General features: G+C 66.7%; 101 protein-coding genes (1 of these 101 running past the window's edge). 47 read left to right on the top strand and 54 right to left on the bottom strand.

Going from position 1 to position 112,650, the window contains the following annotated elements:
- Positions 1-30, bottom strand: the beginning of a protein-coding gene (locus PSEWESI4_RS17350; RefSeq protein ID WP_210768858.1) for an MFS transporter. The gene continues 1,212 nt to the left of window position 1, outside the view; 30 of the gene's 1,242 nt are visible here — the first part of the coding sequence; it begins with the start codon at positions 28-30; its stop codon lies beyond the left edge, outside the window.
- A gap of 141 nt (positions 31-171) precedes the next feature.
- On the opposite strand from PSEWESI4_RS17350, the gene PSEWESI4_RS17345 reads away from it, so the two are divergent.
- Positions 172-966 (top strand): AraC family transcriptional regulator, encoded by a 795-nt coding sequence (locus PSEWESI4_RS17345; RefSeq protein ID WP_187672468.1) that lies wholly within the window; start codon positions 172-174, stop codon positions 964-966.
- A 50-nt stretch (positions 967-1,016) separates the two neighbouring features.
- On the opposite strand, the gene metE is transcribed toward PSEWESI4_RS17345, so the two are convergent.
- Entirely contained in the window at positions 1,017-3,299 is a 2,283-nt protein-coding gene (gene metE / locus PSEWESI4_RS17340; protein ID WP_187672467.1) for a 5-methyltetrahydropteroyltriglutamate--homocysteine S-methyltransferase, read from the bottom strand.
- A 202-nt stretch (positions 3,300-3,501) separates the two neighbouring features.
- On the opposite strand from metE, the gene metR reads away from it, so the two are divergent.
- Entirely contained in the window at positions 3,502-4,419 is a 918-nt protein-coding gene (gene metR, locus PSEWESI4_RS17335; protein WP_187672466.1) for a transcriptional regulator MetR, read from the top strand.
- A 43-nt stretch (positions 4,420-4,462) separates the two neighbouring features.
- Here the strand turns inward: metR and PSEWESI4_RS17330 are convergent, their stop codons facing one another.
- The 6 genes from PSEWESI4_RS17330 to PSEWESI4_RS17305 are packed head-to-tail and all read right to left on the bottom strand — an operon-like array spanning position 4,463 to position 12,269.
- Complete coding sequence (locus tag PSEWESI4_RS17330; RefSeq protein ID WP_187672465.1) at positions 4,463-5,719, bottom strand: OprD family porin; 1,257 nt, start codon at positions 5,717-5,719, stop codon at positions 4,463-4,465.
- Positions 5,720-5,771: 52 nt separating this feature from the next.
- Complete coding sequence (locus tag PSEWESI4_RS17325; RefSeq protein WP_187672464.1) at positions 5,772-6,974, bottom strand: 3-oxoadipyl-CoA thiolase; 1,203 nt, start codon at positions 6,972-6,974, stop codon at positions 5,772-5,774.
- Positions 6,974-8,500, bottom strand: a complete 1,527-nt coding sequence (locus tag PSEWESI4_RS17320; RefSeq protein WP_187672463.1) for a 3-hydroxyacyl-CoA dehydrogenase — start codon at positions 8,498-8,500, stop codon at positions 6,974-6,976. Before PSEWESI4_RS17320 ends, PSEWESI4_RS17325 begins: the two co-directional genes overlap by 1 nt.
- Positions 8,497-9,285, bottom strand: a complete 789-nt coding sequence (locus tag PSEWESI4_RS17315; protein ID WP_187672462.1) for an enoyl-CoA hydratase-related protein — start codon at positions 9,283-9,285, stop codon at positions 8,497-8,499. Before PSEWESI4_RS17315 ends, PSEWESI4_RS17320 begins: the two co-directional genes overlap by 4 nt.
- Before the next feature lie 39 nt (positions 9,286-9,324).
- A complete protein-coding gene (locus tag PSEWESI4_RS17310) occupies positions 9,325-10,518 on the bottom strand; it encodes a CaiB/BaiF CoA transferase family protein (protein ID WP_187672461.1) in 1,194 nt (397 codons plus the stop codon).
- A gap of 23 nt (positions 10,519-10,541) precedes the next feature.
- Positions 10,542-12,269, bottom strand: a complete 1,728-nt coding sequence (locus PSEWESI4_RS17305) for an acyl-CoA dehydrogenase family protein (RefSeq protein WP_187672460.1) — start codon at positions 12,267-12,269, stop codon at positions 10,542-10,544.
- A 111-nt stretch (positions 12,270-12,380) separates the two neighbouring features.
- Between PSEWESI4_RS17305 and PSEWESI4_RS17300 the strand changes: the two genes are divergently transcribed.
- Positions 12,381-13,292, top strand: a complete 912-nt coding sequence (locus PSEWESI4_RS17300; RefSeq protein WP_187672459.1) for a LysR substrate-binding domain-containing protein — start codon at positions 12,381-12,383, stop codon at positions 13,290-13,292.
- A gap of 149 nt (positions 13,293-13,441) precedes the next feature.
- The gene (locus PSEWESI4_RS17295) at positions 13,442-14,854 is read left to right on the top strand and encodes an MFS transporter (RefSeq protein WP_187672458.1); all 1,413 of its coding nucleotides are present in this window, start codon (positions 13,442-13,444) and stop codon (positions 14,852-14,854) included.
- 39 nt (positions 14,855-14,893) lie between these two features.
- Here PSEWESI4_RS17295 and PSEWESI4_RS17290 read toward each other — a convergent pair whose 3' ends face one another.
- Positions 14,894-16,216 (bottom strand): APC family permease, encoded by a 1,323-nt coding sequence (locus PSEWESI4_RS17290; RefSeq protein WP_187672457.1) that lies wholly within the window; start codon positions 16,214-16,216, stop codon positions 14,894-14,896.
- Between the two features lie 103 nt (positions 16,217-16,319).
- Complete coding sequence (locus tag PSEWESI4_RS17285; RefSeq protein ID WP_187672456.1) at positions 16,320-17,135, bottom strand: carbon-nitrogen hydrolase family protein; 816 nt, start codon at positions 17,133-17,135, stop codon at positions 16,320-16,322.
- Between the two features lie 124 nt (positions 17,136-17,259).
- Here PSEWESI4_RS17285 and PSEWESI4_RS17280 point away from each other — a divergent pair, with 124 nt between their 5' ends.
- The 3 genes from PSEWESI4_RS17280 to PSEWESI4_RS17270 all read left to right on the top strand — a co-directional run bounded on the left by PSEWESI4_RS17280 (position 17,260) and on the right by PSEWESI4_RS17270 (position 22,190).
- On the top strand, positions 17,260-18,048 hold the full coding sequence (locus tag PSEWESI4_RS17280; protein ID WP_187672455.1) for a helix-turn-helix transcriptional regulator: 789 nt from the start codon (positions 17,260-17,262) through the stop codon (positions 18,046-18,048).
- A 626-nt stretch (positions 18,049-18,674) separates the two neighbouring features.
- Entirely contained in the window at positions 18,675-20,288 is a 1,614-nt protein-coding gene (locus PSEWESI4_RS17275; protein ID WP_187672454.1) for an FMN-binding glutamate synthase family protein, read from the top strand.
- A 267-nt stretch (positions 20,289-20,555) separates the two neighbouring features.
- Positions 20,556-22,190, top strand: a complete 1,635-nt coding sequence (locus PSEWESI4_RS17270) for a methyl-accepting chemotaxis protein (RefSeq protein WP_187672453.1) — start codon at positions 20,556-20,558, stop codon at positions 22,188-22,190.
- A gap of 129 nt (positions 22,191-22,319) precedes the next feature.
- On the opposite strand, the gene PSEWESI4_RS17265 is transcribed toward PSEWESI4_RS17270, so the two are convergent.
- The 4 genes from PSEWESI4_RS17265 to PSEWESI4_RS17250 all read right to left on the bottom strand — a co-directional run bounded on the left by PSEWESI4_RS17265 (position 22,320) and on the right by PSEWESI4_RS17250 (position 24,913).
- Positions 22,320-23,141 (bottom strand): aldo/keto reductase, encoded by an 822-nt coding sequence (locus PSEWESI4_RS17265; protein WP_187672452.1) that lies wholly within the window; start codon positions 23,139-23,141, stop codon positions 22,320-22,322.
- Complete coding sequence (locus PSEWESI4_RS17260) at positions 23,141-23,584, bottom strand: VOC family protein (protein WP_187672451.1); 444 nt, start codon at positions 23,582-23,584, stop codon at positions 23,141-23,143. Before PSEWESI4_RS17260 ends, PSEWESI4_RS17265 begins: the two co-directional genes overlap by 1 nt.
- Positions 23,551-23,994 (bottom strand): VOC family protein, encoded by a 444-nt coding sequence (locus tag PSEWESI4_RS17255; protein WP_187672450.1) that lies wholly within the window; start codon positions 23,992-23,994, stop codon positions 23,551-23,553. The genes PSEWESI4_RS17260 and PSEWESI4_RS17255 overlap by 34 nt, the downstream gene beginning before the upstream one ends.
- A gap of 238 nt (positions 23,995-24,232) precedes the next feature.
- Positions 24,233-24,913 (bottom strand): class I SAM-dependent methyltransferase, encoded by a 681-nt coding sequence (locus PSEWESI4_RS17250; RefSeq protein WP_187672449.1) that lies wholly within the window; start codon positions 24,911-24,913, stop codon positions 24,233-24,235.
- 200 nt (positions 24,914-25,113) lie between these two features.
- Between PSEWESI4_RS17250 and PSEWESI4_RS17245 the strand changes: the two genes are divergently transcribed.
- Positions 25,114-28,236 (top strand): transglycosylase domain-containing protein, encoded by a 3,123-nt coding sequence (locus PSEWESI4_RS17245; protein WP_187672448.1) that lies wholly within the window; start codon positions 25,114-25,116, stop codon positions 28,234-28,236.
- Positions 28,237-28,317: 81 nt separating this feature from the next.
- The gene (locus PSEWESI4_RS17240) at positions 28,318-29,223 is read left to right on the top strand and encodes an alpha/beta hydrolase (protein WP_187672447.1); all 906 of its coding nucleotides are present in this window, start codon (positions 28,318-28,320) and stop codon (positions 29,221-29,223) included.
- A gap of 123 nt (positions 29,224-29,346) precedes the next feature.
- Here PSEWESI4_RS17240 and PSEWESI4_RS17235 read toward each other — a convergent pair whose 3' ends face one another.
- The gene (locus PSEWESI4_RS17235; protein ID WP_187672446.1) at positions 29,347-29,652 is read right to left on the bottom strand and encodes a DMT family transporter; all 306 of its coding nucleotides are present in this window, start codon (positions 29,650-29,652) and stop codon (positions 29,347-29,349) included.
- A gap of 1 nt (position 29,653) precedes the next feature.
- A complete protein-coding gene (locus PSEWESI4_RS17230; RefSeq protein ID WP_187672445.1) occupies positions 29,654-30,289 on the bottom strand; it encodes an FMN-dependent NADH-azoreductase in 636 nt (211 codons plus the stop codon).
- A gap of 127 nt (positions 30,290-30,416) precedes the next feature.
- Here PSEWESI4_RS17230 and PSEWESI4_RS17225 point away from each other — a divergent pair, with 127 nt between their 5' ends.
- The gene (locus tag PSEWESI4_RS17225; RefSeq protein WP_187672444.1) at positions 30,417-31,298 is read left to right on the top strand and encodes a LysR substrate-binding domain-containing protein; all 882 of its coding nucleotides are present in this window, start codon (positions 30,417-30,419) and stop codon (positions 31,296-31,298) included.
- A 293-nt stretch (positions 31,299-31,591) separates the two neighbouring features.
- On the opposite strand, the gene putP is transcribed toward PSEWESI4_RS17225, so the two are convergent.
- From putP to PSEWESI4_RS17205, 4 genes are all read right to left on the bottom strand, one after another.
- A complete protein-coding gene (putP, locus tag PSEWESI4_RS17220; protein ID WP_187672443.1) occupies positions 31,592-33,082 on the bottom strand; it encodes a sodium/proline symporter PutP in 1,491 nt (496 codons plus the stop codon).
- Between the two features lie 222 nt (positions 33,083-33,304).
- Entirely contained in the window at positions 33,305-36,472 is a 3,168-nt protein-coding gene (putA, locus tag PSEWESI4_RS17215) for a bifunctional proline dehydrogenase/L-glutamate gamma-semialdehyde dehydrogenase PutA (protein WP_187672442.1), read from the bottom strand.
- 680 nt (positions 36,473-37,152) lie between these two features.
- A complete protein-coding gene (locus PSEWESI4_RS17210) occupies positions 37,153-39,234 on the bottom strand; it encodes a TonB-dependent receptor domain-containing protein (RefSeq protein WP_187672441.1) in 2,082 nt (693 codons plus the stop codon).
- A 165-nt stretch (positions 39,235-39,399) separates the two neighbouring features.
- Positions 39,400-40,152, bottom strand: a complete 753-nt coding sequence (locus PSEWESI4_RS17205; RefSeq protein ID WP_187672440.1) for a helix-turn-helix transcriptional regulator — start codon at positions 40,150-40,152, stop codon at positions 39,400-39,402.
- A 155-nt stretch (positions 40,153-40,307) separates the two neighbouring features.
- Here PSEWESI4_RS17205 and lon point away from each other — a divergent pair, with 155 nt between their 5' ends.
- The 7 genes from lon (at position 40,308) to PSEWESI4_RS17170 (ending at position 47,289) form a co-directional block, all read left to right on the top strand.
- Positions 40,308-42,704: an endopeptidase La gene (gene lon / locus PSEWESI4_RS17200; RefSeq protein ID WP_187672439.1), complete on the top strand. Its 2,397-nt coding sequence runs from the start codon at positions 40,308-40,310 to the stop codon at positions 42,702-42,704.
- Between the two features lie 221 nt (positions 42,705-42,925).
- Positions 42,926-43,324 (top strand): protease inhibitor I42 family protein, encoded by a 399-nt coding sequence (locus PSEWESI4_RS17195; RefSeq protein WP_187672438.1) that lies wholly within the window; start codon positions 42,926-42,928, stop codon positions 43,322-43,324.
- A gap of 139 nt (positions 43,325-43,463) precedes the next feature.
- Positions 43,464-44,102, top strand: coding sequence for a lysoplasmalogenase (locus tag PSEWESI4_RS17190; RefSeq protein WP_187672437.1), 639 nt, complete (start codon positions 43,464-43,466; stop codon positions 44,100-44,102).
- 77 nt (positions 44,103-44,179) lie between these two features.
- On the top strand, positions 44,180-44,749 hold the full coding sequence (locus PSEWESI4_RS17185; RefSeq protein ID WP_187672436.1) for a hypothetical protein: 570 nt from the start codon (positions 44,180-44,182) through the stop codon (positions 44,747-44,749).
- 94 nt (positions 44,750-44,843) lie between these two features.
- Positions 44,844-45,587 (top strand): carboxy-S-adenosyl-L-methionine synthase CmoA, encoded by a 744-nt coding sequence (gene cmoA / locus PSEWESI4_RS17180; protein ID WP_187672435.1) that lies wholly within the window; start codon positions 44,844-44,846, stop codon positions 45,585-45,587.
- Entirely contained in the window at positions 45,584-46,552 is a 969-nt protein-coding gene (cmoB, locus tag PSEWESI4_RS17175) for a tRNA 5-methoxyuridine(34)/uridine 5-oxyacetic acid(34) synthase CmoB (RefSeq protein WP_187672434.1), read from the top strand. The genes cmoA and cmoB overlap by 4 nt, the downstream gene beginning before the upstream one ends.
- A gap of 530 nt (positions 46,553-47,082) precedes the next feature.
- Complete coding sequence (locus PSEWESI4_RS17170) at positions 47,083-47,289, top strand: DUF2905 family protein (protein WP_187672433.1); 207 nt, start codon at positions 47,083-47,085, stop codon at positions 47,287-47,289.
- A gap of 36 nt (positions 47,290-47,325) precedes the next feature.
- Here PSEWESI4_RS17170 and pdxJ read toward each other — a convergent pair whose 3' ends face one another.
- The 12 genes from pdxJ to rpoE form a co-directional block, all read right to left on the bottom strand.
- Positions 47,326-48,072: a pyridoxine 5'-phosphate synthase gene (pdxJ, locus tag PSEWESI4_RS17165; protein ID WP_187672432.1), complete on the bottom strand. Its 747-nt coding sequence runs from the start codon at positions 48,070-48,072 to the stop codon at positions 47,326-47,328.
- Entirely contained in the window at positions 48,065-48,763 is a 699-nt protein-coding gene (recO, locus tag PSEWESI4_RS17160; protein ID WP_187672431.1) for a DNA repair protein RecO, read from the bottom strand. Before recO ends, pdxJ begins: the two co-directional genes overlap by 8 nt.
- Before the next feature lie 3 nt (positions 48,764-48,766).
- Entirely contained in the window at positions 48,767-49,675 is a 909-nt protein-coding gene (gene era / locus PSEWESI4_RS17155) for a GTPase Era (RefSeq protein WP_187672430.1), read from the bottom strand.
- Positions 49,662-50,357, bottom strand: a complete 696-nt coding sequence (gene rnc, locus PSEWESI4_RS17150) for a ribonuclease III (RefSeq protein WP_187672429.1) — start codon at positions 50,355-50,357, stop codon at positions 49,662-49,664. Before rnc ends, era begins: the two co-directional genes overlap by 14 nt.
- A complete protein-coding gene (locus PSEWESI4_RS17145; protein WP_187672428.1) occupies positions 50,354-50,731 on the bottom strand; it encodes a DUF4845 domain-containing protein in 378 nt (125 codons plus the stop codon). The genes rnc and PSEWESI4_RS17145 overlap by 4 nt, the downstream gene beginning before the upstream one ends.
- Positions 50,732-50,829: 98 nt before the next feature.
- Complete coding sequence (lepB, locus tag PSEWESI4_RS17140) at positions 50,830-51,684, bottom strand: signal peptidase I (RefSeq protein WP_187672427.1); 855 nt, start codon at positions 51,682-51,684, stop codon at positions 50,830-50,832.
- Positions 51,685-51,689: 5 nt separating this feature from the next.
- Entirely contained in the window at positions 51,690-53,489 is a 1,800-nt protein-coding gene (lepA, locus tag PSEWESI4_RS17135; protein ID WP_187672426.1) for a translation elongation factor 4, read from the bottom strand.
- Between the two features lie 158 nt (positions 53,490-53,647).
- Positions 53,648-55,072, bottom strand: coding sequence for a DegQ family serine endoprotease (locus tag PSEWESI4_RS17130; protein WP_456243221.1), 1,425 nt, complete (start codon positions 55,070-55,072; stop codon positions 53,648-53,650).
- Positions 55,073-55,106: 34 nt separating this feature from the next.
- Positions 55,107-55,559 (bottom strand): SoxR reducing system RseC family protein, encoded by a 453-nt coding sequence (locus PSEWESI4_RS17125; RefSeq protein ID WP_187672425.1) that lies wholly within the window; start codon positions 55,557-55,559, stop codon positions 55,107-55,109.
- Positions 55,556-56,503: a MucB/RseB C-terminal domain-containing protein gene (locus tag PSEWESI4_RS17120; protein ID WP_187672424.1), complete on the bottom strand. Its 948-nt coding sequence runs from the start codon at positions 56,501-56,503 to the stop codon at positions 55,556-55,558. The genes PSEWESI4_RS17125 and PSEWESI4_RS17120 overlap by 4 nt, the downstream gene beginning before the upstream one ends.
- Positions 56,504-56,511: 8 nt before the next feature.
- On the bottom strand, positions 56,512-57,123 hold the full coding sequence (locus PSEWESI4_RS17115; RefSeq protein ID WP_187672423.1) for a sigma-E factor negative regulatory protein: 612 nt from the start codon (positions 57,121-57,123) through the stop codon (positions 56,512-56,514).
- Between the two features lie 31 nt (positions 57,124-57,154).
- Positions 57,155-57,736 (bottom strand): RNA polymerase sigma factor RpoE, encoded by a 582-nt coding sequence (gene rpoE, locus PSEWESI4_RS17110; protein WP_187672422.1) that lies wholly within the window; start codon positions 57,734-57,736, stop codon positions 57,155-57,157.
- A 380-nt stretch (positions 57,737-58,116) separates the two neighbouring features.
- Between rpoE and nadB the strand changes: the two genes are divergently transcribed.
- Entirely contained in the window at positions 58,117-59,763 is a 1,647-nt protein-coding gene (gene nadB / locus PSEWESI4_RS17105) for an L-aspartate oxidase (protein WP_187672421.1), read from the top strand.
- Here nadB and PSEWESI4_RS17100 read toward each other — a convergent pair.
- Both PSEWESI4_RS17100 and PSEWESI4_RS17095 read right to left on the bottom strand, forming a co-directional pair.
- On the bottom strand, positions 59,732-60,184 hold the full coding sequence (locus PSEWESI4_RS17100; protein ID WP_187672420.1) for a protein YgfX: 453 nt from the start codon (positions 60,182-60,184) through the stop codon (positions 59,732-59,734). The genes nadB and PSEWESI4_RS17100 overlap by 32 nt on opposite strands.
- Positions 60,168-60,422, bottom strand: coding sequence for an FAD assembly factor SdhE (locus PSEWESI4_RS17095; RefSeq protein WP_187672419.1), 255 nt, complete (start codon positions 60,420-60,422; stop codon positions 60,168-60,170). Before PSEWESI4_RS17095 ends, PSEWESI4_RS17100 begins: the two co-directional genes overlap by 17 nt.
- A 445-nt stretch (positions 60,423-60,867) precedes the next feature.
- Between PSEWESI4_RS17095 and ygfZ the strand changes: the two genes are divergently transcribed.
- From ygfZ to PSEWESI4_RS17080, 3 genes are all read left to right on the top strand, one after another.
- Complete coding sequence (ygfZ, locus tag PSEWESI4_RS17090; RefSeq protein ID WP_187672418.1) at positions 60,868-61,809, top strand: CAF17-like 4Fe-4S cluster assembly/insertion protein YgfZ; 942 nt, start codon at positions 60,868-60,870, stop codon at positions 61,807-61,809.
- 25 nt (positions 61,810-61,834) lie between these two features.
- On the top strand, positions 61,835-62,671 hold the full coding sequence (locus PSEWESI4_RS17085; protein ID WP_187672417.1) for an HDOD domain-containing protein: 837 nt from the start codon (positions 61,835-61,837) through the stop codon (positions 62,669-62,671).
- A gap of 67 nt (positions 62,672-62,738) precedes the next feature.
- A complete protein-coding gene (locus PSEWESI4_RS17080) occupies positions 62,739-63,494 on the top strand; it encodes a substrate-binding periplasmic protein (RefSeq protein ID WP_187672416.1) in 756 nt (251 codons plus the stop codon).
- Here the strand turns inward: PSEWESI4_RS17080 and PSEWESI4_RS17075 are convergent.
- Positions 63,491-64,879: a sensor histidine kinase gene (locus tag PSEWESI4_RS17075; RefSeq protein WP_187672415.1), complete on the bottom strand. Its 1,389-nt coding sequence runs from the start codon at positions 64,877-64,879 to the stop codon at positions 63,491-63,493. The genes PSEWESI4_RS17080 and PSEWESI4_RS17075 overlap by 4 nt on opposite strands.
- Positions 64,872-65,543 (bottom strand): response regulator, encoded by a 672-nt coding sequence (locus PSEWESI4_RS17070; RefSeq protein ID WP_187672414.1) that lies wholly within the window; start codon positions 65,541-65,543, stop codon positions 64,872-64,874. Before PSEWESI4_RS17070 ends, PSEWESI4_RS17075 begins: the two co-directional genes overlap by 8 nt.
- Before the next feature lie 208 nt (positions 65,544-65,751).
- On the opposite strand from PSEWESI4_RS17070, the gene PSEWESI4_RS17065 reads away from it, so the two are divergent.
- The 7 genes from PSEWESI4_RS17065 to PSEWESI4_RS17035 all read left to right on the top strand — a co-directional run bounded on the left by PSEWESI4_RS17065 (position 65,752) and on the right by PSEWESI4_RS17035 (position 72,522).
- Complete coding sequence (locus PSEWESI4_RS17065) at positions 65,752-67,017, top strand: OprD family porin (RefSeq protein ID WP_187672413.1); 1,266 nt, start codon at positions 65,752-65,754, stop codon at positions 67,015-67,017.
- 30 nt (positions 67,018-67,047) lie between these two features.
- Positions 67,048-68,025 (top strand): tripartite tricarboxylate transporter substrate binding protein, encoded by a 978-nt coding sequence (locus PSEWESI4_RS17060; RefSeq protein WP_187672412.1) that lies wholly within the window; start codon positions 67,048-67,050, stop codon positions 68,023-68,025.
- Positions 68,026-68,098: 73 nt separating this feature from the next.
- Complete coding sequence (locus PSEWESI4_RS17055; RefSeq protein ID WP_187672411.1) at positions 68,099-68,557, top strand: tripartite tricarboxylate transporter TctB family protein; 459 nt, start codon at positions 68,099-68,101, stop codon at positions 68,555-68,557.
- 3 nt (positions 68,558-68,560) lie between these two features.
- Positions 68,561-70,084, top strand: a complete 1,524-nt coding sequence (locus PSEWESI4_RS17050) for a tripartite tricarboxylate transporter permease (protein ID WP_187672410.1) — start codon at positions 68,561-68,563, stop codon at positions 70,082-70,084.
- A complete protein-coding gene (locus PSEWESI4_RS17045; protein WP_187672409.1) occupies positions 70,077-71,096 on the top strand; it encodes an AbrB family transcriptional regulator in 1,020 nt (339 codons plus the stop codon). Before PSEWESI4_RS17050 ends, PSEWESI4_RS17045 begins: the two co-directional genes overlap by 8 nt.
- A 100-nt stretch (positions 71,097-71,196) precedes the next feature.
- Positions 71,197-71,565: a VOC family protein gene (locus PSEWESI4_RS17040; RefSeq protein ID WP_187672408.1), complete on the top strand. Its 369-nt coding sequence runs from the start codon at positions 71,197-71,199 to the stop codon at positions 71,563-71,565.
- A 69-nt stretch (positions 71,566-71,634) separates the two neighbouring features.
- Positions 71,635-72,522, top strand: coding sequence for a DUF6279 family lipoprotein (locus PSEWESI4_RS17035; protein ID WP_187672407.1), 888 nt, complete (start codon positions 71,635-71,637; stop codon positions 72,520-72,522).
- Here the strand turns inward: PSEWESI4_RS17035 and ung are convergent.
- The gene (gene ung, locus PSEWESI4_RS17030) at positions 72,506-73,243 is read right to left on the bottom strand and encodes a uracil-DNA glycosylase (protein ID WP_187672406.1); all 738 of its coding nucleotides are present in this window, start codon (positions 73,241-73,243) and stop codon (positions 72,506-72,508) included. The two genes, PSEWESI4_RS17035 and ung, sit on opposite strands and share 17 nt — an antisense overlap.
- Before the next feature lie 52 nt (positions 73,244-73,295).
- Positions 73,296-74,108: a tRNA cyclic N6-threonylcarbamoyladenosine(37) synthase TcdA gene (gene tcdA, locus PSEWESI4_RS17025; protein WP_187672405.1), complete on the bottom strand. Its 813-nt coding sequence runs from the start codon at positions 74,106-74,108 to the stop codon at positions 73,296-73,298.
- Between the two features lie 95 nt (positions 74,109-74,203).
- Between tcdA and PSEWESI4_RS17020 the strand changes: the two genes are divergently transcribed.
- The 5 genes from PSEWESI4_RS17020 (at position 74,204) to PSEWESI4_RS17000 (ending at position 81,088) form a co-directional block, all read left to right on the top strand.
- Positions 74,204-75,355 carry an iron-containing alcohol dehydrogenase gene (locus PSEWESI4_RS17020; protein WP_187672404.1) on the top strand — a complete coding sequence of 384 codons (1,152 nt, stop codon included), beginning with the start codon at positions 74,204-74,206 and terminating at the stop codon, positions 75,353-75,355.
- A gap of 445 nt (positions 75,356-75,800) precedes the next feature.
- Positions 75,801-78,398, top strand: coding sequence for a glycosyltransferase (locus tag PSEWESI4_RS17015; protein ID WP_187672403.1), 2,598 nt, complete (start codon positions 75,801-75,803; stop codon positions 78,396-78,398).
- A 282-nt stretch (positions 78,399-78,680) separates the two neighbouring features.
- Positions 78,681-79,820 carry a succinyl-diaminopimelate desuccinylase gene (gene dapE, locus PSEWESI4_RS17010; protein ID WP_187672402.1) on the top strand — a complete coding sequence of 380 codons (1,140 nt, stop codon included), beginning with the start codon at positions 78,681-78,683 and terminating at the stop codon, positions 79,818-79,820.
- Positions 79,820-80,623 (top strand): putative RNA methyltransferase, encoded by an 804-nt coding sequence (locus PSEWESI4_RS17005; RefSeq protein ID WP_187672401.1) that lies wholly within the window; start codon positions 79,820-79,822, stop codon positions 80,621-80,623. The genes dapE and PSEWESI4_RS17005 overlap by 1 nt, the downstream gene beginning before the upstream one ends.
- A gap of 81 nt (positions 80,624-80,704) precedes the next feature.
- On the top strand, positions 80,705-81,088 hold the full coding sequence (locus PSEWESI4_RS17000) for a hypothetical protein (RefSeq protein WP_187672400.1): 384 nt from the start codon (positions 80,705-80,707) through the stop codon (positions 81,086-81,088).
- A 109-nt stretch (positions 81,089-81,197) separates the two neighbouring features.
- Here the strand turns inward: PSEWESI4_RS17000 and PSEWESI4_RS16995 are convergent, their stop codons facing one another.
- From PSEWESI4_RS16995 to PSEWESI4_RS16970, 6 genes are all read right to left on the bottom strand, one after another.
- Complete coding sequence (locus PSEWESI4_RS16995) at positions 81,198-81,407, bottom strand: cold shock domain-containing protein (protein WP_187672399.1); 210 nt, start codon at positions 81,405-81,407, stop codon at positions 81,198-81,200.
- 207 nt (positions 81,408-81,614) lie between these two features.
- Complete coding sequence (locus tag PSEWESI4_RS16990; RefSeq protein WP_187672398.1) at positions 81,615-82,589, bottom strand: DUF4340 domain-containing protein; 975 nt, start codon at positions 82,587-82,589, stop codon at positions 81,615-81,617.
- Positions 82,590-82,603: 14 nt separating this feature from the next.
- Positions 82,604-84,442 (bottom strand): Gldg family protein, encoded by a 1,839-nt coding sequence (locus PSEWESI4_RS16985; RefSeq protein WP_187672397.1) that lies wholly within the window; start codon positions 84,440-84,442, stop codon positions 82,604-82,606.
- Positions 84,443-84,452: 10 nt separating this feature from the next.
- Positions 84,453-85,184 (bottom strand): ABC transporter permease subunit, encoded by a 732-nt coding sequence (locus tag PSEWESI4_RS16980; RefSeq protein WP_187672396.1) that lies wholly within the window; start codon positions 85,182-85,184, stop codon positions 84,453-84,455.
- Complete coding sequence (locus PSEWESI4_RS16975; RefSeq protein ID WP_187672395.1) at positions 85,181-86,104, bottom strand: ABC transporter ATP-binding protein; 924 nt, start codon at positions 86,102-86,104, stop codon at positions 85,181-85,183. The genes PSEWESI4_RS16980 and PSEWESI4_RS16975 overlap by 4 nt, the downstream gene beginning before the upstream one ends.
- Positions 86,105-86,386: 282 nt before the next feature.
- The gene (locus PSEWESI4_RS16970) at positions 86,387-86,824 is read right to left on the bottom strand and encodes an HIT family protein (RefSeq protein WP_187672394.1); all 438 of its coding nucleotides are present in this window, start codon (positions 86,822-86,824) and stop codon (positions 86,387-86,389) included.
- A 115-nt stretch (positions 86,825-86,939) separates the two neighbouring features.
- Between PSEWESI4_RS16970 and PSEWESI4_RS16965 the strand changes: the two genes are divergently transcribed.
- Positions 86,940-87,644, top strand: a complete 705-nt coding sequence (locus PSEWESI4_RS16965; RefSeq protein WP_187672393.1) for a glutathione S-transferase N-terminal domain-containing protein — start codon at positions 86,940-86,942, stop codon at positions 87,642-87,644.
- A 60-nt stretch (positions 87,645-87,704) separates the two neighbouring features.
- On the opposite strand, the gene PSEWESI4_RS16960 is transcribed toward PSEWESI4_RS16965, so the two are convergent.
- Positions 87,705-88,544, bottom strand: a complete 840-nt coding sequence (locus tag PSEWESI4_RS16960; protein ID WP_187672392.1) for a CvfB family protein — start codon at positions 88,542-88,544, stop codon at positions 87,705-87,707.
- Positions 88,545-88,665: 121 nt separating this feature from the next.
- Here PSEWESI4_RS16960 and PSEWESI4_RS16955 point away from each other — a divergent pair, with 121 nt between their 5' ends.
- A complete protein-coding gene (locus PSEWESI4_RS16955; protein ID WP_187672391.1) occupies positions 88,666-88,914 on the top strand; it encodes a VF530 family protein in 249 nt (82 codons plus the stop codon).
- Between the two features lie 115 nt (positions 88,915-89,029).
- Here PSEWESI4_RS16955 and PSEWESI4_RS16950 read toward each other — a convergent pair whose 3' ends face one another.
- Complete coding sequence (locus PSEWESI4_RS16950; RefSeq protein WP_187672390.1) at positions 89,030-89,782, bottom strand: Mut7-C RNAse domain-containing protein; 753 nt, start codon at positions 89,780-89,782, stop codon at positions 89,030-89,032.
- A gap of 116 nt (positions 89,783-89,898) precedes the next feature.
- Here PSEWESI4_RS16950 and PSEWESI4_RS16945 point away from each other — a divergent pair, with 116 nt between their 5' ends.
- The gene (locus PSEWESI4_RS16945; protein ID WP_187672389.1) at positions 89,899-90,651 is read left to right on the top strand and encodes a TIGR01458 family HAD-type hydrolase; all 753 of its coding nucleotides are present in this window, start codon (positions 89,899-89,901) and stop codon (positions 90,649-90,651) included.
- Between the two features lie 113 nt (positions 90,652-90,764).
- On the opposite strand, the gene PSEWESI4_RS16940 is transcribed toward PSEWESI4_RS16945, so the two are convergent.
- The 3 genes from PSEWESI4_RS16940 to hrpA form a co-directional block, all read right to left on the bottom strand.
- Positions 90,765-91,295 (bottom strand): DUF3087 domain-containing protein, encoded by a 531-nt coding sequence (locus PSEWESI4_RS16940; RefSeq protein ID WP_187672388.1) that lies wholly within the window; start codon positions 91,293-91,295, stop codon positions 90,765-90,767.
- A gap of 73 nt (positions 91,296-91,368) precedes the next feature.
- Positions 91,369-92,127 carry a class I SAM-dependent methyltransferase gene (locus PSEWESI4_RS16935; protein ID WP_187672387.1) on the bottom strand — a complete coding sequence of 253 codons (759 nt, stop codon included), beginning with the start codon at positions 92,125-92,127 and terminating at the stop codon, positions 91,369-91,371.
- Positions 92,128-92,183: 56 nt separating this feature from the next.
- A complete protein-coding gene (hrpA, locus tag PSEWESI4_RS16930) occupies positions 92,184-96,194 on the bottom strand; it encodes an ATP-dependent RNA helicase HrpA (protein WP_187672386.1) in 4,011 nt (1,336 codons plus the stop codon).
- Positions 96,195-96,493: 299 nt separating this feature from the next.
- Here hrpA and PSEWESI4_RS25580 point away from each other — a divergent pair, with 299 nt between their 5' ends.
- The 3 genes from PSEWESI4_RS25580 (at position 96,494) to PSEWESI4_RS25345 (ending at position 100,095) form a co-directional block, all read left to right on the top strand.
- Positions 96,494-97,975, top strand: a complete 1,482-nt coding sequence (locus tag PSEWESI4_RS25580; protein ID WP_187672385.1) for a methyl-accepting chemotaxis protein — start codon at positions 96,494-96,496, stop codon at positions 97,973-97,975.
- 291 nt (positions 97,976-98,266) lie between these two features.
- Positions 98,267-99,319, top strand: a complete 1,053-nt coding sequence (locus tag PSEWESI4_RS16920) for a GGDEF domain-containing protein (RefSeq protein ID WP_187672384.1) — start codon at positions 98,267-98,269, stop codon at positions 99,317-99,319.
- A 173-nt stretch (positions 99,320-99,492) separates the two neighbouring features.
- A complete protein-coding gene (locus PSEWESI4_RS25345) occupies positions 99,493-100,095 on the top strand; it encodes a cold-shock protein (protein WP_328821928.1) in 603 nt (200 codons plus the stop codon).
- A gap of 526 nt (positions 100,096-100,621) precedes the next feature.
- Here the strand turns inward: PSEWESI4_RS25345 and PSEWESI4_RS16910 are convergent.
- Both PSEWESI4_RS16910 and PSEWESI4_RS16905 read right to left on the bottom strand, forming a co-directional pair.
- Complete coding sequence (locus PSEWESI4_RS16910) at positions 100,622-100,828, bottom strand: SlyX family protein (RefSeq protein ID WP_187672383.1); 207 nt, start codon at positions 100,826-100,828, stop codon at positions 100,622-100,624.
- Positions 100,818-101,258, bottom strand: coding sequence for an HIT family protein (locus PSEWESI4_RS16905; RefSeq protein ID WP_187672382.1), 441 nt, complete (start codon positions 101,256-101,258; stop codon positions 100,818-100,820). The genes PSEWESI4_RS16910 and PSEWESI4_RS16905 overlap by 11 nt, the downstream gene beginning before the upstream one ends.
- A 648-nt stretch (positions 101,259-101,906) precedes the next feature.
- Between PSEWESI4_RS16905 and PSEWESI4_RS16900 the strand changes: the two genes are divergently transcribed.
- The 3 genes from PSEWESI4_RS16900 to PSEWESI4_RS16890 all read left to right on the top strand — a co-directional run bounded on the left by PSEWESI4_RS16900 (position 101,907) and on the right by PSEWESI4_RS16890 (position 106,020).
- Positions 101,907-103,151: an OprD family porin gene (locus PSEWESI4_RS16900; RefSeq protein WP_187672381.1), complete on the top strand. Its 1,245-nt coding sequence runs from the start codon at positions 101,907-101,909 to the stop codon at positions 103,149-103,151.
- A 189-nt stretch (positions 103,152-103,340) separates the two neighbouring features.
- Complete coding sequence (locus PSEWESI4_RS16895; RefSeq protein ID WP_187672380.1) at positions 103,341-105,056, top strand: proline--tRNA ligase; 1,716 nt, start codon at positions 103,341-103,343, stop codon at positions 105,054-105,056.
- 13 nt (positions 105,057-105,069) lie between these two features.
- Positions 105,070-106,020: a hypothetical protein gene (locus PSEWESI4_RS16890; RefSeq protein ID WP_187672379.1), complete on the top strand. Its 951-nt coding sequence runs from the start codon at positions 105,070-105,072 to the stop codon at positions 106,018-106,020.
- 144 nt (positions 106,021-106,164) lie between these two features.
- Here PSEWESI4_RS16890 and PSEWESI4_RS16885 read toward each other — a convergent pair whose 3' ends face one another.
- Positions 106,165-106,440, bottom strand: coding sequence for an acylphosphatase (locus PSEWESI4_RS16885; protein WP_187672378.1), 276 nt, complete (start codon positions 106,438-106,440; stop codon positions 106,165-106,167).
- A gap of 19 nt (positions 106,441-106,459) precedes the next feature.
- Positions 106,460-106,894: a TlpA family protein disulfide reductase gene (locus tag PSEWESI4_RS16880; protein ID WP_408004320.1), complete on the bottom strand. Its 435-nt coding sequence runs from the start codon at positions 106,892-106,894 to the stop codon at positions 106,460-106,462.
- 75 nt (positions 106,895-106,969) lie between these two features.
- Between PSEWESI4_RS16880 and PSEWESI4_RS16875 the strand changes: the two genes are divergently transcribed.
- Positions 106,970-108,376, top strand: a complete 1,407-nt coding sequence (locus PSEWESI4_RS16875) for a PilZ domain-containing protein (protein WP_187672376.1) — start codon at positions 106,970-106,972, stop codon at positions 108,374-108,376.
- A 171-nt stretch (positions 108,377-108,547) separates the two neighbouring features.
- On the top strand, positions 108,548-108,940 hold the full coding sequence (locus PSEWESI4_RS16870) for a hypothetical protein (protein WP_187672375.1): 393 nt from the start codon (positions 108,548-108,550) through the stop codon (positions 108,938-108,940).
- Between the two features lie 408 nt (positions 108,941-109,348).
- Here the strand turns inward: PSEWESI4_RS16870 and PSEWESI4_RS16865 are convergent, their stop codons facing one another.
- The gene (locus tag PSEWESI4_RS16865; protein WP_187672374.1) at positions 109,349-110,602 is read right to left on the bottom strand and encodes a virulence factor BrkB family protein; all 1,254 of its coding nucleotides are present in this window, start codon (positions 110,600-110,602) and stop codon (positions 109,349-109,351) included.
- A 98-nt stretch (positions 110,603-110,700) separates the two neighbouring features.
- Here PSEWESI4_RS16865 and arsC point away from each other — a divergent pair, with 98 nt between their 5' ends.
- From arsC to PSEWESI4_RS16850, 3 genes are read left to right on the top strand one after another with little or no spacing between them, the layout of a single operon-like run.
- Entirely contained in the window at positions 110,701-111,054 is a 354-nt protein-coding gene (gene arsC / locus PSEWESI4_RS16860) for an arsenate reductase (glutaredoxin) (RefSeq protein WP_187672373.1), read from the top strand.
- Positions 111,051-111,656, top strand: coding sequence for an NAD(P)H:quinone oxidoreductase (wrbA, locus tag PSEWESI4_RS16855; RefSeq protein WP_187672372.1), 606 nt, complete (start codon positions 111,051-111,053; stop codon positions 111,654-111,656). Before arsC ends, wrbA begins: the two co-directional genes overlap by 4 nt.
- Positions 111,649-112,056 carry a DUF2069 domain-containing protein gene (locus PSEWESI4_RS16850; RefSeq protein ID WP_187672371.1) on the top strand — a complete coding sequence of 136 codons (408 nt, stop codon included), beginning with the start codon at positions 111,649-111,651 and terminating at the stop codon, positions 112,054-112,056. Before wrbA ends, PSEWESI4_RS16850 begins: the two co-directional genes overlap by 8 nt.
- Positions 112,057-112,650: the final 594 nt, after the last annotated feature.

Genomic DNA, 112,650 nt, shown 5'->3' with positions numbered 1-112,650 from the left:
GAACATGGTGTCAGCCAGGGGGGTGGACATCGGAAGCTCCTTGCACGACGAAGAGTCCGGCCGGGTACCGCGCCGGCCACGCCGCACCACTCTAGCGATGAGCCGCCGCTGGCGGCCACAAGCCAGAAAGCCAATAATTGTCGCAAACCCGCCATCCACTCAGGGACGCCCATGCCCCGGACCACCCGCACGCCCGGCCGCTACGAACCCACCCCGCGCCGTCCACCGTCGGCGGTCGAGCCGGTCACGGTGAACCTGCGCCGCGCCCCGGCGGCCTCGGAGACCGCCTGGCACAACCACCCATGGGGACAACTGATCTTCGCCGTCAGCGGCACGCTGCGACTGGCCACGGCGGACGCCGCCTGGGTGGTGCCGCCGTACCGGGCCATCTGGATTCCACCCCGGGTCGAGCACCAGGCCGCCATCCTCAGCGACGCCGATTTCCGCACCCTGTACGTGGACACCGGCACCTCGCCGCTGCCGCTGGACGCCTGCCGGGTGATGGATGTGTCGCCGCTGATGGGGGCGCTGATCGAGGCGCTGGCCGACCCGGAGCCGCCCGCAGAGCCGCGCCGTGGCCTGATCCTGGCCCTGCTGGTGGAAGAGATGCGCCTCGCCAGGCCGCTGGCCCTGGGCCTGTCGCTGCCCCAGGACCGGCGCCTGCTCAGCCTCTGCCAGGCACTGATCGAGGAACCGGCCGCCGACCTCAGCCTGGCGCGCTGGGCCGAGCGCGTGGGAGCCAGCGAGCGCACCCTGACGCGCCTGTTCAGGAACGAACTGGGCATGGGCTTCGCCGCCTGGCGCCAGCAACTGCGGCTGTCCCACGCCGCCACCCTGATCGCCCAGGGCCAGCGCCTGGGCGAGGTCGCCGGGCAGCTTGGCTACGCCAACCCGAGCGCCTTCAGCGCCATGTTCAAGCGCGCCTTCGGCAGCCCGCCGAGCCGTTTCTTCCGCCAGCAGGAATAAGCCCGGCCCCTCTCCCGCCGGGAGAGGGGCCGGGGGTGAGGGACGGCGTCTCAGGCCAACTGCGCCCGCAACTGCCGCGCCGCCGCCACCATGTTGACCAGCGCCGCCTCGGTCTCCGGCCAGGCGCGGGTCTTCAGGCCGCAGTCGGGGTTGACCCACAGGCGCTCGGCCGGGATACGGCGGGCGGCCTTTTCCAGCAGCTTGACCATCTCGGCGCTGTCCGGCACCCGTGGCGAGTGGATGTCGTAGACGCCCGGGCCGATCTCGTTGGGGTACTCGAAGCGCTCGAAGGCGTCCAGCAGCTCCATGTCCGAGCGCGAAGTCTCGATGGTGATGACGTCGGCGTCCATGGCGGCGATCGACTCGATCACGTCGTTGAACTCGCTGTAGCACATGTGGGTGTGGATCTGCGTCTCGTCGAGCACCCCGGAAGCGGTCAGGCGGAACGCCTCGGTGGCCCAGTCCAGGTAGTGCTGCCACTGGGCGCGGCGCAGCGGCAGGCCCTCGCGGAAGGCCGCCTCGTCGATCTGCACGATCCTGATCCCGGCCGCCTCTAGGTCCACCACCTCGTCGCGGATCGCCAGTGCCAGTTGACGGGCCTGCACCTCGCGGGACACGTCCTCGCGCGGGAAGGACCACATCAGCATGGTCACCGGACCGGTCAGCATGCCCTTCATCACCTTGTCGGTGAGGCTCTGCGCGTAGGCGATCCATTCCACGGTCATCGCCTTCGGACGGCTCAGGTCGCCGTAGATCACCGCCGGCTTCACGCAGCGCGAGCCATAGCTCTGCACCCAGCCGAAGCGGGTGAAGGCGTAGCCGTCGAGCTGCTCGGCGAAGTACTCGACCATGTCGTTGCGCTCGGCCTCGCCGTGCACCAGCACGTCCAGGCCCAGCTTCTCCTGCACTTCCACCGCGTGGCGGATCTCGGCGTGCATCGCCTCGGTGTACTCGGCCGCCGACAGCTTGCCCTGCTTGAAGGACTGGCGGGCCAGGCGGATCGCCGAGGTCTGCGGGAAGGAACCGATGGTGGTGGTGGGGAACGCCGGCAGGTTCAGCAGCGCGCGCTGCTTCTCGATGCGCTGGGCGAAAGGCGACTTGCGCTGGCTGTCCTCGGGCTTGATCGCCGCCAGGCGGGCCTGCACCGCCGGCTTGTGGATGCGCGGCGAGCTGGCGCGGCTTTCCTGCACGGCGCGGCTCTCGGCGAGGGCGGCATCGACGCTGCCCGGCGCGTTCAGGGCGGCGGCCAGGGTGGCGACTTCGGCGCACTTCTGCACGGCGAAGGCCAACCAGCTCTTCAGCTCGGCATCCAGTTGGTCTTCGCGACCGAGATCGACCGGGCTGTGCAGCAACGAGCAGGACGGCGCCACCCAGAGATTGGCGCCGAAACGCTGCTCGGCCTCGCGCAGTTGCGCCAGGGCCTTGTCCAGGTCGCAGCGCCAGACGTTGCGGCCATTGACCACGCCGAGGGACAGCACCTTGTAGCTGGGCAGGCGGTCGAGCACCAGCGGCAGTTGCTCGGGTGCGCGCACCAGATCGATGTGCAGGCCATCCACCGGCAGGCCGACGGCCAGGCCGAGGTTGTCTTCCAGGCCGCCGAAATAGGTCGCCACCAGCTTCCGCAGCTTGGCGTGCTGGAGCAGGTGGTAGGCGCGCTCGTAGGCATTTTTCCAGTCCTGCGGCAGGTCGAGGGCGAGGATCGGTTCGTCGATCTGCACCCACTCCACGCCCTGCTCCGCCAGGCGGTCGAGGATTTCGCCGTAGATCGGCAGCAGGCGTTCGAGCAGGTCGAGCTTGTCGAACTCGTCGCCCTTGGCCTTGCCCAGCCACAGGTAGGTCAGCGGACCGATCAGCACCGGCTTGACCTTGTGGCCGAGGGCCCGGGCTTCCTCGACCTCCTCGAACAGTTGTTCCCAGCTCAGGCTGAACTGCTGGTCGGCGGTGAATTCGGGGACCAGGTAGTGGTAGTTGGTGTCGAACCACTTGGTCATTTCCTGGGCGTGGGCACCGCCGCAGCAGCTACTGGTGACGCCACGCGCCATGCCGAACAGGGTGTCGAGGCCCGGCTTGCCGTCGTGCGGGCGGAAGCGCTCGGGGATCACGCCGAAGGTCAGCGAATGGGTCAGCACCTGGTCGTACCAGGCGAAATCGCCGACCGGCAGCAGCTCGATGCCGGCATCCTTCTGCGCCTGCCAGTGGGCGGCACGCAGTTCGCGACCGACGGCGCGCAGGCCAGCTTCGTCGAGAGCGCCCTTCCAGTAGGCTTCGAGAGCTTTCTTCAGCTCGCGGTCGCGGCCAATGCGGGGGAATCCGAGGTTGTGGGCCAGGGCCATGGGTTGTCTCCTATCTGTATCTATGGATGGCCGCCATTCTCGACACCCGGCACAGCATGAGACAAACTCAACATATTCTTGATGATCTCAAGAATTGCTCATGTTGAATTCAAAAGACGATCAAGAGCGCTGGAAAGCTGGAGGCTGAACGGAAAAGCCTCGTGGCCGCGCCTCGTCTTCAGCGCTTATTCGGGAAACCGCCATGCTGGAAATCCGCCACCTGAAAACCCTGCACGCCCTGCGCGAGGCCGATAGCCTGGTGGAGGCCGCCGAACGCCTGCACCTGACCCAGTCCGCCCTCTCCCACCAATTCAAGGAACTGGAAGAGCGCCTGGGGCTGCCGCTGTTCGTACGCAAGACCAAGCCAGTGCGCTTCACCAGCGCCGGCCTGCGCCTGCTGCAACTGGCCGACAGCCTGCTGCCGCAACTGCGTGCCGCCGAACGCGACATGGCGCGCCTGGCCGGCGGCACCGCCGGGCGGTTGCACATGGCCATCGAGTGCCACAGTTGCTTCCAGTGGCTGATGCCGACCATCGACCAGTTCCGCGACGCCTGGCCGGAAGTCGAGCTGGACCTGGCCTCGGGCTTCTCCTTCGCCCCGCTGCCGGCCCTGGCGCGCGGCGACCTCGACCTGGTGGTGACCTCCGACCCCATCGAACTGCCCGGCATCACCTACGTGCCGCTGTTCACCTACGAGGCGCTGCTCGCCGTGGCCAACCAGCATCCGCTGGCGAGCAAACCCTATGTGGTGCCGGAAGACCTGGCCGGCGAAACGCTGATCACCTACCCGATCGAGCGCGACCGCCTGGACATCTTCACCCGCTTCCTCGAACCGGCCGACGTCGAGCCGGCCCAGGTGCGCACCTCGGAACTGACGGTGATGATGATGCAACTGGTGGCCAGCGGCCGAGGCGTCTGCAGCCTGCCCAACTGGGCGCTGCACGAGTACAGCTCGCGGGGCTACGTGACGGCGAAGAAGCTCGGCGACAAGAGCCTGTACGCCACCCTCTACGCGGCGATCCGCGCCGACATGCTGGACGCGCCGTTCATGCGCGACTTCCTGCTCACCGCCAAGGACACCTCGTTCGCCACCCTGGAAGGAGTGAGCGCGGCGCGTTGAGCGCAGCCCGCCGCCAGGACCGGCGGCGGGCCCGAACCACCGCTCAGAACAGCGGCAGGCTGTAGCTGAGGATCAGCCGGTTCTCGTCCACGTCGCGGCCCTCGCTGGTCCGGTAGACCGCGTTGCGCCAGGTCAGCCCGAGGTTCTTCAGCGGCCCGCTCTGCACCACGTAGCGGATATCGGTGTCGCGTTCCCACTCGTCCACCGCCTGGCCGCCACCCAGGCGGCCGTCCCAGCCCTTGAAGTAACGGGCCATGAGCGACAGGCCGGGCACGCCCAGGGCCACGAAGTCATAGTCGTAGCGAAGTTGCCAGGAACGCTCGCCGCGCTCGGCGAAGTCGTTGTACTGGCCGAAGTTCACCAGGTAGGCATCGGCGCCCTGCACGTAGGGGAAGGCGCTGTCGCCGTTCATCCGCTGCAGGCCGAGCCCCAGCGCGTGGCCGTCGTGACGCCGGTAGGTGAACAGCCCGCCGAGGGCGCGATTGTCGATACGCCGCGCCCAGCCGGTGCCAGCATCGCTGCTGTCGAACAGGCGCAGATCGAGTTCCAGGCGGTCCTCGCCCACCGGAATCTGTCCGCGCAGACCGAGGAAGTGCTGGCGGTAGACGTCCTCCAGTTCGCCGAGGTGGTAGCTCAGGGTCCAGCCGGGCCGCGCCTGCCAGTCGAGCCCGACGAGGTCCAGGTGCCCGGCGCGCAACCCGGAGGTGAAGCGTTTGTTGCGGTTGAACAGTTCCAGGTCGCTGCGGCCGCCTTCGTTGCGCTGGCTGACATCGTCCAGGCGCGCCAGGGTGAAGGTCAGCCCGTCGAGCTCCTGGGAACTGAGCAGGCCGCCATGGAAGGTCTGCGGAAACAGCCGGCTCTGGTTCGGCTGCAGGGTCGGTAGCCGGGGCACCAGGGCGCCCAGCCGGAACTCACTGCGTGCCAGGCGCGCCTTGAGGGTCGGGTCGAGACGGCTGTAGTCATCGGCAGGATGACCGCTGTCCCCTGTGGGCAAAAGTCCGGTGCCGGACCGGCCAGCGCCGGAGTCGAGCTTCAGCCCCAGCCGGCCGCCGAGGTCGACGCCCAGGCCGAGCGTGCCCTGGGTGTAGCCGGAGCGGTAGTCCAACTGGAAGCCCTGGGCCCATTCTTCGTTGCGCGATACGCCATCGCCGTCCCGGTAGTCGCGGTTCATGTAGAAGTTGCGCAGTTGCAGCGAGGCGCTGGAACCTTCCAGGAAGCCCTCCCCGGCCAGACCGAAAGAGGTCCAGCCGCCCAGCAGGACGGCGGTCAGTGCGAGGGCGTTGTTCTTGTTGTTGTACATGGTGCTCTCCAGACTGTGGTGCGCTACGGGCGCACCTTCCGTGCGGGAGCGCTCAGACGCGCTCCAGAACCATGGCCACCCCCTGGCCCAGCCCGACACAGAGGCTGACCACGGCGTAGCGCAATTGCCGGCGTTGCAGGGTGCGGCAGGCCGTCAGCGCCAGGCGCGCGCCGGACGCGCCCAGCGGATGGCCGATGGCGATGGCGCCGCCGTGGGGGTTGACCCGTGGGTCGTCGAAATCCAGGCCCAGCGCCTTGAGGCAGGCCAGGACCTGGACGGCGAAGGCCTCGTTGATCTCGATAAGGTCGATGTCTTCCAGGGCGAGACCGGCCCGTTGCAGGGCGCGCCGGATCGCCGGACTCGGGCCGATACCCATGATTCGCGGCTCCACCCCGACGCTGGCGCAGGCGAGCACCCGCGCCAATGGACGCACGCCATGCCGCTCGCCGATGGCCCGGTCGCCCAGCAGCAGTACCGCCGCGCCATCGTTCAGGCCCGAGGCGTTGCCGGCGGTGACCACGCCGCCGGGGAACAGGGTCGGCAGCGCGGCCAGGGCTTCCAGGCAGGTATCCGGGCGCGGGTGTTCGTCCCGCGTCACCCGCAGGGGCTGGCCACCCCGTCGTCCGGGAATCTCCACCGGAAGGATCTCGTCATCGAAGAAGCCGTCGCGCAGCGCCGCCTGGTAGCGGGCCTGGGAGGCGGCGGCAAAGCGGTCGGCGTCTTCCCGGCCGATACCGAACTCATGCGCCAGCAGGTCCGCCGTCTCCGGCATGGAATGCCTTCCATGACGCTGCACCAGGCGAGGGTTGGCGAAGCGCGCGCCGATGGTCGTATCGTGTGCCTCCAGCCTACGGCTGAAGGGACTTTCGGCCTTGCCGATGACGAAGGGGGCGCGCGACATGCTCTCTGCGCCACCGGCCAGATAGAGTTGGCCTTCGCCGCAGTGGATGGCCCGCGCCGCGTCGATCAGCGCGGCGAGGCCGCTGGCGCAGAGACGGTTCACCGTCTGCCCCGGCACCTGCCAGGGCAGCCCCGCCGCCAGCAGCGCGTTGCGCGCCAGGTTGCGGCTGTCCTCGCCGGCCTGGTTGGTGCAACCGAGGATGACGTCCTCCAAGGCTTCCACGGGCAAGCCGGAGGTGTCCATGACCCGCACCAGCAGTTCGCCGACCAGGTCGTCCGGACGCACGCCAGACAGGGCCCCGGCATAGCGGCCGAAGGGGGTGCGCAGGCCGGCGTAGATATAGGCATCGAGCATCAGGATTCTCCTTGGTTGTCATGGCGCAAGGACAAGCCCAGCCGAGCGCGGCGGCGCAGCCAGGGGCTGGGCCGGTAACGTGGGTCGCCGCTGAGTTCGTGCAGGCGTTCGAGGATCAGCAGCACCCGCGCCGGCCCCAGGCGGTCGCCCCACTCCAGCGGCCCCATCGGGTAGCCGAGGCCGAGGCGCACGGCGAGGTCGATGTCGGCCGCCGTGGCGATTCCCTGCTGGGCGATGTCGCAACCCAGGTTGACGATGCTCGCCAGGGTCCGCTGGACCACGAATCCGGCGCTGTCGCGGATGACCGTGACCTGGGCTCCGTCGCCGGTCAGCAAGGTCCGAGCCGCCAGCAGCCACGTTGGCCGGGTCGCCGGGGTCGGCATCAGGCAGCGGTGTGCGTCCAGTTCGGCCAGGACATCGATGGCCACCACCCGTTCCGGGTCCAGCGCCAGGCGCAGGGCGGCCTGGGTGGCGTCGTCGCCCAGGGGCGCCAGCAGGCAGAGCGCCCTGGCGGATGGCCGCTCTCCGTTTTCCAGCCGCGCGCCCAGCCGTTCCAAGAGGGCGCGCAGGCGCTGCCCCGCCACCTCGTCGTCGGCGGCCAGCCATACCGGCGGCAAGGGCTCGGTCCGGGACGGCGCAATGGCGTCCACGACGGGTTCTGGCGGATAGACATGGAAGCCGCGCCCGCTCTTGCGGCCCAGGTGGCCGGCCGCGAGCATCTGCCGCAGCAGCGGATGGGGGCGGTAGCGCGGTTCCTCGTAGTACTGGCGGTAGACCGACTCCATCACCGGCAGGCTGACGTCCAGGCCGATCAGGTCGAGCAGTTCGAAAGGTCCCATGCGGAAGCCGGCGCCATCCCGCAGCAAGACGTCCACCTCGGCCGGCTGCGCCACGCCTTCGCCGAGGATGCGCAGCGCCTCGGTACCGTAGGCGCGACCGGCATGGTTGACGATGAAACCGGGAGTATCCTTGGCCCGCACCGGCTTGTGGCCTAGGGTCCTGGCCAGTTCCACCAGGCGCTCGGTCACGTCGGCGCGGGTGATCAGGCCCGGAATCACTTCCACCAGGCGCATGCGCGGCACCGGGTTGAAGAAATGCAGGCCGGCGACCCGGCCCGGATCGGCGCAGGTCGAGGCAATGGCGGTGATCGACAGCGAAGAGGTGTTGCTGGCGAGGATGGCGCCGCCATCCAGTAGGGACTCCAACTGGCGGAACAACGCCTGCTTGGCGTCCAGGTCTTCGACGATGGCTTCGATCACCAACTGGCAATCCCCCAACCGCGCCAGTTCATCCACCGGTCGCAGGCCGGCCAGGGCGCACACAGCGCCTTCCGGGTCGAGGCGTCCGCGCTCCACCTGACGGTGGAGCTCCACGGCGATGCGTTCACGGGCCTCTTCCGCCGCTCCGGGACGGCTGTCGAACAGGTACACGTCCAGGCCGGCGCAGGCCGCTACCTGGGCGATCCCCTGCCCCATTGCGCCGGTGCCGACCACGCCGATTCGATCGATGCGTTCATGCCGGCTCATCGTCCCTGGTACTCCGGCTCGCGCTTGTCCAGGAAGGCGCGCATGCCTTCCTTCTGGTCATGGGTGTCGAACAGCAGGTGGAAGGCCTTGCGCTCCAGGCTCAGCGCCTGCTCCAGCGGCAGGTCTGCACCGGTCAGGACCACTTCCTTGATCTGCTCCAGGGCCAGGGCCGGCAGCCGGGCGATCTCCCCGGCCAGTTCCAGGGCTCTTGGCAGCGCGTCCGGCTGTGCCGTCACCTCGCTCACCAGGCCCATGGCCAGCGCCTCCCCGGCGCTCACCAGGCAACCGCTCAGCAGGATGCGCAGCGCCTGGTACTTGCCGACGGCACGTACCAGGCGCTGGGTTCCACCGGCGCCGGGCATGATGCCGAGGCGCACCTCGGGCTGGCCGAGGCGCGCCGTGGCGCCGGCCACGATCAGGTCGGCGTGCAGCGCCAGCTCGCAGCCGCCGCCCAGGGCCAGGCCGTTCACCGCCGCGATCAACGGCTTGCGGCACTGCGCCAGGGCCTGCCAGTAACGCTCCACGCGGCGCTGCTGCACTTGCAGCGGCGAGGCGTCCACCAGTTCGCCGAGGTCGGCGCCGGCGGCGAACACCGAGGGGCCGCCGCTGATGATGATGACGCGCACGGCGGGGTCTTCGTCGAGGCGCCGCACCTGTTCGGCCAGGGCCTTGCGCAGGGCCAGGTTCAGGGCATTGCGCACGGCGGGGCGATTCAGCGTCAGCAGTGCCACGCCCGCGCGCGGGTGTTCGAGCCGCAGCGGCGGCTCGGCTTCACGGATCGTCATGGCGATCTCCGATGTGATTCCAGGGAATGGAGGAAAGGCTCAGCCGCGCACGATGCCGCGCCGGATCAGGTCCTCGACGGTCGCCGCGTCCAGCCCCAGGGCGCCCAGCACCTCGCGGCTGTGCTCGCCCAGGGAAGGCGGCGGGTTGCGGTAGCTGGCCGGCGTGCGCGAGAGCTTCACCGGCGAGGCGATGCCCCGGTAATCGTCCATCTGCACCACCATCTTCCGGTGCCGGGTGTGGGGATGCGCCACCACCTGGTCCACGCTGGCCACCGCGCCGCAGGGCACGCCTTCGCGGATCAGCGCCTCGGCCAGTTCTCGGCCGTCGTGTCCCGCCAGGTAGCCCTCCAGGACTCCCTTCAATGCCTGGCGATTCACCGAGCGCTTGCCGTTGTCGGCGAAGCGCGGGTCGTCCAGCAGGACCTCGGCCCCCAGGTGCTCGCAGAGCCGGGCGAACTGCCGGTCGTTGCCGACCGCCAGGAAGATCGGTTCGCCACCGGTGCGGTAACTGTCGTAGGGGGTGATGTTGGGGTGGGCGTTGCCGCTGCGCGGGGTAACCCGCCCGGAGGCGAAGAAGTTCGGCAGGTGTGGATGCAGCAGCGACACGCCACAGTCGTACAGGGCGATGTCGATGGACTGGCCGCGACCGCTGTGCTGGCGCTCGTGCAGCGCCAGGAGGATACCGGCCAGGGCGTTGAGACCGCTGACCATGTCGACGATGGGCAGGCCGACACGCAGGGGGCCGCCGTCGGCCTCGCCGTTGACGCTCATCAGCCCGGCCATGGCCTGGATCGCCGCGTCGTACCCCGGCAGCCCGCCGAGGGGGCCGTCGGCACCGAAGCCGGACACCGAACAGTGGATCAGGCGCGGGAAGCGCTCGGCCAGCACCTCCCGGTAGCCGATGCCCCAGCGCGCCAGGGTGCCGGGCTTGAAGTTCTCCAGCAGCACGTCGGCATTTTCCAGCAGGCTCAGCAGCAGTTCGATGCCTTCCGGCCGGGACAGGTCCACCACCAGCCCCTTCTTGTTGCGGTTGACGCCCCGGAAGTAGGAAGCCGTGTCGCCCTCGAAGGGCGGTCCCCAGCCACGGGTCTCGTCGCCACCCGGCGGCTCCAGCTTGATCACTTCGGCCCCGTGGTCGGCCAGGGCCTGGGAACAGTAGGGCCCACCCAGGACCCGGCTGAGGTCGATGACCTTGACGCCACGCAAGGCGCCGTGCGGATTGCTCGTTGTCATTGTCGTTCTCGTCGGGCGGAAGGTCAGTTCGGCAACAGGCTCAGGGCCTCGTCCAGGGTCAGCGACGCTTCGGCGGCCAGGCGCGGCAGCAGGTCGTCCACGGCATCCGGCACCGGCAACTGCAACGGGTCTCGCGGCAACAGGCGGTGACGCAGTACCAGCAGGGCCAACGCCAGGCGGCGATGGTCCGGCGCCAGGCGGCGGGCTTCCCAAGCCATGAAGATGGCCGTGGCGATGTGGTAGAGGGCACCGCCGGCCTGGCGCACCTGCTCGTGGCGACGCTGCTCGGCGACACTGGCCATGGCCGCCACCGCGCGCGCCAGGCAGTCACCCAGCAGCCATTCGGCCGCCTCGGGCAGCGCCGCCTCGGACAGCCGGTTGCGCAGGTAGCGCTCCAGCGGCACCAGGGCGTCCTCGCGGGTGACGGCGCGGGCGATGTCCAGAGCCACGATGTTGCTGGTGCCCTCCCAGATCGAGCCCAGGTGGGCGTCGCGCACTAGGCGCGGGTCGCTCCACTCCTCGATGTAGCCGACCCCGCCGCGCACCTCCATGGCGTCGCCGGTGACTTTCCGGGCGTCGCGGCAGGCACGGAACTTGATCAGCGGGGTGAGGATGCGCACGCACTTCTGCGCCGCTTCGTCACCACTGTCGGCCAGCGGCAGCAGGGTGGCGATCTGCATGTACATGGCGCGTGCCTGCTCGGCGGGCAGCATCATCTTCAGCAACTGCCGCTGCATCAGCGGCATGTCCAGCAGGCGCTTGCCGAAGGCCTGCCGGTTGCGCGCGACGAACAACGCCTCGCTGAGCGCCCGGCGCATCAGACCGGCGGCGCGCACGCCGTTGGACAGGCGCGACATGTTCACCATGTCCGCCATCTGCTGGAAGCCACGGCCGACTTCGCCGATCAGGTAAGCGGTGGCGCCTTCCAGGACGATCTCGCCGCTGGCCATGGAACGGCTGCCGAGTTTGTCCTTCAGGCGCACGATCCGGTAGGTGTTGCACGTGCCGTCCGGCAGGTGCTTGGGCAGCAGGAACAGGGTCACCCCCGCCATGCCTTCCGGCGCGTCATCCGGCCGAGCCAGCACCATGGCCAGGTCGGCGTCCGGGTTGGAGCAGAACCACTTGTCGCCGTAGAGCTTCCAGGCGCCGTCTTCCCGCCGCGCCCGGGTACGGGTGCGCGCCACGTCGGAGCCGGCGGCCTGCTCGGTCATGAACATGGCGCCCTGGTAGAGACTGTCGAAGTCCCGCGAGGCGAGCATCGGCAGGTAGCGTTCCACCAGTTCCGGCGAGCCGTACTTGCGCAGGGTGCGGGTCAGTGAGTCGGTCATGCTCACCGGGCAGCACAGGCCGAACTCGGCCTGCACGAAGAGGTAGGTGAGCGCGTACTTGATCAACGGCGGCGGGCCATCCGGCACGTGGCTCAGGGAGGCCAGACCCAGTTCGGCGTAGGCCACCCTCTCCAGGGCGACGAAGTCCGGATGCTTGATCACCCTCTGCAGGTCCTCACCCCGGCGGGTGCGGCTGGCCAGCACGGGCGGGTTCTTGTCCGCCGACAGCGCCAGTTGGTCCAGCTCGCCGCCGGCCCGGGCGCCGAGGCGCTCCAGCTCTGGCAGCCAGGGGCCAAGTACGTCCTCCGGCAGGTAGGCGGCCAGCAGTCGGGCCAGGTCGGGGTCGCAGGTGAAGAGGTTCATCCCGCCGCTGTCGGGGATGTTCAGGTCGTCCCCGGCGGGGCTTTCGAGCATGGCGTTCATGGCGTCACTCCGTCTTGTAGTGACGCCGAGGCTAGGAAGCCCTTCGATAAGTATCCAATACAATTAAAAATATCTACGATAAGAAAATCATATCGTCGTGGTACGCCCGCCATGGATCTCAAGCAACTTCGCTACTTCGTCGCCGTCGCCGAGGAGTTGCACTTCGGCCGCGCCGCCGCGCGCCTGTTCATCTCCCAGCCGGCCCTGAGCTTCGACATCAAGAAGCTGGAGGAACAGCTCGGCATCCAGTTGCTGGTGCGCAACAACAAGTCGGTGAAGCTGACCGCCGCCGGCCAGGTGCTTCTGGAGGAGGCGCGCAACCTGCTGCTGCAGGCCGAGCAGGCCAGGCGCCTGACCCTGCGCTCGGCCCAGGGCGCCCTGGGGCGCCTGCGGGCGGGCTTCGTCAGTTCCATGCTCTACCGTGGCCTGCCGACGGCGGTGAGCCGCTTCGAGGCCGAACATCCGGGAATGGAAGTGGTGCTGCAGGAGATGAACAGCGCCGAACAGGCCCAGGCCCTGCAACGCGGCCAGATCGACATCGGCTTCGTGCATCGCGGCACGCTGCCGGCCGGGCTGCGCTCCGAGTTGCTGCTGGCCGAGCCTTTCCTCTGCTGCCTGCCCCCCGGACATCGCCTGGCCGGTGCCGAACGGATCGACCTCGGCGAACTGCGCGACGAGCCGTTCATCCTCTTCCCACGCCCGGCCGCGCCCCACTACCACGACCTGATCATCGCCTGCTGCGTCGCCGCCGGCTTCAGCCCGCAGATCCGCCACGAGGCGCGGCTCTGGCAAACCATCGTCGCCATGGTCGCCCAGGACATGGGCGTCGCCCTGCTGCCGGAAACCCTGTGCCGGGCCTGGCACCGCGACGTGAGCTGCGTGGCCATCCGGCAGCGCGGCGAACTGTCTGAGATCCATGCCATCCTCGCCGTGGAGAACCCTTCCCAGGCGGCGGAGGACTTCCTCGCCACGCTCCGCGCCCTGTCGACCGGCCACGATACGGATTCGGTTATCACTCCATAAGAACAAACGACTATTGATTTATCGTTCGCCCTCCTAGACTCCGGCTCGACTCGAGTCCCTAGCCACACGTCAGCGCCGGCCCTTGCCTGTATCGGTGGGAGCCCCGCGCCTGGCGTGCCCTGACAAAAAGAACAAGAGAGGTGGAGTCAATGAGCCACGCCACGCTCCCGGACGACCGGGAACAACATCGCAAGGCCCGCAAGGCGGGCATCGCGTCCTTCATCGGCACCACCATCGAGTGGTACGACTTCTACATCTACGGGCTGGCGGCCGCGCTGGTGTTCGGCAAGGTCTTCTTCCCGTCGGACATGGACCCCGGCCTCGCCACCCTGCTCTCCTTCGTCACCCTCTGGTCCGGCTTCGTCGCCCGGCCGTTGGGCGGCGTCATCTTCGGCCACCTCGGCGACCGCATCGGTCGCAAGACCACCCTGGTGATCACCCTGGTCATGATGGGCGTGGCCACCATGGGCATCGGCCTGCTACCGACCTACGCGCAGATCGGCATCTGGGCGCCAGCTACGCTGGTCCTGCTACGTATCCTTCAAGGCATCGCGGTGGGTGGCGAATGGGGTGGCGCGATCCTCATCGCCAGCGAAAGCGCGCCCAAGGGCAAGGGCATCCTCTACGCCGCCTTCGCCCAGCAGGGTTCGCCCACCGGCAACCTGCTGGCGACCCTGGCCTTCTTCGCGCTCAGCACGCTGCCCACGCCCGACTTCATGCTCTGGGGCTGGCGCATTCCCTTCCTGCTCTCGGCGCTGCTGGTGATCGTCGGCATGGTGATCCGCCTGACCCTGGAAGAATCGCCGGACATGCAGCGCCTGTTGCGCGAGAAGAAGACCGCGAAGCTGCCGATCATGGAAGTGCTGCGCAAGCACTGGCTGGTGGTGCTGCTCGGCGCTGGCACCCTGCCGGTGATCCACGTCACCTACTTCAAGAGCACCTTCGCGCTGTCCTGGGCCACCAAGACGCTGGGCTACAGTCAGGGCACCTTCCTCAGCATCATCATCATCGCCCTGGTCGTGCAGTTCATCAGCCAGCCGCTGGGGGCACTGCTCACCTCGCGCATCGACATGCGCAAGGCGGTGGCCATCATGGTGCTGCCGGAATTCATCCTGATGCCGGCCATGTTCTTCGCCGTGGAAACCGAGGTGTACTGGATCGCCGCCGTCGGCATGTGTCTGGCCACCATCCCCCACGCCATGTTCTACGGCGCCATCGGCGGCATCCTGGCCCGTGCCTTCCCCACCCGCGTGCGCTACTCCGGCCTGTCGCTGGCCTACCAGCTCTGCTCGCTGGCGGTAGGCGGCGCCACGCCGGTACTCGCCCAGTGGATTCTCAACTCCACCGGCAGCATCGTCGGCGTGGCCATCGCCTCGGCCATCTACGCCGTGGTCTCGCTGGCCTGCACCCTGGCCCTGCTGCGCATCACCGGTCACCGCGCCAGCGACCTGTCCACCGCCGAACGTGCCGACGCCGAACAACTGGGCGAGCCCGGACCGGCAACGGATGCCTCGCCACGCCAGCCGGCCGCCGGCAAGCTGCTGGGCGCCAGCCCGGGCTGAGGCTGGACGGCGCCCCGCCAAGGGGCGCCGTTCTCACCGTCACGCCGCGTCGAAATGCATCTCCGGCGGCTGGCGACGGAAGCCGCCGGTGAGCCAGCCCAGGTAGACCACGCCGAGCGCCAGCCAGGACAGGCCGAGGGTGATCGCCAGGTGATCCAGGCTGGCCATCAGCCACAGCGTCGCGCCCATGCCCACCAGCGGGCAGATCAGGTGCAGCAGCAGATCTCGGGGGTCGCGACGCTCGCTGCCGATCCAGTAGTGGAAGATCACCGACAGGTTGACCAGGGTGAAGGCCAGGAAGGCGCCGAAGTTGATGAACGAGGTCGAGGTGGCCACGTCCAGCTTCAGCGCCAGCAAGGCCACCACGCCACACAGCAGGATGCTGCCGACCGGCGTGCCGAAGCGCTGGCTCAGGGTGCCGAACAGCTTCTGCGGCAGCACGCCGTCGCGGCCCATGGCGAACAGCAGGCGCGAGGCGCTGGCCTGGGCCGCGAGACCGGAGGTGAACTGGCCGACGATCAGGCCGATCAGGAACACCGAGACGAACAGGTCGCCGCCGATGTTGCGGGCGATCTCGTAGGCGGCCGAGTCGGCGTTGTCGAAGACCGCGCCCGGATGGGCGAGCTGCACGAAGTACGAGGTGACGATGAAGATCAGGCCGCCGATCAGGGTGATCAGCAGGATCGCCCGGGGAATGGTCTTGCGCGGCTCGTGGGTTTCCTCGGTCAGCGTGCTCACCGCATCGAAGCCGAGGAACGAATAGCAGGCGATGGCCGCGCCGCCCATCACCAGCGGCAGGTTCAGGCCGCCATCGAAGAACGGCGCCAGCGACCACAGCGGCTTGCTCGCGTCCCCCAGCACGTAGTGCACGCACAGCGCGACGAAGGCGACCAGCACGAGGAACTGCACCAGCATCAGCACGCCGTTGACGGTCTTGGCCAGCTTCAGGCCGATCACGTTGATCGCCGAGGTGACCGCGATGAAGGCCAGTACCCACAGCGGCTGGGGAATCGACGGGAAGGCCGAGCCCAGGTAGGCGGCGCCGATCAGCCAGATGGCCATGGGCAGGAACAGGTAGTCGAGCAGCACCGCCCAGCCGGCGATGAAGCCCAGCTTGGGGCTGATCGACTTGCGCACGTAGGTGTAGGCCGAGCCGGCCACCGGGAAGGCGGCGGCCATCCTGGCATAGCTCAGGGCGGTGAACAGCATGGCCAGCGAGGCGGCCACGTAGGCGGCGGGGACTACCCCATGGGTGACGTCGGCGAGGATGCCGAAGGTGCCGAGGACGATGATCGGGGTCATGTAGGCGATGCCGAAAAGCACCACCGAGCCCAGCGACAAGGTGCGCTGTAATTGAGCCATTCCGCTACTCCTGTTTATCGATTGTTATGGCAGAGCCGAGTCGGCGAAGGGTGAAGCGGCCGCCGTGCGCCAGGCGCGGCGGCTAGGCGGGCGGAGCCCGTCGTCAGGGAATGAGCAGCTCGCGACGGCCGTCGGCGTGCTCGATCAGCTCGCCCGGCAGGACCATGCGGCGGTCGTCCAGGTAGCGGTAGTCGCTGCGTGCGGCCTGCAACTGGCCGAGGTCGAGCTCGACGATCTGCCGGCATTCCTCGCGCCCGGCCTCGCAGAGCAGGTGGCCGAACGGGTCGACCACCGCGCTGCCGCCGGCGAACACCAGGCCGTCGTCGCCGCTGCCGACGCGGTTGACCATCACCGCGAAGGCCTGGTTTTCCATGGCGCGGGCCATGATCGCGGTGCGGTGCGTCGGCCCGTAGGGGTCCATGTTGCCGTTGGTGACCAGGATCAGCTCGGCGCCGAGCTGGGCCAGGGCGCGGGCGCTCTCCGGGAACTCGATATCGAAGCAGATCAGGATGCCGACGCGAACGCCCTTCCACAGCGCGGTGGCGTAACGGTCGCCGGGGGTGAAGACGCCCCGGTCAGAGGACCAGAGGTGGGTCTTGCGATAGCTCAGGGCAACGCCCTGGGGAGTGATCAGCACGGTGGTGTTGTAGAAGCGGCCGGCGTCGCTTTCCGCCAGGCCGACCACCACCGCCACGTCCTTCTCCTCGGCGGCGCGCTGCACGGCTCGCATGCTCGGGCCGTCCAGCGGCTCGGCCAGGCGGGCGATGTTCTCCGGGGTGGGGAAGCCCATCAGGTAGGTTTCCGGGAAGACCACCAGGTCGGTATCGGCGGCGCAGGCGCCAATGGCGTCGAGGACACGGGCCAGGTTGTGGCTAGTGTCGCCGTCGCGGCCGGTCAGTTGCACGAGCTCTATCTTCATCGCGGTTCCTTGTTCTTTCGTCTGCCGTCAGAATGCCCGGCATCCGTCGCTGCATGGCCCGAGTATGGCGCCATGGGCGGGAACCGATAATCACACCCGCGGAGTAACCCATCGGGGGTAGGACATGGGACTCACCTTGCAGGACGTCGCCTGGCACCAGTCGGTCGGCAAGCTGATCGATGCGCTGGACAGGCCAGGCTTCTGGATCGCGCTGGTGCGCCTGCTGGAGCAGTACGTCGAGTTCGACAGTTGGGTCGCCCTGCTCTTCAGCGACGGCCGGCCGCAGGTGTTCGCCGAGTGCCCGGGCCTGGACGGCGGCCCGGACACGTTGTTCCAGGACTACCTCGCCGGCCTCTACCAGCTCGACCCGTTCTACATCGCCAGCCGCGAACAGCGCGTCGGCGGCCAGTTCCGGCTGGCCGACGTGGCGCCGGAATGCTTCGAGCAGACCGACTACTACCAGCGCTACTTCCGCCTCAACGTGGTGGCCGACGAGGTGCAGATCAACGTCCTGCTGGATGGCGAGCGCACCCTGTGCCTGTCGCTCGGCGCCCGCCAGCCGTTCAGCCCGGAACAGATCGCCCTGCTCGGCATCATCCAACCCTGGGTCGCCGCGCTGATGCGCCAGCGCCTGGCCTTCGAGAGCGAATTCCTCGCCAGCCCTCCGCCACCCGCGCCGGCCTGGCAGAACCAGTTGGAAGCCGCCGGGCAGAAGGTGGAAAACGCCCTCACCGCCCGCGAACTGGAAATCGCCCGGCTGATGCTCAGCGGCTGCTCGGGAAAGGAGATCGCCCGCAAGCTGGACATCTCCGCCGAGACGGTGAAGGTCCACCGCAAGCACATCTACTCCAAGCTCGGGATCAAATCGCACTCCGAGCTGTTCGCGTTGTTCCTGCAAGCGCAAAAGGGTTGAGGAAGGTGCGTCGGATTGACGAGAGCCCCTCACCCCCGGCCCCTCTCCCGGAGGGAGAGGGGAGCAAGCAGCACGGAGTCTGAGGGAATGCACGCACCGGTCCATCTTCCGGAGAGAGAAGGGGCAAGAGCAGCACGGAGCCTGAGGGAGCGCACGTAGCAGTCCCCTCTCCCTCCGGGAGAGGGCTAGGGTGAGGGAACGCCCCATCCAGCCACGAGATGCAGTCCGGAGGATGCACCGCTCAGCGGGTCCAACCAGCCTCGGGATCAAGTCGTACTCCGAGCTGTTCGCGTTGTTCCTGCAAACGAAAAGGGGGTGAGGACGGTGCGTTGGGTTGACGAAGGCCCCTCACCCCCGGCCCCTCTCCCGGAGGGAGAAGGGAGCAAGCAGCACGGAGCCTGAGAGAGCGCACGTACCAGTCCCCTCTCCCTCCGGGAGAGGGCTAGGGTGAGGGAACGCCCCATCCAGCCACGAGATGCAGCCCCGTAGAACGCACCGCTCCCTGGAAACACTGCGCACGACGCCCCCACGGGCAAAACACTTGTTCAGGATCGGTAAGCCACGAAACGCAGCATTTGCGGTATATCTTCTTCGATCCCTTTCCGTCGTTTCGCCAAGGACGCCCCATGAACCTGTCCCTGCTCAGCCGCTACGCCTTCTTCGCCTTCTGCGTGGCCTTCACCCTGCTCAGCCTGCCCTTCCTCGGCTCCCACGAGTGGCTGTGGCCACTGACCGTGCTGACCGGGGTGCTCAGCCTGATCGGGGTCAACGACCTGTTGCAGACGCGCCAGGCGGTGCGCCGCAACTACCCGATCCTCGGCAATATCCGCTACCTGGTGGAAGGCATCCGCCCGGAAATCCGCCAGTACCTGCTGGAAGGCGACGACGACCGCCTGCCGTTCTCCCGCGCGCAGCGCTCGCTGGTCTATGCGCGGGCCAAGAACGAGACCGCCGACAAGCCGTTCGGCACCCTGAGCGACGTGTACCAGAACGGCTTCGAGTTCATCGGCCACTCCATGCTGCCGGCCGACCACAGCGACCCGGCCGGCTTCCGCGTCAACGTCGGCGGGCCGCAGTGCACGCAGCCCTACTCGGCCTCGGTGTTCAACATCTCGGCGATGAGCTTCGGCTCGCTCAGCGCCAACGCCATCCGCGCGCTGAACCAGGGCGCGAAGATGGGCGGCTTCTACCACGACACCGGCGAGGGCAGCATCAGCCCCTATCACCGCGAGAACGGCGGCGACCTGGTCTGGGAGCTGGGCAGCGGCTATTTCGGCTGCCGCACCGAGGACGGCGTCTTCGATCCCGAGCGCTTCGCCGAACAGGCCGCGAACCCGCAGGTGAAGATGATCGAGATCAAGCTGAGCCAAGGCGCCAAGCCCGGCCACGGCGGCATCCTGCCCAAGCACAAGATCACCCGGGAAATCTCCCTGACCCGGGGCGTGCCCATGGGCTGCGACTGCATCTCGCCGGCTCGCCACAGCGCGTTCTCCACGCCCATCGAGATGATGAATTTCATCGCCCGGCTGCGCGAGCTGTCCGGCGGCAAACCGGTCGGCTTCAAGCTGTGCCTGGGGCATCCCTGGGAGTTCATGGGCATCGCCAAGGCCATGCTGGAAACCGGCATCCTGCCCGACTTCATCGTCATCGACGGCAAGGAAGGCGGCACCGGCGCGGCACCGCTGGAGTTCACCGACCACATCGGCGTGCCACTACGCGAGGGGCTGCTGTTCGTGCACAACACCCTGGTCGGCCTGAACCTGCGCGACAAGATCCGCCTCGGCGCCAGCGGCAAGATCGTCAGCGCCTTCGACATCGCCAGCGTGATGGCCCTGGGCGCCGACTGGGCCAACTCGGCGCGCGGCTTCATGTTCGCCATCGGCTGCATCCAGTCGCAGTCCTGCCACACCAACAAGTGCCCGACCGGCGTGGCCACCCAGGACAAGCTGCGCCAGCGCGCCCTGGTGGTGCCGGACAAGGCCCAGCGGGTCTACAACTTCCATCGCAACACGCTCAAGGCCCTGTCCGAGATGATCGCCGCCGCCGGCCTCAGCCATCCCTCGCAGATCGAGGCCAGGCACCTGGTGCGGCGCATGTCGGCCAGCGAGATCAAGCTCTACTCGCAACTGCACGTGTTCCTGCAACCAGGCGAACTGCTCGGCGGGGAGATTTCCGGCGAGTTCTACCGGCGCATGTGGCACATGGCGCGGGCCGACAGCTTCGACGCCAGTCCGGCCTGATGGCGGGGCAGTCCCGCACCTACGACTTTTGTAGGGTGCGCCGCGCGCGCCATTTACCGGGTAAAGGCCACGAGACGCCCCGAAAACGCTGGGATACCGCCCTCTCGGCGTACCCTGCAAGAGCTTCGCTCCTACCGCCCCATGACACTCGTCGCCGACCGCCGGTCATAAGTTTTTCCCCTTCCGGGTCGATATAGGCATCAGGCAGGCCCCGTTTTTCCCCTCGTCCTGGCTCGCACTCCAATAACAAGATCCGGAGAACCCTCGATGCTCAACCTCCGCGCCATCAGTATCCGCCGACGTCTCTGGCTGATCCTCGCCGTCGCGCTCGTGATGTTCGTCCTGCAGGGCGGCCTGATGCTCAAGCAGCTCTACAGCGACCTGTATCTCGGCAAGGTGGAGAAGACCCAGCATCTGGTGGAAAGCACGCTGGGCGTGGCGCAGTACTTCCATGGCCTGGAGCAGGCCGGCAGCCTGACCCGCGAAGCCGCCCAGCAGCAGGCGATCATCGCCATCCGCGGCCTGCGCTACGGGCAGAACGACTATTTCTGGATCAACGACCTCGAACCGAAGATGGTCATGCACCCGACCAATCCCAAGCTCGAAGGCCAGCAGCTCGGCGGCATGAAGGACCCGGACGGCAAGGCGCTGTTCAACGAGATGGTCGCCATCGCCAAGCGCGACGGCAAGGGTTCGGTGGACTACCGCTGGCCCAAGCCGGGCGCCAGCGATCCGGTGCCCAAGGTGTCCTACATCGCCCTGTTCGAGCCCTGGGGCTGGGTGCTCGGCTCGGGTATCTACATCGACGACATGCTCGCCGAGTTCCGCGCCGAGGCCGTGAAGGCGGCGGCCATCGGCCTGCTGATCGTGCTGCTGATGGCGGGGCTGATCCTGCTGATCACCCGCAGCATCACCCAGCCGCTGGATACCGTGGTAGAGGCCATGGCCGACATCGCCAGCGGCGAAGGCGACCTGACCCACAGCCTGGAGACCGGCGGCCAGGACGAGCTGACCACCCTGGGCAAGCACTTCAACGGCTTCACCAGCAAGCTGCGCCTGCTGATCACCCAACTGCGCGACGCCACTGGCGAGCTGAAGCAGGCCGCCGGCAGCCTCGGCGGTATCGCCAGCGACTCGCAGGGATCCAGCCAGCGCCAGTCGGAGCAGATGGAACTGGTGGCCACCGCCATCAACGAGGTCACCTACGGCGTGCAGGATGTGGCGAAAAGCGCCGAACATGCCTCGATGGAGGTGCGCCAGGCCGAGGAACAGGCGAAGCAGGGCCAGCAGAACATCGACAGCAGCCTGCAACAGATCGACCAGTTGTCCGCCAGCATCGACCAGGCGGTCCAGGTCATCCAGTCGCTGGCCGACGAGAGCACGCAGATCGGCAGCGTGCTGGAGGTGATCCGCTCGATCGCCGAGCAGACCAACCTGCTCGCCCTCAACGCCGCCATCGAAGCCGCCCGCGCCGGAGAACAGGGCCGCGGCTTCGCCGTGGTGGCCGACGAGGTGCGCCTGCTGGCACAGCGCACGCAGAAGTCGACGGCGGAAATCCAGACCATGATCGAGCGCCTGCAAGGCAACTCGGCGGCGGCGGTCAAGGTGATCCACGAGAGCAGCCGCAACTCGCAACTGACCGTCGAGCAGGCTGGCCTGGCCGGACAGAGCCTCGGCCAGATCGCCCAGGCGCTGCGCAACCTCACCGGCCTCAACACCTCGATCGCCAGCGCCACCCTGCAGCAGTCGCACGTGGTCGAAGACATCAACCAGAACGTCACCAACGCCGCCAGCCTGGCCCGGGAAAACGCCGAGGCGGCCGAATCCACCTCCGGCGCCAGCCTGCAACTGAATGCGCTGGCCGAGCAGTTGAGCCGCTTGATCGGACAGTTCCGGGTGTAAGCACGGAGCCTGTTCGTAGGATGGGTATCGCTGCGCTCAACCCATCCTACGGAGCTGAACCGTAGGGTGCGCCGTGCGCACCGGCCGCCCTCGGCTTGGCACGCGCGGCGCCCCTTGCAAAAGCGCGGGCTAGACCATCTCCAGCCGGTGCTTGCGCGTCGGCGGCGGATAGGCGGCGTCGATTCGCGCCAGGTCGGTCTCGTCCAGGCGCAGCCCGGCGGCCCCGGCGTTCTGCCGCAGGTGCTCGGCGTCGACCGCCTTGGGAATGGCGATCACCCCCGGCTGGCGCGTCGCCCAGGCCAGTGCCACCTGGGCTGGCGTGGCGCCGTGGCGTTCGGCGATCTCCAGTAAGGCCGGATGGCGCAGCAAGCGCCCGCCCTGCCCCACCGGGCAGTAGGCCATCAGCGGCATGCCGTGGCGCTGCTGCCAGGGCAGCAGGTCGAATTCGAGACCACGCGCTTCCGGGTTGTAGAGCACCTGGTTGGTGGCGCAGGCCGGCTCGCCCAGCTCTTCCAGATCGTCAACATCGAAGTTGGACACGCCCCAGCGGCGGATCTTGCCCTGCTCGCGCAGGCGCTCGAAGGCCTCGACGGTCTCCTCCAGCGGATGGGGGCCGCGCCAGTGCAGCAGGTACAGGTCGATGGTCTCGGTGCCCAGGCGCCGCAGGCTACGCTCGCAGGCGGCCGGCACGCCGCGCTGGCTGGCGTTGTGCGGGTAGACCTTGCTGACCAGGAACACCTGCTCGCGGCGCCCCTGGATCGCCTCGCCGACCACCTCCTCGGCACCGCCCTCGCCGTACATCTCCGCCGTGTCGATCAGTGTCAGGCCCAGTTCGATGCCCCGTTGCAGCGCCGCCACCTCGCGCTTGCGCTCGCCGCGCACCTCGCCCATGCGCCAGGTGCCCTGGCCGATCACCGGCACCTGTGTGCCGGCCAATTCCGTCATGCGCATCAGTCCGCCTCGTCGTCGGTTTGCCAGGGATCATAGCTGCCGAAGCTCCAGACGTGGCCCTCCGGGTCCAGGCAGGTGAAGCCGCGACCGCCGTAGTCCTCGTCCTTGATGTCGATGATCATCTCCGCGCCGGCGGCCTTGGCCCGCGCGTACAGCTCGTCGACCGCGTCGACCACCATGTACAGGCTCTGGGTGTTGCCGCCGGCCTGCTGCGGCAGGCGCATGCGCTGGCGATAGGGGTTCGGCTCCTCGCGCACCGAACCGAGCATCAGCATGCCGTTGCCGCAGCTCAGTTCGGCGTGGAGGATGCCGCCCTGCTCGTCCGGCACCACCAGGTGTTCGTGGAAGCCGAAGGTCTCGCGCAGCCAAGCGATGGCCGCCGGGGCGTCGCGGTAATGCAGGCAGGGAATCAGGTAGGCGTGGGTGTTTCTTGGAGTGGACATGCCAGGGCCTCCTCGGCGACTGAGTCATAGCCACGGTCGTTGAATTGCAGCAGGCAGAAGCCGTGGCCGAAGGGATCAGCGTAGACTGCGATGCGCCCCCAGACCTCGTCGCTGATACCCCGCTCGCGCCGCGCCCCGGCGGCCTCGGCACGGGCACAGGCGGCTTCCAGGTCATCGACCAGGAAATCCAGGTGCAGCGGCGTCCAGTGCCGGCGGAAGTCGCGGCGCGCACCGGCGCAGGGCTCACTGCCGGTCTCGCAACGCAGCAGATAGAGCGGCGCCGGCCCACCGAGCAGCTCGGCGACCTGGCCATCGAACAGCCGGCGCGCCAGGCGCAGGTCCAGGGCGCGGGTGTAGAAGTCGATGGCGGCGTCGAGATCGGGGACGTCGAGGTTGAGCAGGAAGTGCATGGGTTCTTCTCCAGCCGAAACGGTGGGGAAATCCTGATGTCCCGCCCCTCACCCTAACCCTCTCCCAAGGGGAGAGGGGACTGGTCGGTGTGGCGGGAAGACTTCGTGCCCGAACCGCAACTCGGGCAGCTCCCTCTCCCTCCGGAGCGGGGCGCGTAGCCAGGGTTGGGGTGAGGGGCGGCGTTCAACACCACACCCTATGTCCATCCCAGCCACGACGCCCCTAATTCCCCCGTCGCTACCGCCTCGCCGAATCCAGCAACAACAGCAACGACACCGGCTGCTCGCTGTCCGGGTGCAGCGGCTCCTGCATCCACTGCAGGCGCCAGCCGGTTTCGTGGAGCAGGGCCAGCCAGGACTCCAGGGTGCGGAAGAACCACGGCATCGGCTCCTGGAAGCCTTCGCCGAAGCCCTCGAACGTCTCGATCCGCCAGCCATCCTGGTAGGGGCCGGCGCCGCGCGAGCTCCAGGGGTGCAGGGTCTGGATCAGCAACGAGCCGCCGGGCACCAGCAGGCTGTGCAAGGTCTCCAGGATAGGCGCCAGCGGCTCTTCGAGCAGGGCGAAGTTGCACACCAGCAGCTCGAAACAGCCGAGCAGGTCGGCCTGGCTTTCCAGTTCGGCGTAGCCGCACACGCGGTACTGCGCCTTGCCCGCCGCGCGGGCCGCCTCGATCAGCGGTGCCGAGGCGTCGACCCCGACCGACTCGATGCCATGCGCCGCCAGGCCCCGGCACAGCCAGCCCTCGCCGCAGCCGATGTCCAGCACCCGTTGTGGCGACATGGCCAGTATCGCGCGGAGGATCGCCGCGTCGGTGACCAGGCGCCGGCTCTCGATACGCTGTTCGCGGACCGCCGCCGCCCAGGCTTCGGCATTGGCTTGCCAACTGCGCTTGAGCTGTTCGCGATGATCGTGCTGCATGGCTGCTCGACTCATGACCGGACGTACGAGGTTTGAACTGGTTCGCAACGGGGACAATACGACCTTCCGCGCAGTCTAGGCCAGCCCTTCCCCCCATACCAACCTCCCAGGCCCCGCGCCATCGCGCTCGACGGCCGCATTGCCACCACCTAAGCTGACACACAGCAGTTACTGAATGCGCAGCCAAGGCCGGGATTTACATGGGCGCACAATGGCAATCGGACACACCGCAGACGGCTGTTCCTGCGAGCAGCCTGCCCGAGATTCATTCTCCCAAATCCAAGCTCCGTCGCCGTCTCCGCCTGTATTTCTGGCTCACCCTGCTGCTGATCGTGGTCATTCTCGGCCTGGCGATCACCTATGAGCTGCGCACCGCCAGCCTGCAATCGCGGGAAATCAGCCGCTACGCCGCCACCCTCACCTACGAGCTGGAACAGGGCCCGAGCCAGGCGATCCTGTTTCCCGAGGCGGGCCCCTTCGACCTGCGCCTCGGCTATGCCCACCTGCCGCGCCTGCTCGAGCGGCTGGCCAGGCGCGACTACCTGATCCAGCAACAGGTGCAGTTTTCCCCGGCCCTGCTCGACTACGGCCAGCGCGGCTTCCACATCCCCTACCCGGAAAAGACCCAGGCCGGCCTGGACATCGCCGATTGCCGGGGCCTGCCGCTGTACGTCTTCCGCTATCCGCAACAGTTCTACCCCAGCTTCGAGAGCATCCCGCCGCTGGTGGTGAGCAGCCTGCTGTTCATCGAGAACCGCTACCTGCTGGACGAGCAGCAACCTCGGGCCAACCCGGCGGTGGACTGGCCACGCTTCGCCATGGCGGCCTGGACCCAGGTCGGCAAGCACCTCGACCTCGACGGCCAGTCCGCCGGCGGCAGCACCCTCGCCACCCAACTGGAGAAGTTCCGCCACTCCCCGGAAGGACGCACCGCCTCGGCCGGCGAGAAGCTGCAACAGATGGCTTCCGCCAGCGTGCGCGCCTACCAGCAGGGGTCGCAGTCCCTGGAGGCGCGCCGCACCATCGTGCGTGACTACCTGAACAGCGTGCCGCTCTCCGCCGCGCCGGGGCACGGCGAGATCCACGGCCTGGCCGACGGCCTGCGCATCTGGTACGGCGCCGACTTCGCCCTGGTCAACGCCACCCTCGCCCCCACCACGCCGGACGCCAACCTGGCGGCACGCGGCCTGGCGCTGCGCCAGGTACTGTCGCTGATCATCGCCCAGCGCCGCCCGTCCTATTACCTGAGCCGTGGCCGCGCCGAGCTGAACCAGTTGACCGACAGCCACCTGCGGGTGCTGGCCAACGGCGGAGTGATCGATCCGCAACTGCGCGACGCCGCGCTGGCCGCCGAGCTGCGATTCCGCGACCTGGAGCTGGAACCGGCGCTGCAACCGGTCGAGATCAACAAGGGCATCAGCGTCGCCCGCAGCCGCCTCTCGGCCATGCTCAACATGCCGCTGTACGACCTCGACCGCCTCGACCTGTCGGCCACCACCACCCTCAACGGCGAGTTGCAGGGCCAGGTCAGCGACTACCTGCGCAAACTGGCCGATCCGGCCTTCGCCGAGCAGATCGGCCTGTACGGCGAGCGCCTGCTGTCGCCGGAGAAGACCGCCGACGTGAGCTACAGCTTCACCCTGTTCGAGCGCACCAGCGACGGCGCGCGGGTGCGGGTACAGACCGACAGCACCGACCAGCCCTTCGACATCAACGAAGGCAGCAAGCTGGAACTCGGTTCCACCGCCAAGCTGCGGGTGCTCGCCACCTACCTGGAGATCATCGCCGAACTGCACGACCGCTATGCCGGGCAATCCCCCGCCGAGCTGCGCAAGGTGGAAGTCGCCGACACCGACTTCCTGACCCGCTGGGCGCTCAACTACCTGATCGCCAGCAAGGACCACGCCCTGCCGGCGATGCTCGAAGCCGCGCTGGACCGCAAATACTCGGCCAGCCCCTACGAACGCTTCTTCACCGGCGGCGGCATGCACACCTTCAGCAACTTCCGCCGCGAGGACAACGGCCGCCTGCCGCCCCTGCGCGACGCCCTGCGCGAATCGATCAACCTGCCGTTCATCCGCCTGATGCGCGACGTGGTGCGCTACAGCATCTACCAGGCGCCGCACAACAGCGCCGAACTGCTCAAGGACGACACCCACCCGCGCCGCCAGGAATACCTGGCGCTCTTCGCCGACCGCGAAGGCACGGTGTTCCTGCGCCGTTTCTGGAACAAGTACCAGGGCAAGAGCGCCGCCGACCGGCTGGACACCTTCCTCGACGGCCTGCGTCCGACCGCCACCCGCCTGGCCGCGGTGCACCGCTACCTGATGCCGGAAGTCGACGAGGAAACCTTCGGCGCCTTCATCAACGCCCACCTGCCGCACGAGAAGATCGGCCCCAAGCGCATCCACGAGCTGTACGTGAAATACGGCCCCGGCGCCTTCGACCTGCCGGACCAGGGCTACATCGCCCGCGTCCACCCGCTGGAACTCTGGCTGCTCGGCTACCTGCTGAAGAACCCGCAGGCCACCTTCCGCGACGCCGTCGCCGCCAGCGACTACGAGCGCCAGGAGGTCTACGGCTGGCTGTTCAAGAGCCGCTACCGCAGCGCCCGCGACAGCCGCATCCGCACCATGCTGGAAGTCGAGGCGTTCCTCGACATCCATCGCCGCTGGCAGCGCCTGGGCTACCCCTTCGACCACCTGGTACCGTCGCTGGCCACCGCCATCGGCAGCTCCGGCGACCGCCCGGCGGCACTCTCCGAGCTGATGGGCATCATCCAGAACGATGGCGTGCGCCTGCCCACGGTGCGCATCGACAGCCTGCACTTCGCCGCCGGCACCCCCTATGAAACACGCCTGGGCATCGACCCGGACCGGGGCGAGCGGGTCATGCCGGCGGAAGTCGCCGCCGCCCTGCGCGGGGTTCTCGGCCAGGTGGTCGAAAGCGGCACCGCGCGGCGCCTGGCCGGCAACTTCCAGCTCGCCGACGGCACGCCACTGGCGGTCGGCGGCAAGACCGGTACCGGCGACAACCGCATCGAAACCGTCACCCGTGGCGGCCACGTGCTCAGCTCGCGGGCCATGAACCGCACCGCCACCTTCGTCTTCTACCTGGGCGACCGCCACTACGGCACCCTCACCGCCTTCGTCCCGGGCCGCGCGGCGGAAGGCTTCCGCTTCACCTCGGCGCTGCCGGTCCAGGTGCTCAAGGGCATGGAGCCGATCCTGCAACCCTACCTGCAACCGGGCAGCGAAACCCTCTGCAAGCCGACGCAGCCTGCAACAAGCGGAAACCAGTTGGCGGCCCGCCGAGGCGGCTAGGGCGACGAACGCACACACCACGATGCCCGCACGACGTTAATCTGCCGGCAAACCCCATTGATCGAACGCCGGGAACCCCTCATGCCCCACGCCTGGACCCACCACCTGCGCCGCCGCTGGCTCACCCTGAGCGTGCTGGCGTGCCTGACGATCGCCCTGCCCGTCGGCTGCAGCAAGCTGGAACAGAAGGAGCGCGAGCTGGTATTCCGTATCGAGCCCGGCACCGCCCGCTGGTTCAGCGGACTGCCCCAGGGGCTCGAAGAGCGTGTGCTGGAGGCCGCGGAGTTCGTCGACGGGGAAAGCCTGCATGCCTGGTGGTGGCCGGCCGCGCGCCGCGATGCCCCCGCCCTGCTCTACCTGCATGGTTCGCGCTGGAACCTCACCGGCCAGTTGTTCCGCATCGAACAACTGCACGCCCTGGGTTTCTCGGTGCTGGCCATCGACTATCGCGGTTTCGGCCAGAGCTCCGGCGAGCTGCCGTCGGAAACCAGCGTCTACGAGGACGCACGGATCGCCTGGCGGCACCTGGCCGAATTGCAGCCGAACGCCCACAAGCGCTTCATCTACGGCCATTCGCTGGGTGGCGCGGTGGCCGTGCAACTGGCCGAGGAACTGCATAACGCGCCGCGGCAGGCACAGGCCGGCGGGCTGATCATCGAGTCCACCTTCACCAGCCTGGCCGACGTCGCCGATGCGATGACCAGGACCCCGCTGTCGCTGCGCTGGCTGCTGTCGCAGAAGTTCGACTCTCTGAGCAAGATCGGCCAGGTCGGCGTGCCGGTGCTGATCGCCCACGGCACCGACGACCGCTACGTGCCGTCGCGCTTCAGCGAAGAGTTGTTCGCGGCGGCGAGCGAGCCCAAGCAATTGCTGCTGATCGAAGGCGGCACCCACAACAACAGCCTGCGCATGGGCCGCAGCGAATACCTGCGGGCGATGCAGGCGCTGTTCCAGGCGCCGGCGGGGATCAGTATCGGGTTCAACTGAGTTGCAGAGCGTTCGTTAATTGGATTACTCGCTTTGCTCGCCCTTCGGGTCGCCCTGAAGGGCGTTCGGTGCAAGCACCGTCCCGCGTTCGCGGGAATCCAGAAAACAGCCCGCCATCCCTGGCTACTTCAGCCCCACCACCCCGGCGACGATGAGCACCACTGACAGCAGCTTGGTCGCGGTCAGTGCCTCGCCGAGCAACAGCACGCCGAGCAGTACGGTGCCCAGGGTGCCGATGGCGGTCCAGATCGGGTAGGCGACGCTGACCGGCAGATCGCGCATCGCCAGGGTCAGTAGCCAGATGCCGGCCACCGCGGCGACCACCACCAGCGCGCTGGGCAGCGGCCGGGTGAAGCCGTCGGCGTACTTCATGCTCATCGCGAACAGCACCTCGAAGGCCGCCGCCAGCATCAGGAACAGCCAGGCCATCTCAGAAGCTCCCGGCCAGTTCTGCCAGCGCCCGCTCCGCCCGGCCATAGGAGTCGGCGAAGGACTGTCCGCCGTACTCGTCGTCCTCCACGGCGATCACCGTGACATCCTCGATGCCGATGAAGCCCAGCACCGTGCGCAGGTAGGTGTCGGCGTGATTGCGGTGGGCGTTGATCGCCCCCGGTCCGTAGCCGTGGTCGCCCCGGGTGGTGACGATCAGCGCCTTCTTGCCGAGCACGCGGGGCCGGTAGGGGTTCGCGTGGTCTTCCGGGTCGAAGTCGAAGGTCCTCCCGATACGCACCACCTGGTCGATCCAGGCCTTCAGGCCGCTGGGCACGCCGAAGTTGTACATGGGCGTGGCGATCACCAGGCGGTCGGCGGTGAACAGTTCTCCGATCAGGCTTTCGCTCAGCGCCAGGTCGGCCTGCATCCGCGCATCGCGCTGCTCTGCCGGATGGAAGGCCGCGGCGATCCACGCTTCGCTGACCGGCGGGATCTGCGCCCGCCCGACCTCGCGGCGAACCACGTCTCGGCCTGCCGCGCTGTCCTGCCAGGCGGACAGGAAGGACTCCAGCAAACGCCGCGAATGGGAACGTTCGCCACGCGGGCTGCCTTGAATAGCAAGAATCTGGCTCATCTCTTTTTCCCCTTTCGATAAGTGTTTCGTTAGGCATGAACACAGGAGCTAAGCTATTCAGGCCCGCCATGGCGGACAACTGAGGATTAGTTCACCAGGATGAATTCAACTCATCCATGGAGCCGACATGTTCGCCAACCTACCACTCACCGCGCTGCGCACCTTCGAATCCGCCGCGCGGCTGTCCAGCTTCAAGGCGGCGGCCGAGGAACTGGCCGTCACACCCACCGCCGTGTCGCACCAGATCCGCAGCCTGGAAAGCTGGCTCGGCGTGCCGCTGTTCGAGCGCCTGCCGCGCAGCGTGCGGCTGACCGCATGTGGCCAGCGGCTGTTCGACAGCCTGCACGGCGCACTGCTGGACGTGACCCAGACCCTCGACCAGCTACGCCCGCAACGCAGTGCCGGCAACCTGACCCTGACCACCACGCCGGCCTTCGCCGCGCTCTGGCTGATCCCGCGCCTGGGCCGCTTCTACGCCGAGTACCCGGAGATCAACCTGCGCCTGGACGCCAGCACCGGCCTGGTCGACCTGCACCAGGACGCCAGCGTCGACCTGGCGATCCGTTACGGCATCGAGACCTACCCGTCCCTGCACAGCCAGTGCCTGCTCAACGAATGCTTCGCGGTCTACGGCTCGCCGGCGCTGGTGACCGGGCTGGGCGACGCGATACCGACCCTGATCACCCTGCGCTGGCGCAGCTCGGGGCTCTACGCCCTGGGATGGCAGGCCTGGTGCGCGGCGGCGGGCACCGAGCATTGGCTGAACGAGGCACCGCAGCGCGAATACGACGAGGAGCACTACGCCCTGCAAGCGGCCATCGGCGGCCAGGGGCTGGTGCTGGCCAGTTCGATCCTGGTTTCGGAAAGCGTCGCCAGCGGCCTGCTGGTCCAGTACCGGCCGGAGATCAACGTGCCCGGCGCGGGCTATTCGATGCTCTGCGTACCGGGCCGCGAGCGGCATCCGCCGGTGAAGGCGTTCTTCGGCTGGTTGGCGCGGGAGGTGGGTTGAACAGTGCGCCAGCCGCTCTCGTAGGGTGCGCCGCGTGTTCAGCCGGGAGCAGTCCGTAGGATGGGTGAAACCCATCGCCGCCCTGATGGGTTGCCACCCATCCTACGTGGTAGCCCGGATGCAATCCGGGAAGCGGACTGAAAAACGGGCGAAAAAAAACCGGCCCAGGGGGCCGGTTGAAGCACATCGGGTCGCGGGGAGAGCCCCGGGATCCGGGTATGAACGAACCCGATCCCAGGCCGTTGGCGGTGGCGCGACCACACCACCGCTACGGTTGAAGCCATGGAGCGCACTCAGATGTGCGCGTCCTGGTATTCCTTCTCGGCTTCGTCGAACTTCTCGATCATGGTCTTGCTCGGACCCTTGCCGACGTTGCTGAAGATCAGGATGGCGAGGGTAGCGAGGATGAAGCCCGGGATGATCTCGTACAGGCCGAGACCGATGAACTCCTTCCACACCACCACGGTCACCGCGCCGACCACCATGCCGGCCAGGGCGCCGTTGCGGGTCATGCCTTTCCACACCAGGGAGAGGATCACCACCGGACCGAAGGCGGCACCGAAGCCGGCCCAGGCGTAGGCCACCAGGCCGAGCACCTTGCTATCCGGGTTGTAGGCGATGCCGATGGCGACCAGGGCGATCAACAGCACCATCACGCGGCCGACCCAGACCAGTTCCTTCTGCGAAGCGTTCTTGCGCAGGAAGGCCTTGTAGAAGTCCTCGGTCAGCGCGCTGGAGCAGACCAGCAACTGGCAGCTCAGGGTGCTCATCACGGCGGCAAGGATGCCCGACAGCACCACACCGGCGACCCACGGGTTGAAGAGGATCTTGGTCAGCTCGATGAACACGCGCTCGCCGTTCTGGGTTACCGGCCCGGCCAGCTCGGGGTTGTTGCTGAAGTAGGCGATGCCGAAGAAGCCTGCCGACACGGCGCCGGCCAGGCAGAGCACCATCCAGGTCATGCCGATGCGGCGTGCCGCCGGGATCGACTTCACCGAGTCGGCCGCCATGAAGCGCACCAGGATGTGCGGCTGGCCGAAGTAGCCCAGGCCCCAGCCCATCAGGGAGATGATGGCGATGAAGGACAGGTTGCGGAACATGTCGAAGTTGGCCGGGTTGGCCTGTTCGATGGTGACCATCGCCGCGTCGAAGTTGCCCAGGGCGAGGATCACGAACACCGGGGTGATCAGCAGGGCGAACAGCATCATGGCCGCCTGCACGGTGTCGGTCCAGCTAACGGCCAGGAAGCCGCCGACGAACACGTAGAGGATGGTGGCCGCGGCGCCGACCCACAGGGCGGTGTCGTAGGACATGCCGAAGGTGCTTTCGAACAGGCGCGCGCCCGCCACGATGCCGGAGGCGCAGTAGATGGTGAAGAACACCAGGATCACCAGCGCGGAGAAGATCCGCAGCAGGCGGCTGTTGTCCTCGAAACGGTTGGTGAAGTAATCCGGCAGGGTCAGTGCGTTGCCGTTGTGCTCGGTCTGCACGCGCAGACGGCCGGCGACGAACAGCCAGTTGAGGTAAGCCCCGATGATCAGGCCGATGGCGATCCAGCTCTCGGAAATGCCGGCGACGAAGATCGCACCGGGCAGGCCCATCAGCAGCCAGCCGCTCATGTCCGAGGCACCGGCGGAGAGCGCGGTGACCACGCTGCCGAGGCTACGGCCGCCGAGGATGTAGTCGGAGAAGTTCTTGGTGGCGCGGTAGGCGACGAAGCCGATCAGCACCATGGCCAGGATATAGACCACGAACGTGATCAATGTAGGGTTGCTTGCACTCATTCTGGGGGGTTCCCCTGTGGTTTGTTTTTATGCGGCAGCGAAGGGTCGCACGCTGCGCGGTGGCAGATTGACGGACGCTCGTGGCATCCGCCGGTTTCGGCGCCAGGGGGCCGGAGCATGGGCTCCCGAATACAGCCCCCGACTGGAACACCGGTGACGGGATTTACGTCCCATCGATGCGAAAACGGGCGGCGCCCCTCTCGGCCGCCGCCCGTCTCCGTGTTACTCCGCTTCGCCCAGGGACAGCAGCGAGGCGTTACCACCCACCGCGGTGGTGTTCACCGAGGTGGTGCGTTCGTTGGCGAAGCGCAGCAGGTAGCTCGGTCCGCCGGCTTTCGGGCCGGTGCCGGACAGGCCGCAGCCGCCGAACGGCTGGACACCGACCACCGCGCCGATCTGGTTGCGGTTGACGTACAGGTTGCCGACCCGAGCCAGTTCCTCGATGCGCTTGGCGGTCTCCTCGTTGCGGCTGTGCACACCGAGGGTCAGGCCGTAGCCGGTGGCGTTGATGGCCGCGACCACCTTCTCCAGGTCGGCGGCCTGGTAGCGCACCAGGTGCAGGATCGGACCGAAGTTTTCCTTCTTCAGCTCGTGGATGCCAGCGATTTCGAACGCCACCGGGGCGACGAAGTGGCCGTCCAGGCCTTCCGGCAGCTTGGCTTCGGCGATCAGCTTGCCTTCGGCCTTGAGCTGGGCGACGTGCGCCAGCAGGCCCTGGCGGGCTTCGTCGTCGATCACCGGACCGACGTCGCTTTCGCGCAGGTGGGTCGGGCCGACCTTCAGCTCGGCCATGGCGCCCTTGAGCAGATCGATGACCCGCTCGGCGATGTCGGCCTGCACGTACAGCACGCGCAGCGCCGAGCAGCGCTGGCCGGCGCTGGTGAAGGCGGAAGCCACGGCATCCTTGATCACCTGCTCGGGCAGCGCGGTAGAGTCGACGATCATGGCGTTCTGGCCGCCGGTCTCGGCGATCAGCGCGGCGATCGGACCTTCCTTCTCGGCCAGTTGGCGGTTGATGATGCGCGCGGTGTCGGTGGAACCGGTGAAGCACACGCCAGCGATGCGGGCGTCGCGGCAGAACACGCCGCCGAGGGTGGCGCCGTCGCCCGGCAGGAAGGCGATCACGTCCTGCGGCAGGCCGGCTTCGAACATCAGTTCCAGGGCGCGCGCGGCGATCAGGCTGGTCTGCTCGGCCGGCTTGGCCAGCACGCAGTTACCGGCGACCAGCGCGGCGCTGATCTGGCCCAGGTAGATGGCCAGCGGGAAGTTCCACGGGCTGACGCAGGCGAAGATGCCGCGGCCTTCGTGGAACAGCTCGTTGCGCTCGCCGGTCGGGCCTTGCAGCTCCTCGCGGCCGAGGCGCAGGCGAGCCTGCTGGGCGTAGTAGCGGCAGAAGTCGACCGCTTCGCGGACTTCGTCGATGCCATCCTGCAGGGACTTGCCGGCCTCCAGGGTGCACAGCGCCATCAGCTCGGCGCGATTGGCTTCCAGCAGGTCGGCGATGCGCTCGAGGATCGCGGCGCGGGCGTCGACCGGCGTGGCGTTCCAGCGCGGCCAGGCGGCGGCCAGAGCGTCGATGGCCTGCCTGGCCTGCTCGGCGCTGGCGAACTGCGCGGTACCGACCTGCTTGCTCAGTTCGAACGGGCAGCGGACCTCATGGGCTTCGCCGGACAGTTTCTTGCCATCGATCACCGGCGCGGCCTGCCATTGACGGGCGAGATGCGGCTGGTAGGCGGCGGAGAGTTCGTTCCACTGGTTCTGGATGTTCATGTTGATGCCTTGGGAGTTCTTCCGCGCCGCACCGAACAGTTGCGAAGGGAGCGCGATTTTGTCATTGCCGAGGGTTTTGAACTTACGCAGTTGCGTCACCGGATGATCGATAAGTGACTCCACCGGTACGCTCGGGTCGACCAACTGGTGGACGAACGAGGAGTTGGCGCCGTTCTCCAGCAGGCGGCGCACCAGGTACGGCAGCAGGTCCTTGTGGGCACCGACCGGGGCGTAGATGCGCACGGTCTTGCCATGCTTCTCGAGCACGGTGTCGTACAGCGCGTCGCCCATGCCGTGCAGGCGCTGGAACTCGAACTCACGGTCGCCGGCCATGCCCAGGATGCAGGTCACGGTGTGCGCGTTGTGGCTGGCGAACTGCGGGTAGATCACCCCACGGGTGAATTCCGAGAGCAGGAAGCGCGCACAGGCCAGGTAGGAGGTGTCGGTGCCTTCCTTGCGGGTGAACACCGGGTAGCCGTCCAGGCCCTGGACCTGGCACTGCTTGATCTCGCTGTCCCAGTAGGCGCCCTTGACCAGGCGCAGCGGCATCTTCGCGCCCAGCTCCTTGCCCAGCAGGGTCAGCCACACCAGCACCGGCAGGCAGCGCTTGGAATAAGCCTGCACCACCAGGCCGAACTCGCCCCAACCGGCGATGGCCGGGTCGCGCATCAGCTTCTCGAACAGCTCGAGGGACAGCTCCAGGCGGTCGGCTTCCTCGGCATCGACGGAGATGCCGACGTTCAGCTTGCGGGCGCGGATCGCCAGTTCGCGGACGTTGGCGAACAGCTCGGTCAGCACGCGCTCGCGCTGCGCCACTTCATAACGCGGATGCAGGGCGGACAACTTGATCGAGATGGACGGGCGCGGACCGGGACCGACCTGCGGCTCGGCGCCGACGGTGTCGATGGCCTTGCGGTAGTCGGCCATGTACTTCTCGGCGTCGTCGGCGGTCAGCGCCGCCTCGCCGAGCATGTCGAAGGAATAGGTGTAGCCCTGTTCGCGGCACGGACGGCCGTTCTTCAGGGCTTCGCCGATGGTGCGGCCAAGCACGAACTGCTTGCCCATCAGCTTCATGGCCTGGTTCATCGCGGCGCGGATCACCGGCTCGCCGGAACGCCGGATCAGCTTGCCGAGCACGTTCTTCGGACGGCCATCGGCGGTTTCCGGGTCGACCACCTTGCCGGTCATCACTAGGCCCCAGGCGGCGAAGTTGACCAGCACGTTGTCGCTCTTGCCGAGGTGGCGCTCCCACTCGGCGGCATTCAGCTTGTCGCGGATCAGCGCGTCGGCGGTGGCGGCGTCCGGCACACGCAGCAGTGCCTCGGCGAGGCACATCAGCATCAGCCCTTCCTGGGTGTCGAGGCTGTACTGGCGAAGAAGGGCGTCGAGGGTATCGACGGCATTGTCCCGGCCGCGCACCTGTTCGATCAGGGCGCGGGCGTCGCGGCGGATAGCCTCGACGCCCTGTTCACCGGGGTCGGCGAGCTGCAGGAGCTCTTGGAGATAGGCGGCTTCATCAACGTCATAGTTGGCGCTGATCTGGGGGAAGAAATCGGCCGCCTTTTGGGACGAGATCCTGGTAAGGAACTCGTCCTGCAAGACGTGACTGGCTTTGAACATCACGCCCATCCTCTTGTGGAGTCCGTTTGTTATGGGTCTAGCGCAGGAACTCCAAGCGAACCAATAACCGTTCGCTCTAGCGGAAATAGCCGTGCGCGGGGATGGCGGAATTTAGTGGCAGTCGCGTGACAGCTTCTTGCCGGAAGCTATGGAGTTTTTACAAAAAGCTACGGCGGAGGCTGGAGGCTGGAGGCTGGAGGCTGGAGGCTGGAGGCTGGAGGCTGGAGGCTGGAGGCTGGAGGCTGGAGGCTGGAGGCTGGAGGCTGGAGGCTGGACAACGTTCCGGCCACGTACCTTCTACGTCAACCCCTTTTCGCGGCCATGGAACTGGGCGTCCCCGCCGATCCTACAGTTCCAGCCTCGATGCCGGCCTGTAGGAGCGCGCCATGCGCGCGATCACCGGCAACGCAAAAGCATCGCCAGCAAGCTGGCTCCTACAACAGCGAACGAGTAGCCCGGATGAAATCCGGGCTACGTAGCTGTTTATTGGATCCCCGCGTTCGCGGGGATGACGGTTCGGCTGGGGCCCAACACGCAGGGTGCGCCGTGCGCACCGATCCGGAGCCAACACCTACGCTTCCGGCGCACCCCCTGCTCATACCAGGGTAAACGGCGCACCCTACGGGCCGGCTTTTTCGTCCAGCTTCCAGCCTCCAGCGCTCTTGACCGGCTTTTCCCCCTCAGAAGCTCAAACGAACCCCCACGCTGAGATTGCGCCCAGGCAGCAGCACTTCGTCCTTGATGAAGGAGGTGTGCTCGCGGGCCTTGGCGTCCAGCAGGTTGTCGCCGCGCAGGTAGAGCAGGTAGTCCGTCTGGCCGAGGCTGCCGTGATAGCCCAGGCTGGCGCCGAGCATGTTGTAGCCGCCCGTGTCGGTTTCGTAGTCGGCGACATCGTCCTGCCGCTGTACCCGATAGAACTCCAGTTGGCCATCGAGCGCCGCGGTGAAGGCCTGTTCCAGGCGTACGCCCAGGCGGTCGGCGGGGATGCGAGGCAAGTCGCCACCACCATGGCGCAACTTGCCGCGCACGTGGTCGCCGAACAGGGTCAGGGCGAAGGCATCGGTGGCCTGGAAGCGCACCTCACCCTCGGCGCCGGTGAGCACCGCGTCGTGCTGGCGGTACTCGATCTCGCGGTAGCCGGCACCCGGGCTGTGGCCGGTGTCAGCAGCGTAGATGAAGTCGTCCACCTGGTTGCGGAACAGGGTCAGGCTGAAGGTCGTCCGCCCGGCGAACTTGCGCAGGGTCACGTCGGCGTTGTAGGCGGTTTCCTCGTCGAGGTCGGGGTTGCCCAGTTCGATGGTCCGGGTGGCCGCGTGCGGACCGTTGGCATACAGCTCCTCGGCGGTCGGCAGGCGCTGCGAGCGGGACAGCGAGAAGCCCAGGGAGTACTCCGGGGCGAAGGTCCACACCGCGCCGGCGGAAATCGAGGTGCCCTTGTGATCGGTGTCCGGCTGGCCGCCGTCGACATCGATGTCCTGCCATTCGTGGCGCAGCCCCAGCTCGTAGCGCCAGTCGTCCAGGGTGTATTCCTCGAGCAGGAACAGCGCGTGGTCGCGGGTCAGGGTCGGCGGCACGTAGGCCTCTTCGCCCAGCGCCTCGAAGTCGCGGCGCGAGGTCTGCCCACCGAGTATCCCGCGCCAGCCGAACAGCGGCTCGTGGGTCAGTTCGATGCGCCCGTCGGTGGCCTTGTTCTTGAACGTGGTGGCGGCGATGCCCTCCTCCATCTCGCGGTGTTCGTAGTCGCTGTGGCCGACCCGCAGGCGCGCGCTCTCGAAGCCGGCGAACGGGTCGCTCAACTCGCCGCGCAGGTCCCAGCGCTTCTGGTCCATGTCGATGTAGGGGACGCCTTCGGCATGCGCCTCCTCATGGCCATGATCGTCATGGTCATCGTCGTGGTCGTCATCATGGCCGCCATGGTCGTGCTCATCCGAGCAATGCCAGTCCGCCGGGCCGTGGGTATGGCAATCGGCGTGCGAGTGGCCGAGCAAACCATAGCGGTTCTTCTGCCGGGTGAAAGCCAGTCCGAGGTAGCCGCGCTCGCCGATCCAACTGCCGCCGAGGGTGCCGGTCTCGGTATCGTTGTAGGAGCCGGCCTGCTTGTCCGAGCGCGGATCGCCCTCAGCCCCCGGAATCTCGTATTCGTCGGCGTTTCGCTTCAGGCCCTCGACCCGGACCGCGAAGTTGCCGGCGCCGGCGGTGATGCCGAACAGGCCGGTACTTTCGTCCGCCACGCTGTTGCCGCGCCACTCGATTTCTCCTTCGTAGCCCTTCTCGGGCACATGGGTCGGCACCTTCTTGTCGATCACGTTGACCACCCCGCCAATCGCTCCACCGCCATAGAGCAGGGTCGCCGGGCCTTTCAGCACCTCGATGCGCTCGGCCAGCATGGGTTCGCTGGTCACCGCATGGTCCGGGCTGACGGTCGAGGCATCCATCACATCGGCGCCATCGGAGAGGACTTTCACCCGCGCGCCGTCCAGCCCGCGAATCACCGGCCGGCTGGCGCCGGCGCCGAAGGAACTGCCGCGCACGCCCGGCAGCGTTTCCAGGGTGCCTCCCAGGGTTGCCTGGCGGCGCTTGATCAGCTCATCCCCCTCCAGCACCGCGGCCGGCGTGGTCATTCGATCGGCCGAATGCGCCAGCGGGCTGGCGCTGATCACGCTGGATTCCAGTTCGACAGGGTCGCTGTCGGCGACGGCGGGAATGGCTGGCGCCAGGGCAGCCGCGACGGCCCAGGCCAGGGGATGGCGAATCAACCTCATGGAAACCTCACAAACAGATGAAGTGGCGCGCCGGAAGACGCGCGCGTTGGCAGGCTCGAGCTTTCCAGCTCGATTAGAATTAAACGTTATACTGTAACAAAACAACGACCAGCTCAAGCCTCACCGGATCGCTCCGGCGATTCTCAACGGTCGTTCAGAGGAGGATCAGCCGTCCTGGCGCAGGCGCTTGGGCGTCAGGCCGAGGTAGCGGCGCATGGTGGTGGTCAGCGCGCTCTGGCTGGAGAAGCCGCACTCCTCCGCGATGCGCACCAGCGGTAGCTGGCTCTCGCGCAACAGGCGGGAAGCGTGGTCGAGACGGGTTTTCAGCAGGTACTGGTGCGGGGTGAGGCCGACGCTGTCCTTGAACTGGGCATGGAAGTGGCTGGGGCTGAGGCAGGCCACGCCGGCCAATTCGGCCACGCTGATCCGCCGCGCCAGGTGCTCGACGATGTAGGCATCCAGCCGTTCGAGATCCAGAGTGGTCGCCGCGCGCTGGGCGCTGTCACCGAACAGACGCAGGTGCAGGGCGCGCAGCAGCAGCCCTCCAAGCGCCCGGGCCAGTTGCGGATCGCTGCCGTAGCGCGCCAGTTCCCCGCCGGCATAGCCGAGCAGTTGCTGGAAGTCGGCGTCGAGCGCCGGATAGCGTGGACTGTCGAACAACCGGCCGAGCAGTTCCAGGTCCTCGGCGGAGGTGTCCCGCTCGTCCAGGTCGAGGATCAGCATGCGGTTGTCACCCATGCCGGCGAACTGGTGCTCGGCGTCGCCCGGCACCAGGCAGGCGCGCATCCGGCACACCTCGCCGCCCCGACCGTTGACCTCGAATTCGGCGCGCCCAGCCAGCGACATCACCAACTGGTGGTGGCCGTGGGTATGTTCCTGGGCCTGGTCGTCGAGGCGGATGAGACGGGCTTTGAGCATGGCGGGGCCTGGTCAAATTTTGCGCACTTTACCCTAAATCGCCTGCTCTTTCCCAGTTCACCCGACAAAACGCGAATCATTCACATCTTTCGCGTGGGATTGAAATCGCCGCCAGTCGACCCATCTATGCCTTAACGCATAAAGCAAGGTGCCGCATGAGCGACCAGGACAATTCCCCCGAAATCGTCGAAGAAGACGCGCCCCGCTATCCCAAGGGCCTGACCCTGCATGCCCAGACGCTGCCGGAGCGGCTGTACGTCATCCCCATCCACAATCGCCCGTTCTTCCCGGCCCAGGTGCTGCCGGTGATCGTCAACGAGGAGCCCTGGGCCGAGACCCTGGAGCGGGTGGCCAACACCGAGCACAAGTGCCTGGCGCTGTTCTACGTCGACGACCCGTTCACCGACGCCGCCAGCTTCGATCCCGACTCGCTGCCCGAGCACGGCACCCTGGTGCGCGTCCACCATGCCTCGAAGGAAGGCGGCAAGCTGCAATTCGTCGCCCAGGGCCTGTCGCGGGTGCGCATCCGTGGTTGGCTGAGCCGCAAGCCGCCCTACCTGGTGGAGGTCGCCTATCCGCACACCACCATCGAGTCAGGCGACGAAGTGAAGGCCTACGGCATGGCGCTGATCAACGCCATCAAGGAATTGCTGCCGCTCAATCCGCTGTACAGCGAGGAACTGAAGAACTACCTGAACCGCTTCAGCCCCAACGATCCCTCGCCGCTCACCGACTTCGCCGCCGCCCTGACCACCGCGCCGGGCCTCGAACTGCAGGAAGTGCTGGACACCGTGCCGATGCTCAAGCGCATGGAGAAGGTGCTGCCGCTGCTGCGCAAGGAAGTGGAGGTGGCGCGCCTGCAGAACGAGCTGTCCGCCGAGGTCAATCGCAAGATCGGCGAGCACCAGCGGCAGTTCTTCCTCAAGGAGCAGTTGAAGATCATCCAGCACGAGCTGGGCATCACCAAGGACGACAAGAGCGCCGACGCCGACGAGTTCCGCTCCCGCCTGGAAGGCAAGACCCTGCCCGCCCAGGCGCAGAAGCGCATCGACGAGGAACTCAACAAGCTGTCGATCCTCGAAACCGGCTCGCCGGAATACGCAGTGACCCGCAACTACCTGGACTGGGCCACCTCGGTGCCCTGGGGCGTCTACGGCGAGGACAAGCTCGACCTCGGCTTCGCCCGCAAGGTGCTCGACGAGCACCACGCCGGCCTCGACGACATCAAGAACCGCATCCTCGAATTCCTCGCCGTCGGCGCCTTCAAGGGCGAGATCGCCGGCTCCATCGTCCTGCTGGTCGGCCCACCCGGCGTCGGCAAGACCAGCATCGGCAAGTCCATCGCCGAGAGCCTGGGCCGGCCGTTCTATCGCTTCAGCGTCGGCGGCATGCGCGACGAGGCGGAAATCAAGGGCCACCGGCGCACCTATATCGGCGCGCTACCGGGGAAACTCGTGCAGGCGCTGAAGGAAGTCGAGGTGATGAACCCGGTGATCATGCTCGACGAGATCGACAAGCTCGGCGCCAGCTACCAGGGCGACCCGGCCTCGGCGCTGCTGGAAACCCTCGATCCGGAGCAGAACGTCGAATTCCTCGACCACTACCTGGACCTGCGCCTGGACCTCTCCAAGGTGCTGTTCGTGTGTACCGCCAACACCCTGGACTCGATCCCCGGCCCGCTGCTCGACCGCATGGAGGTGATCCGCCTGTCCGGCTACATCGCCGAGGAGAAGCTGGCCATCGCCAGGCGCCACCTGTGGCCCAAGCAACTGGCCAAGGCCGGCGTGCCGAAGAGCCGCCTGTCGATCAGCGACGCGGCGCTCAAGGCTGTGATCGAAGGCTATGCCCGCGAGGCCGGCGTGCGCCAGTTGGAGAAGCAGCTCGGCAAGCTGATCCGCAAGTCGGTGATCCAGTTGCTGGAAGATCCCGAGGCCAAGGTGAAGATCGGGCCCAAGGACCTGGAAAACTACCTGGGCATGCCGGTGTTCCGCAGCGAACAGGTGCTCTCCGGCGTCGGGGTGATCACCGGCCTGGCCTGGACCAGCATGGGCGGCGCCACCCTGCCGATCGAGGCAACGCGCATCCACACGCTGAACCGTGGCTTCAAGCTCACCGGCCAGCTCGGCGAGGTGATGAAGGAGTCGGCGGAGATCGCCTACAGCTACGTCAGCTCGCACCTCAAGCAGTTCAAGGGCGACCCGGCGTTCTTCGACCAGGCCTTCGTCCACCTCCACGTGCCGGAAGGCGCCACGCCCAAGGACGGCCCCAGCGCCGGCATCACCATGGCCAGCGCGCTGCTCTCCCTGGCCCGCAACCAGGTGCCGAAGAAAGGCGTGGCGATGACCGGCGAACTGACCCTCACCGGCCTGGTGCTGCCGATCGGCGGCGTGCGCGAGAAGGTGATCGCCGCGCGCCGGCAGAAGATCTTCGAGCTGATCCTGCCGGAAGCCAACCGTGGCGACTTCGCGGAATTGCCGGACTACCTCAAGGAAGGCCTGACCGTGCACTTCGCCAAGCGCTTCGCCGATGTGGCGAAGGTGTTGTTCGATTGAGCCTTCGCGAGCAGAGCTCGCTCCTACATGGAATGAGCTCTGCTCACGAAGCTTTCGCACCATGTTCATTGGATTCCCGCGTGCGCCGGAATGACGTCGTCCCCGAGCACGCGGCGAGCATCCACGCGGCCAAAGTCCGCCAGGATTGGTCGCAAGCCTGCACATCCTCCCGCCAATCCGGCTATCCTCGCCATTCGCCAACCGGATAAGGACCTGTGCCCGTGACCGCCGCCCGCCTGCTGCTGCCCTTTGGCCTCGCCCTGCTCACCGCCTGTGCGCAACACCCCACCAACGTCAACCTCGAGCCGGACGACCGGAAACCCTGTTCCCCCGTCGCCCTCAAGGTCGGCCAGACACTGACCCTGAGCCTGCCGAGCAATCCCACCACCGGTTTCCGCTGGCAGTTGCAGGACGCCGCGCCGAGCGTGCTGCACAGCCTCGGCCCCGAGGTCTACAGCACTCCGGAAGATGCCGGCGTGGTCGGTGGCGCTGGCGAGTCGATCTGGCGCTTCCAGGCCCGCACCCCTGGCGAGGGCCGGCTGCTGCTGGTCTACCTGCGCCCCTGGGAAACCGACGTGGCGCCGGCCAAGCGCGTGGAATGCCAGGTCAGCGTGAAATGACCCGGATAGCCATGCGCCCCGGATCACCTCACGCATAGCGCCTCGGCGCGAAATGCGCCTTTCCCTGTCACCTGCCGCCTGGGCAGGGCGTCGCTCCGCCGGGCATAGTGCCGGCACTTCCCCTGCGACGGAGCACGAAATGCCCTGGTTGATCCTGGCCCTGCTGGGCGGCGGTGTCTTTCTTTACGGATTGGCGGCGGAGCTTCCCCTGCTCTGCCTGCTGAGCAAACCGATCCCGGTGATCGCCCTGCTGCTCTGGCTACGCGGCGCCCCGGCCGGCACCTACCGGCGCTGGATCGTCATCGGCCTGCTGCTGTCGCTGCTCGGCGATATCCTCCTGGCATGGCCAACCGACCTGTTCGTGTTCGGCCTCGGCGCCTTCCTGCTCGCCCACCTCGCCTACCTGGCCGCCTATCTCGGCGATACCCGCCGCCTGGCACCGCTCGCCCTGTCGTTCGCGGCGGCCAGCGGCGCGGCCATCTTCGCCCTGCTCGCCAGCCGTGGGCTCGGCCCGCTGCTGGTGCCGGTGGCGCTCTATGCGCTGACCATCAGCGCCATGCTGTGGCGCGCCCTTGCCCGTCTCGGCAACCCGCTCGTCGGCCGACGTTCGGCATGGCTGGCGGCTGGCGGCGCGGCGCTGTTCGTGCTCTCCGACAGCCTGATCGGCATCGACCGCTTCGTCGAGCCGTTCATCGGCGCGCACTACGCCATCATCCTCACCTACTGGGTCGGCCAATGGGGAATCGCCGCCTCGGCATTCCAACAGCGGGAGACCTGAGCGCTGTCACACAATCGAGACGGCAAACCGCCGTCCGATCGACTATAGGAAAGGGGGAGCCCACGGAGAAAAACACAATGAGCAGTGCATGGCGTGGCATGGTGGCCTTACTTTCTCTTTCCCTTACCGCCTGCGGTAGCCTGCTACCCAGCGAGCACGACGAAGTGCTGTCGCCTTTCGGCGATTACCTCGATACCGAAATGCGCTACTCCCAGGCCATCCCCGGCAAGACCACACGCTCCGAACTGTTCGGCCTGGGCTTCGACCCGCTGGCCCAGGGCAACGGCCGGATGATGTCGTTCGTCGACGTGCGCCTGATGTTCGTCCAGCCCAACATCCCCATCGCCTACCTGCCGGACGGCCTGGTCAAGTGCCTGGAAGCCAAGGACCGCTGCATCGGCTACGCCTTCGAGTTCTCCAAGACCGACACCCAGCGGGTCGGCAGCTTCTGGGCCGACCTGTTCAACTTCAGCAAGCGCCGCGAGGTCAAGGGCTGGTCGTTCCGTACCGTGTTCGTGCTGGTCGACGACGTACTGGTGCACAAGGTCAGCAACGGCGAGCCGAACATGCGGCGCATGGTGGTGAAGAAAAACCCGCTCGGACCGATCCAGGGCGCCGGGGAATTCTTCTCCGATCAACTGAAATAAAAGCCGGGCCTGCCAAGCTTTTACTTGTCGCTTGAAGCTTGCCGCCCGTGGCTTAAAATGCCGGCCCTCTCCACCAGCCTTCTTGCCAGACGCCGTGAGCCAGGAATCCGACCGCCTCTTCGCCCAGCCCCTCGCCCAGGTGCCCGACTTCGTGTTCAACGAGGACGTGGTGCGCGTATTCCCGGACATGATCAAGCGCTCGGTGCCCGGCTACCCGACCATCGTCGAGAACATCGGCGTGCTCGCCGCCCGCTTCGCACAGCCGCACAGCCTGCTCTACGACCTCGGCTGCTCGCTCGGCGCGGTCACCCAGGCGTTACGCCGCCACGTGCAAGCCGAAGACTGCCGGGTGCTCGCCGTGGACAACTCGGCGGCGATGGTCGCCCGCTGCCGCGAATACCTGCACGCCCAGGACTCGATGTTCCAGGAATTGCTGCCGGCCGAAGTGATCGAGGCCGACATCCTGGGCCTGGAGCTGCAACCGGCCTCGCTGGTGGCGATGAACTTCACCCTGCAGTTCATCCAGCCGGAACGTCGCCTGGAACTGCTGACCCGCATCCGCCAGAGCCTGCTGCCCGGCGGCGCGCTGATCCTCTCCGAAAAGCTGCGCTTCGAGGACGACGAGGAACAGGAACTGCTCAACGAGCTGCACATCGCCTTCAAGCGCGCCAACGGCTACAGCGAGCTGGAGATCGCCCAGAAACGCAACGCCATCGAGAACGTGATGAAGCCGGACAGCCTCGAACAGCACGGCAAACGCCTGCGCGCCGCCGGATTCCGCAAGGTGGTGCCCTGGTTCCAGTGCCTGAACTTCGTCTCGCTGATCGCCCTGCCATGATTCGCCAACTCGACCTGGATGGCCTGCAAGAGCGCCTGGCCGGCACCCCGTTGCAGGATTGGGCCGCCGACCTGCCCGGCCAGCTCGACCGCAAGTTCGCCGCCGGACACGGCGACCTGGCGCGCTGGGGCGCAGCGGTGGACGCCCTGCCGCCGCTGAGTGCAGAACGCATCGAACTGGCCCACGGCCTGAGCCTAGACGGCCCCTGCGACGATGCCACCCGCGCCGCGCTGAAAACCGCCCTGCAAGGGTTGATCCCCTGGCGCAAGGGCCCCTTCGAGCTGTTCGGCGTGCATATCGACACCGAATGGCGCTCGGACTGGAAATGGGCCCGGGTCGCCCCGCACCTGGACCTCGCCGGCCGCCGCGTGCTGGACGTCGGCTGCGGCAACGGCTACTACCTGTGGCGCATGCTCGGCGCCGGCGCCGACAGCGTGGTCGGCGTCGATCCCAACTGGCTGTTCCTCTGCCAGTTCCTCGCCCTCAAGCGCTTCCTCCCGGAGTTGCCGGCCTGGCACCTGCCACTCGCGCTGGAGGAGCTGCCGGAACGCCTGGAGGGCTTCGACACGGTGTTCTCCATGGGCGTGCTCTACCATCGCCGCTCCCCCATCGATCATCTGTTCGCCCTGAAGGACTGCCTGCGCAAGGATGGCGAACTGGTGCTGGAAACCCTGGTGGTGGAAGGCGACGCCCAGCAGGTGCTGGTTCCCGAGGACCGCTACGCGCAGATGCGCAACGTCTGGTTCCTGCCCTCGGTGCCGGCGCTGGAACTGTGGCTGCGCCGCGCCGGCTTCGCCGACGTACGCTGCGTCGACGTCAGCTTCACCAGCGTCGAGGAACAGCGCAGCACCGAATGGATGCGCTTCCAGTCGCTGCCCGACTTCCTCGACCCAAGCGACCACAGCCGCACCATCGAGGGTCTGCCGGCACCGGCACGGGCGGTACTGATAGCCCGCAAGCCCTGACGGCTGGAGGCTGGAGGCTGGAGGCTGGAGGCTGGAGGCTGGACAGCGTTCCGGCCATGCACCTTCTGCGTCAAGCTTTTTCGCGGCCATGGAACTAGGCGTCCCCGCCGATCCTACGAACACGGCCTCGATGCCGACCTGTAGGAGCGCGCCATGCGCGCGATCACCGGCAACGCCAAAGCATCGCCAGCAAGCTGGCTCCTACAACAGCGAACGAGTAGCCCGGATGAAATCCGGGGAAGCCCTCCCGGATTGCATCCGGGCTACGTGGCTGTTCATTGGATCCCCGCGTGCGCGGGGATGACGCTGGAGAACGAGGCTTTACGTAGGGTGCGCCGTGCGCACCGATCCGGGGCCAACACCTACGTTTCCGGCGAACCGCCCTGCTCGCGCCAGGGTAAAGCGGTGCGCACAGCACACCCTACAAAAGCCGAACCGCCGTTTCGTCCAGCCTTCCAGCCTCCAGCGCTTTTATCGTGCCCAAAGCACGCCCTATAGTCGGAAGCAGGAACCGCTTCAGAGGAAACCCCATGGCCCGCTGGCTGATGATCATCGGCGCGGCTCTGCTCCTGCTCGGCGTCGCCCTGCACTACGCCCCCTGGCTGCTCAACTGGTTCGGCAAGCTGCCGGGCGACGTCCGCATCGAGTCGGGACGCAGCCGGGTACTCATCCCGTTCACCTCGATGCTGGTCCTCAGCCTGCTGCTGACCCTGCTGGTCAACCTGTTCCGCCGCTGAACGTAGGATGGGTGACAACCCATCGCCCCATCTGGATCAACCGCGCGCGGCAGCCGCGACGATCAGCGCCTTCATCTCCGCCACCGCTGACTTGAAGCCGACGAACAGTGCGTGGGCGACGATGGCATGGCCGATGTTCAGCTCGTTGATCCCGGCGATCGCCGCCACCGGCTCGGTGTTGTGGTAATGCAGGCCATGGCCGGCGTTGACGATCAGCCCGTGGGCCAGCCCGCAAACCACGCCGTCGCGGATACGCGCCAGCTCTCGCGCCGTCTCGGCCTTGTCGTGGGCCTCGGCGTAGCGGCCGGTGTGCAGTTCGATGGCCGGCGCGCCAACCCGCTTGGCCGCCTCGATCTGCTGCTCGTCGGCGTCGATGAACAGCGACACCTCGCAACCGACCCGGGCCAGGCGCTCCACCGCCGCACGGATGCGCGCTTCCTGGCCAAGCACGTCGAGGCCGCCCTCGGTGGTCAGCTCGGCGCGGTTTTCCGGCACCAGGCAGACGTGTTCGGGGCGGATGCTCTCGGCGAAGGCGAGCATTTCCTCGGTGACGCCCATCTCGAAATTCATCCGCGTCTGCAAGGCGTCCTTGAAGCGGCGCACGTCGTGGTCCTGGATGTGCCGGCGATCCTCGCGCAGGTGCAGGGTGATGCCATCGGCGCCGGCCTCCTCCGCGTCCAGGGCCGCCTTCAGCGGGTCGGGATAGCGGGTGCCGCGGGCCTGGCGCAGGGTGGCGACGTGGTCGATGTTCACGCCGAGGAGGATTCGATTGGCATCAGTCACGGGGTGACTCCTTGAAGGTCATGAAAAGTTCGCGGCTGACCAGCGGCCGACCGCCGAGATGCGGAGCGAGGGCCTGGCGCATCAGGCGCTTGGCCGCCGCCAGGGCACCGGTCGCGGACCAGTCCGCCTCGGCCAGGGCCAGCAGCTCGCTGCCGTGGAACAGCCCCGGCTGCAGCAGTTCGACCCGCTCCAGGCCGGAATCCGGCAGCAACCGGTAGAGACCGTCGGCCGCCACCGGCGTGCCGTGCAGGTCGGTATCCAGGGCGAAACCATAGCCCAGCTCGTCCAGCAGGCGCCATTCGAAAGCGCGCAGCAGCGGCTCCAGCGGACGTCCGGCGGCCAGCGCCTGGAGCGTCGCGGCATAGTGGTCGAACAGGTGCGGATGGGGATCTTCCGCCGGCAGCAGGCGGATCAGCAACTCATTCAGGTAGAGGCCGCTGAACAGCGGTTCGCCGGCGAGCAGGTTGGGAATCCCGGCGCTTTCCAGGCGGGCGACGGTCTTCAGCTCGCTGCGCCCGCGCAGCTCGATCTCCAGCGGCAGGAACGGACGCGCCAGACTGCCGGACTTGCCGCGCGCGTTGCGCAGCACGGCGCGCAGCCGCCCCTGCGGCGTGAACAGATCGACCAGCGCGCTGGTTTCCTTGTAGGGCCGGCTGTGCAGGACGAACGCCGACGAGGGGCTGGCCTGCATGGCTCAGATGTCGGTGTAGCCCAGCGAGCGCAGGGCGCGCTCATCGTCGGACCAGCCGCCCTTCACCTTCACCCACAGGTTGAGCATGACCTTGGAGTCGAACAGCGCCTCCATGTCCTTGCGCGCGGCGGTGCCGATGCTTTTGATGCGCTCGCCCTTGTCGCCGATGATGATCTTCTTCTGCCCTTCGCGTTCCACCAGGATCAGCGCGTGGATGTGCAGCAGGCGGCCCTCCTGCTTGAACTCCTCGATCTCCACGGTGACCTGGTAGGGCAACTCGGCGCCGAGCTGGCGCATGACCTTCTCGCGCACCAGCTCGGCGGCCAGGAAGCGGCTGGAGCGGTCGGTGATCTGGTCTTCCGGGAACATGTGCTCGCCTTCCGGCAGGCGCTCGTTGACCAGTTGCTCGAGGGTGTCGAGATTGTGCTGCTGCAGGGCGGAGATCGGCACGATCTCGGCGTTCGGCAATTGCTCCTGGAGCCAGGCCAGGTGCGGGATCAGCTCGCCCTTGTCGTCCAGGCGGTCGGTCTTGTTGACCGCCAGCAGCACCGGGCAGCGCACGTGCAGCACGCGGTCGAGGACCATCTGGTCCTCCTCGGTCCAGCGCATGCGGTCGACCACGAACACCACCACGTCGACGTCCTTGAGGGCCGACGAGGCGCTGCGGTTCATGTAGCGGTTGAGCGCCTTGTCGTCGTGCTTGTGCAGGCCGGGAGTGTCGACGTAGATCGCCTGGACGTTGTCCTCGGTCTTGATGCCCAGCATGTTGTGGCGGGTAGTCTGCGGCTTGCGCGAGGTAATCGCCAGCTTCTGGCCGAGGATGTGGTTGAGCAGCGTCGACTTGCCGACATTGGGCCGGCCGACGATGGCCACATAGCCGCAGCGCGACACGGATGAATCAGTCATTGCCATTCTCCACGCCGAGGGCGATCAGGGCTGCGGTGGCGGCGACCTGCTCGGCGATGCGCCGGCTGCCGCCCTGCCCGAGGGTCTTGTCGTTGAGCAGGACGACCTCGCACTCGACCACGAAGGTCCGGCAATGCGGTTCGCCCTGGATGTCCAGCACGCTGTAGCGCGGCAGTTCGCAGCCGCGCGACTGGAGGAATTCCTGCAAACGGGTCTTCGGGTCCTTGTTGGTATCCACCAGGGTCAGCCCGTCCAGCTCGCTGCTCAACCAGGCCAGCACGCGCTCGCGGGCGACGTCCATGCCGGCATCGAGGTAGATGGCGCCGATCAGCGCCTCGAGCGCGTCGGCGAGGATCGATTCGCGGCGAAAACCGCCACTTTTCAGTTCCCCGGAGCCCAGGCGCAAGTATTCGCCCAATTCGAAGCCGCGCGCCATGCGGGCCAGGGTCTCGCCCTTGACCAGCCGCGAACGCAGCCGCGACAACTGGCCTTCGCGGGCCTGCGGGAAGCGTGCGAACAACGCTTCTCCGGCCACGAAGTTAAGGATGGCATCGCCGAGGAATTCCAGGCGCTCGTTGTTGCGCCCGGCGAAACTGCGGTGGGTCAGGGCCAGGACCATCAGGTCCTGGTTGCTGAAGTTATGACCGAGCTGACGCTCGAGACGATTGAGAGACGGGGATTGGCTCACGGCATACGCACACGGAATTCTTTGTCGAACCGCGCCACCAGATCGAGATTCTGGATCAGCGACTCGCGCTTTTCATATTTCAGGTGAGCCCGGAACTCGTTGTTCTCGAGCTTCACCGCCAGGGCCTTTTCCAGATCCAGGTCACGAATCCCGTTGATCTGCATGGCCTTGCCGACATGGCTGTAGAAGTCGGGCACGCTGCGGATGTCCGCGGCCTTGTCGGACTCCACCGAGGTAATGGCTTTCTCCATCGCCATGAAATCGAGGTAATGCGGCAGCATCTTGAACACCGCGCTGGCGAAGAACGCCACCACGGCCAGCGCCATCAACCAGCCCAGAACCGACAACCCCCGCTGCGAACGAGCAAATGCCATGATCGACCTCAATGTCTGCGTTATTGGAATATCAAGACTATATATGGCGTGCGACGCCGTGGTGAACAGCGCCGCATTTTTTCACTGGTGCCGGCAAATCAGTGAATCACGCCGACCCGAGAGAAGTTGGGCAGGTTGCGCAGCTTGGGATCGGGCCAGCTCAGCCAGACCGCGAACGCCTTGCCGACGATGTTCTGGTCCGGAACCATGCCGAGCAGTTCCTTGGGAATCCCCGGATCGTTCCAGTAGCGGCTGTCGTTGGAGTTGTCGCGGTTGTCGCCCATCATGAAGTAGTGCCCTTCCGGCACCGTCCACTCGCGACCCGGCTCGATGCGGTAGCGGCCCATCTCCTTGCGGATCAGGTGCTCGGCCGCGCCCAGCTTTTCCTTGTACAACGCGGAAGTGCCCAGGCTGCCCGGCTCCTCGCCGAGCAGGGTCTCGGCGACCGGCTGGCCGTTGACGAACAGGCGCTTGTCGCTGCTGTAGCGGACCACGTCGCCCGGCAGGCCGATCACCCGCTTGATGTAGTTGATGTTCGGGTCGCTCGGATAGCGGAACACCATGACGTCGCCGCGCTGTGGATCGCCGACCTCGATCACCTTGGTGTCCAGCACCGGCAGGCGGATGCCGTAGGCGAACTTGTTGACCAGGATGAAATCGCCCACTTCCAGGGTCGGCTTCATCGAGCCGGACGGGATCTGGAAGGGCTCGACCAGGAACGAGCGCAGCACCAGCACGATGGCCAGCACCGGGAAGAACGACTTGCCGTACTCGACCAGCACGGGTTCCTTGTTGAGACGGTCGATCACCGCCTGGTCGGGCTCGCCGACCTGCCCCTGGTAGGCAGCGATGGCGGAGCGCCGGCGCGGAGCCAGCAGCAGCAGATCGATGAGGGCGAGCACGCCGCAGACAGCCACGGCGAGCACCAGCAACAGCGGGAAATTGATCGACATAGAACCTAGCTATCCACCTTGAGCACGGCGAGGAAGGCTTCCTGTGGGATCTCCACGCTGCCGACCTGCTTCATCCTTTTCTTACCGGCCTTCTGCTTTTCGAGCAACTTGCGCTTACGCGACACGTCGCCACCATAACACTTGGCCAGCACGTTCTTCCTGAGCGCCTTGACGGTCGTGCGAGCCACGATCTGCCCGCCGATCGCCGCCTGGATCGCCACGTCGAACATCTGCCGCGGGATCAGTTCCTTCATCTTCTCGGTCAGCGCGCGGCCCTTGTGGTGGGCCTGGTCGCGGTGAACGATGAGCGCCAGGGCATCGACCTTCTCGCCATTGATCAGAACGTCGAGCTTGACCAGGTTGGCGGCCTGGAAGCGGTCGAAACTGTAGTCCAGCGAGGCGTAGCCACGGCTCACCGACTTGAGGCGGTCGAAGAAGTCCAGCACCACCTCGTTCATCGGCAGATCGTAGCTCACCTGAACCTGGCTGCTGAGGAACTGCATATCACGCTGCACGCCGCGTTTCTCGATGCACAGGGTGATGACGTTGCCCAGGTGCTCCTGGGGAACGAGGATATTGGCGCGCACGATCGGTTCACGCATCTCGTCGATCGACGACAGATCCGGCAATTTCGACGGGTTATCGACGTAGATGGTCTCGCCGTTCTTGAGCACGACCTCGAACACCACGGTGGGCGCGGTGGTGATCAGGTCCAGGTCGTATTCGCGCTCCAGGCGCTCCTGGATGATCTCCATGTGCAGCATGCCGAGGAAGCCGATGCGGAAGCCGAAACCCAGGGCTTCGGAGCTTTCCGGCTCGTACTGCAGCGCGGCGTCGTTGAGGGTCAGCTTCTGCAACGCCTCGCGGAAATCCTCGAAATCGTCGGAACTGACCGGGAACAGGCCGGCATAGACCTGCGGCTTGATCCGCTGGAAGCCCGGCAGCACGTCGACATCCGGCGTGCTCGACAGGGTCAGGGTATCGCCCACCGGCGCGCCGTGGATGTCCTTGATGCCAGCGATGATGAAGCCCACTTCACCGGCCTTGAGGTCTTCGGTGGAGGTGTGCTTGGGCGTGAACACGCCAACGCTGTCGACCTGGTGGACCTTGCCGGTCGACTTCACCAGGATCTTGTCGCCCTTCTTCACCCGGCCGTTCTTGACCCGCACCAGCGAGACCACGCCCAGGTAGTTGTCGAACCAGGAGTCGATGATCAGCGCCTGCAACGGCGCGTCGATCTCGCCCTCCGGCGGTGGGATGACCTTGACCAGTTGCTCCAGCACGTCGATCACGCCCATGCCGCTCTTCGCGCTGCAAGGCACGGCGTCGGTGGCGTCGATGCCGATGATGTGCTCGATCTCGTCCTTGACCCGCTCCGGCTCGGCCTGGGGCAGGTCCATCTTGTTCAGCACCGGCATGACCTCGAGGCCCTGCTCGATGGCGGTGTAGCAGTTGGCCACCGACTGCGCTTCCACGCCCTGGCCGGCGTCCACCACCAGCAGAGCGCCTTCGCAGGCGGCCAGGGAACGGCTCACCTCGTAGGTGAAGTCCACGTGGCCGGGGGTGTCGATGAAGTTCAACTGGTAGGTTTTGCCGTCCTGCGCCTTGTAGTGCAGGGTCACGCTGTGGGCCTTGATGGTGATCCCGCGCTCACGCTCGAGATCCATGGAGTCCAGCACCTGGGCCTCCATCTCGCGATCGGAAAGGCCGCCGCAGAGCTGGATGAAGCGGTCCGCCAGGGTCGACTTGCCGTGGTCGATGTGGGCGATGATGGAGAAATTGCGGATATGACTCAGGTCACTCACGGATCAACACTCAAAAGGCCAGGGAGCAGGTTGCCCACCGAAAAATAGCGGGGGATTCTACCTGAAGGGCTGCCGCCCCGTCACGTCCGGGAGCTGGACGGCGGGCATAAGAAAGGGCGGTCAAGCCGCCCTTTCATCCACCACTTACCACCTCGTCGTCATTCGGCCAGCTTGAAGGTGATGAAGCTGGCGCGCCCTTCGCGCAGCACCCGCATCGACACCGAACGGTTCTTCGGCAGCGACTGGGCGACCTTGGCGAACACCGCGGTCGACTCGATGGCCTGGTTATTCAGGTGGGTGATGACATCGCCCGGGCGCAGGCCGATCAGCGCCGCCGGGCCGTCGAGCACTTCCTTGATCACCACGCCGCCCTTGATGTCCAGGACCTTCTTCTGCTCGTCGCTCAGCTCGGCCACGGTCACCCCGAGGCGGTTGCTGCTACGCTCGGCCCCCGGCACACCACTGGCCAGCCCCTCCTCGCCCTCGGAAGGCAGGGCCCCCACGGTCACGGTCAGGGACTTGCGCGAACCTTCGCGGACGACTTCCATGGTCGCCTTGCTGCCCGGCTTCAGCCCACCCACCAGGTGCGGCAGGTCGGCAGACATGATGATCGGACGGCCATTCATGCTGAGGATCACGTCGCCGACCTGCAGGCCACTCTTGGCCGCCGGACCGTCTTCCATGATCTGCGCCACCAGCGCACCGGCCGGCTTGTCCAGGCCGAAGGACTCGGCGAGATCCTTGTTCACTTCCTGGATCACCACGCCCAGCCAGCCGCGGCTGACCTTGCCCTCGGACTTCAACTGGTTGGAAACGTCCAGCGCCACGTCGATCGGGATGGCGAAGGACAGCCCCATGAAGCCGCCCGAGCGGGTGAATATCTGCGAGTTGATGCCGACCACTTCGCCATTCAGGTTGAACAGCGGACCACCGGAGTTGCCCGGGTTGATCGCCACGTCGGTCTGGATGAACGGTACATAGCTCTCGTTCGGCAGGCTGCGACCCTTGGCGCTGACGATACCGGCGGTCACCGAGTGGTCGAAGCCGAACGGCGAACCGATCGCCAGCACCCACTCACCGACCTTGAGGTCGTTCGACTTGCCCAGCTTGACGGTCGGCAGGTTCTTGCCGTCGACCTTGAGCAGGGCCACGTCGCTGCGCGGATCGGCGCCCACCAGCTTGGCCTGCAGCTCGCTGCGGTCGGACAGGCGCACGATGATCTCGTCGGCGTCCGCGACCACGTGGTTGTTGGTCAGCACATAACCGTCCGGGGAAATGATGAACCCCGAGCCCAGCGACTGGGCTTCGCGCTGGCGCCCGCCACCGGGGCCACGCGAGCCCGGCGGGATGCTGCGCTCGAAGAACTCGCGGAAGATCGGCGGCAGCCCTTGCAGGTCGGGCATCTGCGCCCCGGCCAGGCGATCGGGCACCTTCTGGCGGGTGCTGATGTTGACCACCGCCGGCGCTGCTTGCTCGACCAGGGGGGTGAAGTCCGGCAATTGAGCGTTGGCAGCCAGGGCCTGACCGAGCAGTACCAGCCCGGCCACTACAGACAAACAGGATTTCAATCTCAGGATCGACATACCACTCCCCGTCATTTCTAGCGAAAAAAACCCACTACGGGCCGGCTGGTCCGGTGAGCATCGCGCGCAACACCACGGGCTGCGACGCAGGGTCGTTCGCCATCCGTCGGCTGTGCCGGCGCACGGCAAATCCGGCCAGGGCGAACCCGCCCAGGCCGGAAAGGATAATCAGTGGTTCGGCCAGGGCCAAGCAATCTGCCAGCACGGCAAAGGCGAAGAAGGCCAGCAAAGGCCATAGATAAACCAGTAGCGAGGCGCGCACCAGCAAATCCTCGCGCACGCCGATCACCACCGGATCGCCGACCGCCAGGTTGAGGTCGCACAGGGCCCGCACATGCCCTCGCCGGGCGCCGATGCCGAGCTTGTCCATCAGTCCCTGGCCACAGCCGGCATTGGCGGCACAGCTCGAGCAGGTAGTCTTGCGCAAGGTTTCGACCCAGACAGCGCCGGATTCCACCGCGACCACCCGCCCGGTCTCTTCGATCATGGCGTGTTCTGGGCGGGCCCGGAACGCATCGACAGGGCCACCCTTTCGGCGGTCCCCAGGGGAATTTCGCCGACCACGGTGACCATCACGTCACCATCCTCGGTCGACATGCGCTTGGAAACGGCCACGGTCGGGCCGAGCTGGCTGCGAGCATCCTCGACCGCCGCGCCGCGCAAGGGTTCGAGGAATACCGAGAAACGCGCCAGGCCATCGCCGTACACCAGGCAGGCGACCAATTCCTTGGAAATGGGGCTCTTGCGCTCCAGCACATTGCTGAGATTGAAACCCGGTGGCAGCCATTCCGAGCGCCAGTTGTCCGGCTTGCCCTTGGCGACTTCGACGGCCTGCAGCGGCTTGCAGTCCGCTCCGGCCCGCAAGTCGCCCTCGTCCGGCTGGCCGGGATCGAAGGTGGAAAACTGGAAGCGTTCGAGCAACTGCCCCTTCTCGTTGAGCAACAGGGACTTGAGCAGCAATCCGGTCTCGCGATCCAGGTGCAGCTCGAAACCGTAGCGATGCTGGTCGCGCGGCGTCACGGTCAACACCACGGCGGGGCGTCCGGCAACCCGCGACTCGCCCGCCACGCGCAATTCGTACCAGTCCTTCAGTTGTTCGGGGTTGAACTCCCGGGCAGGCCAGGACTGGTCGGCCGCCACCTGGTCCGCCAGCGCCCCCTTGACGCACTGGGCCCGGCCATTGACGCGCAGGACCTCCTGCACCGGTCCGTCGAGTTGCAGCAGGCGCTCGCGCACCTGACCCTCGGCATCGACGCCGTGCCAGATACGGTGGGTGGAGAAACTACCGCTGCGCTGGTAGATGAACGAACCCTGAAAGCTCTGCGTGCGCTCCGCCTCGACCATGCGAAGCAGCCAGTCCCGAGCCTCTGTGGCATGGACTGGCGTGGCCAGCCAACTTCCCAACAACAGAAATAAGGAGATGGCTCGCATGTTGTTCCTTAGCGACCTTCCAGGCTTGCGGCACGGGCATAGGGCAGCGCACTCTCAGCGCCGGCATTCATCGCGGCTTGCTGGGCATGCTGGCGCAGGTAGGACGGCAGACGCTGTTCCTGCCAGCTCGGCCCGCTCTGCAACGGAGCGGTGATGGAAGGAGCCGGCTCGGTACCTTCACTGTTGTAGCCGGCCAGCACCGCCGCGCCCTGCACGGACGGAACGGTCACCGACGGTTGTTGCGGGGCCTGCTGGGCCAACTGTTGCGCTCCGCCGTCGATCCCATCCTGATTGTAGAAGCGCACACCGGCCAGCACCGCCAGGGTCACCGACGCGGCGACCGCTACGCGACCCAGCAGCCGCCAGCGCTTCGTTACCGACCGAGGAGAGCGCACGTGATGGGCCGGCTCGCTGGCCAGCGCCGCGGACACTGCCGATGCGATGTCGAGGCGCGGTTCCAGCAGCTCCTTGTGCATCACCGCGCGGGCGATCTGATAACGCGTCCATTTGTCACGCGTTTCAGCATCATCGACGGCGTTCAGCACCCGACGCAGCTCCAACTCGTCCGCTTCGTTATCCATGACCGCGGACAGCGATTCATGCAGGGCTTCACGACTCATGGCGTTTCCTCTCTTGGCTTTCGCCGCTGTCTCAGGCGTCCTGCAGCAAGGGCTGCAGGGTTTTATCAATGGCTTCGCGAGCCCGGAAGATGCGCGAACGCACCGTTCCTACCGGACATTGCATGACACTCGCAATATCCTCGTAACTCAGCCCCTCGAACTCACGCAGGGTCAACGCCGTGCGCAAATCCTCGGGCAACTGCTGGATGGTGCGATGGACCGCGTTCTCGATCTCATCGCGAAGCACCAGCCGCTCGGGAGACTCGATGTCCTTCAGGGAATGATCCCCCTCGTAGAACTCGGCATCCTCCGCACTCACATCGGTATCTGGCGGACGACGGCCACGCGACACCAGATGATTCTTCGCCGTATTGATGGCAATACGGTAAAGCCACGTATAAAACGCGCTGTCGCCGCGAAAGTTCGCCAGCGCGCGGTAAGCCTTGATGAAGGCTTCCTGAGCGACATCCTGAGCCTCATGGGCGTCGTGCACGAACCGCACTATCAACCCGAGAATCTTGTGCTGGTACTTCAACACCAGCAGATCGAAAGCTCGCTTATCGCCACGCTGCACACGCTCGACCAGCTGCTGATCATCTTCCTGGGTTAGCATGAACTCTCCTCAATGGGCTCGGAGGGCTGCTGCGCCAGCAAGTCGATCGTCTTGCCAAGATAGACTCGAGTCCCGCGCAAAAGTTCTCCCCCCAAGCAAGCTTCCTGCAGAGTACTTTCCGTACCGCACGAAACAGCGCAACACCGCCCCACGGCAATGCTGCGCGAATAAATCTTCTCGCTCGACATGGTTGGCCAACGAAGACTCCGAGCGAGCCTCCAGGACCTATATCGACAAGCAGACACCACGCTTCATCGTGGCGTGCCCGGTATAGAACATCCTTGCGAGGGAAAGTTCCAGAGCGAGGCCACCACAAGCGACGCTATTGTGCCGTCGCCCCCCTCTATATACTAGGGACCGCTTTTTCGCGGGGCTCCGGCATGAATCAACACTACCAACACGATGTCCTGGTCATCGGCAGCGGAGCTGCCGGCTTGACCCTCGCCCTCACCCTGCCGACGCACCTGCGTATCGCGGTGCTCAGCAAGGGCGACCTGGCCAACGGCTCGACCTACTGGGCGCAAGGCGGCGTCGCCGCCGTGCTGGACGACACCGACACCGTCGAATCACACGTCGCCGATACCCTCGACGCCGGCGCCGGCCTGTGCCGCGAGGACGCCGTGCGCTTCACCGTCGAGCACAGCCGCGAGGCGATCCAGTGGCTGATCGACCAGGGCGTGCCCTTCACCCGCGAGGAAAAGACCTCGCCCGAAGACGGCGGCTTCGAATACCACCTGACCCGCGAGGGCGGCCACAGTCACCGGCGCATCATCCATGCCGCCGACGCCACCGGCGCGGCGATCTTCAACACCCTGCTGGAACAGGCGAAACAGCGCCCGAACATCGAACTGCTGGAGCAGCGCGTCGCCGTCGACCTGATCACCGAGCCCAAGCTGGGGCTGCCGGGCCAACGCTGCCTGGGCGCCTATGTGCTGAACCGCGCCACCGACGAAGTGGACACCTTCAGCGCGCGCTTCACCGTGCTGGCCTGCGGCGGCGCAGCCAAGGTCTACCTCTATACCAGCAACCCGGACGGCGCCTGTGGCGACGGCATCGCCATGGCCTGGCGCGCCGGCTGCCGGGTCGGCAACCTGGAATTCAACCAGTTCCACCCGACCTGCCTGTACCACCCGCAGGCCAAGAGTTTCCTGATCACCGAAGCGCTGCGCGGCGAAGGCGCGCTGCTCAAGCTGCCCAACGGCGAGCGCTTCATGCCACGCTTCGACCCACGCGCCGAACTGGCGCCGCGCGACATCGTCGCCCGCGCCATCGACCACGAGATGAAGCGCCTGGGGGTCGACTGCGTCTACCTGGACATCAGCCACAAGCCGGCGGAGTTCGTGAAGGCGCACTTCCCTACCGTCTACGAGCGCTGCCTGAGCTTCGGCATCGATATCACCCGCGAACCGATCCCGGTGGTTCCGGCGGCCCACTACACCTGCGGCGGCGTGGTGGTCGACCAGCATGGCCGCACCGACGTGCCAGGCCTGTACGCCATCGGCGAAACCAGCTTCACCGGCCTGCATGGTGCCAACCGGATGGCCAGCAACTCGCTGCTGGAGTGCTTCGTCTACGGCCGCTCGGCGGCTGCCGACATCATCGAGCAACTGCCGACGGTGACACTGCCCGGCCCGCTGCCGAGCTGGGACGCCAGCCAGGTGACCGATTCCGACGAGGACGTGATCATCGCCCACAACTGGGACGAGTTGCGGCGCTTCATGTGGGACTACGTGGGCATCGTGCGCACCAACAAGCGCCTGCTGCGCGCCCGCCACCGGGCGCGGCTGCTGCTCCACGAGATCGACGAGTTCTACAGCAACTACAAGGTCAGCCGCGACCTGATCGAGCTGAGGAACCTCGCGCAGGTTGCCTACCTGATGATTCGCTGTGCGCAGAGGCGCCAGGAGTCACGGGGCCTGCATTACAGCCTGGATTATCCGGAGCAGCTTCCCGAGGCACACGATACGATCCTCGACCCGCGCGGATCGACGCCGGTCACCACGGAGCAGCCCAGCGCCGCCGACTGAACTTGAGGCGCACGCGCAGGCGCCGGTGTGTCTGCGCATCCAGGGCGTCGCGCGGAATGCACAGCGAACGCACCCGCCGCTCGCCCCGCAGCCGGAAACGCAGCACCACCGCCAGCGGCAATGCCAGGCTGTCCGGCCGCAACTGCACGGGCAGCCATCCATCGCGCGGACTCCACAACTGCCAGCCCGCCTCGTCGTGACGCAAGCCACGGAACGCCCCGGCATGCCGCAGGAGAACCTGGCGCGGCAGCACCCAGGCGGCATGCGCCAAGCACACGACCATACCCAGGCCCGCAACCCAGGGCGGGATGCGCGCCATCAGCAAAGCCGGAACGGTCAACAGCAGGACCGCCAGATAGGCCACCAGCAACAACCGTGAGGCCCGCCAGCGGCATTCGAAGACCTTACTTGGGTTGGACACGGTCCAGGATCATGCGAACCATGCGCAGCAGATCGGGATCTTCCGGCTCCCCACGCTGCATGAACCAGCCGAACAGATCCTGATCCTCGCAGGCCAGCAGCTTGCGGTAACGCTCCTGATCCTCGGCATCCAGGCTGGGGTAGACCTCCTTGACGAAGGGCACCAGCAATACGTCCAGCTCGAGCATGCCGCGGCGGCTGTGCCAGAAGAGTCGGTTGAGTTCGATATCGTCGGCCATCGGGCGCTCCTTTAAACAGGCGCGCAGTATAACAGCCAGTTGGAGGCTGGAGGCTGGAGGCTGGAGGCTGGAGGCTGGAGGCTGGAGGCTGGAGGCTGGAGGCTGGAGGCTGGACAAGGCTCTGGCCATGCACCTTCTGCGTCAACCCCTTTTTCGCGGCCATGGACCGCTCCTACAGGTCAACATCAATGCTGACCTGTAGGAGCGCGCCATGCGCGCGATCACCGGCAACGCAAAAAGCTTCGCGAGCAGAGAACCAGGCGTCCCCCTCGCTCCTGCAAGACCACCACCAACCCCGAACCGCCATTTCGTCCAGCCTTCCAGCCTCCAGCGCTCTTGTCGGCTTTACCGGCCTTTATCGCCCCCCGCTTTTTCTTGAAGCTTGTAGCTTGAAGCTCACCGCTGCTTTTATGATGGGCCCCTAACTTTCTTCCAGCGATTGCTCATGGTCAATTCCGCATTCTTCTGCCCTCTGTCCCATGAGGGCGTCCTCGCCGTTCGCGGTCCCGAGGCCGGGAAATTCCTGCAGGGCCAGCTCACCTGCAACATCGCCTACCTGAACGACAGCCACAGCAGCCTGGGTGCGCGCTGTACCCCCAAGGGGCGCATGCTGTCGAGCTTCCGCATCCTCTCCGAGGGTGACGGCTACCTGCTGGCGATGGCCGCCGAGCTGGTCGGGCCCCAACTCGCCGACCTGAAGAAATACGCCGCGTTCTCCAAATGCAGCCTCGGTGACGAAAGCCGCGACTGGGCGCGCTTCGGCCTCTCCGATGGCGACGGCGCGCTGGTCGCCCTGGGCCTGCAACTGCCCCGGGAGGCCGATGCGGTCGCCCGCGGCAACGACCTGGTCGCCATCCGCCTGAACGACGGGCGCGTCGAGCTCTGGGTACCGGCGGGCAACGCCGAAACCCTCCAGGGCCGCCTGGCCACGCAATTGCGCGAAGCCACGCTGAACGACTGGCAACTGGCGCAGATCCGCGCCGGCATCGGCCAGGTGCTCGGCGTCACCCGCGACCTGTTCATCCCGCAGATGCTCAACCTGCAGGCCGTCGGCGGCGTCAGCTTCAAGAAAGGCTGCTACACCGGCCAGGAAATCGTCGCCCGCATGCAGTACCTCGGCCGCCTGAAGCGCCGCCTGTATCGCCTGAGCCTGGATGCCGACACGGTTCCGGCGCCAGCCACCGAGCTGTTCTCGCCGGTGCACGGCAGCAGCGTCGGCGAAGTGGTGCTGGCCGCCCGCGCCGAACACGGCTGCGAACTGCTCGCGGTGCTGCAGGAAGACGCCGTCGCCGATGGCCGCATCCATCTCGGCAGCGTCGACGGCGCTCCGCTGGCCACACTCGACCTGCCCTACACCCTCGACCGCGATCGCGAGATCCAGCGCTGACCCCTTTCCCCGATAGAGATCCTTCATGAGCAAACTTGCCGAGAAAGTCCAAGCGGAACTGATCCAGGCCATCGAGAACGACGAACTGGTGCTCCCCACCCTGCCCGAGGTCGCCCTGCGGGTGCGCGAGGCGGCAGAGGACCCGGACATCGGCATCCCGGCGCTGAGCAAGGTGATCGGCAACGACGCGGCATTGACCGCGCGGATCATCAAGGTGGTGAACAGCCCGCTGCTGCGCACCAGTCGCGAGATCACCGACCTGCAGATGGCCATCGGCCGGCTGGGCATCAACTACACCTGCAACCTCGCCACCGGCCTGGCGATGGAGCAGATGTTCCAGGCCACCTCCGACGTGGTCGACCGCAAGATGCGCGAAGTCTGGAACAAGAGCACGGAAATCGCCGGCATCTGCCACGTGCTGTGCAAGAGCTACACGCGCCTGATGCCCGACCAGGCGACCCTCGCCGGCCTGGTCCACCAGATCGGCGTGCTGCCGATCCTCACCTACGCCGAGGACAACAACGCCCTGCTTTCCGACTCGATCAGCCTCAACCACGTGATCGAGCAGATCCACCCGATCATCGGCGACAAGATCCTCCGCGCCTGGGACTTCCCCGAGCAGATCACCCTGGTGCCCAGCCTGCACCTGGACTTCCAGCGCGACTCGGCCAAGGTCGACTACGTCGACATCGTCCAGGTCGCCACCCTGCAGAGCTACCTGGGCAGCGAGCACCCCTACACCCAACTGGACTGGAACCTGGTACCGGCATTCGCCAAGCTCGGCCTCGATCCGAACCTGGACATGCACGCCGACGAAGACCTGTCGGCCGCCATGGAAGCGGCCATGAGCATGCTTCAATAGAACAAGGCACTTTGCCACTACACAATTTGCTTCTAGACTGACCCCGTCGGCTCAGGGGGCAAATCGCATGCGTTCGCTCATCCTCGTTCTCAGCTTGCTCGGTGGCAGCCTGGCCCTGGCCGATGAGGTGCAGTTGTCCAACGGCAACTGGCCGCCCTATCTCGGCGAGCACCTGCCGCACCAGGGCGTGGCGTCGCGGATCATCAGCGAAGCCTTCGCCCTGGAAGGCATCGACGTGAACTGGAAGTTCTACCCCTGGGCCCGTGCGCTGCACCTGGCGCAACGCGGCGAGCTGGCTGGCAGCGCCGTGTGGCTGCGCAGCCCGGAGCGAGAGGAACAGTTCTTCATCAGCGACCCGGTGATCGACAGCCACTACCTGCTGTTCTACCGCAAGGACCGGCCGGTCGACTGGCAGGAGATCGACGATCTCGCCAGCCTGCGCCTGGGCGCGACCACCGGCTATGACTACGGCGAAGCCTTCCAGGCCGCCGAGGCCGAGGGCCGCCTGCAGGTGCGCCGCCAGACCAGCGACGAACTCGGCCTGCGCCAGTTGCTGGCCGGACGACTCGACGCCCTCCCGCTCGACAAGGTGGTCGCCTACGCCATGTTGCACGAGCACTTCAGCGCCGCCGACCGGGCCAGGCTCAGCTTCCATCCCAAGCCACTGCGCAGCGACAGCCTGCACCTGCTGCTGTCCCGCCAGGTCGCCGGCAACGCCGAGCTGATGGAGCGTTTCAACCAGGGATTGCGGCAGTTGCAGGAGAGCGGCAAGGTCGCCCAGTACCTGCGCGAGGCCGAGCAGGCGGTGACCCTGGCGCCCTAGACCGACGCTGGAAAGCTCACCCGCACCCGCAGGCCGCCGTCGCGGCCGTCGAGCAGGTCGATCTCCGCGCGGTGGGCACTACAGATTTCGCCGACGATGGCCAGCCCCAGCCCTGCCCCGCCGCGCTGCTGGTCGCGCCGGTAGAAGCGCTCGAACACCTTGTCGCGCTCTTCCGGCGGAATGCCCGGTCCGTCGTCCTCCACCTCCAGCACGGCCGGCGCCTGGACCCGCAGCGTCACGTTGCCGCCCCGGGGCGTATGGGAGAGGGCGTTGTCCACCAGGTTGTAGATCAGCTCGTTGAGCAGGGTCGGTTCGCCCCGGACGAACACCGACGGCGCCGCTTCCAGCGCCAGGGCGATACCGCGCTCATGGGCCAGCGGCGCCAGGACCATCCCCAGCTCGCGGGCCAGTTGGGTCAGGTCCACCCGCTCCGCGCCACCTTCGGCGACGGCCCGTGCGCCCCGCTCGATACGCGCCAGCGAAAGCAACTGGTTGGCCAGGTGGGTCAGTTGCTCGGCACTGCGCGCCGCCTTTTCCAGGGTGCTGTGCCACAGGTTGGGCTGGGTCTCGCGCAGGCCCAGTTCGATACGCGCCTTGAGGGCCGCCAGCGGCGTGCGCAGCTCATGGGAGGCATCGGCGATGAACTGCGCCTGGCGCTCGAACTGCTGGCGCAGGCGCTCGGTGAAATGGTTGAGGGTGCCCACCAGCGGTTGCAGTTCGCGGGGCAGGTCGCTGTCGGGCAACGGACGCAGGTCATCGCTGGCGCGCTCGGCCAGCGACCGGCGCAACTGCTCCAGCGGCCGCAACGCGACGCTCACCGCCAGCCAGACCAGGGCCAGCGCGGTGAAGGCCAGCAACCCTATCCGCCACAGGGTCCCCACCAGCAAGGCGCGGGCCATGCGCTCGCGGGCGCCCTGGGTCTCGGCCACGCGGATTTCCGCCATGCCGCTCAGCCCCGGTTCGCTGACCGGCTGCAACAGGCTCACCACGCGCACCCCCTGATCGCGGTAGACGCCATCGTAGAAGCGCGCCAGGGCCGGGTAGTTGTCGGTGCGCGGGGTGTTCGGCGGCGGCGGCGGCAGGTTCTCGTAGCCGGACACCAGCTCGCCATTCATGCCCAGCACTTGGTAGTAGATGCGCCCGGCGATGTCGTAGGCGAAGGTGTCCAAGGCCACGTAGGGCACGTTGGCGCGGAGCTGGCCGTCGGCGCTGTACAGGCCGGCGCCCACGGCCCGCGCCGAGGCCAGCAGGGTGCGGTCGTAGGCGGTGTCGGCGGCGTGCCGGGCGCTCCAGTAGGCGCTCAGGCTGCTGATTGCCAGGATCACCGCCAGCAGCAGCGACAGGCGCCTCAGCAGGCGCCCGCGCAGGCTGCCGCGATCAGCCATCGACCGCCTCCAGCAGGTAGCCCAGGCCACGGAAGGTGACGATGCGCACGCCGCTGCCTTCCAGCTTCTTGCGCACGCGGTGGATGTAGATCTCGATGGCGTCGGGGCTGGCCTCCTCGTCCAGGCCGAATATCTGGTCGGCCAGTTGCTCCTTGCTCATCACCCGCCCGGGCCTGGCGATCAGCGCCTCCAGCACGCCCTGTTCGCGGGAGGTCAGCGCCAGCGGCTGGTCGCGCAGGGTGAAGCGCCGGGTGCCGAGGTCGTAGACCAGTTCGCCGCAGTGTTGCTGCTGTTCGCCACCGAGCACGCTACGGCGCAGCAGCGCCTTGACCCGCGCCTCCAGCTCCGCCAGTTCGAAGGGCTTGGCCAGGTAGTCGTCGGCGCCCAGGTTGAGGCCGTGGACCCGGTCCTTGACCTCGCCCCGCGCGGTCAGCATCAGCACCGGCAGGGTCTTGCCGCTGCCGCGCAGGCGCGCCAGCACCTCGAAGCCGTCCAGTCGCGGCAGGCCGACATCGAGGATGGCCAGGGAGTATTCCTCGCAGACCAGGGCGTGCGCGGCGGCCACCCCGTCGTGCAGCACGTCCACGGTCAGGCCGCTGCCGCGCAGGGCCTGGGCCACGCTCTCGGCCAGGGGCAGGTGGTCTTCGACCAGCAGGATTCGCATCGCGCAGTACTCCACAACCTTGTTGTTCTGGCCCGAGTTTAACGGCGGGCGCCCCTCTCTGCGGAAGTCCTTCCACTTTCTTTCAGACTGAAAGCCTGGCGAAAGGTTGGCCTCCTAGGATCGCCGTCAGGGTGGCAAGGACCACCTTGAAAGCGCCGAACGAGTGGTCAATCCGGCGCGACAAAAACAAGAATGGAGACCAACATCGATGCAGACTGCCAATCGCCAGTCCCTGGCGCCTATTCACCGCGCCACCCTCGCTACACTCGCCGCCGCCATCGTGCCCGTTGCCCAGGCCGACTTCCTGGCGGACAGCAGCGCCACGCTGCACACCCACAACATCTACCTGAACCGCGACTTCCGCGAAGACCCTGGCCAGAGCAAGCGGGAAGAGTGGGGCCAAGGCTTCCTGCTCGACATCCGCTCCGGCTACACCGAAGGTACGGTCGGCTTCGGCGTCGACGCCCTCGGCATGCTCGGCGTCAAGCTGGACTCCGGCGGCGGCCGCACCGGCACCGACCTGCTGCCGGTTCAGGACGACGGCGGCACCCCGGACGAATTCAGCCGCCTGGGCCTGACCGCCAAGATCAAGGTCTCCGCCACCGAACTGCGCTACGGCTCGCACATTCCCGAACTGCCGGTGGTCAAGGCCAGCGAGAGCCGCCTGTTGCCGCAGGTGTTCGAAGGAGCCCTGGTGACCTCCGGCGAGATCGAAGGGCTCAGCCTCCTCGGCGGGCGCCTGGACAAGGTGATCGACCGTGCCTCGACCAACTCCGAGGACCTTGTCCTCAACGCCAAGAACCGGCGCTTCCCCGGCGGCGTGCAGGGCGACCACCTCGACCTCGCCGGCCTCGACTACAAGTTCGCCAAGGGCCTGACCGGACGCTACTACTTCGCCGACCTGGACGACGTCTACCGCCAGCACTTCGTCGGCCTGCTCGCCAACCAGCCGCTGGGCGACGGCACCTTCAGCGCCGACCTGCGTCTGTCGATCAGCGACGACAGCGGCGCGGCCAGGGCCGGCAAGGTGGACAACCGCGCCTTCAACGGCATGCTCGGCTACGCCCAGGCCGGCCACAAGCTGAGCCTCGGCTACCAGCACATGAGCGGCGACACCGGCTTCGCCTACCTCGATGGCAGCGATCCGTTCCTGGTCAACTTCGTGCAGATCAACGACTTCGCCAACGCCGACGAGCGTTCCTGGCAGGCTCGCTACGACTTCGACTTCGCCCGTCTCGGCGTGCCGGGCCTGACCTTCCTCACCCGCTACATCCACGGCGACAACGCCGAGGTGGCCGGCAGCGACAAGGAAGGCCGCGAGTGGGAACGCGACATCGAGTTCAAGTACGTGGTGCAGAGCGGTCCGCTCAAGGACCTCTACGTACGCCTGCGCAACGCCTCCTTCCGCTCCAACTTCGCCCGCGACGCGGACGAGAACCGCTTGATCGTCGGCTACTCCCTGCCGATCTGGTAAGCCACAATAAGAACTCACAGGAGATCGATGATGAAATCCGCCCTGTCCCGTACCGTACTGCTGGCCTCCGGCCTGCTCCTCTCCAGCCAGTTGCTGGCCGAGCCCAAGCGCCCCGAATGCATCGCCCCGGCCGCCCCCGGTGGCGGCTTCGATCTGACCTGCAAGCTGGCGCAGAGCGCGCTGGTCGACAGCAAGCTGCTCAAGTCGCCCATGCGCGTCACCTACATGCCCGGCGGCGTCGGCGCGGTGGCCTACAACGCGGTGGTCGCCCAGCGCCCGGCGGATGCCGGGACCATCACCGCCTTTTCCAGCGGCTCGCTGCTCAACCTGGCGCAGGGCAAATTCGGCCGCTTCGACGAGAACGCGGTGAAGTGGCTGGCCGCGATCGGCACCAGCTACGGCGCCATCGCCGTGCGCAGCGACTCGCCCTACAAGACCCTCGACGACCTGGTCGCCGCGATCAAGGCCGATCCCGGCAAGGTGGTGATCGGTTCCGGCGGCACGGTCGGCAGCCAGGACTGGATGCAGACCGCGCTGGTGGCCCGCGCCGCCGGCATCGAGCCGGGCAAGCTGCGCTACGTGGCCATGGAAGGTGGCGGCGAACTGGCCACCGCGCTGCTCGGCGGGCACATACAGGTCGCCAGTACCGATATCTCCGACTCGGTGCCGCATATCGAAAGCGGCGACATGCGCATCCTCGCGGTGCTCTCCGAGGAGCGCCTGTCCAGCTCCGCCGTGGCCGACATCCCCACCGCCAAGGAACAGGGCTACGACGTCGTCTGGCCGGTGATCCGCGGCTTCTACGTAGGCCCGAAGGTCAGCGACGAAGCCTATGCCTGGTGGAAGAGCGCCTTCGACCAGTTGCTGGCCTCCGATGAGTTCGCCAGGTTGCGCGAGCAGCGCGAGCTCTATCCCTTCGCCCTGACCGGCGACGAGCTGGACGCCTACGTCAAGCAGCAGGTCGGCCAGTACAAGCAGTTGGCCCAGGAGTTCGGCCTGAGCCAGTAAGCCTCCGGCTGACGATCCCAACCGACCGCACCATCCGTCCCCCTCCCCGAGGGGGACCCGCGAGGAACCCGCCATGTACCAACGTCTGTTCGCCGGCGCGCTGCTGCTCGCCTGCATCGGCCTGGGCGTGATCGCCTGGGACTACCATGCCCCCTTCTCCTACGAGCCGGTCGGACCGCGCGCCTATCCCATTCTGTTGCTGGGCCTGCTCGGCGCCGGCCTGCTCTACCTGATGTTCAAGCAGCCGGCCGCCGCGGAAGGCCATGGCGAGGAACTGCCGCTGTCGGCGGCGGTGATCCGCAAGGTGGTGATCTGCCTGGTGTTCATGCTGGCCTACGCCGGGCTGTTCGAGATACTCGGCTTCATTCCCGCCAGCCTGCTCTTCGGCATCGCCATGTCGCGTCTCTACGACGGCCGCTGGCTGCCCAGCCTGGTGGCCGGCGTGGCGCTCGCCATCGGTCTCTACCTGCTGTTCGACAAAGCCCTCGACGTCCCCCTGCCGCTCGGCATCCTCTCGGCCCTGGAGAACTGATCCATGGAAACCCTCAGCTATCTCGGCCAGGGCTTCGGCGTCGCCCTGAGCCCCTACAACCTGCTCACCGCCTTGTGCGGCACCCTGATCGGCACCGTCGTCGGCCTGCTGCCCGGCCTCGGCCCGATCAACGGCGTGGCGCTGCTGATCCCGGTGGCCTTCGCCCTCGGCCTGCCGCCGGAAACCGCGCTGATCCTGCTCGCCGCCGTCTACCTCGGCTGCGAGTACGGCGGGCGCATCTCTTCCATCCTGCTGAACATCCCCGGCGAAGCCTCCGCCGTGATGACCACCCTCGACGGCTATCCCCTGGCGCGCCAAGGCAAGGCCGGCGTGGCCCTGTCGATCTCCGCCTGGAGCTCCTTCGTCGGCGGCCTGATCGCCACCATCGGCGTGGTCCTGTTCGCCCCGCTGCTGGCCAGATGGGCGGTGGCCTTCGGGCCGGCGGAATACTTCGTGCTGATGGTCTTCGCCATCACCTGCCTGGCCGGCATGGCCGGCAACAAGCCGCTGAAGACCGCCATCGCCGCGCTGCTCGGCCTGTTCCTGTCCTGCGTCGGCATCGACTCCAACAGCGGCGTGTACCGCTTCACCTTCGGCAGCCTGGGCCTGGCCGACGGCATCCAGTTCGTGGTGCTGGTGCTCGGCCTGTTCTCGATCAGCGAGATCCTCGTGCTGCTGGAACGCACCCACCACGGCCAGAAGGCCATCCAAGCCAGCGGCCGCATGCTGTTCAACCTCAAGGAAGGCGCCTCGGTGCTGGCCACCAACCTGCGCAGCGGCGCCCTCGGCTTCGGCCTGGGCATCCTGCCCGGCGCCGGCGCCACCCTGGCCAGCGCCGTGGCCTACATGAGCGAGAAGCGCCTGGCGCACAAGGACAACCAGTTCGGCAAGGGCGACCTGCGCGGCCTGGCCGCCCCGGAAACCGCCAACAGCGCCTCGGCCTGCGGCTCCATGGTGCCGATGCTGACCCTCGGCGTGCCCGGTTCCGGCACCACCGCCGTGATGCTCGGCGCCCTGACCCTGTACAACATCACCCCCGGCCCGCTGCTGTTCCAGAACCAGCCGGACATCGTCTGGGGCCTGATCGCCTCGCTGTTCATCGCCAACATCATGCTGATCGTGATGAACGTGCCGATGATCAAGGTGTTCACCCGCATCCTCGCCGTGCCCTACTGGGCGCTGGTGCCGGCCATCGCCATCGTCACCGCGATAGGCGTCTACGCGGTGCACGCCACCACCTTCGACCTGTTCCTGATGATCGCCATCGGCATCTTCGGCTACCTGCTGCGCAAGATGGACTTCCCGCTGTCGGCCATCCTGCTCGGCTTCATCCTCGGCGGGCTGATGGAACAGAACCTGCGCCGCGCCCTGTCGATCTCCAACGGCGACCTCGGCATCCTGTTCGCCAGTCCGATCACCTGGGGCGTCTGGACCCTGATCGCGCTGATGGTCGCCCTGCCCTTCTGGCGTGCCTGGCGGGCCCGCGGCAAGCAGGCCCGCGAGCAGGCCATGACCGGTAATGCCTGAACGGCTGGCCACGCCGCTGGTCGGCGCGCTCGGCGGCTACCTGGCCAGCCTGGCAGGGTGGCCACTGCCCTGGCTGCTCGGCTCCCTGCTGGCGGTGATCCTGGTGCGCTGCGCCGGCTGGCGGCTGGGTGAGCTGCCCGGCGGCCGCCAGACCGGCCAGTGGCTGGTGGCCAGCGGCATCGGCCTGCACTTCAGCGGTCCGGTGCTGGAACAGGTGTCCGGCCATTTCCTGCTGATCCTGTTCGCCGCCCTCGGCACCCTGCTGCTCGGCCTGATCGGCATCGCAGTGCTGCGCCGGGGTGGCGTCGACCGCGCCACCGCCTACTTCGCCAGCCTGCCCGGCGGCGCCAGCGAGATGGTCAACCTGGCCCGCCGCCACGCCGCGCAGCCGGACCAAGTGGCGGCCGCGCACAGCATGCGCCTGCTGCTGGTGGTGCTGATCGTGCCGGCGCTGTTCAGTTGGGGCCTGCCGCCAGTGGAGGCGCCCCGGCCGGCGGCGGTGGACTGGCACTGGCTCGCCGTGCTGCTACCCGGCGGTGCCGTCCTGGCGCTGCTGTGGCGCCGCTTCGGCCAGCCCAACCCCTGGATGCTCGGCCCGCTGGCCCTGTGCGCGGCGGCCAGCGCCGGTTTCGACCTGCAACTCGGCCTGCCGCCCACCCTCGGGGCGCTGGGCCAGTGGCTGATCGGCTGCTCGCTGGGCTGCCACTTCGACCGCCCCTTCTTTCGTCGCGCGCCGGCCTTTCTCGGCCGCGTACTGCTGTTCACCCTTCTGGCCATGCTCGTCGCCGCCGCGCTGGCCACGGCGCTCGGCTGGCTGGCCGACGCGGATCGCGGCGCGCTGATGCTCGGCATGATGCCCGGCGGCATCACCGAGCTGTGCCTGACCGCCGAGGCCCTGCAACTCTCGGTGGCGCTGGTCACCGCCGTGCAGGTCCTGCGCCTGTTCCTGGTGATGTTCCTCGCCGAACCGCTGTTCCGTCTCTGGCAGCGCCTTTCCCCCGGCCGGGAATAGCGGATCACGCCATACTCGACAGTACCGCCGGCTTCGCCCAAGCTCGGGATACGGGCGCCACGCGCCCGGCAACCTCCCACAGGACTGGAGCACGACAACAATGATTGGCTATGTGACGATCGGCACCCACGACATGGACAAGGCCAAGGCGTTCTACGGCGAACTGCTCGCCCCGCTCGGCGCCAGGATAGTGGTGGACATGGGCCGCCTGGCGCTCTACGGCAACGCCCCCGGGAAGCCGATGTTCGGTATCTGCCTGCCCTATGACGGCCAGCCGGCCACCTCCGGCAACGGCACCATGGTGGCCCTGGCGGCCGACTCCAAGGAGCAGGTCGACGAACTGCACGCCAGGGCGCTGGCCCTCGGCGCGACCGACGAAGGCGCTCCGGGCGCACGCCTGCCGACCTTCTACGGCGCCTACGTGCGCGACCCGGACGGCAACAAGCTGGCGTTCTTCAAGGCCGGCTGACCCCATCCGCCGGCCGCGTTTCCCCACCGCGCGGCCGGTGGCCAAGCGTTTCGCAAGGAGGGAATCGTCATGTTCGCCAGCGTCCCCCGCATCGCCCTGTTCGTACTGCTGGCCTTGCTGCTGGGCTCCTGCAGCCGTGTCGACCTGGCCTACCGCAATCTCGATCGCCTGGCCCTCTGGTGGGTCGACGACTACCTGGAGCTGAGCGGCGAGCAGAAGAACTGGATGCGGGCGCGCCTGCAGGACGATCTCGCCTGGCACTGCACGACCCAGTTGCCCCGTTATGTCGAATGGCTCGACGAACAACGCCGCCTGGCGGAACGCCCGTCGCTGCTTCCCGAAGAGTTCGAAGCCCGTTTCGACGACATCGATGCCGACCTGCTGGCCATCGCCGAACACATCACCCCGTCCGCCGTCGAACTGCTGCGCCAGCTCAGCGACCGGCAGATCGCCGGGATGGCCAGGCGCTTCGACGAGAACCTGCGCGAGCTGCACAAGAAATACCTGGCGCCGTCGCCGGAGCGGCAGATCGCCCAGCGCGGCAAGCGCATGGAGCAGCGCCTGCGCCCCTGGCTGGGCCGCCTCAGTCCGCAGCAGCGGGCACGCATCCAGGTCTGGGCGACCGCCATGAACGCCCGCACGCAACTCTGGCTGGACAATCGCCGGCACTGGCAGCAAAGCCTGCTGACCGTTCTGGCCTCGCGCGCGGACGACGGCTTCCCACAGCGCATCGCGCGCCTCTTGCAGGAGCCGGAAAGCATCTGGACGGAAGAATATCGCCGCTCCTTCCTGGACAGCCGGAGCGACCTGGCCTCCCTGCTCGCCGACCTGTTCAACGGCGCCAGCGAGGCCCAGCGCAACCGCCTGGCCACCCGCCTCGCGGAACTGCGCGACGACCTGCAGGGCCTGAGCTGCGCGGAGCCGGCCCAGGATCAGGAGGTCACGACGGCTCGCTGACCGCCGCCTCCAGGGGCCGCACGCCAGGATCGGCGGGCAGGCTCCAGTCGATCGGCTCCATGCCGTGCTGGACGAGGTACTTGTTGGTCCGTCCGAAATGACCGTTGCCGATATAGCCACGGTGCGCGGACAGCGGCGACGGATGCGGCGAGCGCAGGATCAGGTGCTTGGTCGGGTCGATCAGGCGCTGCTTGCTCTGCGCGTGGGAGCCCCAGAGCAGGAAGACCAGATGCGGGCAACGCTCGCTGACCACCTCGATCACCCGGTCGGTGAACTGCTGCCAGCCGGCCCCGGCATGCGACCCCGCGCGCGCCTGCTCGACGGTCAGCGAGGTGTTGAGCAGCAGCACGCCCTGGTCGGCCCAGTGCTGCAGGTAGCCGTGGTTCGGCGGGTCGATGTTCAGGTCGCGCTTGAGTTCCTTGTAGATGTTCTGCAGCGACGGCGGCACCGGCACGCCCGGCTGCACCGAGAAGCACAGGCCGTGGGCCTGGCCGGGGCCGTGGTAGGGATCCTGGCCGATGATCACCACCTTGACGCGGTCCAGCGGCGTGGAATTCAGCGCGTTGAAGATCAGCGGTCCCGGCGGGTAGATCACCTTGCCGGCGGCCTTCTCGCGCAGCAGGAAGGCGCGCAGTTCGCGCATGTAGGGCTTGTCGAACTCCTCGCGCAAGGCTTCCTTCCAGCCCGGCTCGAGCTTGATGCGATCTTCGCTAGTGGTCATGGGGCACCTGATCGGATATCGCCGGGCACCGTAGAAAAGCCCGCCGGGAATGTCAATCCGAAACGGCGCGCCGCTCCGCCGGCCGCCGCGCGCCGGCCACCAGTTTGTCGACGATCTTCGCTGCGGCGGCCATGCCGAAACTGGCGGTGACCATCATCACCGCGCCGAAGCCGCCGGCGCAGTCGAGCTTCACGCCTTCGCCGACGAATCCCTTGGCCTGGCACACCGAGCCGTCCGGCTTGGGATAGCGCAACTGCTCGGTGGAGAACACGCAGGGCACGCTGTAGGTGCGCCCGGGGGTCCGCGAGAAGCCGTAGTCGCGGCGCAGCAGCGAACGCACCTTGGCGGCCAGCGGGTCGTTGAAGGTCTTGTTGAGGTCGGCGACCTGGATCTGTGTCGGGTCGATCTGCCCGCCGGCGCCGCCGGTGGTGACGACCTGGATCTTGCGCCGCTTGCACCAGGCGATCAGCGCGGCCTTGGCGGTGACGCTGTCGATGCAGTCGATCACCGCGTCGAGCTGCTCGGTGATGTACTCGGCCATGCTCTCGCGGGTCACGAAGTCGGCCACCGCATGCACCGTGCAGGCCGGGTTGATGGCACGGATGCGCGCGGCCATCGCCTCGACCTTGGCCTGGCCGACCGCGCCGTCCAGGGCGTGGATCTGCCGGTTGGTGTTGGTGATGCACACGTCGTCGAGGTCGAACAGGGAAATCTCGCCAACCCCGCTGCGCGCCAGCGCCTCGGCTGCCCAGGAGCCGACGCCGCCGATGCCGACCACCGCGACGTGCGCCGCGGCCAGGCGCTCCAGGCCGACGCGGCCATAAAGGCGGGCGATGCCGCCAAAGCGCTGTTCGTCGATCTGCATGATGGGGGCTCCCTGTCTGGCCTGTGGGCGCGCATTATAGGAGCTTGCAGTGGAGGGGGCGACGATATCGGCCAACCAGGCCGCTGGAGGTGGGCATGCGCAATTTCACCTTCTACAACCCCACCCGGCTGCATTTCGGTGCCGGGCAGATCGCCAGGCTGAGCGAGGAGGTTCCGCCCGGCAGCCGGGTGCTGGTCACCATCGGCGGCGGCAGCATCTTCCAGAACGGCGTGTGGGACGAAGTGGAAGCCGCCCTGGCCGGCCATCACATCCAGCGCTTTTCCGGCATCGAGGCCAATCCGCAGTTCGACACCCTGCTCCGCGCCCTGGCCATGGCCCGCGACAGCGGCTGCGACTTCATCCTCGCGGTCGGTGGCGGTTCGGTGATCGACGGCAGCAAGTTCCTCGCCGCCGCCCTGCCCTATTCCGGCGACCCACTCGACCTGCTCACCGGCCGGTCGATCGACGCCGCCGTGCCCCTCGGCTGCGTGCTGACCCTGGCGGCCACCGGCTCGGAAAGCAACGGCCGGGGCGTGGTCAGCCATGCCGGACGCCAGGAGAAACTGCGCTTCTCCAGCCCACTGCTGATCCCACGGTTCGCCATCCTCGACCCACGCAGCACCTTCAGCCTGCCGCCCCGGCAGATCGGCAACGGGGTGGTCGATGCCTTCGTGCACACCCTCGAGCAGTACCTGACCTTCCCCGCCGACGCGCCGCTGCAGGACCGCTATGCCGAAAGCCTGCTGCGCACCCTGATCGAGGAAGGCCCCAAGGCCCTGGCCGAACCCGAGGACTACACGGTGCGCGCCAACCTGATGCTCTGCGCCAACCAGGCGATGAACGGCCTGCACGGCTGCGGCGTCCCCCAGGACTGGTCCACCCATCACCTCGGCCAGGAACTGGCGACGCTCTACCACATCGACCATGCCCAGGCGATGGCGGTGATCCTGCCGGCGCTGCTGCACGAACGGCGCGCCGCCAAGCGCGACAAGCTGCTGCAATACGCCGAGCGGGTCTGGGGCTTCAATCGCGGCGAGGCGGATATCCGTATCGACACGGCACTCAACGCCACCCGCGACTTCTTCCGACGCCTGCGCGTGCCGATCCGCCTCAGCGAACACGGCCTCGGCGCCGAGACGGTCCCCCAGGTGCTGGCCCAACTGGAACGCCGCGGCCTGACCGCCCTCGGCGAACAGGCCGACCTCGACCTGGAGAGTTGCGAGCGGATTCTGCTGAATGCCTTGTAGATATCAGAGGGGGCAGGCAGCGCGTGCCTTGTAGCCCGGATGAAATCCGGGACGCAGGACTATCGGTTTCCCCGGACTTCATCCGGGCTACATGGTTGCAGGCGACGCGAATAGAACCCTCTCCCTCCGGGAGAGGGCAGGGTGAGGGGCGAAGTTGGTGTCGGTGGAAAGGTCGTGCCAGACCTCGACTCTGCTCCCTCTCCCCAGCCCTCTCCCATAAATGGGAGAGGGAGCCGTTCGGATCGGCCTGAAACTCCGGGCTACAAGGACAAGGGAGAAGCCGCCGGCCCCGTCTTTCAACACCAACGAACCGAACTTCCACGCCCCGCCGCTGACCAAAACCCTGGACCTGTACAGTCATCGGGGGCAGGAGTAGCATGCTGCGCCGTCCAGCCGCCGCTGGCACCTCTCTCCCTCCGCTGCACGCATCGAACTCCGAGCCCCCATGCCCTCGCGTAAATTCGGACTCAATCTCGTGGTATTCGTGGCGGTCGCCGCGCTGTTCACCGGCCTCTGGGCCCTGGTCAACCGCCCGGTCAGCGCCCCCGACTGGCCCGAACAGATTTCCGGCTTCTCCTTCTCGCCGTTCCGCCTCGACCAGAACCCGCAGGAGAACCAGTACCCCAGCGACGAGCAGATCCTCGCGGACCTGGAACTGGTCAGCCGGCAGACCGACAACATCCGCACCTACTCGGTGGAAAACAGCCTGGCCGACATCCCGCGCCTGGCCGAGGAGTTCGGCCTGCGCGTGACCCTGGGCATCTGGATCAGCCCGGACGAGGAGCGCAACGAGCGCGAGATCGCCAAGGCCATAGAGATCGCCAATACCACCCGCAGCGTGGTGCGCGTGGTGGTCGGCAACGAGGCGCTGTTCCGCCGCGAGATAACCGTCGAGAAACTGATCCAGTACCTCGACCGGGTGCGCGACGCCGTCAAGGTGCCGGTCACCACCTCCGAGCAGTGGCACATCTGGCAGGAATACCCGGAACTGGCCCAGCACGTCGACCTGATCGCCGCCCACGTGCTGCCCTACTGGGAGTTCGTACCGATGGAAGCCGCCACCCAGTTCGTCCTCGACCGCGCCCGCGACCTGCGCAAGCAGTTCCCCAAGAAGCCGCTGCTGCTCTCCGAGGTCGGCTGGCCGAGCAACGGGCGCATGCGCGGCGGCGCCGATGCCTCCCAGGCCGACCAGGCCATCTACCTGCGCACCCTGCTGCACGAGCTGAACGCCAAGGGCTACAGCTACTTCGTCATCGAAGCCTTCGACCAGCCCTGGAAAGCCTCCGAGGAAGGTTCGGTGGGCGCCTACTGGGGCGTCTACGACGCCGAGCGCCAGCAGAAGTTCGCCTTCGAGGGGCCGGTGGTGGCGATCCCGCAATGGCGCGTGCTGGCGGTGCTGTCGGTAGTCCTCGGCCTGCTCGCCCTGACCCTGCTGATGATCGATGGCAGCTCGCTGCGCCAGCGCGGCCGCACCTTCCTGACCTTCGTCGCCTTCGCCGGCGGCTCGGCGCTGGTGTGGATCGCCTACGACTACAGCCAGCAGTACAGCACCTGGTTCAGCCTGACCGTCGGCGCGCTGCTCGGCGTCGGTGCCCTCGGCGTGTTCATCGTGCTGCTCACCGAGGCCCACGAGCTGGCCGAGACAGCCTGGGTGCGCAATCGCCGCCGGCCGTTCCAGCCAGTGCTGGCCGACCAGGCGTACCGGCCCAAGGTGTCGATCCACGTGCCCTGCTACAACGAGCCGCCGGAGATGGTGAAGCAGACCCTCGACGCCCTGGCCAACCTGGATTACCCGGACTACGAAGTCCTGATCATCGACAACAACACCAAGGACCCGGCGGTCTGGGAACCGGTGCGCGAGTACTGCGAACAGCTCGGGCCGCGCTTCCGGTTCTTCCACGTCGCCCCGCTGGCCGGCTTCAAGGGCGGCGCGCTGAACTACATCCTGCCGCACACCGCGCCGGACGCCGAAGTGGTGGCGGTGATCGACTCCGACTACTGCGTCGACCGCAACTGGCTGAAATACATGGTGCCGCACTTCGCCGATCCGAAGATCGCCGTGGTGCAGTCGCCGCAGGACTACCGCGACGGCGACGAGAACACCTTCAAGAAGCTCTGCTACGCCGAGTACAAGGGCTTCTTCCACATCGGCATGGTGACCCGCAACGACCGCAACGCGATCATCCAGCACGGCACCATGACCATGATCCGCCGCAGCGTGATGGACGAACTCAAGTGGGCCGACTGGACCATCTGCGAGGACGCCGAACTGGGCCTGCGGGTGTTCGAGAAGGGCTACGCCGCCGCCTACGCCCACCACAGCTTCGGCCGTGGGCTGATGCCGGATACCTTCATCGACTACAAGAAGCAGCGCTTCCGCTGGGCCTACGGCGCCATCCAGATCATGAAGGGCCACGCGCGCAGCCTGTTCCTCGGCAAGGGCTCCGAGCTCAAGCCCGGCCAGCGCTACCACTTCATCGCCGGCTGGCTGCCGTGGATCGCCGACGGCCTGAACATCTTCTTCACCCTCGGCGCGCTGCTCTGGTCGGCGGCGATGATCATCGTGCCGCAGCGGGTCGACCCGCCGCTGCTGATCTTCGCCATCCCGCCGCTGGCGCTGTTCTTCTTCAAGTTCGGCAAGATCATGTTCCTCTACCAGCGGGCGGTCGGCGTCGACCTCAAGCGCTCGTTCCAGGCGGCGGTGGCCGGTCTCGCGCTGTCGCACACCATCGCCAAGGCGGTGCTGTACGGCACGTTCACCAAGACCATCCCATTCTTCCGCACACCGAAGATGGCCAACAACCACGGCCTGCTGATGGCCCTGGCGGAAGCCCGCGAGGAAGTGTTCATCATGCTCCTGCTATGGGGCGCGGCACTGGGTATCGGCCTGGTCCAGGGCCTCCCCAGCGCCGACGTGAAGTTCTGGGTGGGCATGCTGCTGGTGCAATCGCTGCCCTACCTGGCCGCACTGATCATGGCGCTGCTGTCGTCGCTGCCCAAGCCAGTGGAAGCCCCCGAGGGCGACGAGGTGCCGGTGGGCTGACGGGTGGAGGCTGGACAGCCACCTTCTACGTCAACCTTTTTTCGCGGCCATGGACCGCTCCTACGACGGAGTCCTGTTGTAGGAGCGCGCCATGCGCGCGATACCCGGCAACGCCAAAGCATCGCCAGCAAGCTGGCTCCTACAAAAGCAGACGAGGAGCCTGGAAGGCACCCGTAAAATTCCACACTGCTCGTTCGTCCAGCCTTCAGCTTCCAGCGCTCTTACCGGCCTTTTTCCTTTAAGATTGGCCGCCCTTCGATCTGCTTTTTCGGAAAAACCGTCATGCCCACCCTCTCCCCCACCCTCGAGCTCGCCTGCGACCTTATCCGCCGCCCGTCCGTGACCCCGCTGGACGAAGGCTGCCAGGAGCTGATGATGCGCCGCCTGGCTGCGCTGGGCTTCCGTGTCGAGCCGATGCGTATCGAGGAAGTGGACAACTTCTGGGCGATCCGTGGTGGCGAAGGCCCGGTGCTGTGCTTCGCCGGCCACACCGACGTGGTGCCCACCGGCCCCCATTCGGCCTGGCAGCACCAGCCGTTCGAGGCGCAGATCGACGACCAGGGCATGCTCTGCGGACGCGGCGCGGCGGACATGAAAGGCAGCCTGGCGGCGATGATCATCGCCGTCGAGCGCTTCGTCGCCAAGCACCCCGACCACAAGGGCGCCATCGCCTTCCTGATCACCAGCGACGAGGAAGGACCGGCCCAGCACGGCACCAAGGCGGTGGTCGAACGCCTGCGCGCGCGCGGCGAGCGACTGGACTGGTGCATCGTCGGCGAACCGTCGAGCACCACGCTGCTCGGCGACATCGTCAAGAACGGCCGCCGCGGCTCGCTCGGCTGCACCCTCATCGTGCGCGGCAAACAGGGCCACGTGGCCTACCCGCACCTGGCCAGGAACCCCATCCACCTGGCGGCCCCGGCGCTGGCCGAACTGGCCGCCGAGCACTGGGACGAGGGCAACGCCTTCTTCCCGCCGACCAGCTTCCAGATCTCCAACCTCAACGCCGGCACCGGCGCGACCAACGTGATCCCCGGCGAACTGGTGGCGGTGTTCAACTTCCGCTTCTCCACCGAGTCGACGGTCGAAGGCCTGAAGCAACGGGTCGCGACGATCCTCGACAAGCACGGCCTGGATTACGAGCTGAACTGGGCGCTGTCCGGCCTGCCGTTCCTCACCGAACCGGGCGAACTGCTCGACGCGGTGGCCGCCAGCATCCGCTCGGTCACCGGGCGCGAAACCACGCCCTCGACCTCCGGCGGCACCTCGGACGGCCGCTTCATCGCCACACTGGGGACGCAAGTCGTGGAGCTGGGGCCGGTCAACGCCACCATCCACCAGGTCGACGAACGCGTGCTGGCCAGCGACCTCGACCTGCTGACCGACATCTACCAGCAGACCCTGGAAAGGCTGCTCGCCTGATGCTCATCTGCCCGCTCTGCCAGCAGCCGCTGAGCCCACTCGACAACGGCGTCGGCTGCCCGGCCAACCACCGCTTCGACCGCGCCCGCCAGGGCTACCTCAACCTGCTGCCGGTGCAGCACAAGAAGAGCCGCGACCCAGGCGACAACCAGGCAATGGTCGAGGCTCGGCGGCGTTTCCTCGACGCCGGCCACTACGCGCCGATCGCCCGGCGGCTGGCCGAACTGGCCGCCGAACGGGCGCCGCGCAACTGGCTGGATATCGGCTGTGGCGAGGGCTACTACACCGCGCGGATCGCCGAAGCGCTGCCCGGGGCCGACGGCTATGCCCTGGACATCTCCCGCGAGGCGGTCAAGCGCGCCTGCAAGCGTGCGCCACAACTGACCTGGCTGGTGGCGAGCATGGCGCGCATCCCGCTGGCCGACGCCAGTTGCCAGTTTCTGGCCAGCGTGTTCAGCCCGCTGGACTGGACCGAGGCCGTGCGCCTGCTGCCGGCCGGCGGCGGCGTGCTGCGTGTCGGCCCCACCCGCGAGCACCTGATCGAACTGCGCGAACGGCTCTACGACGAGGTGCGCGACTACGATGACGAAAAACACCTGGCGCAGTTGCCGGCCGGCGTGGAACTGGCCCACAGCGAGACACTGAGCTTCAAGCTGCGATTGGACGATCCCACCGCCCGCGCCGACCTGCTGGCGATGACCCCGCACGGCTGGCGGGCCAGCGCCGAACGCCGCGCGGCGGTGATCGAGCGGCCATTAGAGGTCAGCGTGGCGGTACGCTACGATTGGTTGCAACTCGGCTGACGGAGCCTGTGGGTTCGCCCCCCTTTCTGGCCCCCGCCTTCGCGGGGATGACACTTCCAATCCCGTGACAGGAACCCTGCCATGCGCCAACCGGATATCGAGATCTACCTCAAGGACGCCGACCGCGATGCGGTTATCCGCTGGCTCAGCCAGACCCTTGGCCCCTGCACGGAGTGGCGCCAGAAGGGCCAGACCTTCAAGTGCGAGATCGACAGCGCCGCCGGCCCCATTCCGCTGACCTGGCTGCCGAAGGCGGTGGGTAGCTGGAACAGTCTCTACCTGGACAGCCCCAACACGCCCTGGGCCGACGACCTGGCCTGCGCCCACGCGGCGTTCGCCGCCCTCGGCGTGGAGATACGCTGCGCGCCCGGCGGTTGGCAGGAAGAGGAAGGCGAGGACGAGGCCGACCGCTGGATCAGGGTCAGCGCGGCCGGCGAGGAAGAGATCGTCTGGCGTACCGGTTGATACGCACAGACAGAGGCACTCTATCGGTGGGCTTCAGCCCACCGCGCGGATTCCGGGACGGAAAAACAAAAGGCCCGCCATCGCTGACGGGCCTTCTGCTCGCAGGACCTCAGGCCCGTGCGACGTCTTCCGCCTGCGGACCTTTCTGGCCATCAATCACGGAGAACTCGACACGCTCGCCTTCGCTCAGGGTCCGGTGGCCTTCGCCACGGATAGCCCGGTAGTGAACGAATACGTCGGCGCCGCTCTCCCGTTGAATGAAGCCATAGCCCTTGGCGTCATTGAACCATTTGACGGTCCCAATCTCACGATCAGCCATTACAACTCTCTCCAACTCGCATTTTATTATTGCCTCTTTCGAGGTATCGACGGCTCGGTAAAACGCTTAACCGACTTCAGCACGTACTGATAATCGCGCAACGTTATTAAGAACCAGCGAGTCCGGAGTGTATAAAGCAAGCACGAAAGTGCAAAGGACTTTTTCCGAAAAGCCTGCAATAGCCGTCATCTGTGCCTTTACAAGTGTTCATTTCTTTGCCAGCACTTCCTTGAGTGCCGTGCCCAGGGCCCGGTACTGGTGCTGCTCGACGCGATAGGCCCAGTCGGCCTTGCCCGGCAGGACCTCGTCGGCGAGCTTGTCGCGCTCGGCCAGGGTCAGCCAGTACTGTTCGCCCTGCTCGTACAACGCTCCCCTCAGGCTGCCGCCATCGAAAGTGCGCAACTCATAGCGCAGCGCAGCCGGTTCCTTGAACTTCACCTGGTCCAGCGGTGCCGCATCGGCGAAGTCCAGGCGGCCGAACAGCGTGGCCATGCCGTTGGCCGCCGCCTCGTAGGGCGGTTTCTTGCCGGCCGGCAGTTGCTTGACCTGGAAGTTGGGCTCCTCGGCCTTGTCGCGGTAGACCGTCAGGGTCTCGCCATTGGCGTAGCGCACCTCGACCTGCTGGACGCTCTCGAAGGGAATGGCAGCGACCCGGCGGTCCAGCCATTGCAGCTCGTCCAGCGGCAGATCGATCGACTTGTCGATCAACCACGCCTGGTTGTCGTCCGCCAGCCGCACGAACTGACCGCTCCCCTGCTGCGCCGGCTTGCCGACCAGCACGGTGAGCAACTGGTTGCCGGGCAGTTCGAGCTTGACGCGAGTGGCCTGTTGCTCGCCCTGTTCGGCCAGGCCCAACTGCCCGTGCAACTGCGGGTTGCTGGTCTTGGCCTCGACCTTGCGCGCCTCCACCAGGGCGCGCAGCAGCGAACCGACGGCGCCGGGCTCCGCCGGGTAGTCGGCCTTGGCCGGCATCACCCAGGTCTGCTCCTTGCGCGCCAGGCGCACCAGCGGCTGGCCGGGACCCGCCACCTCGATGCCGGCCACCTCGGCGACCCGCCCCTGCAAGGCCGGCAGCAACGGCTCGCGCTCGGTGCTCACCGGTGCCGGACGCTGCAGCCAGAAATAGGCACCGCCCAGAACCAGGATCAGCAGCGCCAGCAACGACAGCGATTTGCGTCCCATCAATCGATCCTCCCTCAGGCACTACGACGTCGGCGCCACATCCCCAGGGCGAGCGCGCCCAGGGTCAGCAACAGCGGCACCAACACGATATTGGCGAGTTTCAGGGTGCGCCCCAGCGCTTCGATGTCGGCATTGAGCTGGTAGCGCACTTCGCGCAGTTCCTTGCGCAGCTTGACCCGCTCGAGGATGAACTGCTGCACGGCGGCCTGCTGTTCGGGAGTCAGCTCCTGCACCTTGCTCGGGTCCTGCTGCTGTTGCAGCTCGGCGAGCTTCTGCTCGGTCTCGCTCAGGCGGGCTTGCAGGGCTTCTTCCTTCTCGCGGAACTGCACCTCGGCATCGCGCTGGATCGCCTCGACCACGGTGAACGGGCGGCTGAAGCGGCCGCGCGAACGCACGCTGATCAGCGCGTCGGAGCCGGACAGGTTGTCCAGGGCGTTGATCGCGAAGCTGCCGTTGTCGGCCCAGGGCTGCGGGATGCGCTGGCCGAACAGCTCCTGCACCTGCACCCACATGCGGTCGGTGAGCATGTCGGTGTCGGCGACCACGATCACGTTGATGTTGTCCGCTTCCTTGAGGCCGTCCTTGTGGCCTTCGATGCCGTCGGGGAAAGCGCTCCGGGCCGGTCCGCTGATGCGCGCGGCGGCGGCGTAGCGTTCACCGGTGGGTTGCAGCTCGCGCATCAGCGGCTCGGGGTTCTGCAACACGGCGAAGCGCGAGGCGTCGAACGGCATGGCGTACTCGGAGCTCTGGATCAGCGGGACGAAGGTGGTCTTCGCCCCTTCCACCTGCTCGAGGATGCCGGCGGTGGCCAGGGTGATGTTCTCCAGGCCGGCGGTGCTCACGTCGCTCTGGTCGATGGCGTTCCTCGGCAGGTTCAGCCAGGCGACGTGGCGCACCGGACGCTGGCCCTGGCCGGTGCTCACCGCCATGGCATAGGAACCGTCGCCGAGCACCTTGCCCGGCACCAGGCGCAGGCCCCAGGCCTTGAACAGCGGTTCGAGGTCGGAAGCCTTGTCGGCGCCGCCCATCTCGCCCGGCATCGGCATGCTGTGGTCGGCCTCGCTGAGCGGGTCGACGAAGGTCAGCAGCTTGCCGCCACGCAGGACGAACTGGTCGATGGCGTACAGGGTCTGTTCCGGCAGGTTCTTCGGGTGCACCAGCAGCAGCACGGAGACCTTGTCGGGAATCCGGTCGACGTTGGCTTGCAGGCTCTCGACCTTGAACTGCTGGCGCAGGTCTTCCATCACCATCCACGGCGAGGTCGGCTGCTGGGTGGCCATGTCGAAGCCGCCATTGATCTGCAGGGTCGAGATCACCCCGACCACCGGCAGTTCCGGCTTGGCCAGGCTCTGCACCAGGCGGCTGATGTCGTATTCGAGGAACTCCTCGTGGTCGAGCGGGAAGAACGGGATCACCTGGGTGGTATCGACGCTGTTGGTGCCGGCCAGGCCGAAGTACACCTGGTCGCCGCTCTGGTTGAGCGGCACCGCCTGCAGGCCGAACTCGGCGGCGCGGTCCTCGTCCTCGGAGAACGGCTCGGGGTCGATGATCCGCAGCTTGATCTTGCCGTCCGCCTCGCGCGCATAGGCCTTGAGCATCTCCTCCACGCGCCTGGCGTAGTTGCGCAGTTGGACGATGTCCTTGGTGGCCTTGTCGGAGTAGAAGAAGTACAGGTTGATCGGCTCGTCCAGCTCGCCAAGGATCTTCCTGGTGCCGTCGGAGATGGTGTAGAGCTTCTGCTCGGTCAGGTCCAGGCGCGCATCGGTGAGCACCAGGCTGGAGAACATGTTGAACGCGAGAAACGCCAGGGCGATCAGAAGCAGCCCGGCGCTGGAATACATCAACTTCTTCATGCGGGCATCCTCAGTCGGCTTTCTTCAGGTCGACCACCACGGCGGTGGCGGCCAGCCAGGCGGCGATCAGGCTGATGAAATAGAGCAGGTCGCGCAGGTCGATCACGCCCTTGCTGATCGCGTCGAAGCGGGTCAGGAAGCTCAGCGAGGCCACGGCGTCGCTCAGCCACTGCGGCGCCCAGCCCAGGCCGTCGAGCACCATCGGGAAGCCGCTGACGATGAACAGGAAGCACATGCTCACCGCGAGGATGAAGGCGATCACCTGGTTCTTGGCCAGCGCCGACATGCACGAGCCGATCGCCAGGTAGGAGCCGGCCAGCAGCCAGCTACCGATGTAGCCGGTGACGATGGCGCCGTTGTCCGGCTCGCCCAGGTAGTTGACCGTGATCACCATCGGGAAGGTCAGCAGCAGGGCGATGCCGGCGAACACCCAGGCGGCGAGGAACTTGCCGAGCACCGCTTCGGCGCGGGTGATCGGCAGGGTCATCAGCAGCTCGATGGAGCCGGACTTGCGCTCCTCGGCCCACAGGCGCATGGCGATGGCCGGCACCAGGAACAGGTAGAGCCAGGGATGGAAGTTGAAGAACGGCGCCAGATCCGCCTGGTTGCTCTCGTAGAAACCGCCCAGGTAGAAGGTGAACACCCCGGACAGCACCAGGAAGATCAGGATGAACACATAGGCGAGCGGCGTGGCGAAGTAGCTCGCCAGCTCGCGCTTGAAGACCACCGGCAACTGCTTCATACCATCTCCCCCCGGGTCAGGCTGCGGAACACCTCGTCGAGGCGGCCGCGCTCCACGTTCAGCTCCTTCACCTTCCAGCCGCGCTCACCGATCAGCGCGCTGACCTGCGGGAAGATCACCTGGCCGGGCTGTGCCAGCACGGTCAGGCTGTGCTCCAGTTCGTTGACCTCCACGCCGGCGACACCGGGCAGTGCGCTCAGCGCGGCCTGGTCCAGCGCCTCGCTGCCGACCAGGGTCACCGCCTGGTGGTAGCGCGAGCGGCTTTCCAGCTCGAACGGCGTGCCGTCGGCCAGCAGGCGGCCGTGGGCGATCACCACCGCGCGGCTGCACACCGCGCTGACTTCTTCGAGGATGTGGGTGGAGATGATGACGATCTTGTCCTTGGCCAGACTCTGGATCAGCCCGCGCACCTGGTGCTTCTGGTTGGGATCGAGGCCGTCGGTGGGTTCGTCGAGGATCAGCACCTTGGGATCGTGGAGAATCGCCTGGGCCAGGCCGACGCGGCGCTTGAAGCCCTTGGACAGGGTTTCGATGGACTGGCCGAGGACGTTCTCCAGTTCCACCTGCTCGACCGCCCTGCCGACCCGCTGCCGCTTCTCGGCGCCCCGGAAACCGCGCACCTCGGCGATGAAGTCGAGGAAGCCACGGACCGTCATGTCGCCATAGCAGGGCGCGCCTTCCGGCAGGTAGCCGATCTGCCGCTGGGCCTTGAGGGTCTGGGTCTGGATGTCGAAACCGAGGATGCTGGCGGTACCGGAAGTCGGTGCCAGGAACCCGGTGAGCATCTTCATGGTGGTGGACTTGCCGGCGCCGTTCGGGCCGAGAAACCCCAGCACCTCCCCCTCCTGAACACGGAAGGACAGGTTGTCCACCGCGGTGTGCTGAGCGAAACGCTTCGTTAGATTTCTTATGTCGATCATGGTCTCTCACCATCCCGATGAAAAACCCATCTCGCCATCCGCGCGCACAGCAAGATGGGTCGCTGAAATGCCGGCGGACTATAAGGACTCCCCGTGCGGCTAGGCAAGACAGTGATTTTCAATAAAAGTTTCAGTCGGACGGGGCTTCGGCCGTCGCTGGCGAGTGTGTGGGGGTTCGGGTCTTCTGGGTCCCCGCGTTCGCGGGGATGACGGGAGAAGCGCCGGGCACTGGCCCACCCTCGTCGTCCTCGCGAACGCGGGGACCCAATACCCAACCTCACCTCACCCGTTGATCCGCCGCACCAGCCGCGCCTGCAGCTTCTCCAGCTCGACCGGATCGCCCTTGTTGGCGGCGTGGATGCCCAGCCCCTCGCCGGCGAAGCGCGGGACGATGTGCACGTGGATGTGGAACACCGTCTGTCCGGCCGGCGCGCCATTGAACTGCGCCACCTGGACCCCGTCCGGCTGCAACTCCTCGACGATCGCGCCGGTGAGCTTCTGCACCACCAGCATCATCTTGCACAGGTTGTCCGGGTCGATCTCCAGCAGGTTGCGCGCCTGGGCGTGCTTGGGGATCACCAGCGTGTGGCCGTAGGACTGCGGGAACAGATCGAGGAAGGCGAGCACGTCGTCGTCCTCGTACAGCTTGTAGCAGGGCGCGTCGCCCTTGATGATCTGGGCGAAGATGTTCTGCGGGTCGTAGGTGCCGTGCAGGCTCATGGGATTCTCCGTGTCCGGTTGACTGAGTGGGGCAAACCATACCGGCTTCCGGCACGGATGTCGCCGCCGGGCGGAGCGGCTATCCTGCTCCTTTCGTCAAATCCCTGGAGTCGTCATGCCGGATCTGTCCCGCTTCCCCATCACGCGCAAATGGCCCGCCACCCAGCCCGACCGCCTGCAACTCTACTCGCTGCCCACGCCCAACGGCGTCAAGGTATCGATCATGCTGGAAGAGATCGGCCTGCCCTACGAGCCGCACCTGGTCAGCTTCGAACGCAACGACCAGTTCTCCCCGGAATTCCTCTCCCTCAGCCCGAACAACAAGATCCCCGCCATCCTCGACCCCGATGGCCCGAATGGCGAGCCGCTGGCGCTGTTCGAGTCCGGCGCGATCCTCATCTACCTGGCGGAAAAGACCGGCCGGCTGCTGCCGAAGGACGCCGCCGCCCGCTACGAGACCATCCAGTGGCTGATGTTCCAGATGGGCGGCATCGGCCCGATGTTCGGCCAGCTCGGTTTCTTCCACAAGTTCGCCGGCCGGGACTACGAGGACAAACGCCCGCGCGACCGCTACGTCGACGAATCCAGGCGCCTGCTCGGCGTGCTCGACCAGCGCCTGCAAGACCGCCAGTGGATCATGGGCGACGAGTACGGCATCGCCGACATCGCCACCTTCCCGTGGGTGCGCAACCTGGTCGGTTTCTACGAGGCCGGCGAACTGGTGCAGTTCGAGCGCTTCGCCAACGTGCAGCGGGTGCTGGCGCAGTTCCTGGCGCGTCCGGCAGTGGAGCGCGGCCTGGGGATTCCCCGACGCGATTGATGGTCGTCGGCCCGTAGGGGGCGCCGCTTTCGTAGGAGCGAGCCGGAGATCGGACTCGGCCTAGGGCTTCAGCTCGATACGGTCATCGTGGATGACGATCAGCCCCTGCTTGAACAGCCCGCCGATCGCCTTCTTGAAATTGCCCTTGCTGACGCCGAAGCGGTGGCTGATCTCCGCCGGGTCGCTCTTGTCGCTGACGAACAGCACGCCATGGTTGTCGCGCAACTGCTGCAGGATGTTCTCGCCCAGCGCATCGGCCGCCTGCCGGCCGACCGGTTGCAGGCTCAGGCTGATCTTGCCGTCCGGGCGCACCTCGCGGATGTAGCCCTGGCCACGGAAGCCCAGGCGCAGCGGCTTGAACAGCTCGTTCTTGTGCACCAGCGCCCAGTGCTGGTTGTCGAGGATCACCTTGACTCCCATCGGCGAGCGCTCCGCGGCAAGGAACTCCACCGCCTGGCCGACCTTGTAGTGGTGCGGGGTCTTGTCCAGGTAGCGGTCCAGCCGAGCGGTGGCGACGATGCGCTTGGTGTGCTTGTCCAGGTAGACGTGCACCACGCAGTAATCGCCGACCTTGAGCTCACGCTTCTCCTCGGAGAACGGCAGCAGCAGGTCCTTGGGCAAGCCCCAGTCGAGGAAGATGCCGAAGTTGTTGATCTCCGCCACCTTGAGGCTGGCGAACTCGCCCACCTGCACCTTGGGTTGCTCGGTGGTGGCGATCAGGCGGTCGTCGCTGTCGAGGTAGACGAACACGTTGAGCCAGTCGTCGACCTCGCAGGGCACGTCCTTCGGCACGTAGCGATTGGGCAGGAGGATTTCGCCATCGGCCCCGCCATCCAGGTACAAGCCGAAATCGGCCTTCTTGACCACCTGCAAACTGTTGTAACGCCCCACCAGAGCCATATTCGTCCACCTCGTTGCGAGGTGGGGATTCTAGCCGATAACGCCCCCGGCCACGGCAGCAAACACGACGCGGGGCAGGCTTCTGGTCGATAATTGCCCGTCCATTGCCCGAGCCCTCCCGATGACCAGTCCCCCCCCGAAAGACCCGCTGCACGGTATCACCCTCAAGGCCATCGTCGAGGCCCTGGTCGCCCACTATGGCTGGGAGCGGCTGGGCCGGTTGATCCCGATCCGCTGCTTCCAGAGCGACCCGAGCGTCGAGTCGAGCCTGAAGTTCCTGCGCAAGACGCCATGGGCCCGGGAAAAGGTCGAAAGCCTGTACGTGGCGAAAGTCGCCCCGAAGCCCGCCGCCAAACCCGACCAGCACTGACGACCTCCGTAGGGCGAGTTGAGCACCACGATATCCTCGCCTCTCGCACTGCCTGAGGCATCGTCATCCCCGCGCACGCGGGGATCCAAAAACCTCACTCCCCCGCCGCCCCGGGCTAACCATCCCCCCGCTCCGCCAGCAACGGATCGAGCAAGGCGCGCATGCTGCGCCAGTGCGAGCCCTCCCAGAACACCCGCTGGCAGTCGTCGCAGGTGAGAAAGTGCTGGTACAGCACGCGTACCCTGGGCGGCAGCCGGTCGAGCACCGCCGCCTTGTCCACCTCGCGCAGCGGCACGTTGCAATGCAGACACAGGGTGAACGGCCGCGCGCTGCCGGCCAGGTCCAGCCGCTCGAACAACTCGCGCAACTGCAATGCCGGCTTCAGCGCACGCACATAGCAGCCGTGGGTGATGGTGCGGCGCTTGAGCAGTTCGCGGTCACGGGTCAGCACGATGCGCCCTTCATCGGCGCCCAGCGCGGCGATCCGCGCGTCGTCGAAGCCCGTCTCGTACAGCGTGTCGAACCCGGCCATGCGCAGCAGATGCGCCAGCCCGCCGAGGTGCACGTCGGCCACGAAGCGCGTCACCCGCAACGGCCGCTCGCGTACCCGCAGCAGCGAACTGATATCCAGCGCCTCGAACTTGGGATAGACGGCGACCCGGTCGCCATCCTCGATCAGCCGGTCGAAACCCACCGACTCGCCATTCACCAGCACCAGCTCCACCTCGGTATGCGGCACCCCGAGCGCCTCGATCATGTGCTTGGTGGTCGCCGCGCGAGCGCAGGCGCAGGTGAACGCCCGCCGCCGGCGTTCGGGCGGGAGGAAGTCGTTGAGCTCCTCGTAGAAGCGGAAGGTGGCGCTGACCATGTCCATCACTATAGATAGCGCTGCCCGACGTCCGGAAACCGGCCAGGAGGTGGCCGGCCCGGCCACTCTGTGCTATTGCCGAAAGAGTCCGGAACCCAGCGCGGGAGGGCGAAACCATGCTGCAAGCGGTACTGCTCGACATCAGCGGAGTGCTCCACGAGGACGGCCAGCCCCTGCCCGGCGCCGTGGCGGCGGTGCGCACGCTACAGGACAAGGGCTATCCCCTGCGCCTGCTCACCAACACCTCGCGCCAGGGCCGCTCGGCCATCCACCGGAAGCTGGCCGGGATGGGCTTCGAGGTGGGCGTCGAACAGATCTTCAGCGCGCCGCAGGCCGTGCTGCGCCATGTGCGGGAACGCATGCTGCGCCCCTATTGCCTGATCCACCCGGACCTCGAGGAAGAGTTCGCCGACCTGCTCGACCAGCCTGAGCCCGATGCCGTGGTGCTCGGCGATGCGGGGTCGCGCTTCGACTACCCCCACCTGGACCGCGCCTTCCAGTTGCTGGTCGAGGGCGCGCCGCTGATCTGCATGGGCGACAACCGCTACTTCCACAGCGCCGGCGCCCTGCACCTGGACGCCGGCCCCTTCGTGCGCGCCCTCGAATACGCGGCGGGCTGCACCGCGCGGGTGCTCGGCAAGCCCGACAAGGCGTTCTTCGCCGCCGCGCTGAACGATCTCGGCGTGGCTGCCGGCAACGCACTGATGATCGGCGACGACGTGGTGGCGGATGTCCGTGGCGCGCTGGACGCCGGTCTGCACGCCTGTCTGGTGCGCACCGGCAAGTATCGCCCGGGCGACGAGCAACAGGCGCCGGGAGCCTGGCTGGCGGCCGACCTGGCCGAAGCCGTCGCGCGGCATTGCCCGTAAGAACCGACTGTAGCCCGGATGAAATCCGGGGAAGCCGGTGACTTCGCGCCCTCACCCCAGCCCTCTCCCGGAGGGAGAGAGGGCCGTTCGTGCAGGCGGATGAAGTCCGGCGGCTACTTCTTCGCGAACCGCTTCACCGCCTCCAGCCAGGCCGGATCGAGCCTGTTCTGCTCGATATCCAGCCCCTGCGCCTCCATCGCCTCCCGGTGCTGGTCGATCTCCCGCACCATCTGGCTGAGGTCGGACAGGTTGCCGTCCAACTGATACATCTGGGTCACGCCCAGGTGGTAGAAACGCAGCAGCTTCATGGCGCTGGGATCGCCGACGGCGACCCCGGCCTTGACGTCATGCATGACGTTGGTGACGCGCATCAGGCTGCGCTTGAGCCGCCAGCCATAGACGGCGGGCGCCATCCACGCCTGCCGCCACAGGCTGATGCGCACCACGGCGACGGTGAGCACCAGGCCGGCCAGCACGCCGATCAGGTTCCAGCGGAAGTTGTCGCCGCCCGGCTCGCCGAACACCTGCACGCTGAACGTGGACGTGAGCATGGCCAGCACCACGAAGAGGCCGGCGACGATCAGCGTCGCGCGGCGCGTCTGCTGCCGGTAGGTCTCGGGGCTCATGGGTTGGATTTCGAACATGGGACTCCTTGGTGGTCGAATCGGTGCAATCATGCCGGCTGGCGAAGCCCCGTGGAAGCCGCCTCCGCCACGTTCAGGCGAAGCGCCGGGCCTCGAAACCGATCATGCCGCTGTCCTTGGTCGGCGCCTGGTCGGGCTGGTAGTCCGCAAAGACGCGGATGTCGCCGAAACCTTCCTGGCGGAGCAACAGCTCGAACTCCGCGACGCCCCACCAGCGCAGGCTGAAACGCTCCAGTTCGGCACTCACCAGTCGGCCCTGGCGCCAGTGCTCGTAGCGCAGGTAGCTGTGCCTGGTCTGGTTCACGAAGTCGGTCTCCAGCGGCTGTTCGGTCAGCGTCAGCCACTCGTCGTCGGACACCATCCAACTGCGGATGCCACCCTCGTTGCGGATCAGCGCGCCGCAGGGGTCCAGGTCGAGAATCAGCCGGCCGTCAGCCAGCAGGTGCTCGCGGAAACGACGCAACACGGCACGCGCCTGGGCGAAATCGGTGATCAGTTGGAAGGACCCGGCGGGCACGACTATCGCGGCAAAGCGCTGCTCGTAGGCGAAGCTTTCGAAACGCTGCCGGCTCAGCGACGGGCTCAGCCCCAGGTGCCGGGCATGCGCGTCACAACGCTCCAGCATCTCCTCCGAGGCATCGAAGCCCAGCACCTCCAGGCCCTCCTGCAACAGCGGGAGCAGCACCCGGCCGTTGCCCACCGCCGGTTCCAGGATCGGCCCACGGCAGTCGCGCAGCCGCTGCGCATAGAATTCGATGTCGCCGAACGAGCGGCCGATGGGCTTGTCCAGGTCGTAGACCCAGGAAGCCAGGGTTCCGTAGCGATTTTCCATGGAAGCACTCCTTGTTCCGAGCCGCCGTGCAGGCACGGCGGGAAATAGTTACTGCGCTAGGCCTCGACCAGGCTCCACTGCCTGGCCAGGCGTTTATCCGACACCGGCATCTTCGTGCCCAGTTGCTGGGCGAACAGCGACACCCGGTATTCCTCCAGCATCCAGCGGTACAGCACCAGCTCCGGATCGCGCTTGCCCTCCTGGGCGTGCTTGGCGGCGCGTGCCTTGTACTGCTCCCTGCAGCCGCCGAGTTCGCCGGTCCACACGCGATCGCGCTGGACCTGGGCGCCGACCTTGTCCAGGCGCTGGTCGATGGCCTTGAGGTAGCGCGGAATCTCCTTGAGCCATTCGGCCGGGGTTTCGCGGACGAAGCCGGGATAGACCAGGTTGGCGAGCTGTTGCTTGATGTCGTTGAGCGCCATGGCCTGGGCCAGGTCGATCTTGCCCTTGAAGCGCTTCTGCAAACCGTGGGTGAGCTTGAGGATATCCAGCACCAGCCTGGCCAGGCGCTCGGCGTGGGCGGTCCAGTCGCCGCGCTTCTTCTCCGCCAGGGCGGCCAGGGCGGCGCCGTCGCGCGGTAGCGTGGCTTCCCCGTCGAGGATGCAGTTGTCCAGGCTGGCCAGCAGGATGTCCTCGACCAGCGCCTCGACGCGGCCCATGTCGCGGTAGAGCAGGCCGAGCTCGGTGAGCCCCGGCAGCTTGCCGCGCAGGAACTTCGCCTGCTCGGCCAGTTGCTGGAGCAGCAGCCGTTGCAGCGCGCGGCGATGCTGGAAGTCGGCTTCGGCCTGGGTCGGGAAACGCCCCTCCTTGACCACGCCGCCCTCCTCCACCAGCGCCGGGAATACCGTCATGGACAGGCCAGCGACCTTCTGCTGGGCCTTTTCCGCGACCTGGGCGAAGGCCTTGGCCTCCACCGGTTTCTGTTCCTTCGCCTGCTGCGGGATGGCCAGGGCGGCCTGGCTGGCCTCGCTGAAGCGCGCGGTCAGTTCAGCCAGGTCGCGGCCCTCGCCGAGGAACTTGCCACGCGCATCCACGACCTCGATGTTCATCTTCAGATGGCTTTCGAGCTGGGCCTCGGCCTCGTCCCAGGCTTCCTCCGCCACGCGGACGCCGGTCATGCGCTGCAACTCGCGGCCAAGCGCGTCGGGCAGGTTGCCCTCGGCGAAGACGATCCTGGCCAGCGCGGCGGACACGAAGTCGGGCACCGGCACGAAGTTCTTGCGGATCGCCTTGGGCAGGTTGCGCACCAGCGCCACGCACTTGGCCTCGATCAGCCCGGGCACCAGCCATTGCAGGCGCTCGGCCGGCAGTTGCGGGAGCAGCGGCGCCGGCACGCGCAGGGTGACGCCGTCGCGCGGATGGTTGGGCTCGAAGTGGTAGGACAGCGGCAGTTGCAGCTCGCCGAAGCGCAGGCTGTCCGGGTATTGCGCGGCGGTGACTTCCCTGGCCTCGCGGACCAGCACGTCTTCCTCGCGCATGATCAGCAGTTGCGGGTTCTTCTCGGCCTCGCGCTTGTACCAGCTCTCGAAGCTGGCGGTCTGGTAGATGTCCTGCGGCAGGCGCGCGTCGTAGAAGCCGAACAAAGTTTCCTCGTCGGCGAGGATGTCGCGGCGGCGCGCCTTGGCTTCCAGTTCGTCGAGGCGTTCCAGGAGCTGGCGGTTGGCGGACAGGCACTTGGCGCGGCTGTTGATCTCGCCGCGCACCAGCCCCTCGCGGATGAACAGCTCGCGCGCCACCGCCGGATCGTGCGGGCCGTAATGCACGGCGCGGCGGCCGACGATGATCAGGCCGTACAGCGTCACCTGTTCGTAGGCCACCACCTGGCCGCGCTTCTTCTCCCAGTGCGGTTCGAGATAGTTCTTCTTCACCAGATGGGCGGCCAGCGGCTCCAGCCAGTCCGGCTCGATCTTCGCCACCATGCGGGCGAACAGCTTGGTGGTTTCCACCAGTTCGGCGGCCATCACCCACTGCGGGCGCTTGCGGCCGATCACACTGGACGGATGCAGCCAGAAACGTCGCTGGCGCGCGCCTAGATAGTCGCCGTCCTCGGTCTTCTGGCCGATCTGGCTGAGCAGGCCGGAGAGAATGGCCTTGTGCACCTTGGCGTAGTCGACGGAGCGCTGGGCGTCAGGCTTCTGCTCTTTGTAGGAGCCAGCTTGCTGGCGATCCTGAGAGTTCGGGACGCTGCGCTGATCGCGAGCAAGCTCGCTCCTACCCGATCCGCGCTGGCTTTCGGAAAGCTTGAGCTCCCGGGCGATCAGCACCAGTTGGCGGTGCGCATCGCGCCATTCGCGCATCCGCAGGTAGTTGAGGAAGTTCTTCCGGCACCAGTTGCGCAGCGCGTTGGAGCCCAGCGCCTGGCGCTGCTCCTCGAAACCGCGCCAGAGGTTGATCAGCGCGGCGAAGTCCGAATCCGGGTCCTTCCACTGGGCATGCGCCTGGTCGGCGGCCTGCTGGCGCTCCATCGGGCGCTCGCGCGGGTCCTGCACGGACAGCGCGCTGGCGACGATCAGCACTTCTTCCAGGCTGCCCAGCCTGGCCGCCTCCAGCACCATGCGGCCGAGGCGCGGGTCGATGGGCAGCCGCGCCAACTGGCGGCCAATGGGCGTGAGCTGGCCCTCGCGGTTGACCGCCGAGAGCTCCTGCAACAGGGTGAAACCGTCGCTGATCGCCTTGCCGTCCGGCGGTTCTATGAACGGAAAGGCGTCGATCTCGCCGAGACGCAGGTGCAGCATCTGCAGGATCACCGCCGCGAGGTTGGTGCGCAGGATTTCCGGATCGGTGAACGCCGGGCGGCCGAGGAAATCCTCCTCGCTGTACAGGCGCACGCAGATACCCGGCTCGACCCGTCCGCAACGGCCCTTGCGCTGGTTGGCGCTGGCCTGGGAGATGGCTTCGATGGGCAGGCGCTGGACCTTGGCGCGGTAGCTGTAGCGGCTGATACGCGCGGTGCCGCTGTCGATCACGTAGCGGATGCCGGGCACGGTCAGCGAGGTTTCGGCGACGTTGGTGGCCAGCACGATCTTGCGGCCGGCCATGGGCTGGAAGATCTTCTGCTGCTCGGCCGGGGTCAGCCGCGCGTAGAGCGGCAGCACTTCGGTGAACTTCAGGTTGGCCTTGCGCAGCACCTCGGCGCAGTCGCGGATTTCCCGCTCGCCGGGCAGGAACACCAGCACGTCGCCGGGGCGCTTGCCCTCGCTGCGCTCATGGGCGGCAATCTCGTCCAGCGCGGCGAGGATGCCCTGGTCGACGGTCAGGTCGTCCATCAGCGTCTCGCCGTCCTCGTCCACCTCGGCCGCCAGCGGGCGGTACCAGGTCTCCACCGGGTAGGTACGGCCCGAGACCTCGACGATCGGCGCATCGTTGAAGTGCTTGCTGAAGCGCTCCAGGTCGATGGTCGCCGAGGTGATGACCAGCTTGAGGTCGGGGCGGCGCGGCAACAGGGTTTTCAGGTAGCCGAGCAGGAAGTCGATGTTCAGGCTGCGCTCGTGGGCTTCATCGACGATGAGGGTGTCGTACTTTTCCAGGAAGCGATCGTGCTGGGTCTCGGCGAGCAGGATGCCGTCGGTCATCAGCTTGACCAACGTGCTGTCCTTGCTCTGGTCCTCGAAGCGCACCTGGTAGCCCACCAGCTCGCCGAGCGGCGTACCGACCTCCTCCGCCACCCGCGTCGCCACGCTGCGCGCCGCCAGCCGGCGCGGCTGGGTGTGGCCGATCAGGCCGTGCAGGCCCCGGCCGATCTCCAGGCAGATCTTCGGCAACTGGGTGGTCTTGCCCGAGCCGGTCTCGCCGGCGATCACCACCACCTGGTGCTTTGCCAGCGCCGCCTTGATCTCGTCGCGCTTGGCGGCAATCGGCAGGGCGTCGTCGTAGCGCATCGCCGGCACGCTCTTCCGGCGCGCCTCGACCTTGGCGCAGGAGGCCTGGAAGCGCTCGGCCCATTGCGCCAGCTTCGTCTCGTCCGGCGTGGCCTGCTTCTGCAGCTCGTGGAGCTGGCGGCGCAGGCGGTGGCGGTCGGCGATCAGGGCGTGGTCGAGGTTCTTCAGCAGGGCGGTGATGTCGGTCATTGCGGTCAGGGCAGGACGGAAGCGGGTGGCGATTGTCGCAGATTCAGTCGCCGGGTGGACGGCAAAGCGGCCGACCACCCGACGCGCCCATCGCGACCCGTGCCAGATCCAGGCCGGCCGAGGCTTCGTGCGATCCATCAAAAAATATGAAGCAAATCACACTCAAGATCCCCCATCGCCAACCGCTAAAGAGTCAAGGAGCGACGTGCCTCGTTGATCCCGGTCAACGCGCGGGCAGGCGCTCGCGGCAGAATATGGCCAACTGCCAGCCACCTACCTCCGAGAAAACAAGACATCGTATGGGCACCTGGATCCGTAATCTCTCCCTCAAGTACAAGTTCTGGGCCGTCAACCTGGTGGCCTTCTCCACCACCCTGCTGCTGGTGCTCTACGCCATGCACCAGGAACAGAACGGCCGCATCGACGACGCCCGCGCCGCCGCCCAGGCCCGGGCCGAGTTGCTGGCCGCCTGGCCGCAGGGCGCGCTGCCGCAGCAGCCAGGCGTGCTGAACCTCTCCGCCGGCAACCGCCCGGAGCTGCCCGCCGCGCAGGCCGAGGCGCTGGTCCGCGCCCAGGGCTGGGTGGCAGCACTGGAGGACGACCTGCTGTGGGGCGATGCTCCCGTGGTCGGCGCCTGGGTCCGCGATGCCGGCAATGGCCAGCGGTTCGCCGTGCTGGCCCGGGCGCCGAGCCTCTGGCAGGTGTTCGAGCAGCGCGCCGGTGCCTACGCGCTGGCCGTGCTGGTGCTGATGCTGGCGTTGCTGGGCGCTTCGCAGTTGCTGATCCGCTTCATCCTCAGCCATCTCAACCACCTCAAGGACACCATGCTGCACGCCGAGCGCAGCGGCGACCTGTCCGCCCGCGCGCGGGTCGACAGCCAGGACGAGGTCGGCCAGATGGCCGGCGCCTTCAACGCCATGCAGAGCGGCTACCAGCAGATCGTCGGCATCGTCGCCCAGGCCGCCGCGCATCTCGACGAGGGCGCCAAGCGCCTGGCCGACGGCATGGACCGGGTACGCGGCGGCATGCTCGGCCAGCAGAGCGAGACCGACCAGGCCGCCACGGCGATCAACGAGATGTCCACCACCGTGCACCACATCGCCCAGCACGCCGCCGACACCCGCGACCAGTCCACCGAGGCCGAACGCCTGAGCGGCGCCGGCCTGGAAGTGGCGCAGCGCGCCGGAACCGCCATCGCCGGCCTGTCCACAGGCGTGCAGCAGACCGCCGAAATGATCCAGCAACTGGCCGAGGACAGCCGGGTGATCGGCGGCATGGTCGAAGTTATCCACGGCATCGCCGAACAGACCAACCTGCTCGCCCTCAACGCCGCCATCGAGGCCGCCCGCGCCGGCGAGATGGGCCGTGGCTTCGCGGTGGTGGCCGACGAGGTGCGCAACCTCGCCAAGCGCGTGCAGACCTCCACCGACGAGATCACCCAGGTGATCGGCAAGCTGCAGTCCGGCACCCGCGACGCCGTGGAGTTCATGCAGGAAAGCTCGCTCAAGGCCGACCAGTGCGTGCAGGAAGCCAACGCCGCCGGCGAGGCGCTGGCGCACATCGCCCAGGCGGTCTCGGCGATGCGCCAGAGCAACGTGCAGATCGCCGTCGCCGCCGAACAGCAAAGCCAGGTGGCCGAGGAGATGACCCGCTCGGTGGTCGGCATCCGCGACGTCACCGAACAGACCGTCCACCAGACCCTCGATTCCGCCGCCACCAGCGCCGAACTGGTCAAGCTGGCCGAGGAGCTGCGCACGGCGATCGGCAGGCTCAAGCTGTGAGCGCGTCCTGGGCTGAATCGACGTTCAGACGGTACATGTTGGAGCGAGCCGCCTGAATGTCGATCCGCCCCCGGGATTCGCTGACCCCGTCATTCCCCCGCACGCGGGAATCCAATGAACATGGGACTCCTGGCCCCGACGGCTGCTCAGAGCCTCCCCAGGCCCGTCGGCAGCCCCTGGAATCACCCTCCCGAGGCACAGCCGCTCAACGAAGAGAACAGGCCTTTTGCTAGGCATCGGCGAGCAGGCTGTTCTATCCTCTGCCTGCCCGCCCCCTGCGCAGTGACGCGAATGAAACAACCGCCGAAAGTCCCGAGCATTCTTGACCTCTACCCGGAAGAAACCCGCGAATCGGCAGCCCTGCTCAAACAAGCGGTTCCGCTCATGGTGCGCCACGACATTCCGCCGAACCCGGTGCACTATGCGCTCTGGTACACCTATAGCCAGGGCAGCAGCCCCGAGCTGAACCGCCGCCTGGACAAGGTGGTCCAGGATTTCGAGACCTTCCCGCCGGACACCGCGCTCAAGCTGTTTCGCGAATACGTCATCCACGGCGAACTCGAGGAGGCGCGCGCCGGCCAGCGCCAGGCGGTCGAACTGGTCGAGAGCATCGAGGGCGACGTCTCCAGCAACCTCAACCACAACCAGTCCTACCAGAACAGCCTCAGCCAGGGCCTGGCGGCCCTGCACGAGCCGATCATCGACGACCTGCCCAACGTGCTCAACGACCTGCAACAGAGCACGCAAGAGATGCAGAAAGAGCAGGAGCGATTCCTCCAGCGCCTGCGCTCCGCCCAGGACGAGATACTCAACCTGCGCAGCCAGTTGCAGCGCGCGCACCTGGCGGCCAACCTGGACAGCCTGACCCAGGTGTTCAACCGGCACGCCTTCACCCGCCTGCTCGAACAGATCCTCGCCGCCGGGCACCAGGGCGTGGCGCTGGTCATCCTGGATATCGACCACTTCAAGCAGTTCAACGACCAGTACGGCCATCCCCTCGGCGACCGGGTGCTGCAGCACGTCGGCCAACTGCTGCGCGAACTGCTGCCGCCGCGGGCCATCGCCGCGCGCTACGGCGGCGAGGAGTTCTGCATCATCCTCCGCGACAACGACAGCGCCCACAGCGCCCGGACCTTCGCCGAGCAACTGCGCCTGAAGATCCAGGCACTGCGCGTCAAGGTACGGCGCACCGACGAAGTCCTCGACAGCATCAGCGCCAGTTTCGGCCTGGCCCTGGCCCAGGATGGCGACAACCTGGAAAGCCTGCTGACCCGCGCCGACGATGCCCTCTACCAGGCCAAGCGCAATGGCCGCAACCAGGTTTACCTCGCGCTAAGCGCTTGATTTGAGTAGCCCTCTGCTTTCCTGTTAAATACGCCCGTGCCGCGCGGCCGCTGTTCGCCGCGTGGCCGCCGGGCATGACGCCACGCGCGCACCGCGCACGCCATTTCCGTTCACGGCGCAGCGTCACGCCCGTTCTTACCTGCGATACATCTTATTAAGCGAGTTCATGACCCATGTTGAAGATCGTCCACCTGCTGACGGGTGTCGCCGCCCTTTTGCTGTCCTTCGTTCCCAGTCTGCATGCCGAAGCCCCTCCCTACCTGCAACAACCCGATGCGCTCTACCTCGCCCTGATCGGCCTGCTGAACCTGCTGCTGGCTCCCCTGCTGCCGGTGCGCCACGCCGGTGCCCGCCACCAGTTGCAGGGCCTGGTATCGGCCATGTTGGTATTCGCCACCCTCCTGCAGGGCCTGATCCTGCTCGCTCCGCTGCCGGTGATCGGCGGCCAGCCGGCCGTATTGCTGAGCCTGCTGACCGTGCTGCTCGCCGTGGTACTGCACCTGGCCGCCAATCTGCGTCTTAAACCGCGCAGTATTGTCAGCGAACAACCGGCGGGCGATCGCGAAACCGGCACGGTGAAATGGTTCAACACCTCCAAGGGCTTCGGCTTCATCTCCCGCGACTCCGGCGACGACATCTTCGTGCACTTCCGGGCCATCCGTGGCGAAGGGCACCGGATCCTGCTGGAAGGCCAACGCGTCGAGTTCTCGGTCATGCAGCGCGACAAGGGCCTGCAGGCGGAAGACGTGGTGACCCTGCCGCCGCAACGGCGCTGATCGCCAGGCACTCGAACGCAAAAGGCGGCCGGGATATTCCCGGCCGCCTTTTTTCATGTCCACGCGCTTGTCTTGTGCCCAGTGCTTTCTGGGCTCCCGCGTGCGCGGGAGTGACGAGGTGCGAACGCATCGCGGCCATGGGCCGCTCCTACGGTTTCACCGATATGCCGGACGTAAAGCCCCGTAGGGTGGATGTCGCTTTTTACATCCACCGGCCGGAGTACCGTCCACCCCGTCATTTCTGTTCACTGGGTCCCCGCGTTCGCGAGGACGACGGATACATCGGGTTTCCCCACTCCCACGTCATTCCCGCGAACGCATCGCGGCCATGGGCCGCTCCTACGGTTATGCCGATATGCCGGACGTAAAGTCCCGTAGGGTGGATGTCGCTTTTTACATCCACCGGTACCGCCCACCCCGCCATTTCTGTTTATTGGGTTCCCGCGTTCGCGGGAATGACGGGGTTGGGGCACGCACTCGCTATCCCTCGTCGTCCCTGCGAACGCGGGGAACCAAAAACCCCTCCTTAATAGTGCGGAGGCGGCGCATCGTCCTGGGGACCATCGATCCACCCCTGCATGTCCTCCTGGCGCTTCGCCAGGGCGGCCAACTGCAACTGCATCCGCTCCAGGACCCGCTGCTGGGCGACCAGCACGTCGTTCAGCGCCTGGATGGTGTCGTCCTGGAACGCCAGGCGGCTCTCCAGTTCGGTAATCCGCTCTTCAAGACTCACGGCCCGACTCCTCGGCAAAGTTGAAATTCTCGGTCAGCACCAGGCGCAGACGGGAACGGATGGCGGCGACCTGCTCGTCGGTATAGGGCTCGGCCGGATGCTTGCCCCAGACCGGCGCCGGCCAGGCCGCGTCGTCGCGCCGGCGCACGATGACATGCATATGTAACTGGCTGACCACATTGCCCAGTGCGGCAATGTTCATCTTGTCCGCTCCAAAAGAATCCTTGAGCGTTTCCGCCAGAAAGGTGGTTTCCTGCCAGAGTTGCCGCTGATCGGCGAGATCCAGTTGGAAGACTTCACTGACCTCCTCCCGGCGTGGCACCAGGATGAACCAGGGATAACGTGCCTCGTTCATCAGCAACAGGCGGCAAAGGGGAAAGTCACCGACCAGCAGAGTGTCCTGCTCGAGTCGAGAATCAAGAACGAACATCGAATTCCCTCCTATAAATAAGAAGCAAACCGACCAGAGCCCCGACCTTCCGGGCAACGCCTGGTTTCCATACCGTTCAGGATACCCGTGCTTGGGCGACCGATCATCCGGCGACGGCGCACCAAAAGGGGGCGACCCCGCCATAACTGGCCTACAATCCGTGCAGCCGAACACCGCCCGGTGCTACTCGCATGCGGACGGCGGGGGCTGCGCGCATATGGAAAGCAGGTTGCAATCCACTCGATGGCGTTTTGTGCACGGTTGTTGCTAGAGCAGGGAGTCGGAAGCGAATGCGCCTGGTGCGCGAACGCTGAAAACCATGGAGTTAGTAATCAATCGCATCTAAGTGACAATAAGGGCAGGCAGGGGGGATATCGACAGGGACTGCCCACCCTTACAGTCACTTAGGCATTGAAAATGCGAGGAAAACCAGGTGTCGGAAGATGAGCGAAATCATCAGAAAATATGAAATTGCGACGCTTCCCATCCATTTTTGCGACAACGTCGTAGAGAACTCGCAACTAATCAATAACAACTATCGCCATTATTGTGCTCGTGCTATACGTTAGCGCGCGTAAAAAAAGAAAGAGCCGCCCAACAACAATTACGATGGGCAGCACAACTCTTCAAACCAAAGGAGCAATCACCATGCAAGTGATGAAGTGGAGCCTAATCGCCGCGGCCGTAGCCGCCGGCAGCACCCAACTGGCCATGGCCAGTGCGCAGTCCGACTCCAAGGGCTTTGTCGAAGATGCCAGCGCCAACCTGCTGCTGCGCAACACTTACTGGAACCGTGACTACAAGAACGGCGTGAATGACCGTAACACCTGGGCCCAGGGTTTCATCGGCACCTTCGAGTCCGGCTTCACCCAAGGCACCGTTGGTTTCGGCGTTGACGCCTTCGGCCTGCTCGGCCTGCGCCTCGACGGCGGTCAGGGCGACATGTTCCCCGGCGAGGAAAAAGACTGGGAAGACTCCGTCTCCCAAGCTGGCGCCGCAGTCAAGCTCCGCCTCTCCAACACCGTGGTGAAATACGGTGACCAGATGCCGAACCTGCCGGTTCTGGCCTATGACGACTCCCGCCTGCTGCCGCAGAGCTTCACCGGCACCCTGCTCACCAGCAGCGAGCTCGAAGGTCTCGAACTGAACGTCGGTCGTTTCACCCAGGAAAGCCCGATGGCTTCCGGTGCCCGCGATGACGCCAAGCTGAAGAGCATCGACGTCTATGGCGCCAGCTACCAGTTCACCGACAACCTGAGCGCGGCTCTGTACTTCTCCGACGTCGAAGACGTGTACAAGAAGAAGTACGCGAACGTGAACTACACCATTCCGTTCTCCGATGACCAGTCGCTGAACTTCGACTTCAACATCTACAAGACCGACTACGACAACGATACCGTCGCCACCGATGGCTTCTTCGGCAACGGCATCGAAGGCGATGACAACACCATCTGGAGCCTGGCCGGTAAGTACAGCACTGGCGCCCACGCCTTCATCCTGGCCTACCAGCAGAACAGCGGTGATGTCGGCTATGCCTACGATCTGGGCGACGGCGGTAGCGCGATCTGGGTAGCCAACTCCTACTACTCGGACTTCAACAACGCAGACGAGAAGTCCGTGCAAGCGAGCTACGAGCTGGACTTCGCTGGCTACGGCGTTCCGGGGCTGACCTGGAAAACCGCCTACGTTTACGGTTACGACATCAAGGTGTTGAACGAGAGCGATGGCAAAGAGCGCGAAATCTTCAACCAGGTGAAGTACACCATCCAGGACGGCCCGGCCAAGGACCTGTCCTTCAAGGCCCGCAACTCGATCTACCGTTCCTCCAACAGCGTTGGCCCGGACCTGAACGAGTGGCGCCTGTTCGTCGAGTACCCGCTGGAAATCCTGTAATTCCCGCGTAAGCTCGATTGAAAACGAAAGCCCGGCTCCCGCCGGGCTTTCTTCATCCACGACGCCCCAAAACCGCCCCGCCTCGCCTCCGCGCCCGACATCTCCCCGCCCCGCGCCTGTACGCCACTGTACAGTCCTCGTACAATGCCGGCCTGTTTCCCCCTTTCGCAATCGATACAGCGGCCAACCATGCGTACCAGTCAGTATCTGCTCTCCACCCTGAAAGAAACCCCTTCCGATGCCGTGGTCATCAGCCACCAGCTGATGCTCCGCGCCGGGATGATCCGCAAGCTGGCCTCGGGCCTCTACACCTGGCTGCCCATGGGTCTTCGGGTCATGCGCAAGGTGGAAGCCGTGGTGCGCGAGGAAATGAACGCCGCCGGCGCCTTCGAGGTGCTGATGCCGGCCATCCAGCCCGCCGAGCTGTGGCAGGAATCCGGCCGCTGGGAACAGTACGGCCCCGAGCTGCTGCGCCTGAAGGACCGCCATGACCGCGACTTCTGCGTCGGTCCGACCCACGAGGAGGTCATCACCGACCTCATGCGCAACGAGCTCTCCAGCTACAAGCAGTTGCCGATCAACCTGTACCAGATCCAGACCAAGTTCCGCGACGAGATCCGTCCGCGCTTCGGCCTGATGCGTGGCCGCGAGTTCATCATGAAGGACGCCTACTCCTTCCACCTGGACCAAGCCTCGCTGCAGGAAACCTACGACCGCATGCACCAGGCCTACTGCAACGTGTTCACCCGCCTGGGCCTCGACTTCCGCCCGGTACAGGCCGACACCGGCTCGATCGGCGGCACCGGCTCCCATGAATTCCACGTCCTGGCCGAGTCCGGCGAAGACGCCATCGCCTTCAGCGACGGCTCCGACTACGCCGCCAACATCGAGAAGGCCGAAGCCATCCCGCGTGAAAACGCCCGCGGCGCCGCCACCGAGGAAATGCGCCTGGTCGACACGCCCAACGTCAAGACCATCGCCGCTCTGGTGGAAGGCTTCGACCTGCCCATCGAGAAGACCATCAAGACCCTGGTGGTGCATGGCGCGGAGCCCGGCACGCTGATCGCCCTGATCGTTCGTGGCGACCACGAGCTCAACGAAATCAAGGCCGCCAACCTGGAACAGGTCGCCAGCCCGCTGGTGTTCGCCTCGGAAGCCGAGATTCGCGCCGCCATCGGTGCCGGTCCCGGTTCGCTGGGCCCCGTGAACCTGCGGATCCCCTGCATCATCGACCGCTCGGTGGCCCTGATGAGCGATTTCGCCGCCGGCGCCAACATCGAAGACAAGCACTACCTGGGCGTCAACTGGGAGCGCGACCTGCCGCTGCCGGAAGTGGCCGACCTGCGCAACGTGGTGGCCGGCGACCCGAGCCCCGACGGCAAGGGCACCCTGGTGATCCGCCGTGGCATCGAAGTGGGCCATATCTTCCAGCTCGGTACCAAGTACAGCGAAGCGATGAACTGCACGGTAATGGGCGAGAACGGCAAGCCGGCGATCCTGACCATGGGTTGCTACGGCATCGGCGTCTCCCGTGTGGTGGCTGCCGCCATCGAGCAGAGCTACGACGAACGCGGCATCATCTGGAACGACGCGCTGGCGCCCTTCCAGATCGCCCTGGTGCCGCTGCGCTATGAAAACGAAGAGGTACGCGCCACCACCGACAAGCTCTACGCGGACCTGACCGCCGCCGGCTTCGACGTATTGCTCGACGACCGTGACAAAAAGACCAGTCCGGGCATCAAATTCGCTGACATGGAGCTGATCGGCATCCCGCACCGCATCGTTGTCAGCGATCGCGGCCTGGCCGACGGCAATGTCGAATACAAGGGTCGGCGCGAAACCGAGGCACAGGTCATCGCGCTCACCGATATCCTGTCGTTCATCCAGGGCCGCATAGCGCGCTGATCCACGAGACGCCATGTCCACACGTAGCCCCCTTCTCCTCGGCGCCGCCCTGTGCGGCGCCTTGTTGCTCAGCGCCTGCGCCAACCACTTGCCGCAGCGCAGCGAGCACGAGGAACGCGTCGAGCGCAAACTGCTCGACCACAGCCTGCAGATCGAGATCGGCGAACCGCGCGTGCTGGAACTGCCGCAACGGCGCATTCGCATCAACGAGCAGAAGACCTTCGAGGTCACCGAGTTCGAGGTGACGCGCCGCTACGACCGCTACACCCCGTACCAGCCCTGGCGCGAAATCTACGAAGTGCCCCTCGGCGCGGTGGCGGTGATCGCCGGCGTCGGCGCCAACCTGGCCAACATAGTGGCGTTCGGCAACCTGCCGGACAGCGCCACCAAGGGCTGGTTCAGCTACGGCTTCGCCGGCCTCAACCCGTTCATGAACGTGCAATCCAACGGCCGTTCGCAGCAGAACCTCGCCAGCATCGAGGAACAGCAACTGGACAAGCGCACGGAGCATTCGAGCCTGCCCTGGGCCGAGCGTCCGGTGCTGGTCAAGGCGGGGCGCGAAACCCTCGAGCTGACCACCGACCGCAACGGCATCCTGCGCCTCAACCTCCTCGACGGCCCCTTCGCCGATCACGACATCAGCCGCATCGGCACGCTGCAACTGAGCGTCGAAGACCCACAGGACAATACCCGCGCCGAAGCCACGCTGGCCGTCAGCCGCACGCTGCGCGGCAAGTTGCAGGAAGCCCACGACCTGATCTACGAGGATCTGGAAGACGACGAAGTGTCGCAGTGGGTGCACCGGGTCAAGCGCCTGTCCGACCTGGGCCTGGAGGAAGAAGCCAGCGAGCTGGAGCAAAGCCTGATCGAGCTGACCCGCAACGATCCGGAATTGCAGCAGGAATTCCTCCAGTCGCTGATGAAGGACGCCGGACGCCTGGCCGCAGACCCAGGCGCCAACTAACCAGAGATTCGCTTTTACAGGGTGCGCACAGCGCACCCTGCGGGATTACCAGCCCATAGTTCGGGGTATAACGCAGCTTTTGTAGGGTGTGCCGCGCGTACCGAGCCAGGAACGACACAATCGCTCCCGGCTGAGCACACAGGTTCAGCGCCGCACGATGAAGCCGGTGATGCCCTGAAGAGGCTGCTCTTCAAGCTCGACGGCCTTGACCCTGGCGCTCTTCGGCCCCCGCCCCAGCCATTCGACGAAGGCGTCGACCGCCTCTTCCTCGCCCTCGAACAGCACTTCCACCCGGCCATCGTCGAGGTTGCGCACCCAGCCATCGAGATCCAGGCGCTCGGCCTCCTCGGCAGCGTACTGGCGGAAGCCAACCCCCTGTACCCGGCCACTGACATAGCCATGCGTGCATTTGCGCGCCATCGCATCTCTCCTTCGCGGGTTACCGCTCAGCCTGCAACTCGACCAACCGCTTGCGCAGCCCTTCCGCATTCTGCTCGCCCAGCAGCCGCGCGCGCACCTTGCCCGAGGCATCGACAATATAGGTGACCGGCAACGCCTCGCTACGCGGCAGGTCGAAGCGCGGCGCCGGGTCCGTGGCCAATACGGTGAAGCGGATCCCCAGGTCCTCGGCCCCTTTGGCCAGTTCTTCGCCCTGCAGACCGTCGAAGTTCACGCCGAACACTTCGGCCTGCCCCGCGAGCTGCTCGGCCAGCAGGTTGAGCTCGGGAATCTCGGTACGGCAGGGGGCACACCATTCGGCCCAGTAATTGATTACTAGCCACTGGCCTTCCAGGCGCTCAACCGCTACCTTTCGTCCATGCTGATCGACGCCCGCGTCCTCGGCACAACCGGCCAGCAGAAGCCCGGCGAACATCGCCATGACCAACCGACCCAACACTCTCTGGAGTCCCACTCCCATGCAGTCGATCCTCAAAAATGCAGGGTTGATATGACACTGGATGCCTTGCGCCTGGAAGTGCCGGACATCCGTGAAGAGAACGCGGATTCGCTCAACGATCTTCACCAGCAGCTCGCCGATGCGCGCCAGTTGCCCCATGAACACGGCCTGCAACAGACGCTGAGCACCCTGTTCCGCCTGAACCGCAGTGCCATGACCTTACTTGAAAGGCAGCGCGCGCTGCAAAGCTTCGCCGAGGAGTATCGCCACTACGCCCGCGCATACGACGCCCATCGTACGCCATCGGCGCTGTTCGTACGCCTGTGCGCGGAGACCGCGGCGGGGTTCAAGCGCCTGCTGCTACAGATCCTGCAAGGCCGCCATCCTTCCCGCCCGCACCTGGCCTGGTGCCTGTACATGGCCCAGCACTTCCTGGCGCAGGCGCTGCTGCGTCACTACCAGCTCTACCAGGAGCCGCCTGCCAGCCTGTGGCGCGACAGCCACCTGCTGTACTGGATAGGCGAGCGCCAGGAATGCCTGGACGAACCGGTCGCGGCGGCGTTCCAGCCCCAGGCGGCCACCACCCTGCGCGGCCTCTACCAGCAGATGCTGCTGCTTTCGCTGAGCAACCCCTTCCATCTGGCCGAGGGCGAGGCTCCCCTGCTGTTCGGCGCACTGGCTCCCCTGGCCGCCCTGCCGCGCCTGACGCCCTGGGACGAGGACGACGAGAGCGAAGGCCCCACCGTGGACCTCAGCGAGGCGCAGCCGTGCCTGTCGCTCGACCAGATCCCCGAAGGCGACCCGCAATACCTGCGGCGCTTCGAGCTCGGCCCGCTGCTGATCGCCCTGCACGACCCGGCGCCGCTACAGAGCCTGAAGGAACGCCAGTTGCTCGAGCATGTGCGCCAGCACTGGCTGGGCCGCCAGCAGCGCCGCCACGAGCGCACCGAGCACAGCAGCGAGTGCCTGCTGGTCATCGGCCTGCCGGCCATCCATGCGCAGTTGCTCGACCAGCGCCCGAGCAGCAGCAACGCACGCATCCTCGACGTCAGCCCCGGTGGCGCGCGCCTGCTCTGCAATGCCGACCAGGGCGCGCAACTGCCGGTGGGCCAGCTACTGCTCCTGATTGGCAACAACACACCGGTCCTGGCGATGATCCGCTGGCGCCACATCAACGACGAGGGGCTGCACCTGGGCATTCGCTACCTCAAGGGACTGCCCCGACCCGTCTGGCTGCGCCGGGCGCCGAGCGCGCAGACCCACCCCGGCGTGCTGCAAAGCACTCCCGTACAGGGCAGCGCCTGGCACCACGGCCTGTGGCTGCCCCATGGGCAGTTCGTCGAAGGGGAAAACCTCTGGCTGCAACTGGCCAGCGTGCACAACCAGGCCATCGTGCCGCTGACCGCCGCCAACCTGACGACTCCGCTGGTGAGCCGCTACCCGCTGAAGCTGGCCTAGGGACGCCCTGGACGGGCCTCCACGTCGGTGATCTTTCAGAAATCCCTTGGATTCTGTACGTAAACTGCGAGCCCGGTCACGCGGCCTGGCGGCCAAGCGCACAGTTTCAGCGGTACGTGCGTGCCTATAATCCCGCCAGCCAACAAGCCCAGAAGCATCAGGGAACCCGCCATGACCCAAGCCCACGACAAGCTGATCGGCAGCGTGCCATCGCGCATCAGCGACAGCGCCCGCTTGATCTTGACTCCCTACGAAGGCCGTGTCGCCGAATACAACGTCGCCAGTTGGCTGCACCTGCCGGGGCTGGCCAACCTGCCGGTGTCGCTGCTGGTGCGCTACATGGATGGCGAGACGCGCCGCGAGGTGGCGATCGACCACGGCAAGGTCAACGCGCAGCACAAGATCCTGCTCTCCGGCATCGCCCGCCTGACGGTCCGCCAGAAGATCCGCGACATGCAGATCCACCTGCGCTCCGCGGTCGCCGTGCGCAATCTGGTTGTCGAAGAATTGTTCGTCCAGGCCGTCGAGCAACCGGTCGGCGAGGAACAGCGCGCGCTCGCCTGAGCCCTTCCCCTCAGCCCCTGGCCACTTCGCGCGGACTGACCGGTTCGTCGCACGCCGGCTGCTCCCCGACATCTCCCTCCACGACGGTGCCCGTCTCGACCAACGAGTCGGGCCACCGCGAAAAACGCAGGCCGGTCAGCCGGTTCAAATCCTCCAGCGCTCGCTCGGGATTCCACTGCTGCAAACGGATAACCCTGCCCTGCCTACTACTCATCTCGCCCGCCCATGTGCATCGATGCCCTACTGGCTCATAGCCAGAAACATGCCAGGCAGTCCCGCCGCGCAACGAATTTACGCAGGGTGCGCCACTCGGCGTGCGTAGGGAGCGCCCTGGCGGTGCGCACGGCGCACCCTACGAGCGGCGGACGAGCAGCCGTAACGGCATGGGCCGCAAACTGACCCTTTTCGTCACTTCTCGCTCTCCGTCGCATTCATCGCCGGGGCCGACCCGTGGCTTTGCAGCCAATCCGCGAGGCTCGCGCCGAACAGTGTCTGCTGTTGCTGCTGGAACTGCTCCAGCGTCTTGCGCAGGGCCGGATACCAGGCTTCATCCAGGGACTCCGGCATCTGTTCGGAGCGCGGCAACGGCCAGGGATTGCGGCTGAGCAGGCGATGCAGGCTGTAGTGGGCCAAGTCGCGGCAGAGTACCCAGCCGCCGCCGCTGGTGCGACAGATCAACTGCTCGCGCTCGAGAAAGCCGATCAACTCGTCCCACTCGTCCTCCGGCAGTTGCCAGCCCTGCCGTTGCACGTCGCGCAGGCTGACCGTCTCGCCGCGCAACTGGCTGTCATGGAAGATCCGCAGCACGCCGAGCAACACCAGCAGGCGCGGCAGGTTGCGGCGGCGCCAGAGCCGCGAACTGGACAGGTTGCACACCAGTTCGGCGCCGAACAGCACGATCAGCCAGGACAGGTAGATCCACAGCAGGAACAGCGGCACCGTGGCGAACGCCCCGTAGATGAGCTGGTAGCCGGGAAACAGGCGCACATAGAGACCGAACAGCATCTTCGCCATCTCGAACAGCACGGCGGCCAGCGCACCACCGACGAAGGCATGCTTGAGCGGCACCCGGGTATTCGGCACCGTGGAATAGATCAGCGTGAAGGCCGCCACGCTGGACAGCAGCGGCATGAAGCGCAGCAGGGTCTTGGCGCCGATCACCGCGTCCGGGCCGGAAATCAGCGACAGCGACGTGATGTAGGTACTGACCAGGAAACCCGCCCCCAGCAGCAGCGGCCCCAGGCTGAGGATCGCCCAGTACAGCAGGAAGCTGGCCACCCCGCGACGCGGCTGGCGCACGCGCCAGATGGTGTTGAACGCCTTCTCGACGGTGACCAGCATGGTCAGCGCGGTGACGACCAGGAACAGTACGCCGAGCCAGGTCAACTGGCGCGCCTGGGCGGTGAAGCTGACCAGGTACTCGCGCACCGTTTCCCCCGAGGTGGGCAGGAAATTGCGCAGGATGAAGCTCTGGATCTCCTCGCCGACGCCCTGGAATGCCGGAATCGCCGAAAGCATGGCGAACGTCACGGTCATCATCGGCACCACGGCGAACAGGGTCGTATAGGTCAGCGCCGCGGCGCTGTCGGGCGCGCGGTCGCCAAAGAAGCGCTGCCAGAGGAACCGCCAGAACTCCACCACATCTTCGAAACGTTGACGCATGCCCTCTCCCTAGCCGGTTCTGGAATCGCCACGCAATGCAGACAGGCGCGACGACGCGGTTAGAATAGCCGCCACCCCCTAGCGGATGCGACTTGCCAATGTCTGATTTGACCCTTTATCACAACCCGCGTTGCTCGAAATCCCGTGGCGCGCTGGAACTGCTCGAAGCCCGTGGCCTGCAACCGACCATCGTGCGCTACCTGGAAACCCCGCCCAGCGCCGCCGAACTGCGCGCCCTGCTGGCCAAGCTCGGCATAGGCGCACGGCAGTTGCTGCGTACCGGCGAAGAGGAATACAAGACGCTCGGCCTGGCCGACGCGAGCCTCGGCGAAGAACAACTGATCGACGCCATGGTCGCCCATCCCAAGCTGATCGAGCGCCCGATCCTGATCGCCGGCGACAAGGCCGTCATCGGCCGACCGCCGGAGAAGGTGCTGGAGCTGCTGCCATGAGCACCGCCTACATCCTGGTGCTCTACTACAGCCGCCACGGCAAGACGGCGGAAATGGCCCGGCAGATTGCCCGCGGCGTGGAAATGGGCGGGCTGGAAGCGCGCCTGCGCACCGTTCCGCCGGTGTCCAGCGAATGCGAAGCGGTGGCACCGGCGATTCCCGAAGAAGGCGCGCTGTACGCCAGCCTCGACGACCTCAGGCACTGCTCGGGCCTGGCGCTCGGCAGCCCGACCCGCTTCGGCAACATGGCGGCGCCGCTGAAATACTTCCTCGACGGCACCAGCAACCTGTGGCTGACCGGCGAACTGGTCGGCAAGCCGGCCGGCGTGTTCACCACCACAGCCAGCCTGCACGGCGGCCAGGAAAGCACCCTGCTGTCGATGATGCTGCCGCTGCTGCACCACGGCATGCTGATCACCGGCCTGCCCTACAGCGAAGCGGCGCTGCTGGAAACCCGTGGCGGCGGCACGCCCTACGGCCCCAGCCACCATGCGGGCGCCGACGGCAAGCGGCCGCTGGACGAACATGAAATCGCCCTGTGCCGCGCCCTCGGCCAGCGCCTGGCGCAAACCGCCCAGCACCTGGAGCGAGGCCGTGGCTAAGAAAGCGAAACCCCTGCCCTCCCTGGACTGGCTGCAACCACGCCTGAGCCTCACCCGTGGCCTGAGCCTGGCGCTCTTTCTCGCCCTGCTGCTGTTGCTGCTGATCTGGAACCTGGCCTTCGCCGACCTGCACGGAGCGCGGACCTGGGTGATCCTGCTGGTCGAACTGGTGCCGCTGCTGATCCTCGCCCCCGGCGTGCTGCTGGGCAACGCACGGGCGCACGCCTGGCTGTGCTTCGTGGTCAACCTGTACTTCATCAAGGGCGTCCTGGCCGCCCTCGATCCGCACCGCAGCCTGCTCGGCTGGAGCGAAGCGCTGATCAGCCTGGCGCTGTTCTGCACCGCCCTGCTCTACGTGCGCTGGCGCTTCCAGTACGACCGCAAGCTGGCAGGGGAATGAGACCCGGCTCGTAGGAGCGCGCCATGCGCGCGATACGCGGCCATGGGCCGCTCCTACATATCCAGCTCGCTTGGAGCCCGTAGGATGGGTGCCAACCCGTCGTTTCCGGATGATGGGTTTCAACCTGCCGCGTCCAGTACGACCGCAAACTGGCAGGGGAATGAAGCCCGGCTCGTAGGAGCGCGCCATGCGCGCGATTCGCGGCCATGGGCCGCTCCTACATGTCCGGCTCGCCTGGAGTCCGTAGGATGGGTGCCAACCCGTCGTTTCCGGGTGATGGGTTTCACCCATCCTACAACCCAATCGCAAGCTGGCGGGGGAATGAAACCCGGCACGTAGGAGCGCGCCATGCGCGCGATTCGCGGCCATGGGCCGCTCCTACATGTCCGGCTCGCCTGGAGTCCGTAGGATGGGTGCCAACCCGTCGTTTCCGGGTGATGGGTTCCACCCATCCTACAACCCAATCGCAAGCTGGCGGGGGAATGAAGCCCGACACGTAGGAGCGCGCCATGCGCGCGATTCGCGGCCATGGGCCGCTCCTACATGTCCGGCTCGCCTGGAGTCCGTAGGATGGGTGCCAACCCGTCGTTTCCG

The sequence above is a fragment of the Zestomonas carbonaria genome (assembly GCF_904061905.1).
Taxonomy (GTDB): Bacteria; Pseudomonadota; Gammaproteobacteria; order Pseudomonadales; family Pseudomonadaceae; genus Aquipseudomonas; species Aquipseudomonas carbonaria.
Note: the sequence above shows the minus strand (reverse complement) of the source record. Positions and strands in the feature narration are given on the sequence as shown.

Coding starts and splice junctions, on each gene's coding strand:
- PSEWESI4_RS17190 (WP_187672437.1), top strand. CDS start 43,464: ATGCCCTGGTTGATCCTGGCCCTGCTGGGCGGCGGTGTCTTTCTTTAC.
- PSEWESI4_RS17280 (WP_187672455.1), top strand. CDS start 17,260: ATGGGACTCACCTTGCAGGACGTCGCCTGGCACCAGTCGGTCGGCAAG.
- PSEWESI4_RS17275 (WP_187672454.1), top strand. CDS start 18,675: ATGAACCTGTCCCTGCTCAGCCGCTACGCCTTCTTCGCCTTCTGCGTG.
- arsC (WP_187672373.1), top strand. CDS start 110,701: ATGTCTGATTTGACCCTTTATCACAACCCGCGTTGCTCGAAATCCCGT.
- rpoE (WP_187672422.1), bottom strand. CDS start 57,736: ATGCTAACCCAGGAAGATGATCAGCAGCTGGTCGAGCGTGTGCAGCGT.
- metE (WP_187672467.1), bottom strand. CDS start 3,299: ATGGCCCTGGCCCACAACCTCGGATTCCCCCGCATTGGCCGCGACCGC.
- PSEWESI4_RS17315 (WP_187672462.1), bottom strand. CDS start 9,285: ATGACGATCCGTGAAGCCGAGCCGCCGCTGCGGCTCGAACACCCGCGC.
- PSEWESI4_RS17005 (WP_187672401.1), top strand. CDS start 79,820: ATGCTCATCTGCCCGCTCTGCCAGCAGCCGCTGAGCCCACTCGACAAC.
- PSEWESI4_RS16875 (WP_187672376.1), top strand. CDS start 106,970: ATGACACTGGATGCCTTGCGCCTGGAAGTGCCGGACATCCGTGAAGAG.
- PSEWESI4_RS17080 (WP_187672416.1), top strand. CDS start 62,739: ATGCGTTCGCTCATCCTCGTTCTCAGCTTGCTCGGTGGCAGCCTGGCC.
- PSEWESI4_RS17075 (WP_187672415.1), bottom strand. CDS start 64,879: ATGGCTGATCGCGGCAGCCTGCGCGGGCGCCTGCTGAGGCGCCTGTCG.
- PSEWESI4_RS17095 (WP_187672419.1), bottom strand. CDS start 60,422: ATGGCCGACGATATCGAACTCAACCGACTCTTCTGGCACAGCCGCCGC.
- wrbA (WP_187672372.1), top strand. CDS start 111,051: ATGAGCACCGCCTACATCCTGGTGCTCTACTACAGCCGCCACGGCAAG.
- PSEWESI4_RS16935 (WP_187672387.1), bottom strand. CDS start 92,127: ATGGAAAATCGCTACGGAACCCTGGCTTCCTGGGTCTACGACCTGGAC.
- PSEWESI4_RS16870 (WP_187672375.1), top strand. CDS start 108,548: ATGACCCAAGCCCACGACAAGCTGATCGGCAGCGTGCCATCGCGCATC.
- PSEWESI4_RS16950 (WP_187672390.1), bottom strand. CDS start 89,782: ATGGTCAGCGCCACCTTCCGCTTCTACGAGGAGCTCAACGACTTCCTC.
- PSEWESI4_RS16895 (WP_187672380.1), top strand. CDS start 103,341: ATGCGTACCAGTCAGTATCTGCTCTCCACCCTGAAAGAAACCCCTTCC.
- PSEWESI4_RS17225 (WP_187672444.1), top strand. CDS start 30,417: ATGTTCGCCAACCTACCACTCACCGCGCTGCGCACCTTCGAATCCGCC.
- PSEWESI4_RS16890 (WP_187672379.1), top strand. CDS start 105,070: ATGTCCACACGTAGCCCCCTTCTCCTCGGCGCCGCCCTGTGCGGCGCC.
- PSEWESI4_RS17205 (WP_187672440.1), bottom strand. CDS start 40,152: ATGCTCAAAGCCCGTCTCATCCGCCTCGACGACCAGGCCCAGGAACAT.
- PSEWESI4_RS16960 (WP_187672392.1), bottom strand. CDS start 88,544: ATGGCTCTGGTGGGGCGTTACAACAGTTTGCAGGTGGTCAAGAAGGCC.
- PSEWESI4_RS17310 (WP_187672461.1), bottom strand. CDS start 10,518: ATGACAACGAGCAATCCGCACGGCGCCTTGCGTGGCGTCAAGGTCATC.
- PSEWESI4_RS17060 (WP_187672412.1), top strand. CDS start 67,048: ATGAAATCCGCCCTGTCCCGTACCGTACTGCTGGCCTCCGGCCTGCTC.
- PSEWESI4_RS17085 (WP_187672417.1), top strand. CDS start 61,835: ATGAGCAAACTTGCCGAGAAAGTCCAAGCGGAACTGATCCAGGCCATC.
- PSEWESI4_RS25345 (WP_328821928.1), top strand. CDS start 99,493: ATGTTGAAGATCGTCCACCTGCTGACGGGTGTCGCCGCCCTTTTGCTG.
- PSEWESI4_RS16975 (WP_187672395.1), bottom strand. CDS start 86,104: ATGATCGACATAAGAAATCTAACGAAGCGTTTCGCTCAGCACACCGCG.
- PSEWESI4_RS17320 (WP_187672463.1), bottom strand. CDS start 8,500: ATGAGCCGGCATGAACGCATCGATCGAATCGGCGTGGTCGGCACCGGC.
- PSEWESI4_RS17265 (WP_187672452.1), bottom strand. CDS start 23,141: ATGCGCATGACGGAATTGGCCGGCACACAGGTGCCGGTGATCGGCCAG.
- PSEWESI4_RS16955 (WP_187672391.1), top strand. CDS start 88,666: ATGACCAGTCCCCCCCCGAAAGACCCGCTGCACGGTATCACCCTCAAG.
- PSEWESI4_RS17305 (WP_187672460.1), bottom strand. CDS start 12,269: ATGAACGCCATGCTCGAAAGCCCCGCCGGGGACGACCTGAACATCCCC.
- PSEWESI4_RS17290 (WP_187672457.1), bottom strand. CDS start 16,216: ATGGCTCAATTACAGCGCACCTTGTCGCTGGGCTCGGTGGTGCTTTTC.
- PSEWESI4_RS16880 (WP_408004320.1), bottom strand. CDS start 106,894: ATGTTCGCCGGGCTTCTGCTGGCCGGTTGTGCCGAGGACGCGGGCGTC.
- PSEWESI4_RS16940 (WP_187672388.1), bottom strand. CDS start 91,295: ATGTTCGAAATCCAACCCATGAGCCCCGAGACCTACCGGCAGCAGACG.
- PSEWESI4_RS17040 (WP_187672408.1), top strand. CDS start 71,197: ATGATTGGCTATGTGACGATCGGCACCCACGACATGGACAAGGCCAAG.
- PSEWESI4_RS16970 (WP_187672394.1), bottom strand. CDS start 86,824: ATGAGCCTGCACGGCACCTACGACCCGCAGAACATCTTCGCCCAGATC.
- PSEWESI4_RS16900 (WP_187672381.1), top strand. CDS start 101,907: ATGCAAGTGATGAAGTGGAGCCTAATCGCCGCGGCCGTAGCCGCCGGC.
- ung (WP_187672406.1), bottom strand. CDS start 73,243: ATGACCACTAGCGAAGATCGCATCAAGCTCGAGCCGGGCTGGAAGGAA.
- lon (WP_187672439.1), top strand. CDS start 40,308: ATGAGCGACCAGGACAATTCCCCCGAAATCGTCGAAGAAGACGCGCCC.
- PSEWESI4_RS17055 (WP_187672411.1), top strand. CDS start 68,099: ATGTACCAACGTCTGTTCGCCGGCGCGCTGCTGCTCGCCTGCATCGGC.
- era (WP_187672430.1), bottom strand. CDS start 49,675: ATGGCAATGACTGATTCATCCGTGTCGCGCTGCGGCTATGTGGCCATC.
- PSEWESI4_RS17285 (WP_187672456.1), bottom strand. CDS start 17,135: ATGAAGATAGAGCTCGTGCAACTGACCGGCCGCGACGGCGACACTAGC.
- PSEWESI4_RS17015 (WP_187672403.1), top strand. CDS start 75,801: ATGCCCTCGCGTAAATTCGGACTCAATCTCGTGGTATTCGTGGCGGTC.
- PSEWESI4_RS17260 (WP_187672451.1), bottom strand. CDS start 23,584: ATGTCCACTCCAAGAAACACCCACGCCTACCTGATTCCCTGCCTGCAT.
- PSEWESI4_RS16995 (WP_187672399.1), bottom strand. CDS start 81,407: ATGGCTGATCGTGAGATTGGGACCGTCAAATGGTTCAATGACGCCAAG.
- PSEWESI4_RS17330 (WP_187672465.1), bottom strand. CDS start 5,719: ATGTACAACAACAAGAACAACGCCCTCGCACTGACCGCCGTCCTGCTG.
- PSEWESI4_RS16865 (WP_187672374.1), bottom strand. CDS start 110,602: ATGCGTCAACGTTTCGAAGATGTGGTGGAGTTCTGGCGGTTCCTCTGG.
- PSEWESI4_RS17300 (WP_187672459.1), top strand. CDS start 12,381: ATGGATCTCAAGCAACTTCGCTACTTCGTCGCCGTCGCCGAGGAGTTG.
- PSEWESI4_RS17125 (WP_187672425.1), bottom strand. CDS start 55,559: ATGATCGAAGAGACCGGGCGGGTGGTCGCGGTGGAATCCGGCGCTGTC.
- PSEWESI4_RS17120 (WP_187672424.1), bottom strand. CDS start 56,503: ATGCGAGCCATCTCCTTATTTCTGTTGTTGGGAAGTTGGCTGGCCACG.
- PSEWESI4_RS16885 (WP_187672378.1), bottom strand. CDS start 106,440: ATGGCGCGCAAATGCACGCATGGCTATGTCAGTGGCCGGGTACAGGGG.
- PSEWESI4_RS17240 (WP_187672447.1), top strand. CDS start 28,318: ATGCCCCACGCCTGGACCCACCACCTGCGCCGCCGCTGGCTCACCCTG.
- PSEWESI4_RS17270 (WP_187672453.1), top strand. CDS start 20,556: ATGCTCAACCTCCGCGCCATCAGTATCCGCCGACGTCTCTGGCTGATC.
- putP (WP_187672443.1), bottom strand. CDS start 33,082: ATGAGTGCAAGCAACCCTACATTGATCACGTTCGTGGTCTATATCCTG.
- PSEWESI4_RS17295 (WP_187672458.1), top strand. CDS start 13,442: ATGAGCCACGCCACGCTCCCGGACGACCGGGAACAACATCGCAAGGCC.
- PSEWESI4_RS17235 (WP_187672446.1), bottom strand. CDS start 29,652: ATGGCCTGGCTGTTCCTGATGCTGGCGGCGGCCTTCGAGGTGCTGTTC.
- PSEWESI4_RS17070 (WP_187672414.1), bottom strand. CDS start 65,543: ATGCGAATCCTGCTGGTCGAAGACCACCTGCCCCTGGCCGAGAGCGTG.
- lepB (WP_187672427.1), bottom strand. CDS start 51,684: ATGTCGATCAATTTCCCGCTGTTGCTGGTGCTCGCCGTGGCTGTCTGC.
- PSEWESI4_RS17230 (WP_187672445.1), bottom strand. CDS start 30,289: ATGAGCCAGATTCTTGCTATTCAAGGCAGCCCGCGTGGCGAACGTTCC.
- PSEWESI4_RS17045 (WP_187672409.1), top strand. CDS start 70,077: ATGCCTGAACGGCTGGCCACGCCGCTGGTCGGCGCGCTCGGCGGCTAC.
- PSEWESI4_RS17255 (WP_187672450.1), bottom strand. CDS start 23,994: ATGCACTTCCTGCTCAACCTCGACGTCCCCGATCTCGACGCCGCCATC.
- PSEWESI4_RS16945 (WP_187672389.1), top strand. CDS start 89,899: ATGCTGCAAGCGGTACTGCTCGACATCAGCGGAGTGCTCCACGAGGAC.
- PSEWESI4_RS17130 (WP_456243221.1), bottom strand. CDS start 55,072: ATGTCGATCCTGAGATTGAAATCCTGTTTGTCTGTAGTGGCCGGGCTG.
- metR (WP_187672466.1), top strand. CDS start 3,502: ATGCTGGAAATCCGCCACCTGAAAACCCTGCACGCCCTGCGCGAGGCC.
- dapE (WP_187672402.1), top strand. CDS start 78,681: ATGCCCACCCTCTCCCCCACCCTCGAGCTCGCCTGCGACCTTATCCGC.
- PSEWESI4_RS17050 (WP_187672410.1), top strand. CDS start 68,561: ATGGAAACCCTCAGCTATCTCGGCCAGGGCTTCGGCGTCGCCCTGAGC.
- PSEWESI4_RS16980 (WP_187672396.1), bottom strand. CDS start 85,184: ATGAAGCAGTTGCCGGTGGTCTTCAAGCGCGAGCTGGCGAGCTACTTC.
- PSEWESI4_RS17245 (WP_187672448.1), top strand. CDS start 25,114: ATGGGCGCACAATGGCAATCGGACACACCGCAGACGGCTGTTCCTGCG.
- recO (WP_187672431.1), bottom strand. CDS start 48,763: ATGCAGGCCAGCCCCTCGTCGGCGTTCGTCCTGCACAGCCGGCCCTAC.
- nadB (WP_187672421.1), top strand. CDS start 58,117: ATGAATCAACACTACCAACACGATGTCCTGGTCATCGGCAGCGGAGCT.
- PSEWESI4_RS16990 (WP_187672398.1), bottom strand. CDS start 82,589: ATGGGACGCAAATCGCTGTCGTTGCTGGCGCTGCTGATCCTGGTTCTG.
- PSEWESI4_RS17170 (WP_187672433.1), top strand. CDS start 47,083: ATGGCCCGCTGGCTGATGATCATCGGCGCGGCTCTGCTCCTGCTCGGC.
- PSEWESI4_RS17020 (WP_187672404.1), top strand. CDS start 74,204: ATGCGCAATTTCACCTTCTACAACCCCACCCGGCTGCATTTCGGTGCC.
- hrpA (WP_187672386.1), bottom strand. CDS start 96,194: ATGACCGACATCACCGCCCTGCTGAAGAACCTCGACCACGCCCTGATC.
- PSEWESI4_RS17325 (WP_187672464.1), bottom strand. CDS start 6,974: ATGCTCGATGCCTATATCTACGCCGGCCTGCGCACCCCCTTCGGCCGC.
- PSEWESI4_RS25580 (WP_187672385.1), top strand. CDS start 96,494: ATGGGCACCTGGATCCGTAATCTCTCCCTCAAGTACAAGTTCTGGGCC.
- PSEWESI4_RS17000 (WP_187672400.1), top strand. CDS start 80,705: ATGCGCCAACCGGATATCGAGATCTACCTCAAGGACGCCGACCGCGAT.
- PSEWESI4_RS17345 (WP_187672468.1), top strand. CDS start 172: ATGCCCCGGACCACCCGCACGCCCGGCCGCTACGAACCCACCCCGCGC.
- PSEWESI4_RS16965 (WP_187672393.1), top strand. CDS start 86,940: ATGCCGGATCTGTCCCGCTTCCCCATCACGCGCAAATGGCCCGCCACC.
- PSEWESI4_RS17115 (WP_187672423.1), bottom strand. CDS start 57,123: ATGAGTCGTGAAGCCCTGCATGAATCGCTGTCCGCGGTCATGGATAAC.
- tcdA (WP_187672405.1), bottom strand. CDS start 74,108: ATGCAGATCGACGAACAGCGCTTTGGCGGCATCGCCCGCCTTTATGGC.
- PSEWESI4_RS16920 (WP_187672384.1), top strand. CDS start 98,267: ATGAAACAACCGCCGAAAGTCCCGAGCATTCTTGACCTCTACCCGGAA.
- PSEWESI4_RS17250 (WP_187672449.1), bottom strand. CDS start 24,913: ATGCAGCACGATCATCGCGAACAGCTCAAGCGCAGTTGGCAAGCCAAT.
- putA (WP_187672442.1), bottom strand. CDS start 36,472: ATGTTCAAAGCCAGTCACGTCTTGCAGGACGAGTTCCTTACCAGGATC.
- PSEWESI4_RS17035 (WP_187672407.1), top strand. CDS start 71,635: ATGTTCGCCAGCGTCCCCCGCATCGCCCTGTTCGTACTGCTGGCCTTG.
- PSEWESI4_RS17145 (WP_187672428.1), bottom strand. CDS start 50,731: ATGGCATTTGCTCGTTCGCAGCGGGGGTTGTCGGTTCTGGGCTGGTTG.
- cmoB (WP_187672434.1), top strand. CDS start 45,584: ATGATTCGCCAACTCGACCTGGATGGCCTGCAAGAGCGCCTGGCCGGC.
- ygfZ (WP_187672418.1), top strand. CDS start 60,868: ATGGTCAATTCCGCATTCTTCTGCCCTCTGTCCCATGAGGGCGTCCTC.
- PSEWESI4_RS16985 (WP_187672397.1), bottom strand. CDS start 84,442: ATGAAGAAGTTGATGTATTCCAGCGCCGGGCTGCTTCTGATCGCCCTG.
- PSEWESI4_RS16905 (WP_187672382.1), bottom strand. CDS start 101,258: ATGTTCGTTCTTGATTCTCGACTCGAGCAGGACACTCTGCTGGTCGGT.
- PSEWESI4_RS17185 (WP_187672436.1), top strand. CDS start 44,180: ATGAGCAGTGCATGGCGTGGCATGGTGGCCTTACTTTCTCTTTCCCTT.
- PSEWESI4_RS17210 (WP_187672441.1), bottom strand. CDS start 39,234: ATGAGGTTGATTCGCCATCCCCTGGCCTGGGCCGTCGCGGCTGCCCTG.
- PSEWESI4_RS17065 (WP_187672413.1), top strand. CDS start 65,752: ATGCAGACTGCCAATCGCCAGTCCCTGGCGCCTATTCACCGCGCCACC.